This window comes from Mycobacterium paraense (genome assembly GCF_002101815.1).
In the GTDB taxonomy this organism is placed as follows: Bacteria; Actinomycetota; Actinomycetes; order Mycobacteriales; family Mycobacteriaceae; genus Mycobacterium; species Mycobacterium paraense.
The window spans coordinates 276,420-390,291 of sequence record NZ_LQPM01000010.1 but is presented as its reverse complement, the minus strand read 5'-3'; the positions used below and the strand labels follow the sequence as shown (position 1 = coordinate 390,291).

108 protein-coding genes, 1 pseudogene and 4 riboswitches (2 of these 113 only partly in view) are annotated in these 113,872 nt (G+C 69.5%); of the genes and pseudogenes, 68 read left to right on the top strand and 41 right to left on the bottom strand.

What is annotated here, in order from left to right; all coding sequences use genetic code 11:
• From AWB89_RS10800 to AWB89_RS10755, 9 genes are all read left to right on the top strand, one after another.
• Nucleotides 1-747, top strand: the final stretch of a protein-coding gene (locus AWB89_RS10800; protein WP_085173443.1) for a type VII secretion-associated serine protease mycosin. The gene continues 1,116 nt to the left of window position 1, outside the view; only the last 747 of its 1,863 coding nucleotides appear in the window; its start codon lies off the left edge, out of view; the stop codon is at nt 745-747.
• Between the two features lie 19 nt (nt 748-766).
• Nucleotides 767-1,972, top strand: coding sequence for a type VII secretion protein EccE (gene eccE, locus AWB89_RS10795; protein ID WP_085173441.1), 1,206 nt, complete (start codon nt 767-769; stop codon nt 1,970-1,972).
• A complete protein-coding gene (eccA, locus tag AWB89_RS10790; protein WP_085173439.1) occupies nt 1,969-3,801 on the top strand; it encodes a type VII secretion AAA-ATPase EccA in 1,833 nt (610 codons plus the stop codon). Before eccE ends, eccA begins: the two co-directional genes overlap by 4 nt.
• Before the next feature lie 584 nt (nt 3,802-4,385).
• Nucleotides 4,386-5,654, top strand: a complete 1,269-nt coding sequence (locus AWB89_RS10785; RefSeq protein WP_085173572.1) for a PPE family protein — start codon at nt 4,386-4,388, stop codon at nt 5,652-5,654.
• Nucleotides 5,655-5,744: 90 nt separating this feature from the next.
• A riboswitch (M-box (ykoK) riboswitch) is annotated at nt 5,745-5,921 on the top strand.
• Between the two features lie 393 nt (nt 5,922-6,314).
• A complete protein-coding gene (locus AWB89_RS10775) occupies nt 6,315-7,517 on the top strand; it encodes a PPE family protein (RefSeq protein ID WP_085173437.1) in 1,203 nt (400 codons plus the stop codon).
• A 939-nt stretch (nt 7,518-8,456) separates the two neighbouring features.
• On the top strand, nt 8,457-9,749 hold the full coding sequence (locus tag AWB89_RS10770) for a PPE family protein (protein WP_085173435.1): 1,293 nt from the start codon (nt 8,457-8,459) through the stop codon (nt 9,747-9,749).
• Nucleotides 9,750-9,783: 34 nt separating this feature from the next.
• A complete protein-coding gene (locus AWB89_RS10765) occupies nt 9,784-11,190 on the top strand; it encodes a PPE family protein (protein ID WP_085173433.1) in 1,407 nt (468 codons plus the stop codon).
• Nucleotides 11,191-11,219: 29 nt separating this feature from the next.
• On the top strand, nt 11,220-11,543 hold the full coding sequence (locus tag AWB89_RS10760; RefSeq protein WP_085173431.1) for a DUF732 domain-containing protein: 324 nt from the start codon (nt 11,220-11,222) through the stop codon (nt 11,541-11,543).
• 118 nt (nt 11,544-11,661) lie between these two features.
• Entirely contained in the window at nt 11,662-12,369 is a 708-nt protein-coding gene (locus tag AWB89_RS10755) for an MgtC/SapB family protein (RefSeq protein ID WP_085100724.1), read from the top strand.
• Nucleotides 12,370-12,374: 5 nt separating this feature from the next.
• Here the strand turns inward: AWB89_RS10755 and AWB89_RS10750 are convergent, their stop codons facing one another.
• Nucleotides 12,375-13,574, bottom strand: a complete 1,200-nt coding sequence (locus AWB89_RS10750) for an NAD(P)/FAD-dependent oxidoreductase (protein ID WP_142282498.1) — start codon at nt 13,572-13,574, stop codon at nt 12,375-12,377.
• 63 nt (nt 13,575-13,637) lie between these two features.
• Here AWB89_RS10750 and AWB89_RS10745 point away from each other — a divergent pair, with 63 nt between their 5' ends.
• Nucleotides 13,638-14,582: a sterol desaturase family protein gene (locus AWB89_RS10745; protein ID WP_085173426.1), complete on the top strand. Its 945-nt coding sequence runs from the start codon at nt 13,638-13,640 to the stop codon at nt 14,580-14,582.
• 97 nt (nt 14,583-14,679) lie between these two features.
• A complete protein-coding gene (locus AWB89_RS10740; RefSeq protein ID WP_085173424.1) occupies nt 14,680-15,354 on the top strand; it encodes an Rv1815 family serine proteinase in 675 nt (224 codons plus the stop codon).
• Nucleotides 15,355-15,361: 7 nt separating this feature from the next.
• Here AWB89_RS10740 and AWB89_RS10735 read toward each other — a convergent pair whose 3' ends face one another.
• Nucleotides 15,362-15,808, bottom strand: coding sequence for a nitroreductase family deazaflavin-dependent oxidoreductase (locus tag AWB89_RS10735; RefSeq protein ID WP_085173422.1), 447 nt, complete (start codon nt 15,806-15,808; stop codon nt 15,362-15,364).
• A 110-nt stretch (nt 15,809-15,918) separates the two neighbouring features.
• Here AWB89_RS10735 and AWB89_RS10730 point away from each other — a divergent pair, with 110 nt between their 5' ends.
• From AWB89_RS10730 to AWB89_RS10720, 4 genes and pseudogenes are all read left to right on the top strand, one after another.
• On the top strand, nt 15,919-16,602 hold the full coding sequence (locus AWB89_RS10730; RefSeq protein WP_206601244.1) for a TetR/AcrR family transcriptional regulator: 684 nt from the start codon (nt 15,919-15,921) through the stop codon (nt 16,600-16,602).
• A gap of 115 nt (nt 16,603-16,717) precedes the next feature.
• The gene (locus tag AWB89_RS10725; protein ID WP_085100706.1) at nt 16,718-17,218 is read left to right on the top strand and encodes a VOC family protein; all 501 of its coding nucleotides are present in this window, start codon (nt 16,718-16,720) and stop codon (nt 17,216-17,218) included.
• A pseudogene (locus AWB89_RS28440) lies at nt 17,215-17,295 on the top strand (hypothetical protein); the annotation flags it as partial. The gene AWB89_RS10725 and the pseudogene AWB89_RS28440, both read left to right, overlap by 4 nt.
• Nucleotides 17,296-17,324: 29 nt before the next feature.
• Nucleotides 17,325-18,785, top strand: coding sequence for an FAD-binding protein (locus AWB89_RS10720; protein WP_085173570.1), 1,461 nt, complete (start codon nt 17,325-17,327; stop codon nt 18,783-18,785).
• A gap of 83 nt (nt 18,786-18,868) precedes the next feature.
• Here the strand turns inward: AWB89_RS10720 and AWB89_RS10715 are convergent, their stop codons facing one another.
• On the bottom strand, nt 18,869-20,788 hold the full coding sequence (locus AWB89_RS10715) for a vitamin B12 ABC transporter pemease/ATP-binding protein BacA (RefSeq protein WP_085173418.1): 1,920 nt from the start codon (nt 20,786-20,788) through the stop codon (nt 18,869-18,871).
• A 92-nt stretch (nt 20,789-20,880) separates the two neighbouring features.
• Between AWB89_RS10715 and AWB89_RS10710 the strand changes: the two genes are divergently transcribed.
• The 12 genes from AWB89_RS10710 to gcvP all read left to right on the top strand — a co-directional run bounded on the left by AWB89_RS10710 (nt 20,881) and on the right by gcvP (nt 34,253).
• Nucleotides 20,881-22,521 (top strand): acetolactate synthase, encoded by a 1,641-nt coding sequence (locus tag AWB89_RS10710; RefSeq protein ID WP_085173416.1) that lies wholly within the window; start codon nt 20,881-20,883, stop codon nt 22,519-22,521.
• 50 nt (nt 22,522-22,571) lie between these two features.
• Nucleotides 22,572-24,908 carry an accessory Sec system translocase SecA2 gene (gene secA2 / locus AWB89_RS10705; RefSeq protein WP_085100697.1) on the top strand — a complete coding sequence of 779 codons (2,337 nt, stop codon included), beginning with the start codon at nt 22,572-22,574 and terminating at the stop codon, nt 24,906-24,908.
• Between the two features lie 76 nt (nt 24,909-24,984).
• Nucleotides 24,985-25,614 carry a CDP-alcohol phosphatidyltransferase family protein gene (locus AWB89_RS10700; RefSeq protein ID WP_085173414.1) on the top strand — a complete coding sequence of 210 codons (630 nt, stop codon included), beginning with the start codon at nt 24,985-24,987 and terminating at the stop codon, nt 25,612-25,614.
• Complete coding sequence (locus AWB89_RS10695; protein WP_085173568.1) at nt 25,607-26,527, top strand: DUF881 domain-containing protein; 921 nt, start codon at nt 25,607-25,609, stop codon at nt 26,525-26,527. The genes AWB89_RS10700 and AWB89_RS10695 overlap by 8 nt, the downstream gene beginning before the upstream one ends.
• Nucleotides 26,528-26,579: 52 nt before the next feature.
• The gene (locus AWB89_RS10690; protein ID WP_066960535.1) at nt 26,580-26,912 is read left to right on the top strand and encodes a small basic family protein; all 333 of its coding nucleotides are present in this window, start codon (nt 26,580-26,582) and stop codon (nt 26,910-26,912) included.
• 7 nt (nt 26,913-26,919) lie between these two features.
• On the top strand, nt 26,920-27,777 hold the full coding sequence (locus tag AWB89_RS10685; RefSeq protein ID WP_085173412.1) for a DUF881 domain-containing protein: 858 nt from the start codon (nt 26,920-26,922) through the stop codon (nt 27,775-27,777).
• Between the two features lie 37 nt (nt 27,778-27,814).
• Nucleotides 27,815-28,213, top strand: a complete 399-nt coding sequence (gene gcvH, locus AWB89_RS10680) for a glycine cleavage system protein GcvH (protein WP_085100689.1) — start codon at nt 27,815-27,817, stop codon at nt 28,211-28,213.
• Nucleotides 28,214-28,468: 255 nt separating this feature from the next.
• Nucleotides 28,469-28,954 carry a glycogen accumulation regulator GarA gene (gene garA / locus AWB89_RS10675; RefSeq protein ID WP_085100686.1) on the top strand — a complete coding sequence of 162 codons (486 nt, stop codon included), beginning with the start codon at nt 28,469-28,471 and terminating at the stop codon, nt 28,952-28,954.
• The gene (ftsR, locus tag AWB89_RS10670) at nt 28,954-29,700 is read left to right on the top strand and encodes a transcriptional regulator FtsR (protein ID WP_085100683.1); all 747 of its coding nucleotides are present in this window, start codon (nt 28,954-28,956) and stop codon (nt 29,698-29,700) included. The genes garA and ftsR overlap by 1 nt, the downstream gene beginning before the upstream one ends.
• Nucleotides 29,701-29,764: 64 nt before the next feature.
• Nucleotides 29,765-30,259 carry a bifunctional nuclease family protein gene (locus AWB89_RS10665; RefSeq protein WP_066933175.1) on the top strand — a complete coding sequence of 165 codons (495 nt, stop codon included), beginning with the start codon at nt 29,765-29,767 and terminating at the stop codon, nt 30,257-30,259.
• A gap of 240 nt (nt 30,260-30,499) precedes the next feature.
• On the top strand, nt 30,500-31,129 hold the full coding sequence (locus tag AWB89_RS10660; RefSeq protein ID WP_085100680.1) for a MerR family transcriptional regulator: 630 nt from the start codon (nt 30,500-30,502) through the stop codon (nt 31,127-31,129).
• Nucleotides 31,130-31,171: 42 nt separating this feature from the next.
• A riboswitch (glycine riboswitch) is annotated at nt 31,172-31,269 on the top strand.
• A riboswitch (glycine riboswitch) is annotated at nt 31,270-31,393 on the top strand.
• 34 nt (nt 31,394-31,427) lie between these two features.
• Entirely contained in the window at nt 31,428-34,253 is a 2,826-nt protein-coding gene (gene gcvP, locus AWB89_RS10655; RefSeq protein ID WP_085173410.1) for an aminomethyl-transferring glycine dehydrogenase, read from the top strand.
• A gap of 12 nt (nt 34,254-34,265) precedes the next feature.
• On the opposite strand, the gene AWB89_RS10650 is transcribed toward gcvP, so the two are convergent.
• The 9 genes from AWB89_RS10650 to AWB89_RS10610 all read right to left on the bottom strand — a co-directional run bounded on the left by AWB89_RS10650 (nt 34,266) and on the right by AWB89_RS10610 (nt 46,858).
• Complete coding sequence (locus AWB89_RS10650; protein ID WP_085173408.1) at nt 34,266-35,126, bottom strand: haloalkane dehalogenase; 861 nt, start codon at nt 35,124-35,126, stop codon at nt 34,266-34,268.
• Between the two features lie 52 nt (nt 35,127-35,178).
• Entirely contained in the window at nt 35,179-37,251 is a 2,073-nt protein-coding gene (locus AWB89_RS10645) for a substrate-binding domain-containing protein (RefSeq protein ID WP_085173406.1), read from the bottom strand.
• 104 nt (nt 37,252-37,355) lie between these two features.
• On the bottom strand, nt 37,356-39,545 hold the full coding sequence (locus tag AWB89_RS10640) for a malate synthase G (protein ID WP_085173404.1): 2,190 nt from the start codon (nt 39,543-39,545) through the stop codon (nt 37,356-37,358).
• Nucleotides 39,546-39,837: 292 nt separating this feature from the next.
• Nucleotides 39,838-40,881: a hemolysin family protein gene (locus AWB89_RS10635; protein ID WP_085173402.1), complete on the bottom strand. Its 1,044-nt coding sequence runs from the start codon at nt 40,879-40,881 to the stop codon at nt 39,838-39,840.
• Nucleotides 40,878-42,248, bottom strand: coding sequence for a hemolysin family protein (locus AWB89_RS10630; RefSeq protein ID WP_085173400.1), 1,371 nt, complete (start codon nt 42,246-42,248; stop codon nt 40,878-40,880). The genes AWB89_RS10635 and AWB89_RS10630 overlap by 4 nt, the downstream gene beginning before the upstream one ends.
• Before the next feature lie 175 nt (nt 42,249-42,423).
• On the bottom strand, nt 42,424-43,872 hold the full coding sequence (locus AWB89_RS10625; protein WP_085173398.1) for a GuaB1 family IMP dehydrogenase-related protein: 1,449 nt from the start codon (nt 43,870-43,872) through the stop codon (nt 42,424-42,426).
• 47 nt (nt 43,873-43,919) lie between these two features.
• On the bottom strand, nt 43,920-45,377 hold the full coding sequence (gene gndA, locus AWB89_RS10620; RefSeq protein ID WP_085173396.1) for an NADP-dependent phosphogluconate dehydrogenase: 1,458 nt from the start codon (nt 45,375-45,377) through the stop codon (nt 43,920-43,922).
• Between the two features lie 96 nt (nt 45,378-45,473).
• Nucleotides 45,474-46,424 (bottom strand): M56 family metallopeptidase, encoded by a 951-nt coding sequence (locus AWB89_RS10615; RefSeq protein ID WP_085173394.1) that lies wholly within the window; start codon nt 46,422-46,424, stop codon nt 45,474-45,476.
• 14 nt (nt 46,425-46,438) lie between these two features.
• Nucleotides 46,439-46,858, bottom strand: coding sequence for a BlaI/MecI/CopY family transcriptional regulator (locus tag AWB89_RS10610; protein WP_085100651.1), 420 nt, complete (start codon nt 46,856-46,858; stop codon nt 46,439-46,441).
• 294 nt (nt 46,859-47,152) lie between these two features.
• Here AWB89_RS10610 and AWB89_RS10605 point away from each other — a divergent pair, with 294 nt between their 5' ends.
• The 11 genes from AWB89_RS10605 (at nt 47,153) to AWB89_RS10555 (ending at nt 58,609) form a co-directional block, all read left to right on the top strand.
• Nucleotides 47,153-47,569 (top strand): PaaI family thioesterase, encoded by a 417-nt coding sequence (locus AWB89_RS10605; RefSeq protein WP_085100647.1) that lies wholly within the window; start codon nt 47,153-47,155, stop codon nt 47,567-47,569.
• Nucleotides 47,570-47,912: 343 nt separating this feature from the next.
• A riboswitch (guanidine-III (ykkC-III) riboswitch) is annotated at nt 47,913-47,980 on the top strand.
• Between the two features lie 120 nt (nt 47,981-48,100).
• Entirely contained in the window at nt 48,101-49,264 is a 1,164-nt protein-coding gene (locus tag AWB89_RS10600; RefSeq protein WP_068231247.1) for an agmatinase family protein, read from the top strand.
• A 592-nt stretch (nt 49,265-49,856) separates the two neighbouring features.
• Nucleotides 49,857-51,212, top strand: coding sequence for a PPE family protein (locus AWB89_RS10595; RefSeq protein ID WP_085173564.1), 1,356 nt, complete (start codon nt 49,857-49,859; stop codon nt 51,210-51,212).
• Nucleotides 51,209-52,618, top strand: coding sequence for a PPE family protein (locus AWB89_RS10590; RefSeq protein ID WP_241520459.1), 1,410 nt, complete (start codon nt 51,209-51,211; stop codon nt 52,616-52,618). Before AWB89_RS10595 ends, AWB89_RS10590 begins: the two co-directional genes overlap by 4 nt.
• Before the next feature lie 162 nt (nt 52,619-52,780).
• A complete protein-coding gene (locus tag AWB89_RS10585) occupies nt 52,781-54,253 on the top strand; it encodes an APC family permease (protein ID WP_085173562.1) in 1,473 nt (490 codons plus the stop codon).
• A gap of 45 nt (nt 54,254-54,298) precedes the next feature.
• Nucleotides 54,299-54,601: an urease subunit gamma gene (locus tag AWB89_RS10580; RefSeq protein ID WP_085173392.1), complete on the top strand. Its 303-nt coding sequence runs from the start codon at nt 54,299-54,301 to the stop codon at nt 54,599-54,601.
• Nucleotides 54,598-54,912 (top strand): urease subunit beta, encoded by a 315-nt coding sequence (locus AWB89_RS10575; protein ID WP_085100641.1) that lies wholly within the window; start codon nt 54,598-54,600, stop codon nt 54,910-54,912. Before AWB89_RS10580 ends, AWB89_RS10575 begins: the two co-directional genes overlap by 4 nt.
• The gene (locus AWB89_RS10570; protein WP_085173390.1) at nt 54,909-56,636 is read left to right on the top strand and encodes an urease subunit alpha; all 1,728 of its coding nucleotides are present in this window, start codon (nt 54,909-54,911) and stop codon (nt 56,634-56,636) included. The genes AWB89_RS10575 and AWB89_RS10570 overlap by 4 nt, the downstream gene beginning before the upstream one ends.
• Nucleotides 56,636-57,277 (top strand): urease accessory protein UreF, encoded by a 642-nt coding sequence (locus tag AWB89_RS10565; protein ID WP_085100635.1) that lies wholly within the window; start codon nt 56,636-56,638, stop codon nt 57,275-57,277. Before AWB89_RS10570 ends, AWB89_RS10565 begins: the two co-directional genes overlap by 1 nt.
• 10 nt (nt 57,278-57,287) lie before the next feature.
• Complete coding sequence (gene ureG, locus AWB89_RS10560; RefSeq protein ID WP_085173388.1) at nt 57,288-57,959, top strand: urease accessory protein UreG; 672 nt, start codon at nt 57,288-57,290, stop codon at nt 57,957-57,959.
• The gene (locus AWB89_RS10555; protein ID WP_085173386.1) at nt 57,959-58,609 is read left to right on the top strand and encodes an urease accessory protein UreD; all 651 of its coding nucleotides are present in this window, start codon (nt 57,959-57,961) and stop codon (nt 58,607-58,609) included. Before ureG ends, AWB89_RS10555 begins: the two co-directional genes overlap by 1 nt.
• Here AWB89_RS10555 and AWB89_RS10550 read toward each other — a convergent pair.
• From AWB89_RS10550 to AWB89_RS10540, 3 genes are all read right to left on the bottom strand, one after another.
• On the bottom strand, nt 58,606-59,991 hold the full coding sequence (locus tag AWB89_RS10550; RefSeq protein WP_085100626.1) for an NAD(P)/FAD-dependent oxidoreductase: 1,386 nt from the start codon (nt 59,989-59,991) through the stop codon (nt 58,606-58,608). The two genes, AWB89_RS10555 and AWB89_RS10550, sit on opposite strands and share 4 nt — an antisense overlap.
• 175 nt (nt 59,992-60,166) lie before the next feature.
• Entirely contained in the window at nt 60,167-61,084 is a 918-nt protein-coding gene (locus AWB89_RS10545) for an LLM class F420-dependent oxidoreductase (protein WP_085173384.1), read from the bottom strand.
• Between the two features lie 64 nt (nt 61,085-61,148).
• A complete protein-coding gene (locus AWB89_RS10540) occupies nt 61,149-61,826 on the bottom strand; it encodes an SDR family oxidoreductase (RefSeq protein ID WP_085173382.1) in 678 nt (225 codons plus the stop codon).
• 214 nt (nt 61,827-62,040) lie between these two features.
• Here AWB89_RS10540 and modA point away from each other — a divergent pair, with 214 nt between their 5' ends.
• Complete coding sequence (gene modA, locus AWB89_RS10535; RefSeq protein WP_085173380.1) at nt 62,041-62,814, top strand: molybdate ABC transporter substrate-binding protein; 774 nt, start codon at nt 62,041-62,043, stop codon at nt 62,812-62,814.
• A 16-nt stretch (nt 62,815-62,830) separates the two neighbouring features.
• Here the strand turns inward: modA and AWB89_RS10530 are convergent, their stop codons facing one another.
• Nucleotides 62,831-65,509: an ATP-binding protein gene (locus tag AWB89_RS10530; RefSeq protein ID WP_085173378.1), complete on the bottom strand. Its 2,679-nt coding sequence runs from the start codon at nt 65,507-65,509 to the stop codon at nt 62,831-62,833.
• Between the two features lie 134 nt (nt 65,510-65,643).
• Here AWB89_RS10530 and AWB89_RS10525 point away from each other — a divergent pair, with 134 nt between their 5' ends.
• From AWB89_RS10525 to AWB89_RS10500, 6 genes are all read left to right on the top strand, one after another.
• Complete coding sequence (locus AWB89_RS10525) at nt 65,644-66,684, top strand: hypothetical protein (RefSeq protein ID WP_085173376.1); 1,041 nt, start codon at nt 65,644-65,646, stop codon at nt 66,682-66,684.
• Between the two features lie 97 nt (nt 66,685-66,781).
• On the top strand, nt 66,782-67,579 hold the full coding sequence (locus AWB89_RS10520) for an ABC transporter permease (protein ID WP_085101449.1): 798 nt from the start codon (nt 66,782-66,784) through the stop codon (nt 67,577-67,579).
• A gap of 4 nt (nt 67,580-67,583) precedes the next feature.
• Nucleotides 67,584-68,678: a sulfate/molybdate ABC transporter ATP-binding protein gene (locus AWB89_RS10515; RefSeq protein WP_085173374.1), complete on the top strand. Its 1,095-nt coding sequence runs from the start codon at nt 67,584-67,586 to the stop codon at nt 68,676-68,678.
• A gap of 97 nt (nt 68,679-68,775) precedes the next feature.
• The gene (locus AWB89_RS10510) at nt 68,776-69,819 is read left to right on the top strand and encodes an alanine and proline-rich secreted protein Apa (RefSeq protein ID WP_085173372.1); all 1,044 of its coding nucleotides are present in this window, start codon (nt 68,776-68,778) and stop codon (nt 69,817-69,819) included.
• Between the two features lie 118 nt (nt 69,820-69,937).
• A complete protein-coding gene (locus AWB89_RS10505; protein WP_085100606.1) occupies nt 69,938-70,240 on the top strand; it encodes a GlsB/YeaQ/YmgE family stress response membrane protein in 303 nt (100 codons plus the stop codon).
• A gap of 27 nt (nt 70,241-70,267) precedes the next feature.
• Nucleotides 70,268-71,296: a zinc-binding alcohol dehydrogenase family protein gene (locus AWB89_RS10500; RefSeq protein WP_085173370.1), complete on the top strand. Its 1,029-nt coding sequence runs from the start codon at nt 70,268-70,270 to the stop codon at nt 71,294-71,296.
• Nucleotides 71,297-71,302: 6 nt separating this feature from the next.
• Here AWB89_RS10500 and AWB89_RS10495 read toward each other — a convergent pair whose 3' ends face one another.
• From AWB89_RS10495 to AWB89_RS10480, 4 genes are all read right to left on the bottom strand, one after another.
• Nucleotides 71,303-72,043, bottom strand: coding sequence for a CPBP family intramembrane glutamic endopeptidase (locus tag AWB89_RS10495; RefSeq protein WP_085173368.1), 741 nt, complete (start codon nt 72,041-72,043; stop codon nt 71,303-71,305).
• A 35-nt stretch (nt 72,044-72,078) separates the two neighbouring features.
• Nucleotides 72,079-72,651: a CGNR zinc finger domain-containing protein gene (locus AWB89_RS10490; RefSeq protein WP_085173366.1), complete on the bottom strand. Its 573-nt coding sequence runs from the start codon at nt 72,649-72,651 to the stop codon at nt 72,079-72,081.
• Between the two features lie 287 nt (nt 72,652-72,938).
• Entirely contained in the window at nt 72,939-75,350 is a 2,412-nt protein-coding gene (locus AWB89_RS10485) for a phosphoketolase family protein (RefSeq protein ID WP_085173364.1), read from the bottom strand.
• 100 nt (nt 75,351-75,450) lie between these two features.
• A complete protein-coding gene (locus AWB89_RS10480) occupies nt 75,451-76,299 on the bottom strand; it encodes an SDR family oxidoreductase (protein WP_085100592.1) in 849 nt (282 codons plus the stop codon).
• A 108-nt stretch (nt 76,300-76,407) separates the two neighbouring features.
• Here AWB89_RS10480 and AWB89_RS10475 point away from each other — a divergent pair, with 108 nt between their 5' ends.
• A complete protein-coding gene (locus AWB89_RS10475; protein ID WP_085173362.1) occupies nt 76,408-76,917 on the top strand; it encodes a GNAT family N-acetyltransferase in 510 nt (169 codons plus the stop codon).
• A 65-nt stretch (nt 76,918-76,982) separates the two neighbouring features.
• On the opposite strand, the gene AWB89_RS10470 is transcribed toward AWB89_RS10475, so the two are convergent.
• Nucleotides 76,983-77,891, bottom strand: coding sequence for an undecaprenyl-diphosphate phosphatase (locus tag AWB89_RS10470; RefSeq protein ID WP_085173360.1), 909 nt, complete (start codon nt 77,889-77,891; stop codon nt 76,983-76,985).
• Nucleotides 77,892-78,041: 150 nt separating this feature from the next.
• On the opposite strand from AWB89_RS10470, the gene AWB89_RS10465 reads away from it, so the two are divergent.
• From AWB89_RS10465 to AWB89_RS10455, 3 genes are all read left to right on the top strand, one after another.
• Complete coding sequence (locus tag AWB89_RS10465; RefSeq protein WP_085173358.1) at nt 78,042-80,447, top strand: CoA transferase; 2,406 nt, start codon at nt 78,042-78,044, stop codon at nt 80,445-80,447.
• A 91-nt stretch (nt 80,448-80,538) separates the two neighbouring features.
• The gene (locus tag AWB89_RS10460) at nt 80,539-82,023 is read left to right on the top strand and encodes an acetyl-CoA acetyltransferase (protein WP_085173356.1); all 1,485 of its coding nucleotides are present in this window, start codon (nt 80,539-80,541) and stop codon (nt 82,021-82,023) included.
• Between the two features lie 110 nt (nt 82,024-82,133).
• A complete protein-coding gene (locus AWB89_RS10455; protein ID WP_085173354.1) occupies nt 82,134-84,269 on the top strand; it encodes an NAD(P)H-binding protein in 2,136 nt (711 codons plus the stop codon).
• Between the two features lie 6 nt (nt 84,270-84,275).
• Here the strand turns inward: AWB89_RS10455 and AWB89_RS10450 are convergent, their stop codons facing one another.
• The 7 genes from AWB89_RS10450 to AWB89_RS10420 form a co-directional block, all read right to left on the bottom strand.
• Nucleotides 84,276-85,001: a DUF72 domain-containing protein gene (locus AWB89_RS10450; protein WP_085173352.1), complete on the bottom strand. Its 726-nt coding sequence runs from the start codon at nt 84,999-85,001 to the stop codon at nt 84,276-84,278.
• Complete coding sequence (locus AWB89_RS10445) at nt 84,998-85,633, bottom strand: endonuclease (protein ID WP_085100571.1); 636 nt, start codon at nt 85,631-85,633, stop codon at nt 84,998-85,000. Before AWB89_RS10445 ends, AWB89_RS10450 begins: the two co-directional genes overlap by 4 nt.
• 44 nt (nt 85,634-85,677) lie before the next feature.
• On the bottom strand, nt 85,678-86,010 hold the full coding sequence (locus AWB89_RS10440; protein ID WP_085100568.1) for a TfoX/Sxy family protein: 333 nt from the start codon (nt 86,008-86,010) through the stop codon (nt 85,678-85,680).
• A gap of 1 nt (nt 86,011) precedes the next feature.
• Nucleotides 86,012-86,389 carry a nitroreductase family deazaflavin-dependent oxidoreductase gene (locus tag AWB89_RS10435; RefSeq protein WP_085173350.1) on the bottom strand — a complete coding sequence of 126 codons (378 nt, stop codon included), beginning with the start codon at nt 86,387-86,389 and terminating at the stop codon, nt 86,012-86,014.
• Between the two features lie 101 nt (nt 86,390-86,490).
• Complete coding sequence (locus tag AWB89_RS26985) at nt 86,491-86,988, bottom strand: hypothetical protein (protein WP_142280125.1); 498 nt, start codon at nt 86,986-86,988, stop codon at nt 86,491-86,493.
• A 211-nt stretch (nt 86,989-87,199) separates the two neighbouring features.
• Nucleotides 87,200-89,527 (bottom strand): endopeptidase La, encoded by a 2,328-nt coding sequence (lon, locus tag AWB89_RS10425; protein WP_085173348.1) that lies wholly within the window; start codon nt 89,525-89,527, stop codon nt 87,200-87,202.
• Between the two features lie 70 nt (nt 89,528-89,597).
• The gene (locus tag AWB89_RS10420; RefSeq protein ID WP_085173346.1) at nt 89,598-90,842 is read right to left on the bottom strand and encodes an alpha-hydroxy acid oxidase; all 1,245 of its coding nucleotides are present in this window, start codon (nt 90,840-90,842) and stop codon (nt 89,598-89,600) included.
• A gap of 18 nt (nt 90,843-90,860) precedes the next feature.
• Between AWB89_RS10420 and AWB89_RS10415 the strand changes: the two genes are divergently transcribed.
• A complete protein-coding gene (locus tag AWB89_RS10415) occupies nt 90,861-91,292 on the top strand; it encodes a DUF1810 domain-containing protein (RefSeq protein ID WP_085173344.1) in 432 nt (143 codons plus the stop codon).
• Between the two features lie 135 nt (nt 91,293-91,427).
• Here AWB89_RS10415 and AWB89_RS10410 read toward each other — a convergent pair whose 3' ends face one another.
• From AWB89_RS10410 to AWB89_RS10400, 3 genes are read right to left on the bottom strand one after another with little or no spacing between them, the layout of a single operon-like run.
• Nucleotides 91,428-92,705 (bottom strand): alpha-amylase family glycosyl hydrolase, encoded by a 1,278-nt coding sequence (locus AWB89_RS10410; protein ID WP_085173342.1) that lies wholly within the window; start codon nt 92,703-92,705, stop codon nt 91,428-91,430.
• A 5-nt stretch (nt 92,706-92,710) separates the two neighbouring features.
• A complete protein-coding gene (locus AWB89_RS10405; protein ID WP_085173340.1) occupies nt 92,711-93,247 on the bottom strand; it encodes an alkyl hydroperoxide reductase in 537 nt (178 codons plus the stop codon).
• Between the two features lie 9 nt (nt 93,248-93,256).
• Nucleotides 93,257-93,844 carry a peroxiredoxin gene (locus tag AWB89_RS10400; RefSeq protein WP_085100544.1) on the bottom strand — a complete coding sequence of 196 codons (588 nt, stop codon included), beginning with the start codon at nt 93,842-93,844 and terminating at the stop codon, nt 93,257-93,259.
• A gap of 101 nt (nt 93,845-93,945) precedes the next feature.
• Here AWB89_RS10400 and AWB89_RS10395 point away from each other — a divergent pair, with 101 nt between their 5' ends.
• The 4 genes from AWB89_RS10395 to AWB89_RS10380 are packed head-to-tail and all read left to right on the top strand — an operon-like array spanning nt 93,946 to nt 96,848.
• Nucleotides 93,946-94,890: a hydrogen peroxide-inducible genes activator gene (locus tag AWB89_RS10395; RefSeq protein WP_085173338.1), complete on the top strand. Its 945-nt coding sequence runs from the start codon at nt 93,946-93,948 to the stop codon at nt 94,888-94,890.
• A 26-nt stretch (nt 94,891-94,916) separates the two neighbouring features.
• On the top strand, nt 94,917-95,618 hold the full coding sequence (locus AWB89_RS10390; RefSeq protein WP_085173336.1) for an EthD domain-containing protein: 702 nt from the start codon (nt 94,917-94,919) through the stop codon (nt 95,616-95,618).
• Nucleotides 95,619-95,628: 10 nt separating this feature from the next.
• Complete coding sequence (locus tag AWB89_RS10385; protein WP_085100535.1) at nt 95,629-96,072, top strand: PPOX class F420-dependent oxidoreductase; 444 nt, start codon at nt 95,629-95,631, stop codon at nt 96,070-96,072.
• 23 nt (nt 96,073-96,095) lie between these two features.
• Nucleotides 96,096-96,848, top strand: coding sequence for an enoyl-CoA hydratase/isomerase family protein (locus AWB89_RS10380; protein WP_085173334.1), 753 nt, complete (start codon nt 96,096-96,098; stop codon nt 96,846-96,848).
• 15 nt (nt 96,849-96,863) lie between these two features.
• Here the strand turns inward: AWB89_RS10380 and AWB89_RS10375 are convergent, their stop codons facing one another.
• Entirely contained in the window at nt 96,864-97,043 is a 180-nt protein-coding gene (locus AWB89_RS10375; protein WP_066912704.1) for a (2Fe-2S)-binding protein, read from the bottom strand.
• Between the two features lie 235 nt (nt 97,044-97,278).
• On the opposite strand from AWB89_RS10375, the gene bfr reads away from it, so the two are divergent.
• The 11 genes from bfr to AWB89_RS10320 all read left to right on the top strand — a co-directional run bounded on the left by bfr (nt 97,279) and on the right by AWB89_RS10320 (nt 106,450).
• The gene (bfr, locus tag AWB89_RS10370; RefSeq protein WP_068231981.1) at nt 97,279-97,758 is read left to right on the top strand and encodes a bacterioferritin; all 480 of its coding nucleotides are present in this window, start codon (nt 97,279-97,281) and stop codon (nt 97,756-97,758) included.
• Nucleotides 97,759-97,835: 77 nt separating this feature from the next.
• A complete protein-coding gene (locus tag AWB89_RS10365; RefSeq protein ID WP_085173332.1) occupies nt 97,836-99,932 on the top strand; it encodes an MDR family MFS transporter in 2,097 nt (698 codons plus the stop codon).
• Nucleotides 99,929-100,423, top strand: a complete 495-nt coding sequence (locus AWB89_RS10360) for a carboxymuconolactone decarboxylase family protein (RefSeq protein ID WP_068231987.1) — start codon at nt 99,929-99,931, stop codon at nt 100,421-100,423. Before AWB89_RS10365 ends, AWB89_RS10360 begins: the two co-directional genes overlap by 4 nt.
• 40 nt (nt 100,424-100,463) lie before the next feature.
• Complete coding sequence (locus AWB89_RS10355; RefSeq protein ID WP_085173330.1) at nt 100,464-101,345, top strand: TIGR03854 family LLM class F420-dependent oxidoreductase; 882 nt, start codon at nt 100,464-100,466, stop codon at nt 101,343-101,345.
• A gap of 22 nt (nt 101,346-101,367) precedes the next feature.
• On the top strand, nt 101,368-102,720 hold the full coding sequence (locus AWB89_RS10350; RefSeq protein ID WP_085173329.1) for a type I glutamate--ammonia ligase: 1,353 nt from the start codon (nt 101,368-101,370) through the stop codon (nt 102,718-102,720).
• 14 nt (nt 102,721-102,734) lie between these two features.
• A complete protein-coding gene (locus AWB89_RS10345; protein ID WP_372515257.1) occupies nt 102,735-103,841 on the top strand; it encodes an amidohydrolase family protein in 1,107 nt (368 codons plus the stop codon).
• A 31-nt stretch (nt 103,842-103,872) separates the two neighbouring features.
• Nucleotides 103,873-104,715, top strand: coding sequence for a lysophospholipid acyltransferase family protein (locus tag AWB89_RS10340; protein ID WP_085173327.1), 843 nt, complete (start codon nt 103,873-103,875; stop codon nt 104,713-104,715).
• Nucleotides 104,715-105,149, top strand: a complete 435-nt coding sequence (locus AWB89_RS10335) for an SRPBCC family protein (RefSeq protein ID WP_085173325.1) — start codon at nt 104,715-104,717, stop codon at nt 105,147-105,149. Before AWB89_RS10340 ends, AWB89_RS10335 begins: the two co-directional genes overlap by 1 nt.
• A 167-nt stretch (nt 105,150-105,316) precedes the next feature.
• Nucleotides 105,317-105,502 carry a hypothetical protein gene (locus AWB89_RS10330; RefSeq protein WP_142282497.1) on the top strand — a complete coding sequence of 62 codons (186 nt, stop codon included), beginning with the start codon at nt 105,317-105,319 and terminating at the stop codon, nt 105,500-105,502.
• Nucleotides 105,503-105,602: 100 nt separating this feature from the next.
• A complete protein-coding gene (locus tag AWB89_RS10325; RefSeq protein WP_085173321.1) occupies nt 105,603-106,139 on the top strand; it encodes a hypothetical protein in 537 nt (178 codons plus the stop codon).
• Between the two features lie 92 nt (nt 106,140-106,231).
• Nucleotides 106,232-106,450, top strand: a complete 219-nt coding sequence (locus AWB89_RS10320; RefSeq protein WP_085173319.1) for a hypothetical protein — start codon at nt 106,232-106,234, stop codon at nt 106,448-106,450.
• Nucleotides 106,451-106,462: 12 nt separating this feature from the next.
• Here the strand turns inward: AWB89_RS10320 and AWB89_RS26980 are convergent, their stop codons facing one another.
• The gene (locus AWB89_RS26980; RefSeq protein WP_139830755.1) at nt 106,463-106,831 is read right to left on the bottom strand and encodes a hypothetical protein; all 369 of its coding nucleotides are present in this window, start codon (nt 106,829-106,831) and stop codon (nt 106,463-106,465) included.
• Between the two features lie 35 nt (nt 106,832-106,866).
• Entirely contained in the window at nt 106,867-107,325 is a 459-nt protein-coding gene (locus AWB89_RS10315) for a nuclear transport factor 2 family protein (RefSeq protein ID WP_085100501.1), read from the bottom strand.
• A gap of 65 nt (nt 107,326-107,390) precedes the next feature.
• Here AWB89_RS10315 and AWB89_RS10310 point away from each other — a divergent pair, with 65 nt between their 5' ends.
• Complete coding sequence (locus tag AWB89_RS10310) at nt 107,391-108,305, top strand: dienelactone hydrolase family protein (RefSeq protein ID WP_085173317.1); 915 nt, start codon at nt 107,391-107,393, stop codon at nt 108,303-108,305.
• 92 nt (nt 108,306-108,397) lie between these two features.
• Nucleotides 108,398-108,583, top strand: coding sequence for a hypothetical protein (locus AWB89_RS10305; RefSeq protein ID WP_085173315.1), 186 nt, complete (start codon nt 108,398-108,400; stop codon nt 108,581-108,583).
• 15 nt (nt 108,584-108,598) lie between these two features.
• On the opposite strand, the gene AWB89_RS10300 is transcribed toward AWB89_RS10305, so the two are convergent.
• From AWB89_RS10300 to AWB89_RS10275, 6 genes are all read right to left on the bottom strand, one after another.
• A complete protein-coding gene (locus tag AWB89_RS10300) occupies nt 108,599-109,921 on the bottom strand; it encodes a cytochrome P450 (RefSeq protein ID WP_085173313.1) in 1,323 nt (440 codons plus the stop codon).
• A gap of 57 nt (nt 109,922-109,978) precedes the next feature.
• Nucleotides 109,979-110,398, bottom strand: coding sequence for a lipoprotein LpqH (locus AWB89_RS10295; RefSeq protein WP_085173311.1), 420 nt, complete (start codon nt 110,396-110,398; stop codon nt 109,979-109,981).
• A gap of 13 nt (nt 110,399-110,411) precedes the next feature.
• Nucleotides 110,412-111,245: an SDR family oxidoreductase gene (locus AWB89_RS10290; protein ID WP_085173309.1), complete on the bottom strand. Its 834-nt coding sequence runs from the start codon at nt 111,243-111,245 to the stop codon at nt 110,412-110,414.
• Nucleotides 111,246-111,251: 6 nt separating this feature from the next.
• A complete protein-coding gene (locus tag AWB89_RS10285) occupies nt 111,252-111,725 on the bottom strand; it encodes an SRPBCC family protein (RefSeq protein ID WP_170929178.1) in 474 nt (157 codons plus the stop codon).
• 36 nt (nt 111,726-111,761) lie between these two features.
• Complete coding sequence (rpfC, locus tag AWB89_RS10280) at nt 111,762-112,175, bottom strand: resuscitation-promoting factor RpfC (protein ID WP_085100478.1); 414 nt, start codon at nt 112,173-112,175, stop codon at nt 111,762-111,764.
• 131 nt (nt 112,176-112,306) lie between these two features.
• A complete protein-coding gene (locus AWB89_RS10275; protein ID WP_085173307.1) occupies nt 112,307-112,867 on the bottom strand; it encodes a chorismate mutase in 561 nt (186 codons plus the stop codon).
• Nucleotides 112,868-112,919: 52 nt separating this feature from the next.
• Between AWB89_RS10275 and AWB89_RS10270 the strand changes: the two genes are divergently transcribed.
• Nucleotides 112,920-113,543 (top strand): hypothetical protein, encoded by a 624-nt coding sequence (locus AWB89_RS10270; protein WP_241520458.1) that lies wholly within the window; start codon nt 112,920-112,922, stop codon nt 113,541-113,543.
• A gap of 60 nt (nt 113,544-113,603) precedes the next feature.
• Here the strand turns inward: AWB89_RS10270 and ag85B are convergent, their stop codons facing one another.
• Nucleotides 113,604-113,872, bottom strand: partial view of a diacylglycerol acyltransferase/mycolyltransferase Ag85B gene (ag85B, locus tag AWB89_RS10265; protein ID WP_085100472.1) — the 3' end only. Its footprint extends 724 nt past the window's final position; 269 of the gene's 993 nt are visible here — the last part of the coding sequence; its start codon lies off the right edge, out of view — the gene reads right to left on this strand; it ends in the stop codon at nt 113,604-113,606.

The window sequence follows — 113,872 nt, the reverse complement described above, 5'->3', positions numbered from 1 at the left end:
CGAACGCTGGGCGCCGCCGTGCGGTACGCGGCGGTCGACAAGAACGTCGTCATCGTGGCCGCGGCCGGGGACACCAGCAAGAAGGACTGCAAACAAAATCCCGCCTACGATCCCATGCAGCCCAAGGATCCCCGCGGCTGGAGCGGTGTCAGCACGGTCGTGACCCCGTCCTGGTACAGCGACTACGTCCTGACGGTCGGCGCGGTCGACACCGAGGGCCGCCCGCTCACCCAGGGTGGCGGGCAGGGTTCGACGAGCGTCGCGGGACCGTGGGTCGGCATCGCCGCGCCGGGCACCGACGTCATCGGGCTCTCGCCCCGGGACGACGGCCTGATCAACGCCATCGACGGCCCGGACAACACGCTGCTGGTCCCGGCGGGCACCAGCTTCTCGACCGCGATCGTGTCCGGCGTCGCAGCCCTCGTCCGCGCCAAGTACCCGCAGCTGTCGGCGTACCAGATCATCAACCGGCTGGAACGCACCGCCAGGGCCCCGGCGCGCGGGGTGGACAACCAGGTCGGATACGGCGTCATCGACCCGGTGGCGGCGCTGACGTGGGACGTGCCCGACGGCCCGGCAAAGCCGCCGCAGCAACTGTCGGCGCCCCTGAACATCCCGAAGCCGGCCCCGCACCGCGATATGGTGCCAATATGGGTGGCAGCCGGAGGGCTGACCGCGGCTCTATTGATCGGCGGCGCCGTGTTCGGGATCGCGGTGTTCATCAAGCGAACACGCAAGCAGCAATGAGGTCGGAGCAGCGATAGTAATGAAGGCTCAACGAAGTTTTGGACTGTCCTTGTCGTGGCCACGCGTCACCGCGGTGTTTCTGGTCGACATCCTGATCCTGTTGGTGGCCAGCCACACCCCGGCCTCCTGGCAGGGTGAGCACCACATCGCGTTCTGGGTGGGTGTGGGGCTGGCGTCGGTGGTGACGCTGCTGTCGCTCGTCACCCACCACGGGCTCACCGTGACCTCCGGCCTGGCCACCTGGCTGTGGGATTGGTCCGCCGACCCGGGGACCGCGCTGACGGCCGGGTGCACGCCCGCGATCGACCACCAGCGCCGCTTCGGGCGCGACAAGGTCGGGGTGCGCCAGTACGAGGGCCATCTGGTCAGCGTGATCGCGGTCGACGGTGGGGAGGAGGACGCCTCCGGACGCCACCGGCACCGGCCGACCGCCGGCATCCTGCCGGTCCAGGCCGTCGCTGATGGCTTGCGCCAGTTCGACATTCACCTCGACGGCATCGACATCGTCACGATGAAGGTCCGCCGCGGCGGCCCCGACGCCAGGGCCGCCGAGAAGTCGAAGCTGGACGACTGGGGCCCCGAAGAGTGGGGGCTGGTGAGCGACGAGCCCGCCTCGTACGTACGCCGCACCTGGCTGGTGTTGCGGATGAACCCGCAGCGCAACGTCGCGGCCGTGGCGGCTCGCGACTCGCTCGCGTCGACGTTGGCCGCGGCCACCGAGCGGCTCGCCCAGGATCTCGACGGGCAATCGTGTGTGGCCCGGCCATTGACCGCCGACGAGCTCGCCGAGGTCGACAGCGCGGTGCTGGCCGACCTGGAACCGACCTGGAGCCGTCCCGGGTGGCGGCACCTCAAGCACTTCAACGGGTTCGCCGCGAGCTTCTGGTTGACGCCGTCGGACATCTCCTCCGAGACCCTCGAGGACTTGTTGCTGCCCGACGTGGGGGCCGCCGTGATCACGGTCCGGCTCGGCACCAGCGGCGGCCGGCCCGAGCTGGCGGCGTGGGTGCGCTACCACAGCGAAAGCCGGCTGCCCCGCAAGGTGTCGTCCGGCCTCAACCGGCTCACCGGCCGCCAGCTGGCGGCCGTGCGCGCCAGCTTGCCCGCCCCGGCGGCCCGCCCGCTCCTGGTCGTGCCCAGCCGTCCGTTGCTCGATGACGAGGATCTGGTGCTGTCGGTCGGTCAGGTTCGGGAGAGCGCAGCGAGCGTATCCGCAGCGCAATGACGCGGTCTCAATCCACCGCCGAAGACGCCCGCAATGCAATGGTCGCCGGGCTTTTGGCGTCCGGAATTTCGGTCAACGGGCTACAGCCCAGCCACAACCCGCAGGTGGCTGCGCAGATGTTCACGACGGCGACCACGCTCGATCCCGGAATGTGCGACGGCTGGCTGGCCCGGATCCTGGCGGGGGAGCAGAGCATCGAGGTGCTCGCCGGCGCGTGGGCCTCGGTCCGGACGTTCGGCTGGGAAACCCGCCGCCTCGGCGTCACCGATCTGCAGTTCCGGCCGGAGGTGTCCGACGGGTTGTTCTTGCGCCTGGCCGTCACCAGCGTGGAGTCGCTGGCGTGCGCCTATGCCGCCGTCCTCGCCGAGGCGAAACGGTACGAGGAGGCCGCGAAGCTGCTCGACGGCGTCGACCCGCGGCACCCGTTCGACGAGGAAGTCGTCAACTACGTGCGGGGCGTGCTGTACTTCCGCACCGGGCGCTGGCCCGACGTGCTCGTCCAGTTCCCCGAGGGCAAGACCTGGCGGCACCCCGAGCTGAAGGCCGCGGGCGCTGCGATGGCCACCACCGCGCTGGCGTCGTTGGGCGTCTTCGAGGAGGCCTTCCGGCGCGGCGAGGCCGCCGTCGAGGGGGACCGGGTTCCCGGGGCGGCCAACATCGCCCTGTACACCCAGGGCATGTGCCTGCGGCACGTCGGCCGCGAGGAGGAAGCCGTCGAGCTGTTGCGGCGGGTGTACTCGCGGGATCCGAAGTTCGCCCCGGCCCGCGAGGCGCTCGACAACCCCAACTATCGGCTGGTGCTGACCGATCCCGAGACGATCGAGGCTCGCACGGATCCGTGGGATCCGGACAGCGCGCCGTCGCGCGCGCAGACGGAGGCCGCCCGCCACGCCCAGGAGGCCGCCAAGTATCTGGCCGAGGGCGACGCGGAGCTCAACGCGATGCTGGGCATGGAACGGGCCAAGCGCGAAATCAAGCTCATCAAGTCCACCACCAAGGTGAACCTGGCCCGGGAAAAGATGGGGCTCCCGGTGCCGGTGACCTCCCGCCACACCCTGCTGCTGGGGCCGCCAGGGACCGGCAAGACGTCGGTGGCGCGGGCGTTCGCCAAGCAGCTGTGCGGGCTCACGGTGTTGCGCAAGCCCGTAGTGGTGGAGACCAGCCGCACCAAGCTGCTGGGCCGCTACATGGCCGACGCGGAAAAGAACACCGAGGAGATGCTCGAGGGCGCGTTGGGCGGGGCGGTGTTCTTCGACGAGATGCACACCCTGCACGAGACCGGCTACCACCAGGGCGACCCGTACGGCAACGCGATCATCAACACGCTGCTGCTCTACATGGAGAACCATCGCGACGAGCTGGTGGTTTTCGGTGCGGGCTACGCCAAGGCCATGGACAAGATGCTCGAGGTGAATCAGGGTCTGCGACGGCGCTTTTCGACCGTGATCGAGTTCTTCAGCTACACGCCGGACGAGTTGGTCGCGCTGACGAAGCTGATGGGGCGCGAGAACGAAGACGTCATCACCGACGAGGCCGCCGAGGGGTTGCTGCCGTCGTACACGAAGTTCTACCTCGACGAAAGTTACTCCGAGGATGGCGATCTCATCCGCGGCATCGACACGCTCGGTAATGCCGGCTTCGTCCGCAACGTGGTGGAAAAGGCCCGCGACCACCGCAGCTTCCGGCTGGACGACGAAGACCTCGACGCGGTGCTGGCCAGCGATCTGACCGACTTCAGCGAATCCCAACTGCTCCGGTTCAAGGAGTTGACCCGCGAAGACCTGGCCGAGGGGCTGAAGGCCGCGGTCGCCGAGAAGAAGACGCCCTGACAGCGCTTCCCCGCTTCGTCAGCAGCTAACGGCCGCAACGGTTTTTCGCGGCGCCCCGGCAACCCGTCAATCCGTCCGGTGTCGTTTGCGGCCGGGCGAATTCTATGAGCTTTCTATTAATCGGCGATGGCCGAGCGCCTCGCGTTGCCGGGCCTTGGCGCCGGTGCCACCATCATTTTGCGCGCTCATCGCCGAGCGCATGCCCCCCGCGGAAGTAGGTCTCGAGAAGGGGATTTAGCTGCGGTCATCCTCCGACGAGCGCGGTGCCCGCGCCCGGCAAATTGCGGTTGGCGGTCTCGTCCTTAATCGGGCAACCGCGCGCCGGGCCACGACAGGAGGTGGGCAACCTGGGCGAATCGAACGCTGGAAAACAGTGACCGTTCCTTTCCGATCCGGTCGCGGCGCGCTCGCCGACGTGTGAATCGGCACCACCCGAGGCCCCCTTGGCGACCACGAGCGCCGCCGGGTCGGACTATCCCTCTTGTAAGGAGAAATCCGATGTCTTTCTTTGTGCCACAACGGGAATCACGGGCGGCCACCGACGCCCCCGGCGCCGCCGCGGCGGGTTAAGGGAGGTGGTGGCAATGGATTTCGGAGCGCTACCACCGGAAGTCAACTCCGCGCGGATGTACGCCGGGCCCGGTTCCGCGCCGATGATGGCCGCGGTGACGGCCTGGGCGGCGCTGGGCGCGGAGCTCGGTTCCGCCGCGGCCGCATACGAATCGGTGATTTCGGGGCTCGCCGGCGAAGGCTGGATGGGACCCGCCTCGGCATCGATGGCGGCCGCGGCCGCTCCCTATGTGCGGTGGATGAGCAGCACCGGCGCGCTCGCCCAGCGGGCCTCGGCCCAGGCGGCGGCCGCGGCGGGAGCCTATGAGGCCGCGTATGCCATGACCGTGCCGCCGGCGGAGGTGGCGGCCAACCGCGCTCTGCTCGTGGCGCTCGTCGCGACCAACGTCCTCGGGCAGAACACCGCGGCGATCGCGGCCACCGAAGCCCAGTACGGCGAAATGTGGGCCCAGGATGCGGCGGCGATGTATGGCTACGCGGGAAGCTCGGCGGCCGCGTCGACGCTGACGCCGTTCGATCAACCCGCGGCGACCACCGATCCGGCCGGGCTGGCCGGCCAGGCGTCGTCGGTCGCGCAGGCCACGGGCAGCGCCGCGGGCACCGGCAGCCAGACGATGGACCAGCTGATGTCGGCGATACCGACTGCGCTGCAAGGGTTCTCGTCACCCCTTTCGGCGGCCGCGAACCCCGCGTCGGCGATCCCGGGGCAGGGGATCCTCGACGGCATCCTCAATTTCCTGGACGGTGCGGACGGCAACGCGATCGGCACTTTCTTGAACTCCTCGCTGGTCAATGGGTTCGTATCGGCCGGATACGTGAGCCCCGCCATCATCGAACCGGCCGTCACCGCCGGGATGTCCGACATCAATGCCGTGGCGGTCTCCGCAACGCCCGGGGCCGCCGCACTACCGCCGATGGGTGCCGGCGCCGGAAACCCAGGCTGGTTGCCGCTGCTGACGCCGGGGGCCGCCCCGGCGGGCATAGCGGGCGACCTGAGCGGAGTGGTTTCGGCGGGCACGAACCAGGCGGCGCTGGTCGGGCGATTGTCCGTGCCGCAGGGCTGGACGGCGGCCGCCCAGGTGGCGAACCACGCCGGGGTGACGTTCGCCGGCGGCGGTTGGACCAACGCCGTGGGTCCGAGCGCCGGCGCGGTGCAGGCCGGCCCGGGAGCGATGCCGGGCATGCCGGGCATGCCCGCCGCGACGGCGGGAGGTGGCTACGGCCACGGCCCGCGCTACGGGTTCCGCGTGACGGTGATGCCACGGCCGCCGGCCGCCGGGTAAGGCGAGCAGGCGGCACCCACGATGTGAATTGTTGCAACCGTGTGGCAGCTGGCTTGACTCACCGACGACCCGAGTGCCACCATGGCCTCTGCAGCACCTCGCTAGGTGAGGCGTCCGCATGGATACAGGCCACTGACCTCGAACGTCGAAAGACGCCCAGGGTCAGGACAGCTCCTCCCGGATTAAGGGTTGAGCCCAAGTGGCTTTCGGTTCGAGTCGAGCCGGATACGCCGTGCGGTGCCAAAGCTCTGACGAGAGGGGTGCGGGTCCGCGGGCGTTCCGTCCTGGCCCTCCTCCCCGTGTGCAAGCAGCGCAGGTAAACGGCATCCCCGTGTGCCAAGGCCGTGAGGAGGTGAGAGCGAAATGAGTCCCGACGATAGTCCGTATTCCAGATCGACCATTTCGTTTCGATCCGGCCCCGGCCCCTTTCTGACCGCCTGAACGGCTCGCCCCGACAGGCCTCATCCGCATGCGTCCGCTTGGCGGACAGCGGCTTTGGCATGCGCGCAGAGTAGCCAGCACTGACAGACACGCCGGGGATCGGTTCCTTTTCGTGAGGAGAACTCCGATGTCTTTTTTCGATGCGCGCGTATCGTCCTTGACTGCAACACGATTCGGCGCCCACACACTGATCGCAGCTAGCCGGGAGGGAGGCCGGCAATGACCCTGGCACTGGACTTCGCGACACTTCCTCCCGAGGTCAACTCCGGCCGGATGTACTCCGGGGCGGGTTCGGGGCCGATGCTGGCCGCCGCGTCGGGCTGGCATGGGTTGGCCGCCGAAATGCGCTCCGCCGCAACGTCTTACGGCTCGGTGCTGGCGGCGCTGACCGGCGAGGAGTGGCACGGCCCGGCGTCGGCGTCCATGGCGGCGGCCGCGGCGCCGTACGTTGCCTGGTTGGACGCGACGGCAGAGCAAGCGCAGCAGGCGGCCGCCCAGGCCGAGGCCGCCGCCGCGGCCTATGAGGCGGCGTTCGCCGCCACGGTGCCGCCACCGGTGATCGCCGCCAACCGCGCCCAGCTGATGGCGCTGATCGCCACCAACATCCTGGGCCAGAACACCCCGGCGATCGCGGCCACCGAGGCGCAGTACGCCGAGATGTGGGCCCAGGACGCCGTGGCGATGTACGCCTATGCCGCCTCCTCGGCGGTCGCCTCGCAGCTGAGCCAGTTCACCGAGCCGGGGCAGACCACCAACCCCGGCGGGGTGGCCGCGCAGTCGACCGCGGTGGCCCAGGCCGTCGCCGCTCCGGCCGGCACCCAGCAGAGCACGCTGTCGCAGCTGATGTCGGCGCTGCCCGCGACGCTGCAGGGGCTGTCGTCGCCGGCGTCGTCGTCGCCGGCGTCGGAGATCGTGGGACTGCTGACCGGGTCCGGGTCGGGATCGCCGGCGCTCGACAACCTCTGGGCAGAGTGGGGGCCCGACGCCAACGTGTGGAACACCGTGTTCTCGTCCGGGTTCTACATGCCCAGCAACACCATCGCCCCGTTCCTCGGGCTGGCGGGCCAGGCCGCGGGCAACGCCGCTTCGGACGCGGCCACGGAGGTCGGCGGCGCGGTCGGCGACGCCGTGGCCGGACCGGTCGGCGCGGTCGGCGGTCTCGGCAACGCCGTTTCGGCCGGCCTGGGCCGCGCCCCGATGATCGGCGCGATGTCGGTGCCGCCGAGCTGGACCGCGCCCGCGCCGCTTGCCGGCCCGCTGGCGTCGCCATTCGGTGGCACGCCCATGGTGCCGCCGCCGGCCATGGCGGCGGGCATGCCGGGCATGCCGATCGGGACTGCGAGCGCACAACCGTACGGGCGCGCCGTCCCGCAGTACGGCTTCCGCCCGACGTTCGTCTCGCGCCCACCCGCCGCGGGATAGCGGAGAGCGGCCGGCACTTTACGCCACCTCACAGTCGGCCGATCGGTGCATTGAGGTTTCCGCAACCCGCCGGAAACCCCGAGCGCACGCGAGCACGCGCTGTACGGGTCCGCTAGCACCACGAACGGCCTGCGCCTGCTCACAGAAAACTTTCAGCAGCTAATCAGTGGTATGGCAGGGATCGATACGTACGCTGGGTGAAATTCAGGGGAGCAGCACATGACGATCAACCAACCATTCGGCGATGCCGAGGCCTCCGGGCAAACGGCGGCGACCGCGGGCAGCAACCCAAGCGACGACGGCGGCGCCACCGGCTCCGGTGGGGCGTAATTGGCACTTCGGCGTGAATAGCGAACCCCGCACCGGCGATACTCAGGACACATATTGGCGAACGCAAATGCGGCGTTTCCCGCAAAATAATGTCGCATTCGCCATTAAGCAATTTGGCGAAAGTGCAATAGCAACGCGCATCCTCCGCGGTTATTGATGACGCCACTTCCAGCGCCGATGGGCGCGGCTCAATTGCGCAGGCATGAAAAGTTAGCGCCGCATTCTGAAAGGTTGCTGAGTGCTCGCTACTAACCTGCTGCACAACGCTTTCAGCACAGCGATGGATTAGCTGACGGGCAGCGTACTCACAGCGATAGTGACATCGTGAGACATAGTTTTTACGTTAGCCTTACATGCCAGGAACCCGCGACAAATACATTTCCCTCACGATGATCCTGACCTTGGGCAGCGGGGCCTGACGGCGCGGCAGTTGCGCGCCTAAGCGATTTACATTTAGCGGAACGGTGTCTGTTGTCTTCAAACACGTTGTATCGATCGATGGATCCGGCGACGGATTCCATGGATTCCATTAGAGCTACGGGGCGGTTGCGGCCGGAGCTACCGAGCCGCACCTACCATGGCGGCCACCGAGGGGACCGGAGGGCATAGATGTTCGATTTCGGGGCGCTACCACCGGAGATCAACTCCGGCCGGATGTATGTCGGCGCCGGGGCGGGGCCGATGCTCGCAGCCGCGGCGGCCTGGGACGAATTGGCGACTGAGTTGCAGTCGACCGCGGCCGCCTACGGCTCGACGATCCAGGGCCTGGCGGCCGGACCCTGGACGGGGCCGTCGTCCATCGCGATGGCGGCCGCGGCCGCCCCGTACGTGGCATGGATGAGCGCGACGGGCGCCCAGGCCGAAGAGGCGGCCACCCAGGCCAAGCTGGCCGCAGGCGCGTACGAGACGGCGTTTGCGGCCACGGTGCCGCCGCCGGTGATCGCGGCCAATCGGGCATTGCTGATGACGTTGATCGCCACCAATTTCCTGGGGCAGAACACCCCGGCTATCGCGGCCACCGAGGCCCAGTACGCCGAGATGTGGGCCCAGGATGCCGCCGCCATGTATGCCTATGCGGCCTCGTCGGCGAGCGCATCGACGCTGACGCCGTTCACCGAGCCGCCGCAGACCACCAGCGATGCCGCACCGGCCGCGCAGGCGGCCGCCGTTTCCCAGTCCAGCGGCGCGAGCGGCCTGAACATCGGCGCGCAACTGTCCCAGCTGGTCAACTCGCTGCCGACCGCGCTGCAAAGCCTCGGCACCGGGTTGCTGAACTCACCCACGACGGGGTCGACCAACCTGTTGTCGGGCCTTTCATTGCCCCAATTGGCCAACGCTTCCCTGCCGGCTGGGCTCTCCACCGACCTGGCGAACTGGAACACAATCATGTCGACCGTTGCCTCCGGGCCGTACTCCCTACAGGGCTTGACGTCCATACCCGGCGGTCCGTTCCTTTCGTTCGGCCAGGTCTACTCCTACGCGCAGAACGGGCAGGGCCTCGCGGCATTCAATACCGTCAAACCCATCACCGGGGCGCTGGCGCCGCTGGCCAGCGGCGCGACCACGCACCTGAGCGCGGCGGTTGGCGGAGCACCGTCCGGAGCAATGGGTAAGGCGGCGCTCGTCGGGAGCATGTCGGTGCCCCAGGGCTGGACCCAGGCCGCCCCGGCGATCAGAACGCTCGCGCAAGTGCTGCCGGCCGACGCGGCCGCGCCGGCCGCCTCACTCGTCGGTGAAGAAGGCGTTTTCAGCCAAATGGCCCTGTCCAGCCTGGCAGGGCGGGCGGTGGCCGCGGCCGGGGTCGGCTCCACCGGCGGCAGCGCGGCCGGTTCGCTGGGCGGGGTGGTCGCGGCGGACGCCGGCACGGCCACCATCATCGTCATTCCCGCCCTGGAGGACTGACGGCCGTGACCACAACCAGGCAAGGGGACTGAACATGTTCTATGCAGCGTTTCCGCCGGAGTTCAACTCGGGCCGGATGTACTCCGGCCCCGGCTCCGCGTCGATGCGGGCGGCCGCGGCGGCCTGGGAGGGGCTCGCCAGCGAATTGCAGTCCACCGTGTCCTCGTATTCGTCGGTGATCGACGCGCTCACCAGCGGCGCGTGGGTAGGCCCGTCGTCGGTGAGCATGGCTGCGGCCGTCACGCCTTACCTGAGCTGGATGCAGGGCACTGCCGCGCAGGCGGCCGAAGCCGCAAGCCAGGCCACCGCGGCGGCGACCGCCTATGAGACGGCCTTTGCGGCCCACGTGCCGCCGGAGGAAATCGCCGCCAATCGCAGCCAGCTGGCGTCGCTGGTAGCAACCAACGTCTTCGGGCAGAACACCGCCGCGATCGCGGCGACGGAGATCCAGTACGCCGAGATGTGGGCCCAAGACGCCGTGGCGATGGACACGTACGCCAGTTCGTCGGCGGCCGCCTCCAGCGTGACGCCGTTTAGCGAGGCCCCCCAGATCACGAACACCGGCGGGCTGGCCAGCCAGGCCGCCGCGGTTACCCAAGCCGCCGCCACGCCGGCCGGCAGCGTGGGCTCACTCGTGTCGGCGGCGGCCGAGCCGCTCACAACGGCCAACCCGGTGCTGCAGACGCTGGCCAATCTCAGCAGCGACTACACGAGCACGATGAACGGCTTGGTGAACTCGCTGTTCGGCTCAAGCGGTGCATCGACGTACACCGCCCTCTACAACGCCATCAAGACCCCGCTCGGCTTCACCACCGGGTTCAACGACATCGGATTGCTGATCAACCTGCCCGCGTCGCAGTTCCTCAAGTTCGCTCCGCACGCGGCCGCGGCGGGCGGGCTGCCGAGAGACGCGCTGGGAGCCGGACTCGGGGCGGCTAACTTTGGCCGCGGCACGCTGTTCAACTCGGTATCGGGAGCCATGGGCAACGCCGGCACGCTGGTCGGGAAGCTGTCGGTCCCGCCGAGCTGGGCCACGGCCACGCCGGCCATCAGGACGGTGGCCGCCGCGCTGTCGGCCGCCGGGCCCGACGCGGTGCCGGCGGCCGCGCTCGGCGAGGGGGGCCTGCTCACCTCCATGTCGGTGGCGGGAATGCTTGGCAGCGCGCTGGGCGCCGGGGCCCCCACGGTGGTCGGCGGCGCCGGCGTTCGGGGGCGCGTCAAGCCCCTCAAGGAGCTCAAAGACCCCGGCTCGCCCGAGCACCTTAAGCGTCTGGTGGCGCAGATATCCGAGAAGCCGGAAAGCGTGCAGCACCACAACGTCGATCAAGAGGGTCTCGACGACCTGCTCGAGCAACTGTCGAAGAAACCCGGGATTCACGCGGTGCACCTGAGAAAGGGCGACAAGCCGCAAATCCTGCCCTCGAATGCGCAAATGAGTTAGGGCGCAATGTGATTGAGAGAGTGAGGAAGATGAGACTGCTCCTGGCAGCCATTGGCGCCGCGGCCGCGATCGGCTTCGCCGCGCCGGCGTACGCCGACCCGCCTTCGCCGCCGGAGGGTGACGACGGGGGATTCCTCGCCGCGTTGCAGCAGGTCGGAATCCACTATTCCAGCCCGGACGCGGCGGTCACGTCGGGCAAGGCGGTGTGCACCTGCCTGAACAACGGCGAATCGGGGCTGGAGCTCGTCCACGACGTCAAGACCCACAACCCCGGGATGGACATGGAGAACGCGTCGAACTTCGCGATGATCGCCGCGAAGTTCTATTGCCCCCAGCAACTGTCCAAGGCGTAGCCATCGTTTCCTGAAGGTGGCCGCGCGGCAACCGGATTGGCCCCGGTCCACCTGCTGTTCACCTGCGCGTGGTTAGCTGCCGCCGACCGGGGCGCGGGCGGGGAAGGAGGGCGCGGCCATGCAGACGTTGACCGTCGCGGACTTCGCCCTACGCCTTGCCGCCGGGGTGGGTTGCGGCGCCTTGATCGGCCTGGAGCGGCAATGGCGGGCCCGCCGCGCCGGGCTGCGCACAAACGCGCTGGTCGCCGCGGGAGCGACGCTGTTCGTGCTGTACGCGGTCGCCACCGAGGACAGCAGCCCGACGCGGGTCGCGTCGTATGTGGTGTCCGGCATCGGATTCCTGGGCGGCGGGGTGATTCTGCGCGAGGGCGTCAACGTCCGCGGGCTCAACACCGCGGCCACGCTGTGGTGCTCGGCCGCCATCGGTGTGCTGGCCGCCTCGGGGCACCTGATCTTCACGCTGATCGGCACCGGCACCGTCATCGCCATTCACCTGTTCGGGCGCCCCCTCGGTCGCCTGATCGACCGCGACAACACCGACGAGGAAGACGAAGACCTGCAACCCTTCCTCGTACAGGTGATTTGCCGGCCCAAAACAGAGAAGTACGCCCGCGCGCAGATCGTGCAGCACGCCAGCAGCAACGACATGACGCTGCGCGGCGTCCACACCGGGCCCGCCGACGACGACGAGATCACGTTGACCGCGCATCTGCTCATGGACGGCCACACCCCGGCGAAGCTGGAGCGCCTGGTCGCGGAACTGTCACTACAGCCGGGAGTGCGGGCGGTGCACTGGTACGCCGGCGACCACGCGCAGGCCGACTGACCCGATCAGGGGCGGGCCTGCAACTCCGGTGCGGCGGCCGCCAGCAGCTCGGCGCGGTCGCCGGTCAGCGGTGGGTAGATCCGGCGGGTATTGATCGTCTGCTTGGTGGCCTTGGCCTTCGCGCCCGTCGAAACCACCTCCCGGTCCCACCCTTCGGTGTAGACGGCGCCGGCCGCACCCAGGTCGAGAACCGTGACGTACCAAGGTATTCGAAGGGCCAGCATCGGCTCGCCGAGCAACTCGCTGATGACGTTGTAGCCGGCGTAGCGGCCCATCGGTCGCCCGTGTTGACACGACATCACCGACAGGTGCTGGTCGTCCATGCGGGCCGCGGCCACGTCGCCGGCGGCGAAGACCGAGGGCACGCCGACCACCCGCAGGTAGTCGTCGACCGCCACCCGGCCCAGCCGGTCGCGCGGCACCGGCAGCTGCTCGGTCAGCGAGCTGGCCCGCATCCCCGCGCACCACACCACGGTGGCCGCCTCGAGCCGTTCGCCCGAGGACAGCGACACCCCGCGCCGGGTGACCTCCGTGACACCGACCGCCGTCCGGGTCTCAACGCCGTTGCGCGACAAGGCTTCCTCGATCACCGGACGCGCCGAGGCGCCCATGTCGGATCCCACCGCGGGGTTGCGGTCGACCAAAATCACCCGCGGGCTGACGGTGGTGCGAGAGAACAAGGCGCGCAGCCGCTTCGGCAGCTCGCAGGCCGCCTCGACGCCGGTCAGCCCGGCCCCCACCACGACGACGGTGGCGGCCGCCGGGGTCGGCTCGCCGTCGGCGAGCTCGCGCAGGTGGCGCCGCAGCGCCAGCGCCCCATCGTGGGTGTCGACGTCGAAGCCGAGCTCCCGCAGGCCCGGTATGTCGGGTTTGAGCACGTGGCTGCCCGACGCGAGCACCAGCCGGTCATAGCCGAACGCCACGCCGCCCGATGTGGTGACCGAGCGGGCGCCGGTATCGATGGCGGTCATTTCGGTGGCGACGTGCGCTACGCCGACGGGATCGAGGAGGTCGGCGAGCGGGATCCGGCAGGCGCTCAAGTCGCTCTCGTAGTTGCGCACCCGGATGTCGTGGTAGGGCTGGGCGCTCAACACGGTGACGTCGATCGTGCCCGGCGGCACGCCGAGCTCGTCGAGGCGCCGTGCGGCGCCCAGGGCCGCCCACAACCCCGCGAACCCGGCGCCGATCACCAGCACTGCGGTCACCTGCTCAACACCTCTTTGGTACGCGCCGTTACCGGCGTTGGTCGATGGACGTAATCTATCCGTGTGCATGCTGTCACCGGGTTCTGGTTCGCGCTGCCACCGCAGCTGCGCGACCCGGTGCTGTTCGCCATTCCGTTTTTCCTGTTGTTGCTGACCATCGAGTGGACCGCGGCCCGTAGGCTGCACCACATCGAGGCGCCGGAGTCGGGCGCGCCGCGGGCACCGTCGGGCGCGTATCTGACCCGCGACTCCTGGACCAGCGTCTCGATGGGCCTGGTCTCGATAGCCACCAGCGCCGGCTGGAAGGCCCTGGCCCTGCTGGGTTATTCGGCGATCTACGCCTACCTGGCGCCGTGGCACCTTTCGCCGGCCAAGTGGTACACCTGGGTCGTCGCGCTCATCGGCGTCGACCTGCTGTACTACGGCTACCACCGCATGGCCCACCGGGTCCGGCTGGTCTGGGCGACGCACCAGGCCCACCACTCCAGCCAGTACTACAACCTCGCCACGGCGGTGCGCCAGAAGTGGAACAACAGCGGCGAGGTCCTGATGTGGGCGCCCTTGCCGCTGCTGGGGCTGCCTCCCTGGATGGTGTACTTCAGCTGGTCGCTGAACCTGATCTACCAGTTCTGGATCCACACCGAGCGCATCGACAAGCTGCCGCGGCCCATTGAATTCGTCTTCAACACCCCGTCGCACCACCGGGTGCACCACGGCATGGACCAGGTGTACCTGGACAAGAACTACGGCGGGATCCTCATCATTTGGGACCGGCTGTTCGGCAGCTTCCAGCCCGAGCTGTTCCGCCCCCATTACGGCCTCACCAAGCAGGTCGACACGTTCAACATCTGGAAGCTGCAGACCTACGAATACGTCGCCATCGCCCGCGACTGGCGATCGGCGAAGCGCCTGCGTGACCGGCTGGGCTTCGTGTTCGGCCCCCCGGGGTGGGCGCCCCGCACGACGGGCGCACCGGCCGACGCTGTGCCGCTGGTCACGCCGAGGTAACGCCAGCCCCGCCACGTGCGAAAAGATCAGCGAGGGGTGAGACGAAGTCGTAACGTCACCCTTCGAATCGGCATTTTTCACGGACGGATGGGGGCTCATGGTGCACCGCCTGGTAATGCGCGCACTCGCCGCGTCGGCTTCCGTAGCGGCCCTGGCATGGGGGCTGCCGCCGGTGCCCGCCAAGGCGGACCCGGTGGTGTTTCCCGGGATGGAGATCCATCAGGACAACCGCGTCTGCACGCTGGGCTACGTCGACCCGGCGCTGAAGATCGCATTCACCGCCGGGCATTGCCGGGGCAGCGGGGTCGTTTACGACCGCGACCACAACGCCATCGGCCGGCTCGCCACGTTCCGCGACAACACGCCCAGCGGCACCACCGTGGCCACCGATCAGGTGATCAACGACTACGAGGCGATCGTGCTGGATAGCGGGGTGTCGGCGAACAACGTCCTGCCGGGCGGGCGTCCGCTGGAATCCAACCCGGCCGCCACGCTGCAGCCGGGCGAAGCGGTGTGCCACTTCGGCGTCATCACGGGTGAGACGTGCGGGACGGTGGAAAGCGTGAACAATGGCTGGTTCACCATGTCGCACGGCGTCCAGAGCCAGCGGGGCGATTCCGGGGGACCGGTGTACCTGGCGCCCAACGGCGGCCCGGGCGAGATCGTCGGGATCTTCAACAGCATGTGGGGAGACCTGCCCGCGGCGGTGTCGTGGCGGGCCGCCTCCGACCAGGTCCGCCAGGACCTCGGGTCGACGCCCAACCCGCGCTGACGCGCCCCTAGCCGGCGGGGTCGAGCACGAACACCGGGATCGCCGGCGCGCCGGCGAGCAGCTGCTCGTCGGTGGAATCCGGCGTCAGCCCGCCGACGTAGTCCTTGACCTGCCAGTACCAGCGAGCCAGATAGCGCCTCAGCACGTCGGGCTTGGTGGCATCCTCGACCTCGCTGACCCGGGCGCGTCGCCTGCGCCAGCGGGGGCCGACCTCGACGACGCCCGCGGCCCTGACGTTGCGCGCCCACTGGGTGTTCCCCCGCGGTGAGACGAGGTAGTCGACGCCGTCGACGGTCAACAGGTTGATCACCACCGCCCGCGGCTTTCCGCTCTTGCGGCCGCGGACGCGCAGCGCCCGCGTCCCGGCGATGCTGATTCCCAGCTCGGCGAGCCAGCGGATCACGGTGTTGGCGGCGCGGGCCACCCGGTTCGGTTCTTCGTAGCGCGTGGCCATGGTGTGTCCTCTCCAAGCATCGCGAGAGCGGTGCTCTCATTGCCCGACACGCTGCCACAGCACCCGGCCAAAAGCAAGAGCAGTGATCTCGATTGTGCGAGACTGGCCAGGTGGGCAAGCGCCAGGAGTCGCGGGAGCAGATCGAGGCGCGGATCGTCGAACTGGGCCGTCGCCAGCTGGTGGATCGCGGTGCGGCGGGGCTGTCGGTGCGGGCCATCGCCCGCGATCTGGGCATGGTGTCCTCGGCCGTGTACCGGTACGTGTCCAGCCGCGACGAGTTGCTGACCTTGCTGTTGATCGACGCCTATTCCGACCTCGCCGATGCCGTGGACCGCGCCCGCGAGACGGCGGGTTACCTGTGGAGCGACGACGTCATCGCGATCGCGCGGGCGGCGCGGCGGTGGGCCGTCGCCCATCCGGCCCAATGGGCGCTGCTCTACGGCAGCCCGGTCCCCGGGTATCACGCACCGGCCGAGCGCACGGTCCCGGCCGGCACCCGCGTCGTGGGAGCCATTTTCGACGCCGTCGCCGCGGGAATCACCACCGGAGACATCCGCTTGACGAATGACCTTGCGCCACAACCGATGTCGTCGGACTTCGAACGCATTCGCCACGAGTTCGGGTTTCCGGGCGACGACCAGGTCATCGCCAAGTGCTTTTTGCTGTGGGCCGGCGTGCTCGGCGCCATCAGCCTCGAGGTGTTCGGGCAATACGGCGCCGATACCTTGACCGACCCGTCGGCGGTGTTCGACACCCAGCTGCGGCTGCTGGTCGACGTGTTGACCCAGCATTGACCCGCCGGAATTAGAACGTGTTCATCGCCCCGTTACGGGGCCGGGGCGGCGCGTCACGGCAAAGTCTCGCCCGGGTCTTTCTGGCTCGCGCCGCCCTGGGCTATCCTGCGAGACGATGACCCCTCCTCCTCAAACTCCGACGCAGATCGCGTGGGTCACCCCGGACCTGGACGCCACCGAAACGGCCCTCACCGGCCTGTTAGGCGTTCGGAAGTGGGTGCGCATACCCGACGTGCACTTTGCTCCGGAGACGTGCAGCTACCTTGGCAAGCCGGCCGATTTCGTCGCCAGCATCTCCCTGAGCTACCTCGGAGACATGCAGTTGGAGCTGATCCAACCGGTCCGCGGGGAGAACATCTATAGTGACTTCCTCGCCCAATCGGGGGCGGGGTTGCACCACATCTGCGTGGAGGCGGCGAGCCCCGAACAGTTCGACGAGGCGTTGGCCGAGGCCGCCGGCCAAGGAGCGCCGGTCGTGCAGCAGGGTGTGATGGCCGGCGGCATCCGATTTGCCTACGTGTCGGCGCCGCAGGCGGGGGTGCCGTTCCTGGAAATCGCCTACATCGCGCCCGAGATGAGGGCCTTCTACGACTACATCAAAGGGGAGCAGCGATGAGTCGCGCCGGCGACGATGCAGTGGGGGCACCCCCAGCCGCGAAGCGGCGAGGGGGACGCAGCGATGTGGGGGTACCTCCCGCTCGCGGGGGAGAGGAGTGGCGCCGATGAGCACCGAGATCCCGACGACGATCAAGGCGGACACCGTGGCGTCGTGGTCGGACGAGGTCGATGTGGTGGTGATCGGCTTCGGCATCGGTGGTGGCTGCGCGGCGGTCAGTGCGGCCGCCGCCGGCGCGCGGGTGCTGGTGCTCGAGCGTGCGGCCGCGGCGGGTGGCACCACTTCCCTTGCGGGAGGCCACTTTTACCTCGGCGGCGGGACCGCCGTCCAGCAGGCGACCGGGCATCCCGATTCGCCAGAGGAGATGTACAAGTACCTGGTCGCGGTGTCGCGGCAGCCGGACCACGCCAAGATCCGCGCGTACTGCGAGGGCAGCGTCGAGCACTTCAATTGGCTGGAAGACTTGGGCTTTCAGTTCGAGCGCAGCTACTTTCCGGGCAAGGCGGTGATCCAGCCCAACACCGAGGGCCTGATGTTCACCGGCAACGAGAAGGTGTGGCCCTTCCTGGAGAAGGCCGTGCCGGCGCCGCGCGGCCACAAGGTGCCCGTACCGGGCGACACCGGCGGTGCCAGCATGGTGATCGATCTGCTCCTCAAGCGCGCCGCGAGCCTCGGCGTGCAGATCCGCTACGAGACGGGGGCCAGCCAGCTCGTCGTGGACGATTCCGGCGCGGTGACCGGCGTCGCGTGGAAGCACTTCACCGACACCGGTGCGATCAAGGCAAAGTCGGTGATCATCGCTGCCGGGGGCTTCGTGATGAACCCGGAGATGGTAGCCAAGTACACCCCGAAGCTGGGGGAGAAGCCGTTCGTGCTCGGCAACACCTACGACGACGGCCTGGGCATCCGGATGGGCGAATCGGCCGGCGGCGCCACCCAGCACATGGACCAAATCTTCATCACGGCCCCGCCGTACCCGCCGTCGATCCTGCTGACCGGGATCATCGTGAACAAGCTCGGTCGGCGGTTCGTCGCCGAGGACTCCTACCACTCCCGGACCGCCGGCTTCATCATGGATCAGCCGGACAGCGCGGCGTTCTTGATCGTCGACGAGGCGCACCTGGAGCACCCCAAGATGCCGCTGGTGCCGCTGATCGACGGCTGGGAGACCGTCGCCGAGATGGAAGCCGCTCTCGGCATCCCGCAAGGCAACCTGGTCGCGACGCTGGACCGCTACAACACCCATGCCGCGCGCGGCGAGGACCCGGACTTCCACAAGCAACCGGAATTCCTTGCGCCGCAAGACAAGGGGCCGTGGGGGGCGTTCGACATGTCGTTGGGCAAGGCGATGTACGCCGGTTTCACCGTCGGCGGGCTGGCCACCTCCGTGGACGGCCAGGTGCTGCGCGAGGACGGCTCGGCGGTGCCCGGCCTGTACGCGGTGGGGGCGTGCGCCTCCAACATCGCCCAGGACGGCAAGGGGTACGCCAGCGGCACGCAGCTGGGGGAGGGATCGTTCTTCGGCCGCCGCGCCGGGGCGCACGCGGCGCAAAGTGCCGCGGGGTAATCGGAGCCGCGCAGCGAGCCGGTAATTTCGCAGCGAAAGTCCGAGTAAACCTCTGCGGATTTACAGCCTCGCGGCCGCAACTGTTAAACCGGCGCGGGTTCCTTTTGCACCGGGCCCAGCCGCCATTCGCCGCCGCCGAGCAGGTGCAGCTGTTGGTCGTGGTGCTGTTCGACGGTGGGCCGGTGGCTCACGCTGACCAGGACGGTGTCCGGCAATTCGGAGCGCACCAGCTGATAGAGCGCGAACTCGAGTCCCTCGTCCAGCGCCGAGGTGGCCTCGTCGAGGAAGACGGCCTTCGGCTTGGTGAGCAGGATGCGCGCGAACGCGACCCGCTGCTGCTCGCCGGGGGATAGCACCTTGGCCCAGTCCTGCTCCTCGTCGAGCCGGTCGATCAGCGGAGCGAGAACCACTTTGGTCAAGACATCGCGGAGCGCATCGTCGGGCACGGCGTCCGGCGAATTCGGGTAGCACACGACGGTGCGCAGGTTGCCCAGCGGCACGTAGGGCAACTGCGACAGGAACATCGTCGCGTTGTCGCCGTCGGGCCGGCAGAGCGTCCCCGAGGCGTAGGGCCACAGTTCGGCCAGGCTGCGCAGCAGCGTGGTCTTGCCGGCGCCGGAGCGCCCGGTGATCACCAGCGCGTCACCCTCGTCCAGCGCCACATCGAGCGGATCGATCAGCTGGTCGCCGGCCGGCGTGCGCACCTCGACCCCGCGGAGCTCGACCGTCGCCTCCTCGCTCGGCTTGACCAGGATCGTCGGCAGCGCGCGGCCCTGGCTGTTGGCGTCGACCAGCCCGTGCAGCCGGATGATCGCCGCCCGAAAGGCCGCGAACGCGTCGTAGTTGTTGCGGAAGAACGACAGCGAATCCTGAATGTTGCCAAAGGCCGTCGCGCTCTGGCCGACATCGCCGAAGTCGATCCGCCCCGCGAACAGCCGGGGCGCCTGGATCACCCAGGGCAGCGGGACGATCACCTGGGACACCGACCAGTTCCATCCGTTGAAGATGATGGTCCGGCGCACGAACTTGCGGTAGTTGGCGATGATCGGCGTGAAGCGCCGCCACAGCTGGGCGCGCTCGACCCGTTCACCGCGGTAGAAGCCCACCGCCTCGGCGGCGTCGCGCAACCGCACCAGGGCATAACGGAACGCGGCGTTGAGCTTCTCGTTGTTGAAGCTCAGCTGGATCAGCGGATGGCCCAGCCAGACCGCGACCACGGTGGCCACCAGCACGTAGACGAGGACCGTCCAGAACATCGCGCGCGGCACCACCAAGCCGAACAGCTCGAGGTCGCCCGACAGCTGCCACAGGATCGCCGCGAACGAGATGACCGACGCCACCGCGTTGACGGCCCCGAACAGCAACGTGCTGCCCGTCCCATTGGACGGGATGTTCGGGGTGCCCCCGGCGTTGGCGGTGAAGATGTCGATGTCCTGCTGGATGCGCTGGTCCGGGTTGTCGATGGTGTTGTCGATGAACAGATCCCGGTAGTAGGCCTTGCCGCCCAGCCAGTCATCGGTGAGGTGGGAGGTCAGCCAGATGCGCCAGGCGATGATGAACCGCTGTGTCAGGTAGATGTCGATCATGAACCGGATGACATACAGCGTCGCCAGCACGGAGAAGATCGCGATCGACATCCAAAAGCCGTGAATCCCGGACTGTTTGACGTTGTCGTCGTCCGCGGCGATGCCCTGGACGGCTTTCTGCACCCCGGTGTAGAGGTCGTTGCCCTGATAGCTGAGCAACACCGTGAGGCGCACCGACGTCAGCACCGACAGCAACAGCACCCCGAGCATCAGCCACACCTTGATGCTCGCCGGGCCGACGAAATACCCGCGGGTGATCCGCCAGAACTGCCGGCCCCACGGCGTCAGAAACCGGAACGCGACGAGCACGGCCAGCAGGCACACCGCCCCGATCGCCCAGGCGATCGCGATCCAGCGCAGCGAATCCATGGGTGCCGTCGACCAGTCGATCGACGGCTTGAACGGCTTTGGGCCCATGGTCGAGGTCTCCTTACGGCCGAGGTGTCCAGCCCGTGCTCAACAAAAATCCTTCGGCGAAGGTACCCGAAGGATCTGGATAGGCTGCGGTAATGAGCACCGACGCCATCCCCACACAAACATTGCACGCCGGCCGTCTCATCGCGCGGCGGCTCAAAGCCAGCGGCGTCGACACCGTCTTCACGTTGTCGGGCGGTCACCTGTTTTCCATCTACGACGGGTGCCGTGACGAGGGTATCCGGCTGATCGACACCCGGCACGAGCAGACCGCGACCTTCGCCGCCGAAGGCTGGTCGAAAGTGACGAGGCAGCCGGGCGTGGCCGCCCTGACCGCCGGGCCCGGTGTCACCAACGGAATGAGCGCGATGGCGGCGGCCCAGCAGAACCAGTCGCCCTTGGTGGTCCTGGGGGGCCGGGCGCCCGCGCTGCGCTGGGGCATGGGCTCGCTGCAGGAGATCGACCATGTGCCGTTCGTGGCCCCGCTGGCGCGATTCGCCGCGACCGCGCAGTCGGCCGCGGACGCCGGCCGGTTGGTCGACGAAGCGTTGCGGGCGGTCGTGGGCGCCCCGTCCGGGGTGGCGTTCGTCGACTTCCCGATGGATCACGCCTTTTCGATGTCGGAGGACGACGGCTCGCCGGGCGCCCTGACCACGCTGCCGCCGGGCCCGGCCCCGGACGGCCAGGCGCTGGACCGCGCGGCCGGCCTGCTGGCCGGCGCGAAGCGGCCGGTGATCATGGCGGGCACCAACGTGTGGTGGGGGCACGCGGAGGCGGCGCTGCTGCGCCTGGCCGAGGAACGACAGATCCCGGTGCTGATGAACGGGATGGCCCGCGGCGTCGTGCCCGCCGACCACCCGATGGCGTTTTCGCGGGTCCGGGCCAAAGCGCTGGGGGAGGCCGACGTCGCGCTGATCGTCGGCGTGCCAATGGATTTCCGGCTGGGCTTCGGGAAGGTCTTCGGCGACGAGACCCAGCTCGTCGTGGCCGACCGCGCCGAACCCGGCCGCGAGCATCCGCGCCCCGTCGCGGCCGGGCTGTACGGCGACCTCACCTCGATCCTGGCCGCCCTGACCGCCGGCGAGGCCGGCCACCATGAGTGGGTCGACGAACTGCGCGCGGCCGAGACGGCGGCGCGCGCCCAGGAAAAAGCCGAGCTCGCCGACGAGCGGGTCCCGTTGCATCCCATGCGGGTGTACGCGGAGTTGGCCCCTCTGCTGGACCGCGACGCCATCGTCGTCATCGACGCCGGCGACTTCGGGTCCTACGCCGGCCGGGTGATCGACAGCTACCTGCCGGGCTGCTGGCTGGACAGCGGCCCGTTCGGCTGCCTGGGTTCGGGTCCCGGCTATGCGCTGGCCGCCAAGCTCGCCCGGCCCGACCGTCAGGTCGTGCTGCTGCAGGGCGACGGCGCGTTCGGGTTCAGCGGCATGGAGTGGGACACCCTGGCGCGGCACAACGTGCCGGTGGTGTCCGTGATCGGCAACAACGGGATCTGGGCCCTCGAAAAGCACCCCATGGAGGCGCTGTACGGCTACTCGGTGGTGGCGGAGTTGCGGCCCGGCACCCGCTACCACGAGGTGGTGCAAGCCCTCGGCTGCCACGGCGAGCTGGTCTCCGCGCCCGCCGAGCTGCGGCCCGCGCTGGAACGCGCCTTCGCCAGCGGCTCACCGGCCGTCGTCAACGTGCTCACCGACCCGGCCGTCGCCTATCCACGCCGGTCGAACCTGGCCTGACGGGGGCACGACCGCGCTCGCGCGGGTGCGGGCTCGCGTACCGTTGACCTGTGTCAAAGACCACCCGGACCCAACCCGGACGCCTGAGTAGCCGGTTCTGGCGGCTGCTGGGCGCCAGCACCGAAAAGAACCGCAGCCGGTCGCTGACGGACGTCACCGCCTCCGCGGAGTACGACAAGGAAGCCGCCGACCTCAGCGACGAGAAGCTGCGCAAGGCGACCGGGCTGCTCAAACTCGACGACCTCGCCGAGTCCAGCGACATCCCGCAGTTCCTCGCGATCGCCCGGGAGGCGGCCGAGCGGACGACCGGGCTGCGGCCGTTCGACGTGCAGCTCCTGGGCGCGCTGCGGATGCTGGCCGGCGACGTGATCGAGATGGCCACCGGCGAGGGCAAAACCCTGTCCGGGGCGATCGCGGCCGCCGGCTACGCGCTGGCCGGGCGGCACGTGCACGTGGTGACCATCAACGACTACCTGGCCCGCCGCGACGCGGAGTGGATGGGCCCGCTGCTCGAGGCCATGGGGCTGACGGTCGGCTGGATCACCGCGGACTCGACGAGCGAGGAGCGCCGCGCCGCCTACGGCTGCGACGTCACCTACGCCTCGGTCAACGAGATCGGCTTCGACGTGCTGCGCGACCAGCTGGTGACCGACGTCGAGGACCTGGTCTCGCCCAACCCCGACGTCGCCCTGATCGACGAGGCCGACTCGGTGCTGGTCGACGAGGCGCTGGTGCCACTGGTGCTGGCCGGCACCACGCACCGCGAGACCCCGCGGCTCGAGATCATCAAGCTGGTCGGCGAACTCGTGAGCGGCAGCGACGCTGACGAATACTTTGCCACCGACGCCGACAGCCGCAACGTCCACCTGACCGACGTCGGGGCCCGCAAGGTGGAAAAGGCGCTCGGCGGCATCGACCTGTACTCCGAGGAACACGTCGGCACCACGCTGACGGAGGTCAACGTGGCGCTGCACGCGCACGTGCTGTTGCAGCGCGACGTGCACTACATCGTGCGCGACGACGCGGTGCACCTGATCAACTCCGCGCGCGGCCGCATCGCGCAACTGCAGCGCTGGCCGGACGGCCTGCAGGCGGCCGTCGAGGCGAAGGAGGGCATCGAGACCACCGAGACCGGCGAGGTGCTCGACACGATCACGGTGCAGGCGTTGATCAACCGCTACGCCACCGTGTGCGGCATGACCGGCACGGCGCTGGCCGCCGGGGAGCAGCTGCGCCAGTTCTACAAGCTCGGGGTGTCGCCAATCCCGCCTAATGAGCCCAACATTCGCGAGGACGAGTCCGACCGCGTCTACATCACCGCGGCCGCCAAGAACGACGCGATCGTCGCGCACATCGCCGAGGTGCACGAGACGGGGCAGCCGGTGCTGGTCGGCACCCGCGACGTGGCCGAGTCCGAGGAGCTGCACGAGCGGCTGCTGCGCCGCGGCGTGCCGGCGGTGGTGCTCAACGCGAAGAACGACGCCGAGGAGGCCAAGGTGATCGCCGAGGCCGGCGAGTACGGCACGGTCACGGTGTCCACCCAGATGGCCGGGCGCGGCACCGACATCCGCCTCGGCGGGTCCGACGAGGCCGACCACGACCGGGTGGCCGAGCTGGGCGGGCTGCACGTGGTCGGCACCGGCCGCCATCACACCGAGCGGCTCGACAACCAGCTGCGCGGCCGCGCCGGGCGCCAGGGCGATCCGGGTTCGTCGGTGTTCTTCTCGAGCTGGGAGGACGACGTCGTCGCCGCCAACCTCGACCACAACAAGCTGCCGATGCAGACCGACGAGGACGGCCGGATCGTCAGCCCCAAGGCGGCGGGGATGCTCGACCACGCGCAGCGGGTCGCCGAGGGCCGGATGCTGGACGTGCACGCCAACACCTGGCGCTACAACCAACTGATCGCCCAGCAGCGTGCCATCATCGTCGATCGGCGAAACACGTTGCTGCGCACCGCAACCGCGCGCGAGGAACTCGCGGAGCTGGCGCCGGACCGGTACGAGGAGCTGTCCAAGGAAATCTCCGAGGAGGGCCTCGAGAAGATCTGCCGGCTGATCATGCTGTATCACCTCGACCGGGGCTGGGCGGATCATCTGGCCTACCTGGCCGACATCCGCGAGAGCATCCACCTGCGCGCGCTGGGCCGGCAGAATCCGCTCGACGAATTCCACCGGCTCGCGGTCGACGCCTTCGCGTCGCTGGCCGCCGACGCCATCGAGGCCGCCCAGCAGACGTTCGAGACCGCGAACGTGCTGGAGGAGGAGCCGGGTCTGGACCTGTCCAAGCTGGCACGGCCGACGTCGACGTGGACCTACATGGTCAACGACAACCCGCTCTCGGATGACACGCTGTCCACGCTGAGCCTGCCCGGGGTGTTCCGCTAGGTCGATGGCGGCGACCCGTCCGGCCGCCGCCTCCGCGGTCGGCTTCGGGCCCGGCGTTCGACTAATGTCACGGCTCATGGAGCAGGTGCTTCCGCCCGATCGGGTGCTGACAGTGCCCAACGCCCTGAGCGCCATCCGCCTGGTGCTCATCCCGGTCTTCATCTACGTCCTGCTGTTCGCGCACGCCAACGGCTGGGCGGTGGCCATCCTGATGTTCAGCGGGGCCTCGGACTGGGCCGACGGCAAGATCGCCCGGACGCTCAACCAGTCCTCCCGGCTCGGCGTCCTGCTGGACCCCGCGGTGGACCGCCTCTACATGGTGACCGTCCCGATCGTCCTCGCGGTCGACGGCATCGTGCCCTGGTGGTTCGTCATCACGCTGCTGGTGCGCGACGGCCTGCTCGCGGCCACGCTGCCGCTGCTGCGCAGCCGCGGGCTGTCGGCGTTGCCGGTGACCTACATCGGCAAGGCCGCGACGTTCGCGTTGATGTCCGGCTTCCCGTTGGTCCTGCTGGGAACCGGCGGCGCGGAGTGGAGCCGGGTGCTGAGGGCCTGCGGTTGGGGCTTTTTGGGGTGGGGCCTGTACTCCTACCTGTGGGCGTTCGTGTTGTACGCGGTGCAGATGGCCTTGGTGGTGCGCCGCATGCCCAAGCTGAAACGCCCTGCCCCCCAACCGGTCGCGCCGAAGGCGGGTGAGCGTGGCTGAACCCGACCGCCTGCTCGGCGGCTATGACCCGAACGCCGGCCGCAGCGCCCACGCGGCGGCCCGGCCGCAGCTGATCCCGGTTCCCTCGCTGCTGCGCGCGCTGCTGTCCGAGCACCTCGATCCGGGGTACGCCGCGGCCGCCGCCCGGCGCGGCGACGACGCGGCGCCCAGCGGGCGGGACCGGGTCTTCGGCTGGCTGTGGGAGGCGCTGGCGGCGCTGTTGATCGCCGCGGTATTCGCCGCCGCGGTCGCCCAGGCCCGCTCGGTTGCCCCCGGCGTGCGCGACGCGCAGCAGCTGCTGCTGCAAAGCGTGCGTTCCGAGGAAACCACCTCGGCCAGGCTGGGCAAGGAACGCAGCGCGCTGTCGGCGAGGGTCGACGACGTGCAGCGCCGGGCGCTGGCGGACAACGCCCAGGGCCAGCGCCTGCTGAACCGTCTCGACGCGCTCAGCCTGGCGGCGGCCAGCACCGCGGTCATCGGCCCCGGCCTGACGGTGACCGTGACGGATCCCGGTGCGGGGCCGAACCTTTCCGACGTGTCCAAGCAGCGCGTCAGCGGCAGCAGGCAGATCATCCTGGACCGCGATCTGCAGCTGGTCGTCAACTCGCTGTGGGCCAGCGGCGCCGAAGCCATCTCGGTCGGTGGCGTGCGGATCGGGCCGAACGTGACCATCCGGCAGGCCGGCGGGGCGATCCTCGTCGACAACAACCCGACCAGCAGCCCCTACCAGATCCTCGCGGTCGGGGCCCCGCACGCGATGCGGGACGTCTTCGAGGCCAGCCCCGGCCTGCAGCGCCTGCGGCTGCTGGAGGCCTCCTACGGTGTCGTCGTCACCGTGAACGTCGCCGACGGCCTGTCGCTGCCCGCCGGATCAATCCGGGATGTCAAGTTCGCCAAACAGATTGGGCCCTAGTGAGACAACTTCTCCCGACATCCATCCCGTTCGCCGGCCCGCGGTGGCGCGCATGATCGGCATCGCGGCGCTGGCCGTCGGCATCGTGCTGGGCTTGATCTTCCATCCCGCCGTGCCCGAGGCCATCCAGCCCTACCTGCCGATCGCGGTGGTGGCCGCGCTCGACGCGGTGTTCGGCGGGCTGCGCGCCTACCTCGAACGGATCTTCGACCCCAAGGTCTTCGTGGTGTCGTTCGTGTTCAACGTCTTCGTGGCCGCCCTGATCGTCTACGTGGGCGACCAGCTGGGCGTCGGCACGCAGCTCTCCACGGCGATCATCGTCGTCCTGGGCATCCGCATCTTCGGCAACGCGGCCGCGCTGCGGCGCAGGCTGTTCGGGGCATGAGGCCAGCGTGAGCCAGGACCCGCCCGACCGCCCCGCCGCCCAAGACGGGGAAAGCCGCGAACCCAAAGCCGGCGAAGGCGCGGCGCACGGCCGCCACGAACTGCCCGCCAACCGCCCGCGCCCCGAGATCGGGCCGGTCCACCGCACCGGGCTGTCCGGCCTGCTGCGGGGCGGCCGCTCGCGGCTGGCCTTCGGGATCCTGGCGACCGTGCTGTGCCTGGTGCTCGGGATCGCGATCGTCACCCAGGTGCGCCAGACCAAGTCAGGCGATTCGCTGGACACCGCCCGCCCCGCCGACCTGTTGGTGCTGCTGGATTCGCTGCGGCAGCGCGAGGCCACGCTGAACACCGAAGTCGGGGAGCTGCAGAACACGCTGAATTCGCTGCAGGCCTCCGGCAACAGCGATCAGGCCGCCATCCAGAGCGCCCAGGCCAGGCTGGCCGCGCTGTCCATCTTGGTCGGCGCCGTGGGCGCCACCGGGCCCGGTGTCACCATCACGATCGATGACCCCGGCCCCGGGGTGTCACCCGAGGCGCTGCTCGACGTGGTCAACGAGTTGCGCGCCGCCGGCGCCGAAGCGATCGAGGTCAACGACGCGCACCAGTCGGTGCGCGTGGGTGTCGACACCTGGATTGTGGGTACGCCTGGCGCGTTGACCATCGACACCAAGAACCTGTCGCCCCCGTATTCGATTCTGGCGATTGGCGATCCGCCCACGCTGGCCGCGGCCATGAACATCCCGGGCGGCGCGCAGGACAGCATCAAGCGCGTCGGGGCGCGAATGTCGGTGCAGCAGGCCGACCGCGTGGAGGTGACCACCTTGCGGCAACCAAAACCGCACCAATACGCTCAGCCCGTCAAGTGAACTTGCCGTGTCAGAAGCGACCAGAACAGGATCCCCCGTGAGCGATATCCCGTCCGATCTGCACTACACCGCCGAACACGAGTGGGTTCGACGAAGCGGTGAGGACACCGTCCGGGTCGGCATCACCGACTTTGCGCAGTCGGCCCTGGGCGACGTGGTTTTCGTCCAGCTGCCCGACGTGGGCAGCCAGGTGAGCGCGGGCGAGTCGTTTGGCGAGGTGGAATCGACGAAATCGGTCTCGGACCTGTTCGCCCCGGTCTCGGGGACGGTGTTGGCGGTCAACGGCGACCTGGAGGGCAGTCCGCAGCTGGTCAACTCCGACCCCTACGGCGCCGGCTGGCTCGTCGATGTCCAGGTCTCCGACGGCGCCGAGCTGCAGTCGGCCATTTCGGCGCTGCTCGACGCGGAGGCCTACCGCGGGACGCTGACCGAATGACGGTTGCTAATGTGCCTGCCAGCCCCGCTCGCCGACGCGGGCGGCGCATCCGGTCGGGCTTTCGATCGCCAGGTGGTGGGGGCATCGCGGACCGGTGCGCGGTACGGTCGACAGATCGACACTTGATCGACACTCGAAGGCACTAGACAGTCAAGTAGCAAGCAGTACGGGGCCGAGAAAACTCAGGAAACCCAGAGGAGAACCGGGCGTGCCGCCCGGTCGGATAACGCCACAGCGGCCAGTGAGGAGCAGCGCGTGACGGACATGGACTCGGATATGGGGAAAGACCAGACCTCTGAGGAAGTCACGGTAGAGACGACTTCGGTCTTCCGTGCAGACTTCCTCAACGAACTGGACGCCCCCGCCCAGGCGGGGACCGAGAGTGCGGTATCCGGGGTCGAGGGGCTCCCGGCCGGCTCGGCGTTGCTGGTCGTCAAGCGGGGACCGAACGCCGGATCGCGGTTCCTGCTCGACCAGCCGATCACGTCGGCGGGTCGGCATCCGGACAGCGACATCTTCCTCGACGACGTCACCGTCAGCCGCCGCCACGCCGAATTCAGGTTGGAAAACAACGAATTTCACGTCGTGGATGTCGGTAGCCTGAACGGCACGTACGTCAACCGCGAGCCCGTCGATTCGGCGGTGCTGGCCAACGGCGACGAAGTGCAGATCGGCAAGTTCCGGTTGGTGTTTTTGACCGGACCGAAGCAGGGTGACGACGATGGAGGTTCCGGAGGGTAGTGAGCGCGCCCGATAGCCCGGCTCTCGCCGGGATGTCGATTGGGGCGGTCCTGGATCTGTTGAGGCCGGATTTCCCCGATGTCACCATCTCCAAGATCCGCTTTCTGGAGGCCGAGGGGCTGGTGACGCCGCAGCGCGCCGCGTCGGGATACCGGAGGTTCACCGCGTACGACTGCGCCCGGCTGCGGTTCATCCTGACGGCCCAGCGCGACCACTACCTCCCGCTGAAGGTGATCCGGGCGCAACTGGACGCCCAGCCCGACGGTGAGCTTCCCCCGATCGGATCGCCTTATGGCGTACCGCGATTGGTATCGGTGCCGGACAGCGGGGAAGACGCCGAGGCCGGGCCCGACCCGGCGGCCGTGGCGCCGACCCGGATCCGGCTCAGCCGCGAGGACCTGCTGGAACGCTCCGGGGTGGGCGACGACCTGCTGACGGCGCTGCTCAAGGCCGGGGTGATCACCACCGGCCCGGGCGGCTTCTTCGACGAGCACGCCGTGGTGATCCTGCAATGCGCGCGGGCGCTGGCCGACTACGGCGTCGAGCCGCGGCACCTGCGCGCCTTCCGCAACGCCGCCGACCGGCAGTCCGACCTGATCGCCCAAATCGCCGGGCCGGTAGTCAAAGCGGGCAAGACCGGCGCCCGCGACCGCGCCGATGACCTGGCGCGTGAGGTGGCCGCGCTCGCCATCACGCTGCATACCTCGCTGATCAAGTCTGCCGTTCGCGACGTTCTGCATCGCTGAGGATTAGACTTCGTTGGACAGCTTGGTGTTCGACGAGCTGAAGAGATGCGGAGGGCAGACACAGATGGGTGAAGTTCGTGTTGTCGGCATTCGCGTCGAGCAGCCGCAGAACCAACCTGTGCTGCTGCTGCGCGAAGCCAACGGTGACCGATACCTGCCGATCTGGATCGGTCAGTCCGAAGCCGCCGCCATCGCGCTGGAGCAGCAGGGTGTCGAGCCACCCCGCCCGCTGACGCACGACCTGATCAGGGATCTCATTGCCGCACTTGGGCATTCGCTGAAAGAGGTGCGGATCGTCGACCTCCAGGAGGGCACCTTCTACGCCGACCTGGTCTTCGACCGCAACATCACCGTGTCGGCCCGGCCTTCGGACTCGGTGGCGATCGCGCTGCGGGTCGGCGTCCCGATCTACGTCGAGGAAGCCGTGCTGGCCCAGGCCGGTCTGCTCATCCCCGACGAGAGCGACGAAGAGGCCAACACCGCCGTCCGGGAGGACGAGGTGGAGAAGTTCAAGGAGTTCCTCGACAGCGTGTCTCCGGACGACTTCAAGGCCACCTAGCCCCCGGCGATCCCCGGCCATTAAGCTGGATTGCGACATCACGGATCTATCTCATCTGGCGCCGCGATGTCGACACGCTGGCCGATAGTGCGGCCACGGAGCCCCGCAGCGGCCATACTTTCATCACGACTTAAAGGCGCGGCGGCTATCGAAAAGCGTAAGCTCTCTAGCACTCGGGCCTGAGCAAACGTGGCTGCGGTGCAGCCAACGAGGACAGCGCGATCGGCGAGAGGAACCACCGTGAGCGAGCAGCCACGTCAAGAGCAGCTGGATCTAGCTGACGGCGCGAACTCCGCGAGCAGCGACCAGGCCGTCACCGCAGCGAGCGCGCCCGTGCAGCCGGGGCTGTTTCCCGACGACTCGGTGCCGGACGAGCTGGTGGGTTACCGCGGCCCGAGCGCCTGCCAGATCGCCGGGATCACCTACCGCCAGCTGGACTACTGGGCGCGCACGTCGCTGGTGGTCCCGTCGATCCGCAGCGCGGCCGGCTCGGGCAGCCAGCGGCTCTACTCGTTCAAGGACATCCTGGTTCTCAAGATCGTCAAGCGGTTGCTGGACACCGGGATCTCGCTGCACAACATCCGCGTCGCCGTCGACCATCTGCGTCAGCGCGGCGTCCAGGACCTGGCCAACATCACCCTGTTCTCCGACGGCACCACGGTGTACGAGTGCACCTCGGCCGAAGAGGTTGTCGACCTGTTGCAGGGCGGGCAGGGCGTGTTCGGCATCGCCGTCTCCGGGGCCATGCGCGAGCTGACCGGCGTCATCGCCGACTTCCACGGCGAGCGCGCCGACGGCGGCGAATCGATCGCCGCCCCCGAAGACGAGCTGGCCTCCCGGCGCAAGCACCGCGACCGCAAGATCGGCTAGGCGTCCTTTCTCCTGCCCGGCCGAGTAAACTGGCGTACGCGTCGCACTCGAGCGGGAGAGTTCCGTGGCTGCCAGTCACGGACGCCGAAGGAGCAATACCTCTCCGTCAACCTCTCAGGCACCCGGACCGCGCGAGTTAACGACGCCTCTGGAAAGCGGTAACGATCCGTAGCGGTCCATACCCGCCGATGGGGAAAGGCGTTCGGGCAGTGCCCGCGCCGAATCTCTCAGGCGCCCGGCGAACGGGCGAAGACAGAGGGAGAGGGCCGCTAGTCCCTCGACCTCAGGAGTTCGCCCAGTGCCCGACCAATCAACTTTCGCAGCCCGGCACATCGGCCCCGACGCCCAGGCCGTCGCGGCCATGCTCGCCGTCATCGGTGTCGACTCGTTGGACGAACTGGCGTCGAAGGCGGTTCCCGCGGGCATCCTCGACCAGCTCGGCGACGGCGGCGCCGCGCCCGGTCTGGACGCGTTGCCGCCCCCCGCCAGCGAGGCCGAGGCGCTGGCCGAGCTGCGGCGGCTGGCCGACGCCAACACCGTGGCCGTGTCGATGATCGGGCAGGGCTACTACGACACGCTCACGCCGCCGGTGTTGTTGCGCAACATCATGGAGAACCCGGCCTGGTACACCGCCTACACGCCGTATCAGCCGGAGATCAGCCAGGGCCGGCTGGAGGCGCTGCTGAACTTCCAGACGATGGTGGCCGACCTCACCGGCCTCGAGGTCGCCAACGCGTCGATGCTCGACGAGGGCACGGCGGCGGCCGAGGCCATGACGCTGATGCACCGCGCCACCCGCGGCGGCGCGAACCGGCTCGCGGTGGACACCGACGTCTTCGCGCAGACCGCGGCCGTGCTGGCCACCCGGGCCAAGCCGCTGGGCATCGAGATCGTCGCCGCCGACCTGTCTGAGGGCCTGCCCGACGGCGACTTCTTCGGCGTCATCGCCCAGCTGCCCGGCGCCAGCGGACGGGTCACGGACTGGTCGGCGCTGGTTTCCGAAGCGCACGAGCGGGGCGCGCTGGTCGCCGTCGGCGCGGACCTGCTGGCCTTGACGCTGATCACGCCGCCGGGGGAGATCGGCGCCGACGTCGCGTTCGGCACCACCCAAAGATTCGGTGTGCCAATGGGATTCGGCGGCCCGCACGCCGGCTACCTGGCGGTGCACGCCAACCACGCCCGCCAGCTGCCGGGGCGGCTGGTCGGCGTGTCGGTGGACGCGGACGGGTCGCCGGCCTACCGGCTGGCGCTGCAGACGCGCGAGCAGCACATCCGTCGGGACAAGGCGACCAGCAACATCTGCACCGCGCAGGTGCTGCTGGCCGTGATGGCCGCGATGTACGCCAGCTACCACGGCGCCGACGGCCTGACCGCGATCGCGCGGCGGGTACACGGTCACGCCGAGGCGATCGCCGCGGCGCTCGGCGACGCGCTGGTGCACGACGAGTACTTCGACACGGTGCTGGCCCGGGTGCCGGGCCGCGCCGGGGAGGTCGTCGCCGCGGCCAAGGCCAACGGCATCAACCTGTGGCGCGTGGACGACGACCACGTGTCGGTGGCCTGCGACGAGGTCACCACCGACGAGCACGTCGCCGCCGTGCTCGAGGCCTTCGGAGTGACGGCCGCCGAGCCCGTCTGCGCCGGCATCGTCAACCGCACGTCGGAGTTCCTGACGCATCCCGCGTTCACGCAGTACCGCACGGAGACGGCGATGATGCGTTACCTGCGCACGCTCGCGGACAAGGATATTGCGTTGGACCGCAGCATGATTCCGCTCGGCTCCTGCACGATGAAACTCAACGCCGCCGCCGAGATGGAACCGATCACCTGGCCGGAGTTCGCCCGCCTGCACCCGCTCGCCCCGGCGTCCGACACCGCGGGGGTGCGCCGGCTCATCGCCGATCTGGAGAACTGGCTGGTGCAGATCACCGGCTACGACGCCGTCTCGCTGCAGCCCAACGCCGGCTCGCAGGGCGAGTACGCCGGCCTGCTGGCGATCCACGACTACCACGCCAGCCGCGGCGAACCGCACCGCGACATCTGCCTGATCCCGTCCAGCGCGCACGGCACCAACGCGGCGTCGGCCGCGCTGGCCGGGCTGCGGGTGGCCGTGGTCGCCTGCCGCGACAACGGCGACGTGGACCTGGACGATCTGCGGGCCAAGGTGGCCGAACACGCCGACCGGCTGGCGGCGCTGATGATCACCTACCCGTCCACGCACGGCGTCTACGAGCACGACATCGCCGAGATCTGCGCGGCCACCCACGACGCCGGCGGCCAGGTCTACATCGACGGCGCCAACCTCAACGCGCTGGTCGGGCTGGCCCGGCCGGGGCGGTTCGGCGGCGACGTCAGCCACCTGAACCTGCACAAGACGTTCTGCATCCCGCACGGCGGCGGCGGCCCCGGCGTCGGGCCCGTCGCGGCGCGCGCCCACCTGGCCCCGTTCCTGCCGGGCCACCCGTACGCGCCGGGGTTGCCCCAGGGTCACCCGGTGTCGTCGGCGCCGTACGGCTCGGCGTCGATCCTGCCGATCACCTGGGCCTACATCAGGATGATGGGCGCCGAGGGCCTGCGGGCGGCCTCGCTGACCGCGATCGCCTCGGCCAACTACATCGCGCGCCGCCTCGACGAGTACTTCCCGGTGCTGTACGCCGGCGAGAACGGCATGGTCGCCCACGAGTGCATCCTGGACCTGCGCGGCATCACCAAGTCGACCGGGGTCACCGTCGACGACGTCGCAAAGCGGTTGGCGGACTACGGCTTTCACGCGCCCACCATGAGCTTCCCGGTGGCCGGCACGCTGATGGTGGAGCCCACCGAGAGCGAGAGCCTGACCGAAGTCGACGCCTTCTGCGAGGCCATGATCGCCATCCGCCGCGAGATCGACCGCGTCGGCTCGGGCGAGTGGACCGCCGACGACAACCCGCTGCGGGGCGCGCCGCACACCGCGGAGTGCCTGCTGGTCGCCGACTGGGATCACCCGTACACCCGGGAGGAGGCCGCCTACCCGCTGGGGAAGGACTTCCGGCCCAAAGTGTGGCCGCCGGTGCGCCGCATCGACGGCGCCTACGGCGACCGCAACCTGGTCTGCTCCTGCCCGCCGGTGGAGGCGTTCGCCTGACGCGGCCGGCCGTCAGCCGAACCGCTCGACGATCGCCGCCGCGATCCGCTCCGGCGCGTCCTCCTGGATGAAGTGCTTGGCGTCGGGCAGCTCGACGACGACGTGATCGGGAAACGCCGCGCGCATCCGCGGCAGCGTCGGACCGGGCCGGAACGCGAAGTCCTTCATGCCCCAGACGAATAGCGCGGGCTTGGCGCCCAGGTTGGCGGGCACCTCGCTGGCGAGCCGGCCCAGCAGGGCGTGGGCGGCCAGGATCTGCTTGGGCATCTCGGCCACGCCCTTTCGCGCCTCCGGGCTGGGCTGCACGGCCCGGTAGTGCTGCATCACCGCCGCGCTGGGCCGGCGCTGGGTGCCGGCCGGGATCAGCCGTTCGACGAAGAAATTGCGGTGCAGGATGGCCCATTGCATCGGCGGGCTGCCCATCACCCGGCTGAAGATCTTCGTCGTCAGCTCGTCCGTCGTCCAGAACCAGGTGTTGCCCAGCACGACGCCGCGCACCCGGTCGGCGCGCTCGACGGCGACGGCCATGCTGATCGGGCCGCCCCAGTCCTGGCCCATCGTCAGGTAGCCGTCGAGCCCGAGGTGATCGACGAGCTGGCCGACGACGTGCGCGTGCTCGTCGATCTTGTAGCCGAACCCCGCGGGCCGTTCCGACAGGCCGAAGCCGAGGTAATCGGGTGCGATGCAACGGAACCGGTCCCGCAACGCGACGATGATGTCGCGGTAGAGGAAGCTCCACGTCGGGTTGCCGTGACACAACAACAGCGGCGGCCCGGCGCCCTCGTCGATGTAGTGCAGGCGCCCGCGCGAGCTGTCGAACCAGCGCGACTCGAACGGGTAGAGCTGGGGATCCGGGGTGAAATCGACCTTCATGAGGCTCCCTTCGGCGACGCCCACGATGCTATGCCGGAGGGGTGACAGCGCCTCAGCTCAAGAACGTGTTCAGGGCGGCGGCGAGGTCGGGGGAGGCCGAGGTCGTCAGGTTCTGGTAGCCGCCGCCGCTGAGCTGGGCGACGGCCTCCCACGTCGACCGGTCCGGGTCGCCGCCGAAGTCGATGACGTTGACCGCGATCGGTTTGGCCGGGTCGGCGCTCTTGCGGATGAAGTCCTGCAGGCCGGCACCGTCCAGCGTCTGGTCGGTGTGCGGGCCCGAGGTGATCACCAAGATCGAATTCGCCTGCCCGGCATGGTAATTGGCCTGCAGCTCCTGGTAGATCATGCGCAGGGTGGTGAACGACACCGCGCCGCCGGCCGAGGAATACTGCTTGTCCAGCGCCGCCGCCAGCGCCGCCGAGCGCGGCTGGCCACCGGCGGCACCGACGGGGTCACCCAGCGGTCCGCCGGGCACCTCCGAGCGACCCTCGTGGCCGTCGAAGGTCCACAACCCGACGCTGGCGCTCGGCGGCAACGACTTGATCTTGTCCCGCAGCGCCCCGATGACGTTGGCGAGCCGGGTCTTTCCGCCCTCGTCGGCGGGCATGGACTGGTCGAGCATGATGGTGGCGGCCAGTCCGCTCGACGGGGCGGACATGGCTTCGGCCAGCGTGGCGCGCATCGCGTCGTCACCCACCGACAGCGTGCCGGGCAGCGCCGGGAAACTGGTGACCTGGCTGCTCGGCGGCTTGACCCCGTTGACCCGGAAGCCGGCCTTGGCCAGCTTCGCGAGCTGCTCGGGCTTTTGCAGGAAGCGGGCGAACCCGCTGGCCGCGGACGTCTGCTCCTGCGTCAGCCACGACCCGCTGAGCAGCACCGCCGGAAAATCGGCGACGGGCGCGGGCCCCGGCGGCAGCCAGGTGGCCAGCGTTCCCTTGGCGTCGGGCAACGCCTGGCCGCGCGCGAACACCTGTTGCTCGGTGGTCACCACCGCGTGCACCGGCGCGGCCGCCGCATTGGTGGAACCCACCAGCGCGTTCATCGCCTCGGTCAGCGAGTTGTCGGACAGCTTGGGCTGTCCGCTCATCAACGCGCGGACGGCGCCGGTGCCCTGCGTCGGCGGCGCACCGGCGGGAACGGATGCGGCCGCGACGGCCTCGCCGGCCAACAGCGCGGCGTCGCCGTTGCCGTTGGTGGGCAGCGCCAGCCGCAGCGATCCCCAGGTCGGCAGGTTCAGGCCGGCCAGCGCGTTCGGATTGGTTTGCAGGCCGGGCAGCGCCGCCCAGTTCTGGTTGGCCAGGGCCTGCCCGAGCTCGGGCCGGACGGCCAGCATGACCGGCGACGTCACCAGCGAGTGGCTTTCGGTGATGGTCTTCTGGCCCGCGGCGGCGGCGAGCCGCGCGGCGGAAACGGAGCTGCCCGGGATCCACAACGCCGGCTGGCCGCCCAACTCGGCCGGCCACTTGCCGACGAACCCGTTCAGCACGGCGTCGGAGCCGGCCGGTTTGACGGTCAGCACCATGCAGTGATCGCCGACCGGCCCGGCCGTGGAGTTGTAGTTCTCGGCGAGCTGTTGCACGGGCTCGGAGATCGACGGGTCGGCGATGACGGCGACCGACTCCTTGCCGCCGACACAGCGCGCGGCGGCGCTGTGCGAGCGGTGCGACAACGCGTCGCCGAAGAAGCTCCACAGGATCACGGTGCCCACCACGACGACCACGGCGACGAGCGCGACGATCACCCCGATGCTGACCCCACGGCGCCCGCCGTCGCTGCGGTGGCCGCCGAGGCGCTCGCCGAGTCCCCGGTGCCCGCGCCCCGACGGTGACGACAGCGACGGCGCGGAGACCGGCGGCTCGGCGCCCGCCGGGCCCGGGCTGCGCGGCGGGAATTCGGGATACTCGTCGGCGGTGGGCGCGAACGTGTCGTCGGCGGGATAGGGGTGGTCGCCCTCGGCGGAAAAGCCCTCGTCGACGTAATCGTCTGCGCGCCAATAGGGGTCGTCGACCGCGGCATCGCGATGGTGGTGACCCGTGTCCTCGAACGCGTCCCGATCGTCGGCTACATATTCGTCAGCCGGGGCATCGACGGCGTCATCCGGGTCGGGCATGCTGTGCCTACCCATACCGGTACCCGCCGCCTTTCCGTCGACTCATCGCGTGAAACGTTGTGGACTCGGCCCAGATTGTAGTCATCGGCCGCGCTACTTACCGCATTGTCGAGCCGGTTTCACCCACCGGCGGCGCGGGCTTTGAACTCGCGCCGGCGCCGATGCAGGATCGGCTCGGTGTAGCCATTGGGCTGCTGCGTTCCGGACAGGATCAGCTCCTGGGCGGCCAGGAAGGCGACGCTGTCGTCGAAGTTGGGCGCCATCGGCAGATACTTCGAGTCACCGGCGTTCTGCTGATCGACCATCGGGGCCATCCGTTCCAGGCTGGCCCGGACGTCCTCGCTGGTGATCACCCCGTGCCGCAGCCAGTTGGCCAGCAGCTGGCTGGAGATCCGCAGCGTGGCGCGGTCCTCCATGAGCGCGACGTTGTGGATGTCGGGCACCTTGGAGGATCCGACGCCCTGGTCGATCCAGCGCACCACGTAGCCCAGGATGGACTGGCAGTTGTTGTCGACCTCCTCGCGGATCTCCTCGGAGGCCCAGGCCAGCTCCTTGGCCAGCGGAATCGTCAGCAGCTGATCGATGCTCGCCCGCTTCTTGCCGGCCAGCTCGTTCTGCACCTGGATGACGTCGACCTTGTGGTAGTGCATGGCGTGCAGGGTCGCCGCCGTCGGCGACGGCACCCAGGCGGTGCTGGCGCCCTGCTTCGGCTGGCCGATCTTCTGCTCGACCATGTCCGCCATCAGCTCGGTCATGGTCCACATGCCCTTGCCGATCTGCGCATGCCCGGCGAACCCGGCGGCCAGGCCGGTGTCGACGTTGTTGTCCTCGTAGCCCAGGATCCACGGCTGGGTCTTCATCGCGCCCTTGCGGACCATCGGACCGGCCTCCATCGAGGTGTGGATTTCGTCGCCGGTGCGGTCCAGGAATCCGGTGTTGATGAACACGATCCGGTCGGCTGCGGCCTTGATGCAGGCCTTCAGGTTGACCGTCGTGCGCCGCTCCTCGTCCATGACGCCGACCTTGAGCGTCGTCTGCGGCAGGCCGAGCACGTCCTCGACGCGGCTGAACAGCTCGGTCGTGTACGCCACCTCGTCGGGGCCGTGCATCTTGGGCTTGACGATGTAGATGGAGCCGGTGCGGCTGTTGACCAGCGGGCCGTTGGCGTCGCTGGCCTTCAGCCCGTGCACGGCGCACAGCCCGGTGAAGAGGGCGTCCTGGATGCCCTCGAAGATCTCGTTACCGTCGGCGTCGAGGATCGCGTCGTTGGTCATCAGGTGCCCGACGTTGCGGACGAACAGCAGCGCGCGCCCGGGCAGCACCAGCTCGCCGCCGTCGGGGGTGGTGTACTGGCGGTCCTGGTTGGGCACCCGGGTGAACGTCTTGCCGTCCTTGTCGACCTCGGCGGCCAGGTCGCCGCGCATCAGGCCAAGCCAGTTGCGGTAGGCGGCGGTCTTGTCGTCGGCGTCGACGGCGGCCACCGCGTCCTCGAAGTCGATGATCGTGGTGACCGCCGATTCCAGCACGACGTCCTTGATGCCGGCGCGGTCCGTCTTGCCGATGGGCGACTCGGGGTCGATCAGGATCTCGACGTGCAGGCCGTTGTTGATCAGCAACACCGACCAGTTGGGGGAGCCGAGCTCGCCGCTGTAGCCGACGAACTTCTCGGGGCTGGCCAGGCTGGTGGACTCATCGCCCAGGTCGATCTGCAGCCGGCCGTCGTCGATGCTCAGGCCGGTCGCGTCGGCCCACGAGCCCGACGCCAGCGGCACGGCCTCGTCGAGGAACTCGCGGGCATAGGCGATCACCTTGTCGCCGCGCACCTTGTTGTAGCCGGTGCCCTGCTCGGCGCCGTCGGTTTCCGGGATCACGTCCGTGCCGTAGAGCGCGTCGTACAGCGAGCCCCACCGGGCGTTGGCGGCGTTGAGCGCGAAGCGGGCGTTGGTCACCGGCACCACCAGCTGGGGCCCCGCCGTCGTGGTGATCTCGGGGTCGACGCCGGACGTGGTGATGCTGAAGTCGGCGGGCTCGGGCAGCAGGTAACCGATCTCGGTCAGGAACTCGCGGTAGGCCTCCGTGTCGATCGGCTCGATGACGCGCTGGCGGTGCCACTTGTCGATCTGTGCCTGCAGCTCATCGCGGCGGTTCAGCAGATCCTGGTTCTGCGGGGTGAGGTCGGCGACGACCTTGTCGACGCCCGCCCAGAAGCTGTCGGGGTCGATATCGGTGCCGGGCAGGGCCTCGTTGTTCACGAAGTCGTAGAGCACTTTGGCGACGCGCAGGTTCCCCACCGACACGCGATCAGTCATCTTTCTCCTCCATAGTGGGCTCCGTAATGGGGCCACGCGCGACCTCACCGGCCTCAACAGGTATTGACGTCAGCCTACCGACCGGCAGCCTGACGGCTGTCACCCGGCCGACCTACAACCGCAGGTCACACCGGGCTCCAGCCACAACGATGGCGCCGCGGCGGACCCTGAGGGTCGCTGCGGGCAACGCATGTTCCGCGGGCCGGGACCCTCTGCCTTCCAGCAGTTCCTTGACTGGTGGCCGTTGGAGATCATACGGCCTTTGTCGGGCCTGACTTGCCGCCCAGGCCGACTACGCGTCGCGCATGGCCCCGACGAGGTCCTCCACCAGATCTTCCATCGCCACCATCGCGACGACGGCCCCGCCGGCCCCGTCGGTCACCAACGCCAGGTGGCTGTTGCTGCGGCGCATCCGCGACAGCGCGTCGGCCAGCGGCAGCGACCGGGGGACGCGCGGCAGCGGTCGGACCAGCGCCAGGTCGATCACCGTCTGCGGGTCGTCCCCGAGCGTCAGCACGTCCTTGATGTGGACGTAGCCGATGAACTCCGCGTCGAGGTTCACGACCGGAAACCGGGAGTAGCCGGTTCGCGCCAGGGCGTGCTCGACCGCGCCCACGGTCGGCCCGGAACCCGCCGTGGCCACCGGCACCGCCTGGATCTCGGCCAGCGGCCGCGCGACCTGGCCGACCGTGCGGTGCCGCAGCTGCAGCGCCCGGGTCAGCCTGCCGTGCTCCTCGGCGTCCAGCAGGCCCTCGGACACCGATTCGGTGATCATCACCCTCAGCTCGGTGGTCGAAACGGCCAGGCTCAGTTGCGATTTGGGCTCGACACGCAGCGCGCGCAGCACCACGTTGGCGCACTTGTCGTAGAACGAGATGAACGGGCGCGCCGCGCGCACGTAGGCCAGATACGGCGGAACCAGCAGCATCGCGGCGCGCTCGGGGCCGGCCAGCGCGATGTTCTTCGGCACCATCTCGCCGAGCAGCACGTGCAGCGTCACCACGATCGCCAGCGCGATCACCAGCGACACGGTGTGCAGCAGCGCCGGTGGCATACCCGTCAGCCCGAAGGCGCCGCGCAGCAGGTCCGCGACCGCGGCCTCCCCGATCCGGCCCAGCAGCAGCGAGGCGACAGTCACCCCGAGCTGCACTCCGGCCAGCATCGAGGGCAGGTTCTGGCCGGCGCGGATCACCGTGACCGCGCGGGCCTTGCCCTGCTCGGCCAACGCTTCGAGGCGGTCGCGTCGCGCGGAGATCAGGGCGAACTCGGCCCCGACGAAGAACGCGTTCGCCCCGATCAGCAGGATCGCCAGCAGCACTCCCAGCGCGTCGTTCATCGGGGCGCCTGCCCCGCGGCGGTTTCGGCCCGGCTGTCCTGCTCCTGCAGCTCGAGCACGTCGATGCGGCGACCGTCCATCCGAACCACCGTCGCCCGCCAGCGCATCGACGAATCCAACAGGCCGTCGGCGTCCAGCGCGGTGAGCTCCACGGTCTCGCCGGCCACCGGGATGTGGCCGATCTCCCGCAACACCAGGCCGCCGATCGTCTCGTAGGGGCCTTCGGGCGCGCGGAACCCGGTGGCGGCGGCGACCTCGTCGATGCGCAGCAGCCCGTTCACCCGCCAGCCGGTGCCGGCCGCGACGACGTCGGGGGTGGCGTCGTCGTGCTCGTCGCGGACGTCGCCGACGATCTCCTCGATCAGGTCCTCGACGGTCACCATGCCGGCCGTGCCGCCGTATTCGTCGACGACCATCGCCGTTTGCAGGGGGTTGGCGCGGATCTCGGCCATCACCGCATCGCCGTCCAGGGTCGACGGCACCACGGGGACGTGCTGCGCGAGCGTGGTCAGCATGGTTTTCGGGCGGTCGGCCGGCGCGATGGCGAACACCTGCTTGACGTGCACGATGCCGACGGTCTCGTCGAGGTCGCCGTCGACGATCGGAAACCGGGAGAAGCCGGATTCGGCGGCCGCGGTGACCAGGTCGGCGACGGTGTCGTCGGTTTGCAGCGCGACGATCTTCGACCTCGGCGTCATCAGCTCCTCGGCCGTCAGTTCGCCGAACTCCAGCGATCGCCGCAGTAGCACGGCGGTGGCCGCGTCCATGGTGCCGCTGCGGGCCGAGGTGCGCACCAGCGACGCCAGCTCCTGCGCCGACCGCGCCGAGCGCAGCTCCTCGGCGGGCTCGATGCCCAGCTCGCGGACGATCCAGTTGGCCACGCCGTTCGTCAGCCGAATGGCGGGGGTGAACAGCAGCGAGAACAGCAGTTGAAAGCCCGCGACGGCGCGGGCGCTCGACAGCGGCCGCGCGACGGCCAGGTATTTGGGAACCAGCTCACCGAACACCATCGACACCGACGTCACCACCACCAGCGCCAGGAACGCGATGATCCCCTCGGCCACCCGGTCCGGGACGCCGATCGAGCTCAACGCCGGATGCGGCAGGTCGGCCACCAGCGGCTCGGTCAGATACCCCGTCGCCAGCGTGGCGGTGGAGATGCCGAGCTGGGCGCCCGACAGCTGAAAAGACAACCGGCGCTGGGCGCGCTGGATGAAGCGGTCGCGGCGGCCACCGGCGCGCGCGTTGGCGTCCACCACGCTTCGGTCCAGCGCGGTCAGCGAGAACTCGGCCGCGACGAAGACCCCGTTAGCGAAGATGAGCAGCGCGATGGCCAGCAGGCTGACCGCGGTGAGGGCGACGTTCACGACCGCTTCCTGCGGAAGGCCCGGGTCGGTGGCGGGGCCTCGACGCGTGCCTGCGGCACGTCATCCCTTTCCTTCGATGCGGCGCAGCACTTTGCTGCCAGCCGAAAACTCACGTGAATTCACATGGTAGCCAAGACGTCCAGCGGGCAGCACGACCGTCGGCGGCTTAGCGCGCTCACCAGCCCAGCGGCAGCGGATGGCCCTCGGCGAATCCCGCCGCCGATTGCACACCGACGACGGCGCGCTCGTGCAGCTCGGCCAGGGTGGAGGCGCCCACGTAGGTGCAGGTGCTGCGCACCCCGGAGGTGATGTGGTCGATCAGGTCCTCGACGCCGCCGCGGTCGGGATCCAGCCCCATCCGCGCCGTCGAGATGCCCTCCTCGAACAGCGCCTTGCGGGCGCGATCGAACGCGGTCTCGTCGCCGGTGCGCGCGACCACCGCCCGCTTGGACGCCATCCCGTAGCTCTCCTTGTAGGGCCGGTCGTCGCGGTCGCGCATCAGGTCTCCGGGCGACTCGTACGTCCCGGCGAACCACGACCCGATCATCACGTTCGACGCCCCGGCCGCCAGCGCCAGCGCCACGTCGCGCGGATGGCGGATGCCGCCGTCGGCCCACACGTGCCCGCCGAGCGCCCTTGCGGCCGAAGCGCATTCGAGCACAGCGGAGAACTGGGGGCGGCCCACGCCGGTCATCATCCGGGTGGTGCACATCGCGCCCGGCCCGACGCCGACCTTGACGATGCTGGCCCCGGCGTCCAGCAGATCCCGGGTGCCCTCCGCCGACACCACGTTGCCCGCCGCCAGCGGCAAACCGAGGCCCAAGTCGGCGAGCACCTCCGCCACCACCTTGATCGCGTCGAGGGTCTTGAGCTGATGCCCGTGCGCGGTGTCGATGACGAGCACGTCGACGCCGGCCTCGGCCAGCGACCGGGCCTTGGCGCCCACGTCGCCGCTGATGCCGACGGCGGCGCCAACCCGCAGCCGCCCGCGGGCGTCGGTGGCCGGGGTGTACAGGCCCGCGCGGATCGCGCCGGTGCGAGTCAGCACCCCGGCCAGCGTGCCGTCCGCGTGGGTCACCACCGCGACGCCGATCGGCGAGTGCTCGAGCAGGTCGAAGATCTTGCGGGGTTCGGTGCCCACCGGGGCGGTGACGAAGTCGGTCGCGACGACGTCGCGCACCCGGGTGAACCGGTCCACGCCCAGGCAGGAGGATTCGCTGACCACGCCGATGGGACGGCCCTCGAACAACACCACGGCCACGCCGTGCGCGCGCTTGTGGATCAGCGCCATCGCGTCGGACACCGAGTCGTCGGGCTCCAGCACCACCGGGGTGTCGAGAACCAGGTCGCGGCTCTTGACGAACTGCACGGTCTGCTGGACAGCGGTGATCGGCAGGTCCTGGGGCAGGATCACGATGCCGCCCCGCCGCGACACGGTCTCGGCCATCCGCCGGCCGGCCACCGCGGTCATGTTGGCGACCACCACGGGAATGGTGGTGCCGGAGCCGTCGGCGCTGGACAGGTCGACGTCGAAGCGCGACGCCACCTCGGACCGGTTCGGCACGATGAACACGTCGTTGTAGGTCAGGTCGTAGCCCGGCCGGTGCCCGTCCAAGAACCTCATGTCAGTCGACTTGCCCCCTTTTGCGCCCCTCTACACGCGAGCGGCCGCTAGGCGGGCACTTCGCTGCGGTCGCCGCTCCACAGCGTATGGAAGCGCTTGTCGGGGTCGTCGTCGATGCGGCCGTAGGTGTGCGCGCCGAAGAAGTCGCGCAGCCCCTGGGTGAGGGCGGCGGGCAGCCGCTCGGTGCGCAGCGCGTCGTAGTAGGACAGCGCCGAGGAGAAGCCGGGGATCGGGATGCCCAGCTGGGTGGCGGTCACCACGACGCGGCGCCAGCCGTCGATCGCGGCCTCGATCGCGCTGCGGAAGTACGGCGCGACGATCAGCGTGGCCAGGTCGGGGTCCTCGTCGTACGCCTCCTTGATCCGGTTGAGGAACTTCGCCCGGATGATGCAGCCGCCGCGCCAGATGGTGGCCAGGTCGCCGGGGGTGATGCCCCAGTCGTACTCGGCGCTGCCGGCCTGAATCTGGTTGAAGCCCTGGGCGTAGGCGATGATCTTCGACGCGTAGAGGGCCTGCCGGACGTCCTCCACGAATTGTTTTGCGTCGCTGGGCTTTTCGCCCAGCTGGCCGGAGGCCAGCCCGGTGGTGGCCTTGCGCTGGGTCACCGAACCGGACAGGGCGCGGGCGAACACGGCCTCGGCGATGCCGGTCACCGGCACACCGAGGTCGAGGGCCGACTTCACCGTCCAGCGGCCGGTGCCTTTCTGCTCGGCCTCGTCGAGGATGACGTCGACGAGCGGCTTGCCGGTCTTCCCGTCCTTCTGGCGCAGCACCTGGGCGGTGATCTCGACCAGGAAGCTGTCCAGGTCGCCCTTGTTCCACTCGTCGAACACGTCGGCAATCTCGTCCGCGGTCTTGCCGAGCCCGTCGCGCAGCAGCTGGTAGGCCTCGCCGATCAGCTGCATGTCGGAGTACTCGATGCCGTTGTGCACCATCTTCACGAAGTGCCCGGCGCCGTCGGGCCCGATGTGCGTGCAGCACGGCACCCCGTCGACGTGCGCGGAGATCTCCTCGAGCAGCGGGCCCAGCGACTTGTACGACTCGGCGGGTCCGCCCGGCATGATCGACGGCCCGTTGAGCGCGCCCTCCTCGCCGCCGGAGATGCCGGCGCCGACGAAGTGCAGGCCGCGCTCGCGCATCGCCTTCTCGCGCCGGATGGTGTCGGTGTAGAGGGCGTTGCCGCCGTCGATGATGATGTCGCCTTCCTCCATGGCGTCGGCGAGCTCGTTGATGACGGCGTCGGTGGGATCGCCGGCCTTGACCATGATCAGCACCCGCCGCGGCTTCTCCAGCGCGTCGAGAAACTCCGCGATGGACTCCGCGCGCACGAAGTTGCCCTCGTCGCCGTGTTCTTTGAGCAGCGCGTCGGTCTTGGCGACGGAGCGGTTGTGCAGCGCGACCGTGTAGCCGTGGTGGGCGAAATTCCGGGCGATGTTCGAACCCATGACCGCGAGGCCGGTGACGCCGATCTGTGCGGTAGCGGTTTTCGCATCCGACGAACTCATGGCTGCCCTCTCAGTTGGGGAGACTTACCGAATATCCTTCGGTCACACTGTGTCACAGCAGGCCCGCGTCCGCCCGGGGTGATCGGCGCCCGGGCGTCAGAGGTTGAACAGCCGGCGCAGCTCGGTGAGCCACGGGACGACCAAAGCGACGGTGGGCACCACCATGATGGCCGCGGCGGTCAGGTAGGCGGCCGCCGAGAGCTTCAGGCTGTTGCCGCGCCCGGACAGCCGGCGCACCCGCACCACGGTGCTGGGGCCGCCGACGGCCAGCGCGCCCGAGGGCGCCCGTCCCGACGCGCAGGCCACCAGCGCGCGGGCCAGGGGAGTGCGACCGGTCGCGCGCACCGCCGCGTCGTCGGCCAGCAGTTCGACGAGCAGTTGCACCGCGCGCAGCGCGTTGGTGCTGCGCACGAGCCGCGGGAACGCGGCGTGCACGGCGGTGAACGCTTCCAGCACCAAGTCGTGCCGGGCCCGCAGGTGGGCCCGCTCGTGGGTGAGGATGGCCGCGACTTCGTCATCGGCGAGCGCGGACAGCGCTCCTTCGCTGAGCACGACCCGGCTCCGGACGCCGGGCAGGCAGTAGGCCAGCGGCTGCCGGACATCCAGGATGCGAAGGTCGCGCGTGCGCGCACAGGGCTGCGCGGTGGCCGCGTCGTGCCCGACCCCGACCAGATCGACGACCATGCGGTGGTGGGCCCGGCGGCGCCGGTTGGCGATGGCCACCCGCAGGACGGCGGCCATCAGCCTTGCGCCGACCACGACGGTCAGCGCGAAGACGGCGATGTAAGCCGCCCAGAGCGGCCAGCCGAGGCGGTCGGCGGAACCGAGGATGCTGGCCGTGGGCCGCCCGTCGGGGCCGGGCACCAGCAACCGGCTGGCGATCGCGATCCCCGCGCTGAACGCCGACAGGACGGCGGCCAGGGCGACGGCCTGCCACAGCACCATCGCGGCGCGGGGCGCGCGCAACGGCCAGCTCGCTCGTGCCAAGAGGGCCGGCGCCGGGCCGACCAACAGCACCGCGAGGAGGGTGAAGGCCAGCGCTGACACGCTGCTAGTCTCCCTCAGTCCTCCGCCGCCGCGCCAGCCGACGGCGTGTTGTTGCGTTGATTGGCTTCCAGATCGGCGAGCGCGCGCCGCAGCGCCTCGGCCTCGTCGGCGCCCACCCGCTCGACGAAGTGCACCAGCGCCGCCTGCCGGTCCCCGGAGTCCTCGGCCTGCGCCAGCGCGTCGACCATCAGCCCGGCGACCAGCTCGTCGCGGCCGTGCACCGGCGCGTAGCGGTGGGCGCGGTCGTCCCGGATCTGGGAGACCAGGTTCTTCTTGGCCAGCCGCTGCAGGACGGTCATGATCGTCGTGTACGCGAGGTCACGTTGCGCCGACAAGGCTTCGTGGACTTGGCGGACGGTTTGGGGTTCGGCCGTGGACCACAAATGGTCCATCACGGCGCGTTCCAGATCCCCCAGCCGGGTCAGCTTGGCCATAGTGCGTTCATCTCCTGAGCGTCGGAACAAGCGTACTCCGCTTACTACTGACGGTCGTACCAACACGATTCCGATACGACTTGTTTCGGTCAAACGATACCTTGCGAAATTAGGGCAGCCTTGCCTATGCTGATGTCGGTCGAGCGACAATGACCGCGGCAGAGTCCTGAGGGCTGCAGTGACCCCCGGTCTACTCGATCGGCGAGCCCCGCGCCCAGCGCGGGGCTCGCCCGTTTTTGCGGGCAGGCATTCCGCCCCGGCGGCGCCGGGTCGCCCATGGTGTAGACACATAACGTGCCACCGCCGCCCGACCCGACGTTGCCGCCGAACTTCACCGCGCCGTTCGACACGGAGTTGGGGCTGCGGTTCACCGAGCTGGGCCCCGACGGCGCCCGCGCGCAGCTCGAGGTCACCCCCAAACTGCTGCAGCCGATGGGTCTGGTGCACGGCGGCGTCTACTGCTCGATGATCGAGAGCATGGCCAGCGTGTCCGCCTACACCTGGCTCAACGCGAAGGGCGACGGCGGCAACGTCGTGGGCGTCAACAACAACACGGACTTTTTGCGCTCGATCGGATCCGGGACGGTGTACGGCAGCGCCGAACCGATTCACCGCGGCCGGCGTCAGCAGCTGTGGCTCGTCACGATCACCGACGACAACGATCGGGTGGTGGCCCGCGGCCAGGTGCGCCTGCAGAACCTCGAGGCTTAATTCCCAGCAAGTTCTCAGCCGTTGGGCAGTCGTTACGGAGGCTTGCTGCGGCGCGGCGTCGACCACCCGAAAACGCCTGTTCCGCAAGGAAATCCCCGGCCCCCGGATCATGTCCCCGGCGGGGCGTGCGTTCGTCGCGTCGGGCCGGGGCCTCGCGAATGCGCCGACCTTCCGGACGGACGCGGCCGTCGCCCTCTCGACGATATCCGTTGCCTCGCAACAGCTTTGGAGAACGGCCGCGAAGCCCCGGGCGGAGGGGCCGTGGTGATCGGGCGGCCCCGATCGCCGCGCGCGACACGACCGCGACCGAAAGTTGCGGTCGCCGAACGAGGCGGTACCTTCAATAGCGGCGCGCCGCAGGGGCCGCCCGGACGAGTTCGCCGTACCCGGAAAGCGACAAGACGGCGACCGCGGGATGATGCCTGGCGCGCCGAGTCATTTCCACGATGGCTCCCGTATTCGCCGTCCGCTTAGACTCCGGTCGCCGGGGCATCCTCCGCCGTGAATTCATTCGCGACGAGAGGAAATTCGATGTTCAATCCGTTCGCCGGACAAGCTGACATCCCCAACCGGGAAGGCAGCTGGGCGCAGCAGGCCGAGGCGGAGTTGTCCACCCGCCGGCATCGCGAAGAGATCGAGCGCTGCCTGGCCCATGGCCTCGAAGCGGCCCCCACGATCAACGACCGAACGCTGTCGACCTTTGCGCGCGGCGAGCTGCCGCACTTCGCCGGCGAGCGCGGGACATTCCTGAAGTGCCCGTTCCTCGAAGACGTGAACGACGTGGGCGACGCCGAAGTGGCCGTCTTCGGTGCGCCGCTGGACGCCGGGACCACCTACCGGCCCGGCACTCGGTTCGGGCCGATGGGAATCCGCCGCTCCACCAACCTGTTCGGCACCTACTGCTACGAGCTCGGGGTGGACCTGCGCGAACAACTCAACATCGTCGACATCGGCGACGTGCTCACCATTCCCGCCAACATCGAGAAGTCGTTCGACCAGATCAGCACGGCCATGTCGCACGTGGTTTCCAAGGGCGTGTTCCCGGTGATCCTGGGCGGCGACCACTCGATCGGGTTCCCGACGGTGCGCGGCCTGGCCCCGCACATGGACGGCAACGTCGGCATCATCCACTTCGACCGCCACGTCGACACCCAGGAAACCGATCTCGACGAGCGCATGCACACCACGCCGTGGTTCCACGCCACCAACATCAAGAACGCGCCGGCCACCAACCTGGTCCAGATCGGCATCGGCGGCTGGCAGGCCCCGCGCGCCGGCGTGCAGGTGGGCCGGCAGCGCGGCAGCACCGTCATCACGGTGGGCGACGTGGAGCGCGTCGGGATCGAAAAGATCGCGGAGATCGCGCTCGAAACCGCGTGGAAGGACGCCAAGGCGGTTTATCTGTCGTTCGACATCGACGTCATCGACGCCGGCTTCGTGCCCGGCACCGGCTGGCCCGAACCCGGTGGCCTGTTGCCGCGCGAGGCGCTGAACCTGATCCGGATGATCTCCGAGCCCGGGCTCAACGGCATCGAGGTGGTGGAGTGCTCACCGCCCTACGACTGGGCCGAGCAGACCGCGCTGATGAGCAGCCGGGTCATCCTGGACAGCCTGGCGGTCATGGTGCGGGCGGGAAAGCTCGGCAAGAAACCCGCCGCCATGAAGCGCCACGCGTGGGGGCCGTTCAACGACTAAGTCGGGGCCCTGAAAGCCCGCCGCCCGGATGGCGACTGCCGCTTGCTGAAGCTGACAACGGCAAAGCCATCCGGGCCGCAGGCCCTGCTCCGGCACCGCCGATCGGGCGGGCGTGACGGCGCGCGGTGCGGGCCGGCCCGGCGGCCGGAGGTCCGCGGCGCGGGAACCGGATCCGCCGGCACCTTGAATCAAGGTAAGTCGCTGTCACACAGCCGTTTCGACGCCGCGCCGGGCCGCACTGCGCCGGCTGCTCCCGATCGAACCGATGAGGGTCGAGCCTCGCCCGTGTGACGGTGGCGGCGGTGGAACCGTCGGCGGCCGGCGAGAGTTCAAGACAGGTGTACAGCTAATTCCCAGTGATTAGCCAGCATGGTTACAGCGAGCTGCGTCACCATGTATTAATTGTGCGGCGATCTGGACGCCGGTATGGCGAAGTGAACATCGGTGCGGCCTTGTGCACGTCGCGGCAAACACCATATCGCGCGCATCGCGTGGCGTTCAAAAGCGAGCGTCCAACCATCGCTCGCGCGGGCCTTGCGGCGGGGAACGCAAGCGCCTGCGCCGGGTGGGCCTACCAGGGGGACTTGTGACGCTGGACTTTGCGGCATTGCCGCCGGAGGTCAACTCCGGCCGCATGTACGCCGGCCCGGGCTCGGGGCCGATGGTCGCCGCCGCGGCGGCGTGGGACGGGTTGGCCGCGGAACTGAACATCGCGGCGAGTTCGTATCGCTCGGCGGTGGCCGAACTCACGGGCGGTCCGTGGATCGGTCCGTCGTCGACCACGATGCTCGCGGCGGCGACGCCGTACCTGTCCTGGATGAGCACGACCGCCGCGCAGGCCGAGCAGACCGCCGGTCAGCTCAAGGCGGCGATCGCGGCATACGAGACCGCATTCCTGGCGACCGTGCCGCCGCCGGTCATCGAGGTGAACCGGGCCCTGTTGGCGGCGCTGGTGGCCACCAACTTCCTCGGGCAGAACACCCCGGCGATCATGGCCACCGAGGCGCAGTACGCCGAGATGTGGGCCCAGGACGCCGCGGCGATGTACGGCTACGCGGGCGCGTCGGCGGCGGCGACGAAGCTGCTCCCGTTCGGCGTGCCGCCGCAGACCACCAACCAGGGCGGCACGGCCACCCAGGCCGCCGCGGTCAGCCAGGCCGCTGCGTCCGCGGCGGGGCCCAGCGCGCAGTCCGGCCTGGCGCAGGTGATGAACCTGGTCCCGGCGGCGCTGCAGGTCCTGGGATCCGGCGGATCCCTCGACCCGATCTCGTTCGCGGAGGCCGTCCTCGGCACCACGACGGGCCAGGCGCTCAACACCTTCACCACGGATGCGGGCAACTGGGCCCTGGTCATCAGCGGGCCGTTGTTCACGGCTTCCGGCATCACGCCGCTGCTGGGCGGCCTGTACGGGCTCGCGCTGCCGCAGGCCGCCGCGGTGGCCGGCGACGTGGCGCCCGACGCGGGCCTCGGGGCGCTGGCGGGTTCGGTCAACCCGGGGGCCGGCGGAGCCGTTTCGGCGGCCGCGGGCGGGGCGGCCTCGATCGGCAAACTGTCGGTGCCCGAGTCGTGGGCTTCGGCGGCGGGGATCCGGCTGGCCGGCAGCGCGTCGCCCTTGCCCGCCGCCGAGCTGGGTGGCGTGCCGCAGGCCGAACCGGGGGGCTTCGTCGGCGGCATCCCGCCGATCGGCAGCCTGGTCAACACGCCCCGCGGCGAACAGAGCCGGGCACGATCCGGGCCCGGCCAGAAGGTCATTCCCACGATGCCCGGCGAGCAGGGCGCCGACGAAGCGGCCGGCCGCAGCGCGCCGGCGCAACCGGCTCGCCAGCACGTCGCGAGCGCGCTGAGCGACCGTGAGCGCGAAGAGCTGAGCAAGCTGCGCAAGGAGATCTCCGAAGCCGCGATGGAGCGCGATGCGGCAGCCCGCCTGATCAAGGAGGCGATGCTGTGATCGGCGTGGACTTCGCGGGGCTGCCGCCGGAGGTCAACTCCGCCCGGATGTACGCGGGGCCGGGGCCGGAATCCCTGACGGCGGCCGCGGCGGCCTGGGAGGCGTTGGCGTCGGAGTTGGGTTCGACGGCCAGTTCGTACCGGGCGGTGGTGTCCGGGCTCACCAGCGGTCCATGGGTGGGTCCGTCGTCGGGAACCATGGCCGCGGCGGTGACGCCGTATCTGTCATGGATGACCGCGACCGCGGCGCAGGCGGCGCAGACCGCCGGCCAGCTCGGGTCGGCGGTCGCCGCCTACGAGTCCGCGTTCGCGGCCACGGTGCCCCCGGTGGAGATCGAGGTGAACCGGGCGATGTTGGCATCGCTGGTGGCCACCAACACGTTTGGTCAGAACACTCCGGCGATCGCGGCCACCGAGGCGCAATACGCCGAGATGTGGGCGCAGGACGCCGCCGCGATGTACGGCTACGCCGCGGCGTCGGCGGTGGCGACGAGGTTGACGGCGTTCGGCACACCGCCGCCGACCACCAACGAGGCCGGGACGGCGAGTCAGGGCCCCGCGGTCAGCAACGCCGCCGCCACCGCGACCGGTTCGAGCACCCAATCGGCGCTCGCGAACGTGCCGAACCTGCTGCAGGGCATGTCGACACCGGCGGCATCGGCACCCGCGGGCAACCCGATCATCGACTACCTGAACGGGCCGAACCCGATCCTGGACGTGCTGAACAGCTATCCGCTGCAGACCTTCCACACGCTGAGCGCCGGGACCGTCGGATACCAGATCCTCTCCGAGGGGCTGAACTTCGACGCTTCCGGCGCCATGCTGACCCTCGCGCCGCCGGTGGCCGCGGCCTGGAATCCGTTGGTGAACTCGCTGTCTGCGCCGGCGGCCGCCGCCCCGGCGGCCGGTGCCGCGGCCGGCGCCGGGCTCGCCTCCAACGTGGCGGGCCCCTCTGGCGCGGGCGCCTCGGCCGGCCTCGGCGAGGCGGCGACGGTGGGCAACCTGTCGGTGCCGCCGTCGTGGGGCAGCTCCCCGGCGATCCGGCTGGCGGCGACGGCATTGCCGGCCACCGCCCTGGACGGCTCGCCGCTGGCCGGGCTGGCCGCGCCGGGCACCTTCTACGGCGGCATGCCCCCGATGGGCCCGGTCGCCAGCGTCGTCAACGCGCCGCGCGGCGACGGGCCACGGGCCCGGTCGCGCCACAAGGTGGTCGCGGCGCTGCCCGGAGAGCAGGACGATCCGGCGGCCCCGTGGGTCAAGCCGGGCGCGCCCGCCGACGGTGACGTCGCGGTCAGCGAGCGGGAGGAACTCAACCAGCTCCGCAAGGCGGTCGCCGACGTGACCAGGCAGCGCGATGTGCTCAAGCGCACGGCCGCGACGCTGATTAAGGAGGGCACGCAGAAGTAGTCGCGAAAACCGGATTCGTACAACAGGTTTCGATGATTGGGGTCGGTTCAATTGGATACCACAGAGTTCGCTGGGTCTGAGCAGAGGCAAGAGGGTGATTCGGCCGTCGGCGTGAAAGCCGGCGCCGCGCACGACGGTCTTGAGCAGGTTTCACTGCGCGAAATGGCGCCCGAGGCGGCGGCGGAGGACGAGGACCTCGCGCAGCTGAAGGCGTTGGGATTCTCCTCGGAGTTCAAGCGCGACATGAGCCCGTGGGCCAACTTCTCGCTGGGCTTCACCTACCTGTCGCCCGTGGTCGGCATCTACACCGTGTTCGCGTTCGCCTTGGCCACCGCGGGTCCGCCGATGATCTGGAGCCTGCTGATCGTCGGCGCGGGGCAGATGCTGGTGGCGCTGGTGTTCAGCGAGGTGGTCGCGCAGTTCCCGGTGGCCGGCGGCGTCTACCCGTGGGCGCGGCGGCTGTGGGGGCGCAAATGGGCATGGATGACCGGGTGGGTCTATATGTTCTGCCTGTTGGCGCTGATAGCGGACGCCGCCTTCGGCGCGGGCCCCTATCTGGCCGCCATGGTCGGCTTCCGCCCGACCGCGTTGGCCAAAATCGGTTGCGCGCTCGCGGTTTTGGCGGTGGCGACGCTCATCAACCTGACCGGGACGAAGATCCTCGGCTACTTCGCGATCTTCGGCTTCACCGCGGAACTGATCGGCGCGCTCGTCGTCGGCGTCTGGCTGCTGATCACCCACCGGTCCCACGGCCTGGGTGTGCTGTTCCACAGCTTCAACGCCCAGGGCAGCCACAGCTTCCTGTACGCGTTCCTGGCCGCCAGCCTCATCGGCTTCTATCAGTTCTTCGGGTTCGAGGCGTGCGGGGACGTGGCGGAGGAGGTCCGCAACCCGGGCATCCAGATCCCGAAAGCGATGCGCCGCACCATCTATGTCGGCGGGGCCGCCTCCACGTTCGTGTGCCTGAGCCTGATCCTGTCGGTGACCGACTTCGGCGCGGTCATCCGCGGTGAGGACACCAACCCGATCTCGACCGTGCTGCAAAGCGCGTTCGGCGACATCGGGTCCAGGGTCGTGCTGGGCATCGTGTTGATCTCGTTCGTGTCGTGCGCCCTGAGCCTGCAGGCGGCCGCCAGCCGGCTGATCTTTTCCTACGGCCGCGACGGGATGATCTTCGGTTCCCGGCTGTTGGCGCGCTTCGATCACAAGCGGCACGTGCCGCCGTTCGCCCTGCTGGCCGCGGTCATCGTCCCCGGCGCGCTGATCATCGGGACCATCGTCTCCGAGCACCCGCTCAACAAGCTGGTCAGTTTCGGCACCGTCGGTGTCTACCTCGGGTTCCAGATGGTGGTGCTGGCCGCCCTGCGGGCGCGGCTGAAGGGCTGGAAGCCGTCCGGCAAGTACCGGCTGGGCCGGTGGGGGATGCTCGTCAACGTCAGCGCGCTGGTCTACGGCGTCGCGGCCATCGTCAACATCTGCTGGCCGCGCACGCCCGACGCCCCCTGGTACGACAACTACGTCGTGCTGTTGATGGCGGGCCTCATCATCGGCGTCGGCCTGCTGTACATGGTTTTCGCGCGGGCCCACGCCAACAGCGACGCGCCCTATGCCGACGCCATTCCGCAGCGGGCCTGACTCGACGTGTCGACCGCGTCGCGCTAATGGCAGGATCTAGAGGACATGCTTCTCACGCCGCACGAGCAAGAGCGACTGCTGCTGTCCTACGCCGCCGAGCTGGCCCGGCGGCGTAGGGCGCGGGGGTTGCGGCTGAACGTCCCCGAGGCCGTGGCCGTCATCACCGACCACATTCTCGAGGGCGCGCGGGACGGCCGCAGCGTCGCCGAGCTGATGACAAGCGGCTGCGCGGTGCTCGGTCGCGACGACGTGATGGAGGGGGTACCGGAGATGATCGACCACGTGCACGTCGAAGCGACGTTCCCGGACGGCACCAAGTTGGTCACCGTCCATCACCCGATCGCATGATTCCCGGCGAAATTCTCTATGGCGCAGGCGATATCGAGATCAATGCCGGCGCGCAGCGGCTCGAGATGCAGATCGTCAACACCGGCGACCGTCCGGTGCAGGTGGGCAGCCATGTCCACCTGCCCCAGGCCAACGCGGCGCTGTCGTTCGACCGGGCCGCGGCCCACGGGCACCGGCTCGACGTCCCCGCGGCCACCGCGGTGCGCTTCGAACCCGGCATCCCGCAGACCGTCCGGCTGGTCCCGCTGCGCGGCCGGCGCGAGGTGCACGGCCTGGACCTGAACCCGCCCGGACGGCTCGACCCGTCATGACGCGGCTGTCCAGGGAGCGCTACGCCGACCTGTTCGGCCCCACCACCGGCGACCGGATCAGGCTGGCCGACACCGGCCTGCTGGTGGAGATCACCGAAGACCGCAGCGGCGGACCGGGTTTGGCGGGCGACGAGGCGGTGTTCGGCGGTGGCAAGGTGCTGCGCGAATCGATGGGCCAGGGTCGCGCCAGCCGGGCCGAGGGTGCGCCCGACACCGTGATCACCGGCGCGGTGATCATCGACTACTGGGGAGTCATCAAGGCCGACATCGGGATTCGCGACGGCCGCATCGTCGCGATCGGCAAGGCGGGTAACCCCGACATCATGTCCGGGGTGCACCCGGACCTGGTGGTCGGGCCGTCCACCGAAATCATCGGCGGCAACGGCAAAATCGTCACCGCGGGAGCCATCGACTGCCACGTGCACCTGATCTGTCCGCAGCTGATGCCCGAGGCGCTGGGTTCCGGCATCACCACGATCATCGGCGGCGGCACCGGGCCCGCGGAGGGCACCAAGGCCACCACCGTCACGCCCGGCGAATGGCATCTGGCCCGGATGCTGGAGGCGCTGGATTCGTGGCCGGTGAACTTCGCGCTGCTCGGCAAGGGCAACACCGTCAACGCCGAGGGGTTATGGGAGCAATTGCGGGGCGGCGCTTCGGGTTTCAAACTGCACGAGGACTGGGGTTCGACACCCGCGGCCATCGACGCCTGCCTGACCGTGGCCGACGCGGCCGGCGTGCAGGTGGCGCTGCACACCGACACCCTCAACGAGATGGGGTTCGTCGAGGACACCCTGGGCGCCATCGCCGGCCGTTCGATCCACACGTACCACACCGAGGGCGCCGGCGGCGGGCACGCCCCGGACATCATGAGGGTCGCCGCCGAACCGAACGTGTTGCCCAGTTCCACCAACCCGACCCGGCCGCACACGGTGAACACGCTCGACGAGCACCTGGACATGCTGATGGTCTGCCATCACCTCAATCCCGCGGTGCCCGAGGATCTGGCGTTCGCCGAGAGCCGGATCAGGCCGTCGACGATGGCCGCCGAGGACCTGCTGCACGACATGGGCGCGATCTCGATGATCGGCAGCGACTCGCAGGCGATGGGCCGCATCGGCGAGGTGGTGATCCGTACCTGGCAGACCGCGCACGTGATGAAACGCCGCCGCGGCGCGCTGCCCGGCGACGGCTCGGGTCCTCAGGGGGCCGACAACCACCGGGCGCGGCGCTACGTCGCGAAATACACCATCTGCCCGGCCGTCGCGCACGGCCTCGATCACGAGATCGGCTCGGTGGAGGTCGGCAAGCTCGCCGACCTGGTGCTGTGGGAGCCCGCGTTCTTCGGCGTGCGACCGCACGCCGTGCTCAAGGGTGGCATGATCGCGTGGGCCGCGATGGGCGACGCCAACGCGTCGATCCCCACCCCGCAGCCGGTGCTCCCGCGCCCGATGTTCGGCGCCGCGACGGCCCCGGCCACCTCGGTGCACTTCGTCGCGCCGCAGGCCATCGAGGCGGGCCTGGCCGAAAAGCTGGCCGTCAACCGCCGACTGGTCCCCGTCAGCGACGTCGGCTCCGTCGGCAAGGCCGACCTGCCGCTCAACGACGCCATGCCCAGCATCGAGATCGATCCCGACACCTTCACCGTCCGCATCGACGGCGAGGTCTGGCAGGAGCAACCGGCGACGGAACTGCCCATGGCACAACGATATTTCCTGTTCTGATGGCCCAGCCACCACTGGCCACACTGCTCGCACTGGCCGACTCGCGACTGCCCACCGGCGGGCACGTGCACTCCGGTGGCGTCGAAGAGGCCGTCACCAGTGGGATGGTGACCGACCTGCGCACGCTCAAAGCGTTTCTGGTCCGCCGGATCCGCACGCAGGGGCTGGTCACCGCCTCGGTGGCGGCCGCGGTGCATCGCGGCGACATCTCCCTCGACGACGCGGACCGCGAAACCGACGCGCGTACCCCGGCGCCCGCGGCCCGGCTGGCCTCGCGCGCCCAGGGCCGCGGGCTGGCGCGGCTGGCGCGCCGGGTCTGGCCGCAGGCCGACTGGGACGCGCTGGGCCCGCGCCCGCACCTCGCGGTGGCCGCCGGGCGCGTCGGCGCGCTCAGCGGCCTGGGGCCGGAGCACACGGCGCTGCACGTCGTCTACACGACGATGACCGGCTCCGCGACCGCCGCCCAGCGGCTGCTGGCGCTGGACCCCGCCGCCGTCGCCGCCGTCACGTTCGAGTTGTCGGACCTGTGCGAGCGCACCGCCACCGAGGCGGGCGCCGGGCTGGCCGACCTGTCCGATCCCGCGCTCGACACGCTGGCGCAGCGCCACGCGGAACGCGAGCGGCCCCTCTTCGTTTCCTGAAAGGCTAATCATGTCAACGCATCTGCACGCCCACCCGCACACGCACCACGATCGGCCGAAACGGGTCCGGCGGCCGGGGGAGCCGCTGCGCATCGGCGTCGGGGGACCGGTCGGCTCCGGCAAGACGGCGCTCGTCGCCGCGCTGTGCCGCCAGTTGCGCGGGGAGAAGTCGCTGGCCGTGCTGACCAACGACATCTACACCACCGAGGACGCCGACTTCCTGCGCCGCAACGCGGTGCTGCCCGACGACCGCATCGCGGCGGTGCAGACGGGGGGCTGCCCGCACACCGCGATCCGCGACGACATCACCGCCAACCTGGACGCGATCGACGACCTGATCGCGGGCCACGACCACCTGGACCTGATCCTGGTCGAGTCCGGTGGCGACAACCTGACCGCCACGTTCTCGTCGGGCCTGGTGGACGTGCAGATCTTCGTCATCGACGTGGCCGGTGGCGACAAGGTGCCGCGCAAGGGCGGTCCCGGGGTGACCTATTCGGATCTATTGGTGGTCAACAAGATTGACCTGGCGCCGTTGGTCGGGGCCGACCTCGAGGTGATGGCCCGCGATGCGGACGCGGTGCGCGCCGGCCGGCCCACGATCATGCAGTCGTTGACCAAGGACCCGGCGGCCACCGAGGTGCTGGCGTGGGTGCGCGCTCAGTTGGCTGCCGTGACCTGATGCTTTCCGAGGTTGTGCTGGTCGCCTCCCGCGACCGGTTGCCGCGCATCGAGTGCCGCGGCGGCGGCATGCAGGCGCGCTGTACCGCGGCCGACACGGTGCATCTGGTGTCGGCGGCCGCCACGCCGCTGGGCGGCGACACCATCGACCTTCAGGTCATCGTCGAACGGGGCGCCCGCCTGAGGCTGCGCAGCGCCGCCGCCACCGTGGCGCTGCCCGGGGCGAGCACACCGACGTCGCACGCCCACTGGGTGATCGAGGTGGCCGGCAGCCTCGACGTCGACCTGGAGCCGACCGTGGTCGCCGGCGCCGCTAGGCACCTGTCCAGCGTGGCGCTGTCCCTGCACGACGACGGCCTGCTCCGGTTTCGCGAGCGGGTGCAGATCGGCAGATGCGGTGAGCGCGAGGGGTTCTGGTCCGGGTCGCTGCACGCCGACCGCGACGGCCTGCCGCTGCTGCGGCATCGGGTGGAACTGGGCGCGGGATCCCTGGCCGACGACGACATCTCGACGCCCCGCGCCGCCATCAACGAATTGCGCTACCCCGCAACGAGTTTCGAGACGACGGCCATCGACGAGGGATCGACCGTGCTGGCGTTGGCCGGCGGCGGGACGCTGAGCACGTGGCAGGCCGACCGGCTGGCCGGTTAGCTCGCCCGCCTGGCCGCCGGCCGCTTGGCCTCGGCGGCCGCCACCGCCAGCTGTTCGAGGCGGGTGCGGGCGAACGCCTGCTGTTCGGTGATGGTGAGCTGGCCGCGGCGGGTGCTCAGGAACGTCACCGTCCAGGACAGCAGCGTGCTGACCTTGGTCTTGAAGCCGACGAGGTAGACCAGGTGCAGCACCAGCCACATCAGCCAGGCGATGAAGCCGCTGAATTCCAGCGGACCGATCTTGGCCACCGCGGAAAACCGCGACACCGTGGCCATGGAGCCCTTGTCGAAGTACTGGAACGGCTCGCGGTCGGCCGGGTCGGCGCCGTCCAGCTCGGCCTTGATCGCGGCGGCGGCGTACTTGGCGCCCTGGATGGCGCCCTGCGCCACGCCGGGCACACCCTCGACGGCGGCCATGTCGCCGATGACGAACACGTTCGGGTGCCCGGGGATCGACAGGTCGGGCAGCACCTTGACCCGCCCGGCGCGGTCGACCTCGACCGAGGACTGCTCGGCCAGGTCCAGGCCGAGACCGCTGGCCTGCACCCCGGCGGACCACACCTTGCAGGCGGATTCGATGCGCCGGGTGGTGCCGTCGGAGTCCTTGACGGTGATGCCGTTGCGGTCGACGTCGGTGACCATCGCGCCCAGCTGGATCTCCACGCCCATCTTCTCCAGCCGCGCGGCCGCCCGCTCACCGAGCTTCTCGCCGAACGGCGGCAGCACCGCGGGGGCGGCGTCGAGCAGGATCACCCGCGCCTTGGTGGAGTCGATGTGCCGGAACGAACCCTTCAGGGTATGGGACGCCAATTCGGCGATCTGCCCGGCCATTTCGACGCCGGTGGGGCCGGCGCCGATGACCGTGAACGTCAGCAGCTTCGCGCGTCGTTCCGGGTCGCGGGACCGCTCGGCCTGCTCGAAGGCGCTCAGGATCCGCCCCCGCACCTCGAGCGCGTCGTCGATCGACTTCATGCCCGGGGCGAACTCGGCGAACTGGTCGTTGCCGAAGTAGGACTGCCCGGCGCCGGCGGCGACGATCAGGCTGTCATACGGGGTTTCGTAGGTGTGGCCGAGCAAGTCCGAGACGACGAACTGGCCCTGCAGGTCGATGTGCGTCACGTCGCCGAGCAGCACCTGGACGTTGCGCTGCCGGCGCAAGACGACGCGGGTGGGCGGGGCGATGTCGCCCTCGGAGACGATGCCGGTGGCCACCTGGTACAGCAGCGGCTGGAACAGGTGGTGGGTGGTGCGGGCGATCAACTTGATGTCGACGTTGGCGTGCTTGAGCTTCTTTGCCGCGTTGAGCCCGCCGAATCCCGAACCGATGATGACTACTTGATGACGACGCTCGGGTGCAGCAGTGGTTTCTGCCTGCGTGCTCATGTTCGGGCTGCTCCTGATCGGGGGCTCCTGGTCGCGCGAATTCAGTTAGCTACCACGCTATAAAGCCGATACCCGGAAACCCAGATCGTAAGCATGTGTAATCAAGCACATCGCGCGTCGGGCCTGGTCGATCCGACGTGATACTCGTCATGCCCGACGCGAAATGCGTTGTGCGTTACAGCCCGACGAGCGGGCGCAGCGCTTCGCCGGCCGCGGTGATGACGCCCGGCGTGTAGAACGGCATGTTGATGATCACGCCGTCGATCCCGGCGTCCAGGACCTTGGTTTTGATCTGCTCCGCGACCGACTCGGCGCCGCCGACCACCATGCGCTGCGTCATCTCGGCCGGGATCTGGTCCGCCTTGAAGTTCTCGTCGACGACCGCGGTGATCAGGGTGCTGGTCTCCAGCGTGGCCGGGTCGCGGCCGATCTCCTCGCAGCGCTCCCGCACGACCTTCAGCTTGCCGGGCAGCTCGTCGAAGCCGGCGATGACGTTGAGATGGTCGAAGTGGCGCGCGGCCATGGGGATCGTCTTCTTCTCGCCGCTGCCGCCGATCATCAGCGGAATGTGTTCGCGGAAGCGGGGATTGGCCATCGCCTGGTCGACGTGATACCACTTGCCGGAGAACGTCGGCCGCTCGCCCTTGAGCATCGGCAGGATGATCTGCAGCGCCTCGTCGAGCCGGTTGAACCTGTCGGTGAAGGTGCCGAATTCGAAGCCCAGCTGGTCGTGCTCGAGCTGGAACCAGCCGGCACCGATGCCCAGGATGGCCCGGCCCTGGCTCACCACGTCCAGCGTCGTGATGACCTTGGCCAGCAACGTCGGATTGCGATAGGTGTTGCCGGTGACCAGGGTGCCCAGCTGCACCCGTTCGGTCCCGGTGGCCAGCGCGCCCAGCGCGGTGTAGGCCTCCAGCATCGGTTGGTCGGGATCGCCCAGCATGGGCAGTTGGTAAAAGTGGTCCATCACGAAGACCGAGTCGAATCCGGCCGCTTCGGCCTCGCGGGCCTGGGCCAGGACGGTGGGGAAGAGCTGCTCCACCCCGGTGCCGTAGGAAAAGTTGGGGATCTGCAAACCGAGTCGAATAGCCACGCTAGCTACCGTAGCCACCGGCCCGGCGTCCGAACCAGAGCGCGAAAGCGGTTTTGATTCAGCCTCAGGCGAAACGAGCCAGCGCGCCGTGGCTCACGTGCAGCGTCTGGCCGGTGATGTGCCGGGCCGCCGGGGTGGTGAGGAACAGCGCCAGGCGGGCCACCTCCGCGGCGGCCGATGGTGCGGTGCGGGAGAGGCCGTCGTAACCGGGCTGGACGCTGCGGCCGCTGGCCACGGCGTTGACGGTGATGCCGCGGGTGCCGAAGATGCCCGCCTGCCCGGTGATCCAATTGGACAGCGTCGCTTTGATCGCGGCGTCGACGCTCCCGGCGGGCGGGTTCTCGGCCACCACGCCGATGATGGAACCGCCCGAGCGAAGGTGGTCGCCGACGGCCTGCACGGTCAGCACCGCCGACAGCACCGTCGCATCGAGCGCATCGCGCCACGCGGCCGCGGTGTCGGAGATCGAGTAGGTGCGCGGGTCGCCCGGGTCCCGGGTCGGCGCCGGGACGTTGACGATGGTGTCCAGGTGATGCGGGAACAACCCGCGGACCGATTCCAGGCTGGCCGGGTCGGTGGTGTCGCAGACGATCGCGTCCGCGTCGAGCTCCTTGGCAGCGATCTCCAGGTCGTCGCGGCGCGCCCCCACGAGGGTGACCTTGTGACCGTCATCGCGGAAGCCCTCGGCAACCGTGCGCCCCAGGTCCGTGTCCCCGCCGGTGACCAGCACTTCCACTGCCATGACCTCCTCGTGCTCAACGTTGAACCCAGAAGCTGCCTGGGACATCAGCGCGTTTATGGCATAAATCTAAGAAGATGTTACTGGACAGTAGCTCGTCCGCGAAACTCCGGGCCCCGCGACGCGCGGATCATTTGCATAACTATTTCGGCCGTCCCCTTTTTGCGGCGGTTTGGCCGCCGAGCGGACCGCATCCTCGGCGGGTTAGGGTGCATCCATGCGGCGGATCGGGATCCTGGCCGGTGCGGTTTCCATCATGCTGGCGGCGGTCCTGGTCGGATGCGGTTCCACGCCGCCGTCGACCCCGCCCGCCGGTTCCGGCAAGGTTGTGGTGTTCGGCGCCGCCTCGCTCAAGCCGGCGTTCACTCGGATCAGCCAACAGTTCACCGGCGAAAACCTCGGCAGCACAGTCGATTTCGAGTTCGCGGGTTCCTCCGAGCTCGCCACCCAGTTGACCCAGGGCGCGACGGCCGATGTGTTCGCGTCGGCCGACACCGCGCAGATGGACGCCGTCGCCAAGGCGGGCCTGCTGGCCGGCAATCCGACCAACTTCGCGTCCAACACGCTCGTCATCGTCACCGCGCCGGACAACCCGAAGCGGCTCGGCTCCTTCGCCGACCTCGCCAGGCCCGGGCTGAGCGTGGTGATCTGCCAGCAGCCGGTGCCGTGCGGGGCGGCGACCCGGCGCATCGAGGACAGCACGCGGGTGCGCCTCAACCCGGTCAGCGAGGAACTCAGCGTGACCGATGTCCTCAACAAGGTCACCACCGGGCAGGCCGACGCCGGGTTGGTGTACGTCACCGACGCCCGCAGCGCCGGCAACAAGGTGGCGACCGTGCAGTTCCCGGAGGCCGCCGCGGCGGTGAACGTCTATCCGATCGCGGTGTTGAAGCACGCCCCGCAACCCGCGTTGGCGCAGAAGTTCGTGGCCATGGTGACCGGTGCCGCGGGTCAAAACATCCTGTCCCAGTACGGCTTCGCCAAGCCCTGACGCCCGCCCGTGGCGTTCAGCTGCGGTGCTCGAGTTCCGTTCGGGCTTGGTCGATTTGGTCGTATGCGTAAGTCACCATGGCGGCGGTGGTCATCGTCTCACCCTTGCGTGCAAGCGATTCGTAGGTCTGGTCGCCGAGCACATCGCGCAGGTTAGTAATAGCAGTGGTGACGCCGGGGTTCGCCGTGGCGGTGAGGGGACTGAGGCCGAAACCCGCGATGGTAGCCGCCGGTTCACGGCGTCCGAGCCGTTCGAAGAAGGCGGCGAGCACAGTCAGCGGGAAACGGATCATGGTCGCGTTGCCCGCGTCGTGAAAATTCCGGATCGCAAGCGCAACGTAGTCGAGCGCGGCCAGCGGGTCGCCGTACTCGGCCTCGAGGCGGGCCAGACTGCCCGCGATTCGTGTTTCGGTATTGCGGTTCCCGCTCTCCTGGGCGATCGCCAGACCGCGGCGCTGCGCATCCAGCGCCGCGGCGGGATCAGCGTCGCCGAACGCGTAACCGTAGGCATAGAGCGCGAACGAGAGCGCAGCCGGGTTGCCGGCGGCCTTGGCAGTCTCGATCAGGCCATCAGCGACGGCCCTGGCGTCCTCACCGCAACCCGCCACCGTCAGTGCGACGGTCAGGAACGCCCTGGTGATCCCGTGTGTGTCGCGGCCGCGGGCGAGCATGGCGCGGCACCATTGGACCTGCTGTTCGGGTTGGCCGACGTGCAGGTACGCAGCGCCGAGCGCGCCCTCGAGGCCGAAAGGCACCTCGTCATGACGCCCGCTGCCGATCGCCAGCCGGCCTGAGTCGCTGTAGGCAACGGCTGCCTCGATCCGTCCGGGCCACCAGCATGAAGACGCCATCGAATAAAGGAACGCGAGTTTCGGATGATCGGCGGTGCGGGCGGGTTCGATGAGCTCCTCGGCCCAGGCTATCGGCTCGTAATTGTGCATCCAGAACCCAAGCCATGCCGCCCATGTCGCGATGGCGACGGCGACATCAAGGTCGCCGTGGTCGGCACCCCATCGAAACGCGGTGCGCAGATTGGCCAGTTCGGCGGTGAACCAGTCGTACGCCTCCCGCTGGCGGGGGCTGTCCCACAGGGCCATGATGTCCACTTCGCGCCCGGCGAAGTAGCGCGAGTGCTCGACCCGAATCTCCGACGCTTCGCCGCGAGCGACGAGTTGTTCCTCAGCGAATTGGCGGATCGTTTCCAGCATCGAATACCGGGTGCGTGACGCGGACCGGTCGGCGACCAGCAGCGACTTGCGTACCAGCGCGTTGAGCACCTCGAGGATGGCGTACTCGTCGAGGTCAGCTGATCCGGCTAGCGCGCAAGCGCTTTGCAGGTCGAATCCGCCCGCGAACACCGAACAGCGGTCCAGAAGGGTCTTTTCGGTGTCGTCGAGCAGGTCGTAGGACCAGGCCACGGCGTGGCGCAGTGTCTGGTGGCGTCCGACGCCGCGCCGCGGGCCGACCAGCAGCCTGAACCGGTGATCAAGACGATCACGCATCTCACTGGCGGTCATCGACGCCATCCGCGAGGCAGCCAGTTCGATGGCCAACGGGATCCCATCAAGACGCTGACACGTCTCGGTGACTGCGGCGGCTTCACCGCCGTCGACCACCGAGAAGCCCGGTGCAATACCTTGAGCGCGTTCGACGAAGAGGCTCACCGCCGCGCAGTCGATTCCCGCTGTGGCGTCCAGTGAGCGCACCGGCCACACCTGCTCACCAGGAAGCCCGAGTCCTTCGCGACTGGTGGCAAGGATTCGAACAGTCGCCAAGTGCGGGAGTATTGCTTCGACCAGGTCGGCGGCGGCGCGGAGAACGTGCTCGCAATTGTCGATCACCAACAGTCGGACACGGCCCTCCAACGCAGCGGCCACCGACTCAGTGACGGTCTTACCCGGCTGCTGGGTGATGCCGAGCACCGACGCCACCGCATCGGGTATGGCTGCCGGGTCGCTGACCGCGGCCAGCTCGAAAAACCAAACCCCGTCAGGAAATTCATCGGCCAGCCGCGTAGCGACTTCGATCGCCAGGCGGGTCTTGCCGACCCCACCCACCCCGGTCAGCGTCACCAACCGATGAGCCTTCACGGCCGCTTCGAGCTCGGTGACCTCGGACTCACGTCCGATCAAGCTGGCGGTCGCAGGTCGCAGATTTCCCGGAGTCGTGTCGTGCGCCCGCAACGGCGGAAACTCCGCGCGAAGCTCCGCCGCCCGTACTTGAAACACCCCTACAGCCACCGGTACATCCCGCAACCGCCGCGGCCCCAGATCCACAAGATCAACGCCGCTGAGCAGACTTGCCGTCGACTCGGCCATGAGAATCTGACCGCCATGCCCGGCGGCCATCACTCGTGCAGCACGATTTAGCACCACACCGAAATAGTCGCCATCCCGCAGTTCGGCTTCCCCGGTCGCCATCCCCATCCGCACTGGCAACTCCAACGTCCGCTGGGCAGCCACCGCCGCATCGACTGCCGACCTGGGTGAGGCGAAGGCGGCACACACCCCGTCACCGGTGTGTTTGAACATGAAACCGCCGCGCCCCTCGATCGCCGAACGCAACACCTCGTCATGTGCGGCAAGGGCTTTCCGCATCGAATCCGCGTCCGTCTCCCACCGACGGGTCGAACCCTCAATATCGGTGAACAGGAACGTTACAACCCCAGCAGGCGGGCCCCCTGCGGACACCCGCACAGAATGTCACACCAAGCCCACTACCACCTAGCAAACGCTACCGCGGCGCCGGATTCGTCGCGGCGCGTCTCGGGAGACGCGCAATGACACGACATTTGGGATCGGTAACACCACGGCTGCCCGATACTTTGGGGATGAGCGTCAACGACCAATACGCCGCGTCGCGCCAGTTCGTGGCATCCGCTCCCACGATGTCCACCCAAATGAACGCGTTCGCCACCGGCAAGGGCCGGTTCCTCGTCCAGGCGGCGATGTTCGCGTTGATCTTCGTACTGGTCGGGGCGGTCCTCACGCGCCGGACCCAGGGTTTCGTGATCGTCATCGCGGGGCTCGTGGCGCTTTCCCTGTTCGGTTTGGCGGGGACCGCCTACGTGTGGTGGCGTTCGCGGCGAAAGATAGTCATCGGTGTCACGAGCGACGGCCTGACCGTCGATCAGCGGCGCAAAGTTTTCCCGCTCGTCGATGCGAAGCTGGGCCCCTGGGTGAACATGGGGGTGGCCCTTCACCTGCAGAGTGGCTCGCAACGCTTCGTTATCGGCGGACGCGACCGTCGCATTGCTCCGTCGACACGGCTCGACGCACCGCCCGCCCAGGCCGTCGACGCCTGGTTGTGGGTCGCGGAATTCGATGAGCTGCTCGCCGTGGCGGGCCGTCAGAGCGGGCTGGACTCGCGCGGGCCTCGGTCGGGTGAGCCGACGCGGTGTTTGCTGTTTCCGAACCCCTATTTGGCCGAAGCAATGGGGTCGTTCGCATTCCGCAAGCAACACCGACTTCAGCAATCGCTCTCGAAACCCAGCCTGGTCCTTGACTTGGAGGACGACGCGATTCGGGTGATCGACCCGAACAGCGACGCGCGTCGTGTGACGGCCTCGCGTGCGGACGTGACCGCGACGCCGGCAACGTTTCAGGCCGACAGTGTTCACAGCGGCGACGGCAGCACGTATAACTACCCCGCGACCCCCGGCCTGGCGGTGCAGCTTCCCGGCCAGACACCGCTGACGATCGGATGTCTCGACTTGGCGGGCTCGGCATTTCGCTTTTCGTGGCGCGGCGATTCGGCTCGGTCGAACGAGCGTCCCGCCTATGTCGTCTCGGGGGCGGATTGGTCGGCGCTCGTCGAGGAGTTCGGCTTGACCCCGCAGTTGGAAGACAAAGCCAAGCGCCACGACGCCTAGTTCGAAGCGACTGATGTCGCGCCTGGCCGATTCCCCGCATGCACACCGCTAGGTTGAGGCGGGTGTAGATCTCCCGGCCACGGTGAGGGGTGAACGTATTAGCGAGCGACGCACGGACCTCCCGCGGTGGGTATACGTCCCCGCCGCCGTGGGGGCCGCGTTCGTGGTGCTGCCGCTGCTGGCGATCGCGGTCAAGGTCGACTGGCCGAACTTCTGGTCGCTGATCACTAGCGCCTCGTCTCGGACGGCGCTGCTGCTGAGCCTCAAGACCGCCGCCGCCAGCACCGCCCTGTGCGTGCTGCTGGGGGTGCCGATGGCCCTGGTGCTGGCCCGCAGCACGGCGCGGCCGGTTCGGCTGCTGCGGCCGCTGATCCTGCTGCCGCTGGTGCTGCCGCCGGTGGTGGGCGGCATCGCATTGCTCTACGCGTTCGGCCGGCTCGGCCTGATCGGGCACTACCTTGAGGCCGCCGGCATCAGCATCGCCTTCAGCACCACCGCGGTGGTGCTGGCGCAGACGTTCGTCTCGCTGCCGTTCCTGGTGATCTCCCTGGAGGGCGCCGCCCGCACCGCGGGTGCCGACTACGAGGTGGTGGCCGCGACGCTGGGCGCGCGACCCAGCGCGGTCTGGTGGCGGGTGACCCTGCCGCTGCTGCTGCCGGGCATGACGTCGGGGGCGGTGCTGGCGTTCGCCCGCTCGCTCGGCGAGTTCGGCGCGACGCTGACGTTCGCCGGTTCCCGGCAGGGCGTCACCCGAACGCTGCCGCTGGAGATCTACCTGCAGCGGGTGACCGACGCCAACGCCGCGGTGGCGCTGTCGATCCTGCTGGTGGCGGTGGCGGCGCTGGTGGTGCTGGGGCTGGGTGCGCGCCGGTTGACCGGCACGGACGCGAGGTAGCCGCATGAGCGAGCTGCAGCTGCGCGCCGTCGTCGCCGAACGCGATCTGGATGTGGAGTTCTCGGTGTCCGCGCGCGAGGTGCTGGCCGTCCTGGGACCCAACGGCGCGGGCAAGTCCACCGCGCTGCACGTGATCGCCGGCCTCGTTCGTCCCGACGAGGGGGTGGTGCGGCTGGGGGATCGGGTGCTGACCGACACCGCGGCGGGGGTGAACGTGGCGACGCACGATCGCCGGGTGGGGTTGCTGCTGCAGGACCCGCTGCTGTTTCCGCACCTGAGCGTCGCGGCCAACGTGGCCTTCGGGCCGCGCAGCCGCCGCCGATCCGTCCGGCCGGCCCGCGCCGGCGCGCGGGCGACCGCGCTGCGCTGGCTGCGCGAGGTGGACGCCGAGGACCTCGCGGACCGAAAGCCGCGGCAGCTCTCCGGGGGCCAGGCCCAGCGGGTGGCGATCGCCCGCGCCCTGGCCGCCGAACCCGATGTGCTGCTGCTCGACGAGCCACTGGCCGGCCTCGACGTCGCCGCGGCCGCGGGCATCCGCACGGTGCTGCGCAGCGTGGTGACCCGGACCGGCTGCGCGGTCGTCCTGGTCACCCACGAGCTGCTCGACGTGTTCACGCTGGCCGATCGCGTGCTGGTCCTGGAGTCCGGAAAGATCGCCGAATTCGGGCCGGTGCCAGACGTTCTCACCGCGCCGCGCAGCCATTTCGGCGCGCGGATCGCCGGCATCAACATCGTCAACGGCACCGTGTGCCCCGACGGCTCGCTGCGCGATCGCTCGGGCTCCTACTGGCATGCGCGCCCGGCGCAGCGGCTGGACGCCGACGTCCGCACCGCCGTCGCGGTGTTCCCGCCGGCGGCGGTGGCCGTGTATCGCGATCACCCCCACGGCAGCCCGCGCAATGCGGTCGAGGTGACGGTGGCCGAGCTCGACGTCCGCGGATCCGCGGTCCTGGTGCGAGGCCGGGAACAGTCGGATGGCGCGCCGGGACTGGCCGCGGAGATCACCGCGGACGCGGCCACGGAGTTGCGGCTGACGCCGGGGGAGCGGGTGTGGTTCTCCGTCAAGGCACACGAGGTGACGCTGTACCCCGCACCGTGACCTGCGCGGACGACCCCAAAGTTGCACATCGGCAACATCGGCAAAACTGCCGCAAGGCACCCTTGCGTCACAGCCGTAACACGGTAGGTTCGTCGCCATGGAGCAGGTGGACGCGAACTCGACAGGCCGCAAAGGATTCTGGGCGACGCTGGCGATCGCTACGGTGACCGGCGCCAGCGCGGTCGCAATCGCATTGCCGGCGACCTCCAGCGCCGATCCCGAGACCCCGACCCCGGTGCCGCCGAGCACGACGACGGCAGCCGCGCCGGCGCCGGCGACCGCCACGACGCCGCCCCCGCCGGGCGCCCCGGCGGCGCCGCCGGGCCAACCGGGCGATCAAAACCCCGCGCCGCCGCCGCCACCGGTCGACCCGAACGCGCCGCCGCCACCGCCCGTCGACCCCAACGCGGGCCGGATCGGCAACCCCGTCGGCGGGTTCAGCTTCGTGCTGCCCCCGGGCTGGGTCGAGTCCGACGCGTCGCACCTCGACTACGGTTCGGAGTTGCTCAGCAAGACCACCGGCCAGCCGCCGGCCCCCGGGCAGGCGCCGCCGGTCGCCAACGACACCCGCATCGTGATGGGCCGCCTGGACCAGAAGCTCTACGCCAGCGCCGAAGCCACCAACGCCAAGGCCGCGGTGCGGCTCGGCTCGGACATGGGTGAGTTCTTCATGCCCTACCCCGGCACCCGGATCAACCAGACGAGCGAGCCGCTGACCGCCGCCAACGGGATCGCCGGAAGCGCGTCGTACTACGAGGTGAAGTTCAGCGACCCGTCCAAGCCGAATGGCCAGATCTGGACCGGGGTGGTCGGCTCGCCCTCGGCCGGCAACGGACCACCGCAGCGCTGGTTCGTGGTGTGGCTGGGCACGTCGAACGACCCGGTGGACCAGGGCGCGGCGAAAGCACTGGCCGAGTCGATCCAGCCCTGGACGGCGCCGGCCGCCCCGCCGCCGGCTCCGGGCGCGCCCGCTCCGGCTCCCGGTGCGCCCGCTCCGGCACCGGGTGCGCCCGCGCCGGCACCGGGTGCGCCCGCGCCGGCTCCCGGCGCTCCGGCTCCCGCACCCGCTCCGGGCCAGGCGCCCGCGGGCGACTTCACCCCGGGTGCATCGCCCGCGCCGCAGCGGACCGTGGCGAGCTAAGCAATAAGGCTCGCATCACGGCCAATTCGGCACATGTTTCATAAGGAGAAATCGGGTACTCCCTGAGAACGGCCCAGCGGTCCCGCTGGGCTTTGCCAGCGATAGCAAGGAGACCCGCATGGACGTCATCGCAGCAACCGACTTTCTCGCCCGATCATCCACCCTGACCAGCGTCGGCTGGATCGGCTACATCATCATCGGCGGCCTGGCGGGAGCAATCGCCAGCCGGATCATCAGGGGCAGCGGAGCCGGCATCCTGATGGACATCGTGATCGGCATCGTCGGCGCGTTGATCGGCGGCTTCATCCTGAGCTTCTTCGTCAACACCGCCGGCGGCGGGATCATCTTCACCTTCTTCACCGCGCTGCTCGGCGCGCTGATCCTGCTGTGGGTCGTCGGCATGGTGCGGCACCGGACCTAGCCGCGGGTCACCCGGCATGATGGGGTGATGGCCCCGGCGGCGACGACCACGACAATGCGCGCGTGGCGCGTGCGCCGCCCGGGGCCGATGGACACCGGCCCGCTCCAGCAGGTCACCGCCGAGGTGCCGCGGCCGGAACCGTCGGAGTTGCTGGTCGCCGTTCGCGCCTGCGGCGTGTGCCGCACCGACCTGCACGTCACCGAGGGCGACCTCCCGGTGCACCGCGAGCGGGTGACGCCCGGGCACGAGGTGGTGGGGGAGGTCGTCGAGGTCGGCGCCGACGCGGGTGACGACTTCAGACCGGGCGACCGGGTGGGCATCGCCTGGCTGCGCCACACCTGCGGGGTGTGCAAATACTGCCGCCGCGGCGACGAGAACCTGTGCCCGCAATCCCGGTACACCGGCTGGGACGCCGACGGCGGATACGCCGAATTCGCCACCGTCCCAGCCGCGTTCGCGCACCACCTGCCGAGCGGCTACAGCGACAGCGAGCTGGCCCCGCTGCTGTGCGCCGGCATCATCGGGTACCGATCCCTGCTGCGCGCCGAGCTACCGCCGGGCGGGCGGCTCGGGCTCTACGGCTTCGGCGGCAGCGCCCACATCACCGCGCAGGTGGCGCTGGCGCAGGGCGCCGAGGTGCACGTGATGACCCGCGGCGCCGAAGCGCGCAAGCTGGCGCTGGAGCTCGGCGCGGCGTCCGCGCAGGGCGCGGCGGATCCGCCGCCGGTCGCGCTGGACGCCGCGATTCTCTTCGCGCCCGTCGGCGAGCTGGTGCTGCCCGCGCTGGAGGCGCTGGACCGGGGCGGCACGCTGGCGATCGCGGGCATCCACCTCTCCGACATCCCGCCCCTGAACTACCAGCGCCACCTGTTTCAGGAGCGCCAGGTGCGGTCGGTCACGTCGAACACGCGGGCCGACGCGCGAGCCTTCCTCGAATTCGCCGGGCAGCACCACATCGAGGTCACGACGCCGGAGTACCCGCTCGACAAGGCCGACGAGGCGCTGACCGACCTCAGCGCCGGACGCATCGCGGGCGCCGCCGTGCTGCTGGTGTAGCGCGCCTCAGGTCGACAGGTGCCAGACCAGCGCCGCGGCCAGGGCGCCGAGCCCGTTGAGCGACCAGTGCAACGCGATCGGCGCGATCAGGCTGCCACTGCGCCGGCGCAGCCAGCTGAAGACGAACCCGGCGGCCCCGGTGGCCAACACCGCCAGCGTCACGCCGGCCAGCATCCCAGCGAACCCGCCGCCGAACAGCCGGGTGAAGCCGACGTTGTTGCTGGTGAGCCCGAGCGACGTGGCCACGTGCCAGAGACCGAAGAGCAGCGACCCGCCCAGCGCCACGCCCCGAAAACCCCAGGCGCGGTTCAGCGTGCCGTGCAGCACGCCCCGAAACGCGAGCTCCTCGGGGATCACGGTCTGCAGCGGGATGACGATCATCGAGGCGATCAGGGCGCCGGAGATCGTGGCGTAGTGGTTGTTCAGGAACATCGGCCGCGTCATCGGCAGCAGGATCCCCAGCCCGATCACCGCGGCCACGACGCCCACGGCGCCCAGCGCATAGCCCAGCCCGGACCTCCAGTGCGCGCGGCCCAGGCCGAGGTCGACCCAGTCCAGCCCCCGGGCTCGCATCAGCACCGCCAGGCCCACGGCGGCGGCGGGGACGGTGGCGATGCTGGCCCACGGCGTGGTGAAGTGCGCGATCAGGTTGGTCAGCACCAGCACCGCGACGACCACGGCGATGTCGAGGTGCACACGGAACCGATGGGGCGCCGACGGCGGTGCGGCAGCGATGGCGTCGGGCATCCGGCAAGTTTACCCGCGGCCGGCGTTCGGCCAGGTCAGTCGGATGGGGAACCCTCGAGCGCAGCGGCACCGGCGTGCCGGCGGGCGCGGAAGGCCTGAACCTTGGCGCGGTTGCCGCAGGTGCTCATCCCACACCAATGCCGGTTCCGGGCGCGCGACGCGTCGATGTAGAGGCGCGTACAGCCGGCGGCGGAACATTCCTTGACCTTCTCGAAGTCGGGTCCGGCATAAAGGTCGAGCAGGTCTGCGGCCAGCCTGGCAAGCAGCTGCGGCGCGGTACCGCCACGGCGCACCGACCCGTTCGGCTGCAACACCGGCGTGAGCTGGGGTTGGGAGCCGTGCTCATTCAGCAGGTCGACGTCGGCGGCCTCGGGCCGCCCACCCCCGAGGCGTGCCACCACGACCCGGTAGCTGGCTTCGCGCAGCGCGATCGCGGCCGCCAGTTCGTCGTCGGTGACCTCGATCGCCGCATCCGCCAGCGCCGCCCCAATTGCCCAGTCCGACAACCGCTGCGGGTCGGACAGCAGGTCCTCACGCGCTGAAGTCCGATATCTCAGCGTGCCGACGAAGTCGAGGCACAGCCGCCCGCCCACGTAGTAAAACCTCATGTAACCACCTTGACAGGTTTCATGGCGTCAGACAAGATGTAACTATCCAAGACGGTTACACGGTCAGGCGGATGAGCTCGCACGAGAGGGGCGACCGATGGCGACAACGATATGGACGTTGATCTCGATATTTGTCATCGCTCCGTTGGGTGCGCTTGTCTTTGACAGGCCCCTCAACGGCAATTGGATCTGGCACATCGACGCCGAGAAGCCGAGGGACTTCAGGTAGGCGTCCCTCCGGTCACTCGCCGCGTTCGGTCCAGGTCCAATTGGTCGTCTCGCTCCCGTCACCCACTACGTTCGTTCAGCTCGCTCGCCTCCCAGGTCCACCCCGAGATCGCCGGGTCGTCCTCGCCGTGCTCGCGGGTGTAGACGCGGGCGGCCAGGCGGGCGTCGACCATTCGCTGGCGCAGCACCGCAGCCTGGCTGGCCAGCCCGTCCACCCGGTCGATGACGTCCATGACCAGGTGGAACCGGTCGAGGTCATTGAGCATCACCATGTCGAACGGCGTCGTGGTGGTGCCGCGCTCCTTGAAGCCGCGCACATGCATGCGCTCATGATTGGCCCGCCGATAGGTGAGGCGGTGGATCAGCCACGGGTAGCCGTGGTAGGCGAAGATGACCGGCCGGTCGCGGGTGAACAGCGCGTCGAATTCCTTGTCCGGCAAGCCATGTGGGTGCTCAGACTCCGGCTGCAGCCGCATCAGGTCGACAATGTTGATCACGCGCACCGCCAGCCCGGGCAGTTCGCGGCGCAGGATGTCGGCGGCGGCCAGCGTCTCCAGCGTCGGGATGTCGCCCGCGCAGGCCAGCACCACGTCCGGCTCGGCCATCGCCGAGCCGGACGTACTCGCCCACTCCCAGATGCCCAGCCCGCGCGCGCAGTGCGCGATCGCCTGGTCCATGTCCAGGTAGGCCAGGGCCGGCTGCTTGCCGGCGACGATGACGTTGACGTAGTCGCGGCTGCGCAGGCAGTGGTCGGCCACCGACAGCAGCGTGTTGCCGTCCGGCGGCAGGTACACCCGGGTCAGCTCGGCGCGCTTGTTGGCGACCAGGTCGATGAAGCCGGGGTCCTGGTGTGACGCGCCGTTGTGGTCCTGGCGCCACACGTGCGAGGTCAGTAGGTAGTTCAGCGACGCGATCGGGCGCCGCCACGGCAGTTCCCGGCTGGTGGCCAGCCACTTCGCGTGCTGGTTGAGCATCGAGTCGACGATGTGCACGAACGCCTCGTAGCAATTGAACAGACCGTGCCGGCCGGTCAGCAGGTAGCCCTCCAGCCAGCCCTGGCACAGGTGCTCGGAGAGCACCTCCATCACCCGGCCGTCGGGCGCCAGGTGCTCGTCGTCGGGCTCGATCTCCGACATCCACGCCTTGGCGGTCGACCCGTACACGGCGTCGAGCCGGTTGGAGGCCGTCTCATCGGGACCCATCAGGCGGAACCGGTCGGGATTGCGGGCGATCACGTCGCGCAGGAAGGTCCCCAGTACCCGGGTGGCCTCGTGCGTCTGGGTGGCCGGGCGTGGCACCGGCACCGCGTAGTCGCGGAAGTCGGGCAGGTTGAGGTCGTGCAGCAGCAGGCCGCCGTTGGCGTGCGGGTTGGCGCTCATCCGGCGATCGCCGCGGGGCGCCAGGGCCCGCAGCTCGGGGCGCAGGGCGCCGCTGCCGTCGAACAGTTCGTCGGGCCGGTAGCTGCGCAGCCATTCCTCCAGCTGCGCGCGGTGAGTCGGGTTGTCGTGGGTCTCGGCCAGCGGCACCTGGTGCGCCCGCCAGGTGCCCTCGACCTTCTTGCCGTCCACCACCTTGGGCCCGGTCCAGCCCTTGGGGGTGCGCAACACGATCATCGGCCACACCGGACGCTCCGCCCGGACGCCGGCGCGCGCCGCGCCCTGGATCGCCGCGATGTCGTCGAACGCGTCGTCGACCGCGGCGGCCAGCTGGCGGTGCACGTCGGTGGGGTCCTGGTCTTCGTGCGCGGCGACCGTGATCGGCCGGTAGCCGTACCCGCGCAGCAGCGCCTCCAGCTCGGGGTGGGGGATGCGCGCCAGCACGGTCGGGTTGGCGATCTTGTAGCCGTTGAGCTGCAGGATCGGCAACACCGCGCCGTCGGTGACCGGGTTGAGGAATTTGTTGGAGTGCCAGCTCGCGGCCAGCGGGCCCGTCTCGGCCTCGCCGTCGCCGACCACGCATGCCACCACCAGGTCGGGGTTGTCGAACGCCGCGCCGTAGGCGTGCACCAGGGCGTAGCCCAGCTCGCCGCCCTCGTGGATCGACCCGGGCGTCTGGGCGGCGACGTGGCTGGGGATGCCGCCGGGAAAGGAGAACTGCCGGAACAGCTTTCGCAACCCTTCGGCGTCCTCCTCGATGCCGGTGTACACCTCGCTGTAGGTGCCCTCCAGGTAGGCGTTGGCCACCAGCCCGGGTCCGCCGTGGCCGGGCCCGGTGACGTAGATGACGTTGGCGTCGCGGTTGCGGATGACCCGGTTCAGGTGGGCATAGATGAGGTTGAGCCCGGGCGTGGTGCCCCAGTGCCCCAACAGCCGGGGTTTGACGTGTTCGGGCGACAGCGGTTCGGCCAGCAGCGGGTTGTCGAGCAGGTAGATCTGCCCGACCGACAGGTAATTGGCGGCACGCCAATACGCGTGGATCAGATCAAGTTCGTCGTCGGCAAGGGGCTGGGTGGTTGGGCTTTCGACAGTCACCCCGCCGATTGTCCGCGTTCGAGATGAACCGCGCCCGAGGGTGCCTATTCCTGATGGCGGCGACCCGCTTCGCCCGGCTCCGCCGCGCTCGCGATCGCCGCTATTCCTCGCCGCGGGCGCGCGCCTCGTAGGCGCGGCGCTTCTCGGCATCGACGTCGTCGGTGAACACGTGCTCGCCGCCCATGGCGCGGTTGATGCCCTCGGCCAGCGAGCGCGGCATGAACTTGGCCGAAGCGACCAGCGCGCCCATCGCTTTCGTGACCCGCACCCGCGGCTTCGGCCTGGCGACCAGCTCCACGATCGCGTTGGCAATGTCGGCCGGCTCGGCGTTCTTGAAGCCCTTCGCCCCGGAGGTCCCGGCGATGAGTTCGGTGTTGACGAACGTCGGCAGCACCATCGAGAATTTCACGCCGGTCGTCCGGTACTCGAGCCGCGCCGTGTCGGTGAAACCCACCACCGCGTGCTTGCTCGCGCAGTACGTGGCCGCACCGGGGATATAGCTCTCCCCGGCGAGCGAGGCCACGTTGATGACGTGGCCCGATCCGCGCGGGACCATCCGCTCGAGCGCCAGCTTGCTGCCCAGGATGACGCCGTAGACGTTGATGTCGAGGACGCGCCGGGTGACCGCGTCCGTCTCGTCGGCGACCCGGCCGAGCGGCATGATGCCGGCGTTGTTGACCAGCACGTCGATCGGGCCGAGCTGGCGCTCCACCTGATCGAGGAAGCCCGCGAAGGAGTCCCGGTCGGTGACGTCCAGCTTCCCGTAGACGTCCAGCCCGAGCGCGGCGCCGGATTCCTTGACCCGCACCTCGTCGATGTCGCCGATCGCCACCTTGGCGCCCAAATTGTGCAGCGCGGTCGCGGTGGCCAGCCCGATGCCCCGCGCCCCGCCGGTGATCACGATGACCTTGTCGCGGACCTTCAGGCCGATCGACGCCGTGTCTGCCATGGCGGGTCCTCCCAGAAAAAGTTGACGGGTGTCAGGTTTGCGATGGGCTAAGCACAGCACTCGACGCCGCGCCGCGCAAATAGCGCCGCGCAGGCCGATACTGCAACGGTGACCGAGGTGCGGGCGGCCGTCCCAGCGGACGCCTACGAGGTGGCCCGGGTGCAGGTGCGGTCGTGGCGGTCGGCCTACCGGGGCCTGATCGCCCAGGACTTTCTCGACGGGCTCACACCGGACTTCTTTGCCGACCGGTACACCTTCGGCCGGCCCGGGCTCCGGATGCCGTCGACGTTGGTCGCGGTCGACGGGGCCGCGATCCTCGGGCTGGCGACCACGGGCCTGTGCCGCGACGGCGACATCCAGAACTTCGGTGAGCTGATGGCGATGTACGTCGACCCCGCGTACATGCGCCGCGGGGTCGGCCGGTCGCTGCTGGCCGCGGCCCGGCAGCGGCTGCGGCTGATCGGCGTGGCGGGCGCGGTGTTGTGGGTGGCGGACGGCAACGCCCCGGCCCGGCGCTTCTACGAGCGCGACGGGTGGGCGTTCGACGGGGCTTGCCGCACAACGACTTTCGGCGACTCGGCGGTGCGTCAGCTCCGCTACCGCTGCGCGCCCGTCTGATCGGCCGGTTCTGCCAGCGTCAGCCGCCACGAGACGCCCGTCGTCGGAGCCCCTCGGCGCCGAGCCTAGTGAAGGCTCAGCCAGACCAGGCTGGCGGCGCCGGCCAGCGCGCAGTAGATGGCGAACGGCGTCAGCGTCCGGGTCTGGAAGTAGCGGGTGAGGAAGCGCACGGCCAGGTAGGCGGCGACGAACGAGGCGACGCTGCCGGCCAGGACTTGTCCCTGGATGCCCGCCCCGAGCGGCCCGAACAGATCGGGGATCTTGTAGACGCCGGCGGCCAGGATGATCGGCGTGGCCAGCAGGAAGGAGAAGCGGGCGGCGTCCTCGTGCGACAGGCCGCGCCACAGCCCGGCCACCATGGCGATGCCGGAGCGGCTGATGCCGGGCAGCAGCGCCAGGATCTGGGAGGCCCCGATCACCAGCCCGCGGCGCATCGGCAGCTGGGCCAGCCGGTTGTCGATGGCCTCGCCGCTGTGGGGCTCGTCGCGCTCGTCCGTGCCGTCCGCGGGCGACACGCGACGGCGCAACACCTCGCCCGCGTAGAGGGCGACGCCGTTGAGCAAGAGGAACGCCGCGGCCGGGATGGGCTTGCCCAGCGTGGTCCGGAACAGGTGCTCGAGGGCCACCCCGGCCAGCCCCACCGGGATGGTGGCGACCACGATCAGCCAGGCGAGCCGCTCGTCGGGGCTCTGGATCCGGCGATGCCGCAGCGACGAGAAGAAGCCAGCCACGATGCGCAGCCAGTCCCGCCAGAAGAACACCAGCAGGGCGGCGGCGGTGGCGACGTGCAGACCGACGATGAACGCCAGGTAGGGCGATTCGGGGGTGGAGACGTTGAGGTCGCGGGCCCATTGGCCGCCCACCAGCGCCGGCACCAGGACCGAGTGCCCCAGGCTGGAGACCGGGAACAGCTCGGTGACGCCCTGAAACGCGCCGACGATCACGGCCTCGACGTAGCTCAGGTGCGCGGTCATTTGCTGGGGGCCTCCATCCGGGGGATCGTTGACAGAACTACCGAGCGTAGCGGGTCCGGATTTCCGTTCGAACCGGCTTGGGCGGCTGGACATTTGGTCTCCGGGCAATCGATCGCGGCCGGCCGCTGACCAGGCAGGTACCGTGAGCGGATGGCCGACCCGTTGCTCGATGGCGTGCGCGTCCTCGACTTGTCCAGCGGCGGCGCCGACGCGGTGACCCGGCTGTTCGCCGACCTCGGCGCCGACGTGCTCAAGGTCGAACCTCCCGGCGGCAACCTGGGGCGCGACGAATTGCCGACGCTCGCCGGCGCGAGCATCCCGTTCGCCGTGCACAACGCCAACAAGCGCAGCGCCGTGCTGGACCCGCTCGAGGAGGACGACTGCTACCGGTTGCTCGACCTCGCCGGCGAGGCCGACATCGTCGTGGACAGTGGCCTCGACGGCCTGGCCGGTGCGTTCGGCGCACCCGGCCCGGACTTGGCCGCCCGCTACCCGCACCTGGTGGTGCTGTCGATCACCGACTTCGGCGCTTCCGGCCCGCGTTCGTCGTGGCGCGCCACCGACGCGGTGTTGTACGCGATGTGCGGCTCGCTGTCGCGATCCGGTCCCACCACCGGCACGCCGGTGCTGCCGCCCGACGGTATCGCGTCGTCCACCGCGGCCGTCCAGGCGGCGTGGGCCGCGCTCGTCGCCTACTACAACCGATTGCGTTGCGGTACGGGCGATTACATCGATTTCTCGCGATTCGACGCCGTCGTCATGGCGCTCGACCCGGCGTTCGGCGCGCACGGGCAGGCCGCCGCCGGCGTCCGCGGCGCCGGGCGGTGGCGGGGACGGCCGAAAAACCAGGACGCGTATCCGATACTGCCGTGCAAGGACGGCTACGTCCGGCTGTGTGTCATGGCGCCGCGGCAGTGGCGCGGCCTGCGGCGCTGGCTGGGCGAGCCCGAAGAATTCCAAGACCCCAAGTTCGACGCCCTGGCCGCCCGCTTTGCGGCCTGGCCCGAGATCGGCGTGCTGGTGCGGGCCCTGTTCGCCGAGCAGACCATGAGGGATTTGGTGGCCGCCGGTCAGGCGCACGGGGTGCCGATCGCCGCGGTGCTGCCGCCGTCGTGGGTGCTGGGCTCCGAACACTTCCAGGCCGTCGGCGCGATCACGGAGGCCGAGCTCGTTCCCGGTGTGCGCACCAGCGTGCCCACCGGTTATTTCGTCGTCGACGGCCAGCGCTCGGGCTTTCGCGCGCCGGCCCCCACCGCGGGGGCGGACGACCCGTATTGGCGCGGCAATCCGGTGGTGGTGCCGGCCCCGTCGGGCAGGGTCGGCGAGCAGCCGTTGGCGGGGCTGCGGATTCTCGACCTGGGCATCATCGTCGCCGGCGGCGAGCTGGGCCGGCTGTTCGGCGATCTGGGCGCCGAGGTCATCAAGGTCGAAAGCGCCGATTACCCGGACGGGCTGCGGCAGGCCCGCGCCGGCGACGCCATGAGCGAGTCGTTCGCGTGGACTCACCGCAATCAGCTCGGCCTCGGACTGGACCTGCGCAGCGAGCGGGGCAAGGACGTCTTCGGCCGGCTGGTCGCGGAGGCCGACGCGGTATTCGCCAACTTCAAGCCGGGAACCCTTGCCGCCCTGGGTTTTCCGTACGACACGCTGCGCCGGCTCAACCCGCGGATCGTGCTCGCCGGCAGCAGCGCGTTCGGCGACACCGGGCCGTGGAGCGCCCGGCTGGGCTACGGCCCGCTCGTCCGCGCCGCCACCGGCGTCACCCGGCTGTGGACGTCCGACCATCCGGACGAGGGCGCCGACGGCGGGCGGCATTCCTTCTACGACGCGACGACGATCTTCCCCGACCATGTGGTCGGGCGGGTGACCGCGATCGCGGCGCTGGCCGCGCTGATCCACCGCAATCGGACCGGGCATGGGGCCGACGTGCACATCTCGCAGGCCGAGGTCGTGGTCAATCAGCTCGACACGCTCTACGTCGCGGAGGCCGCGCGCGCGGCGGGCATCGGCCCGCTGCGCGACGACACCACCCTGCACGCGGTGTGCCCCTGCGCGGGCGACGACGAATGGTGCGTCATCTCGATCGGCTCGGACGACGAATGGCGCTGCGTGGCAGACCTTTTCGATCACCGACAGTGGGCGGACGACCCGCGTTTCGCCACCGCCGAGTCGCGACTGGCCAACCGCCGCGAGCTGGTAGAGCTGATGTCAGCGCTGACCCGCACCCGCACCCCGGTGCGCGTCGCCGAACTGCTGCAGGCGGCCGGGGTGGCCACCGGGCCGATGAACCGCCCGCCCGACATCCTGGAGGACCCGCAACTGATCGAGCGAAAGCTGTTCAGCGAGATGGTTCATCCGCTCGTCGAGCGGCCACTGCCGGCGGAGACGGGCCCGGCGCCGTTTCAGCACATTCCGCCCGCGCCGCAACGCCCGGCGCCGCTGCCCGGTCAGGACACCCGGGCCATCTGCCGGGACGTGCTCCGCATGAGCGCCGATGAGACCGAGCGCCTGATCGACGAGGGCGTGCTGTTCGCGACGACCCCGGGCACCGCCTAGCGCCTCCTTATCACCGAGTGTGCGGCTGGCCGCACGCTCGCGCCTCGGTGTGCGGCCAGCCGCACACCGGACGTCCGATAGGTTCAGTCGCATGACCGTCGACCCCAAAACCCCGGTGCTGATCGGCTACGGCCAGGTCAATCACCGGGGCGACATCGACCCGGCTACGCGGTCGGTCGAACCGGTCGACCTGATGGCCGCCGCCGCCCGCGAAGCGGCGGACGCCCGGCTGCTCGGGGCGGTGGATTCCATCCGCGTGGTGAACGTGCTCTCGGCGCACTACCGCGACCCAGGTCTGCTGCTCGCCCAGCGGATCGGCGCCAAGGACGTCACCACCCTGTACAGCCCCGTCGGCGGCAACGTGCCGCAGTCGCTGGTCAACCAGGCGTGCCTGGACATCCAGCGGGGCCGGGCCGGCGTCGTGCTGCTGGCCGGCGCCGAAACCTGGCGCACCCGCCGGGGGCTGCGGGCCCGGGGCGGCAGACTCGAGTGGACCCTGCAGGACGAGTCGGTGCCGATGGCCCCGGTCAGCGGCGACGACGTCCCGATGGCCGGCGACGCGGAGATCAGGATCGGGCTCGACCGGCCGGCCTACGTCTACCCGCTGTTCGAACAGGCGCTGCGCATCGCCAACGGCGAGTCGGTCGAGCACCATCTCGAGCGCATCGCCGAGCTGTGGGCGCGGTTCAACGCCGTCGCGGTCGATAACCCGCACGCGTGGATCCGCAAACCGGTGACCGCCGAGGAAATCCGGCGGCCCGGACCGCAGAACCGGATGATCAGCTGGCCCTACACGAAGCTGATGAACTCCAACAACATGGTCGACCAGGGCGCCGCGCTGATCTTGACCTCGGTCGAGCAGGCAGAGCGCCTGCACGTCCCCGCCGAGCGGTGGGTTTTCCCGCACGCCGGCACCGACGCCCACGACACCCCGGCCATCGCCGAGCGCGACGAGCTGCACCGCTCGGCGGCCATCCGGATCGCCGGCGCGCGGGCGCTCGAGCTGGCCGGGCTGGGCGTCGACGACGTCGACTACGTCGACCTGTACTCCTGCTTCCCGTCCGCGGTCCAAGTCGCGGCCGCCGAGCTCGGACTGAGCGCCGACGACCCCGCCCGCCCGCTCACCGTGACCGGCGGGCTGACGTTCGCCGGCGGGCCGTGGAGCAACTACGTGATGCATTCCATCGCCACCGTGGCCGAGTTGCTGGTGGCCAACCCCGGACGCCGCGCCCTGATCACCGCGAACGGCGGCTACCTGACCAAACACAGCTTCGGCATCTACGGCACCGAGCCGCCGGCCCAATTCCTTTGGGAGGACGCCCAACCGGCGGTCGACCGCGAGCCCACCCGCGACGGCCTGGTCGAGTGGGAGGGCGTCGGGACCGTCGAAGCGTGGACGACACCGTTCGACCGCGACGGAAAGCCCGAGAAGGCCTTCGTCTCGGTGCGCACGCCCGACGGGTCGCGCACCCTGGCCGTCATCGCCGACCCCGCTGCCGCCGAAGCGACCGTGCGGGAAGATATCGGTGGCGCCAAAGTTGCCGTCAGCGCGGACGGCGCCGCGACGCTGCGGTAGCCGACCGGGAACATCAGCGCAGGCCATCGCGCTGCTACCGGGGTAACGCTCGCGTAAGTGCTAGTGACTTGCCTATTGTCGAGACTGGACGTTGGGGGAGGTGGACCCAGGTGCAGATCCTGGTTACCGACGCCACCGGCGCAGTCGGGCGGCTGGTCGCACGGCAGTTGTTGGCTGCTGGGCACACGGTCACCGGGATTGCTGAGCGTCCCCATCCCTATCTGGATCCCGGCGTCGAGTTCGTTTGCGCGCCGCTGCGCCATCCCGTCCTGCAAGACCTGGCCGACGAGGCCGACGCGGTGGTCCACCTGGCCTCGATCGACGCCAGCGCACCCGGCAGCGCGGGCATCGACGGTGTCGCGCACGTCACCGATGCCGCCGCCCGCGCGGGTGCCCGGCTGCTGTTCGTCTCCCAGGCCGCGGGCAGGCCCGAGCTGTACCGGCCGGCCGAGGAGCTGGTCTCCACCAGCTGGGCGCCCAGCCTGGTCGTCCGCATCGCCCCGCCGGTCGGCCGACAGCTCGACTGGATGGTGTGCCGCACGGTGGCCACGCTGCTGCGCGCGAAGGTCTCCAACCAGCCGATCCGGGTCCTGCACCTCGACGACCTGGTGCGCTTCCTCGTCTCGTCGGTGAACACCGACCGCACCGGCGTGGTGGATCTGGCCACCCCGGACACCACCAACGTGGTCACCGCGTGGCGGCTGCTGCGGTCCGTTGATCCCCGGGCGCGGCTGAATCGGGTCCCCAGCTGGCCGCAGTTGACCCCCGCATTGGATATCGCTGCGGTGCAAGAGGATTGGGGTTTCGAGTTCGGTTGGCACGCGCTCGACGCGATCGCCGACACCGCACGCGGGCTCGTCGGTCGCCGGCTGCAGGCCGCGGGTGCCGTCAGCCACGACCGCCAGCTGGCCCTCCCGGTGGAGGTGTTACCGCGCCCCCGGCCGTCCGACGACCTGCGCAGCGCCGCCCCCGACGGCATGGAGGGGGAGTTCGACGACCGGATCGATCCGCGGTTCCCCGTGTTCAGCGCGGCCCGGCTCGCCGAGGCGCTGCCCGGGCCGCTGACCCCGATGACGCTCGACGTCCAGCTCAGCGGTCTGCGCACGGCCAGCCGAGTCATGGGCCACGTACTCGCCCTGGGCGGCGTCGTCGACGACGAGTGGGGCAGCAGGGCCATCGCGGTCTTCGGCCACCGCGCCTACGTCGGCGTGTCGGCCAACGTGGTGGCCGCCGCGCAGCTGCCCGGCTGGGACCAGGACGCCGTCGCCCGTCACGCCCTCGTCGACCAGCCGCAGGTGGGCGACGTCCTGCCGTTCGGCGAGCCGAAGCTGGCCGAGGGAGCGCTCGGGTCGATGGCCAAGGCCGTGGTCGCCGCGCGGTCGCTGGCCCTGATGCGCCGGCTCAAGCCCGATACCCGGGCCTACAGCGCGGCCGCCGCGGTGGAACACCTCGACCCCGCGCAGCTGGCGGCGCTGCCCGACGCGGCGCTGGAGGTCCGGGTGCGGCTGCTACGGGATCGCATCCACCAGGGCTGGATCCTCACGGCGCTGTGGCTGATCGACTCCGGAGTCACCGCCGCGGCCCTGGACCACAGCCGGGCCGCGTCCAGGATCTCGGGAATCGGCATGATCGTGGAAAGCACCCGCGTCGCGGCCGAAACCGCCGAGCTGGCGGCGGCGTTGCGCGGCGACCCGCCGTTGCGGGCGCTGGCCGCCGAGGGGAACGTCGGCAGCATCCGCGCGCTGTCGCCCGGCGCCGCCGGCGCTCTGGATGGCGCGGTGGCGCGGATAGGGCACCGCGGGCCCGGTGAGGCCGAGCTGGCCGGCCGGGTGTTCAGCGACAATCCGGCGATGTTGCTCGTGGCGGCCGCCGAGGTGGCCGAGGCCGCCGAAGCCGCAGCCACCGGCGCCGCGCCCGTTGACCCGGGCTCGCCGAGGACGCTTGCCCGCCGGATGGCCGCCAACGCGCGCGAGTCGCGGGAGTTGGCCCTCGACAGCACCATCCGGTTCACCCACGAGCTGCGGATGACCTTGCGGGAGTTGGGGTCTCGCAGGGTCGCGGCGGATCTGTTCGACGCCGTCGACGATGTCTACTACCTGACCTGTGACGAACTGGTCACCATGCCGGCCGACGCCAGGTTGCGGATCAAGCGCCGACGCGCCGAGCGGGACCGCCTGCAGGCGCAGCGACCGCCCGACGTCATCGACGGGGCGTGGACCCCCGTCGATCCGGTCGGTGGCGCCTGACCCGGATCAGCCCAACAGACCGCGCAAATACAGCGCGTTGCGCACGGCGTGGCCGCCGAGGTCGTTGTTGAAGTACATCCACACGTCCTTGCCGTCGCCGTCCCATTCGGTGATCCGATCGGCCCACTGCTGCAGGTGATCCTCGGAGTAGCAGCCGGCATAGATCGCGTCCTGATCCGGGCCGTGCATCCGGACATACACCAGGTCGGTGGTGGCCCGCGGCACGCAGGCCAGCCCCGCCCCGCTCATCACCACGTACGCCGCGCGCCGCCGTTCCAGCAACTCATAGACGGCCGGGTCGTTCCAGGACGGGTGCCGCAATTCCACGGCCACCCGGATCGAATCCGGCACGAGCGCCAGGAAGGCGTCCAGGCGCGCATCGTCGCGCTGTTGCTCGGGGTGCAACTGCACCAGCAGCACCCCATGGCGATCGCCCAGCAGCTGCCAGCAGCGTTCGAATCGCTCGATCCAGGGCTCGGGGGAGGAGAGCCGACGGTAGTGCGTCAGCCCCCGGTGCGCCTTGACGGACATCTTGAACCCGTCGGGAAGCTGGCCGCGCCAGCCGGCGAACGTCGATTCCTTGGGCCACCGATAGAAACTGGCGTTCAGTTCGACGGTGTCGAAAACCTCGATGTAGCGCGCCAACCGGCGCGCGGACGGCAGGCCGGGCGGATAGAGCACATCCACCCAGTGGTTGTAGGACCATCCCGATGTGCCGATCCGTACGGTCAAGCGGCCACCCGCCTGCGCACGTCGTCGTCGAGCGCTGCCCGCACCAGCGCGGCCGCCAGCCGCGCATTGGCGCGCGGCGCCAGGGCCCCCAGCCTCGCCGGCTGCGTGGGCAGGCCGAGTTGCTTCGCGGCCGCGACCGCGCGGTCGTCGAAGTGCGGCCGCACCCAGGTCCAGACGTCCTGCACCTCGCGCAGGTAGATGTCCGCGCCGGTGTCCCCAATTCCCTTGAATGCCTTGAGCATCCGTTTCGCCGCGGCCACGTCGTGCCCGCTGCGTTCGGCGATGCCGCGCAGGTCGCCGGCATAGTCGTCGCGCACGAGCTCGGCCATGTCGGTCAGGCGGGTGGCCGAGCTTTCGTCGTAGCGCACGTAGTGGGCGCGGCCGAACGCGCCGATCATCGTCTGCCGGTCGGACGCCAGCACGGCTTTCGGGGTGCGCAGCCCCGCCTTGAACAGTTCGTGGGCGGCGCGCATGGCGATGGCGGCATCGATCGGCTTACTGGCCAACATGCACAGCACCAGCAATTGGAACAGCGGCATCGGCTTGTCGCTGACCTTGATGCCGGCCTCGGCCGCGTAGGTCGTCCCGGCGACCTTGAGCAGCCGCCGCACCAGTTGCTCCCGCTCGTCCATACCGCACCGCTTACCCGGGCCGCAGTGGAGCTAACCGATCGACGTCATTTCGCGGGCAGGCTGCGGGCGTACCCGACGCCCCGGGCGACCCAGCCCTGCAGCAGGCGTTTGGTGCGCAGCCCGCCGGCGTCGACGCGTATCCAGCCGCGGGCCTCCCGGCCGGCCATCACCATGGGGCCGACGTGGTCGCGCGCCAGCAGCTTGTCGGTGTCCTCCGGCGGCACCCGCACCAGCAGGCCGCCCTGGCCGCTGGCCGCCACCGACATGTTGCCGTTGATCAGGAACGCCAGGCCGCCGAACATGCGCTTCTCCTCGACGCCCCGCTCGGGGCCGAGGAGCTCGCGGATCCGGTTGGCCAGGTCTTCGTCGTAGGCCATCTCAGTCCAGGTCGACCCGGATGGTCAGCAAATCGCTGCCCATCAGCCGCACCACCGCGCTGTTGAGCCGCGGGAGGTTTCCCAGCCGGCGCAGCGGGTCGTCGTCGGGCAGCAAATGGGCGGTTCCGCTGCGCCACTGGCCGTTGACGCGCACCCGAACGGCGGGATTCGCCTTGATGTTGTGGACATAGTCCGAATGCTCGCCGTGTTCGGAGACCATCCAGAACTGATTGTCGACGACGCGCCCGCCGACGGCGGTTCGTCGCGGCCGCCCGCTCTTGCGGCCGGTAGTTTCCAGGATCACTCCGGGCATCTTGCGGCCGACCGGGTTGACCAGCAGCCGTTGAACACGATGAACCACTTGGCGTTTCACGCTCACGGCTCTATTCAACGCCGAACCCGCGACGAATGTCACCCGCAACAGCAACAGCCGCCCCCTTTCGGGGGCGGCTGCCACATTCCGGCTTTTAGGTACCGGCTTTAACGGGGGGCTCCGGGCGTGCCGACGCCGCCGTTCACCTGGCCGTTGGCCCCACCGGCGGGCGTGTAGGCCTGGAAACCGGTCGACGTGTTAACGCCCCACTGGCCCAGATCCGGGTTGTAGACGACCGGAAGTTGGGTCCCGTCGGGGTCACCGACTGGCGGCACCCACGTGGCGGGAAGCCCGTAGCTGCCCGGGTCGTTGTAGTGCCCCGGCGGCGGCGCGCCGTTCTGCCCCGGAGGAAGCGGGGAGCCCGGCCCGTTGCAGTTGACGCCGGGTCCGCCGTTACAAATCGGCTGCCCAGGGACGTACGGGCCCTGCGCCGGACCCTGCCCCGGCATGTTGGGACCGGGCACGTTCGGACCGGGCACGTTCGGACCCGGGCCAGGCACGTTCGGGCCGGGATCGGCTTGCGCCAAACCGGCGCCGATCCCCAGTGCCGCGGCCCCGAGGCCGCCCGCCATCGCGGCGGTCGCGGTGATCTTGTTGAGGTGCATGTGAACTCCTTGTCCAGCCTGGCTGCGACGCACGCAGCGCAACAGCATCGACGGTGTTGTTCAGTTGTTTCCCCAGGCTCCGGGTTTGGGCCGAGGGACAGGGGATGACCCCCCGTCCTTGCGGCTACCCGGGTCGCCCGAACCGAAAACGCCTTCGTCCCGATTAATTGGCAGCAATCTTTACGACACCCTGCACGCGATTGGCAGGCTTTTAGGCCGCCGCCTCACCGGTGTGGGCTGTGTTCTCTGCAGACACCAGCGCCTGCGCCACGATCTCGGCGACGTCGGTCATCGGCTTGACGTCCAGCGCGTCGAGCACCTCGGCGGGAACGTCGTCCAAATCGGGCTCGTTGCGCGACGGGATGAAAACCGTTGACAGACCGGCGCGTTGGGCCGCCAGCAACTTCTGCTTCACCCCGCCGATGGGCAGCACCCGGCCGTTCAGCGTGACCTCGCCGGTCATGCCGACGTCGGAGCGCACCTGACGTCCGGTGGCCATCGACACCAGCGCCGTGACCATCGTCACACCGGCCGACGGGCCGTCCTTGGGCACCGCGCCGGCGGGCACGTGCACGTGGATGCGCCGGTCCAACGCCTTGGGGTCTACGCCCAGCTCGGCGGCGTGCGAGCGCACGTAGGACAGGGCGATCTGCGCCGACTCCTTCATCACGTCACCCAACTGACCGGTCAATTGCAAGCCCGGCTCGCCGTCGGTGGCGCCCGCCTCGATGTAGAGCACGTCGCCGCCCAGGCCGGTGACGGCCAGGCCGGTCGCCACACCGGGCACCGCCGTGCGTTCCGCCGACTCCGGCGTGAACCGCGGCCGGCCCAGGTACCCGACCAGGTCGGGCTCGTCGACGGTCACCGGCGCACTCTCCTCGGCCAGCTTGGTCGTCACCTTGCGCAACGCCTTGGCCAGCAGCCGTTCGAACTGCCGAACCCCCGGCTCGCGGGTGTAATCCGCCGCGATCTTGCGCAGCGCGGCATCGGTGACGGTGACCTCGTCGTCGTTCAGCGCCGCCCGCTCCCGCTGCCGGGGCAGCAGGTAGTCGCGGGCGATGGCGACCTTGTCGTCCTCGGTGTAGCCGTCGATCTGCACCAGCTCCATGCGGTCCAGCAGCGCCGACGGGATGTTCTCGATCACGTTGGCGGTGGCCAGGAACACCACGTCGGACAGGTCCAGGTCCAGATCCAGGTAGTGGTCGCGGAACGTGTGGTTCTGCGCCGGGTCGAGCACCTCGAGCAGCGCCGCGCTCGGGTCGCCGCGGTAGTCGGACCCGACCTTGTCGATCTCGTCCAGCAGCACAACGGGATTCATCGATCCCGCCTCGCCGATCGCGCGCACGATCCGGCCCGGCAGCGCGCCCACGTAGGTGCGTCGGTGGCCGCGGATCTCGGCCTCGTCGCGCACGCCGCCCAGGGCGACGCGGACGAACTTGCGGCCCAGCGCCCGGGCCACGCTCTCACCCAGCGACGTCTTGCCGACACCGGGAGGACCGGCCAACACCATCACGGCGCCGGAACCCCGCCCGCCGACCACCTGCAGCCCGCGCTGTGCGCGGCGCGTCCGCACCGCCAGGTATTCGACGATGCGGTCCTTGACGTCGTCCAACCCGTGGTGGTCGGCGTCCAGGATGCCCCGCGCCGCCTTCAGGTCCGTCGAATCCTCGGTCCGCACGTTCCAGGGCAAATCGAGCACGGTGTCCAGCCAGGTCCGAATCCACCCGGATTCGGGGCTCTGGTCGCTGGCGCGTTCCAGCTTGCCGACCTCGCGCAGCGCGGCCTCCCGCACCTTCTCGGGCAGGTCGGCCTGCTCGACGCGGGCCCGGTAGTCATCGGATCCGTCGGGCTCGCCCTCGCCCAGCTCCTTGCGGATGGCGGCCAGTTGCTGGCGCAGCAGGAACTCCTTCTGCGTCTTTTCCATGCCCTCCCGCACGTCCTCGGCGATCTTGTCGTTGACCTCGACCTCCGCCAGATGCGAGCTGGTCCAGTCGATCAGGATGCGGAGGCGACTGCCCACATCAACGGTCTCCAGCAGCTCTCGCTTTTGCACATCGGTCAGGTACGACGCGTACCCCGACGTGTCGGCCAGCGCCGACGGATCGGTCAGGCTGTTGACGTAATCGACGATCTGCCAGGCCTCGCGCCGTTGCAGCATCGCCAGCAGCAGCTTCTTGTACTCGGCCGCCAGGGCCTTGACCTCGTCCGTGGCCGGGATCTGGGGCACCTCCGTCACCTCGACCCACAGCGCCGCCCCGGGCCCGGATGCGCCCGCCCCGATGTGGGCCCGGCGCTCACCGCGCACGACGGCGGCCGTGCCACCGCCGGCGATCCGCCCGACCTGCAGGATCTTTGCGATCACGCCGTGCGTCGCGTACCGGTCGTCAAGCCGGGGTGCGATCAGCAGCTCCCCGGATTCGCTGGCCTGCGCGGCGTCGATCGCCGCGCGCGCGGCATCGTCCAGCTCGATCGGCACCACCATTCCGGGCAACACGATCGTGCCGGTGAACAACACGGGCACTGATTTGGCTCCAGCCATCAATCCTCCAAAAGTTGAGTCTGATGCGCTTAACCCAGCCCCAGGTGGATTTGTTCCCGACGCGCCAGCGTCACGCTCCGGGCGAAATCGGCCCCAGCCGCCGCAGCTGCGTCACGTGCTTGGGGGAGAGCTCCTCGAGGCACGTCACGCCGAGCAGGCCCATCGTCCGCAGCACGCCGCCCTGCAGGATTTCGATCGCGCGTGTCACGCCCGCCTCACCGCCGGCCATCAGCCCGTAGAGGTAGGCCCGGCCGATCAGGGTGCACCGGGCGCCCAGGGCGATCGCCGCGACGATGTCGGCGCCGGACATGATGCCGGTGTCCACCAGGATCTCGGTGTGTTTGCCCAGCTCGCGGGCGACCACGGGCAACAGGTGAAACGGCACGGGCGCCCGATCCAATTGGCGCCCACCGTGATTGGACAGCACGATGCCGTCCACGCCGCGGTCGACGACGGCGCGGGCGTCGTCGAGCGTCTGGATCCCCTTGACCACCAGCTTGCCGGGCCATTGCGCCTTGATCCATTCCAGGTCATCGAAGGTGAGGCTCGGGTCGAACATCGTGCTGAGGTACTCGCCGACGGTGCCCGACCAGCGATCCAGCGACGCGAATGCCAGCGGCTCGGTGGTCAACAGGTCGAACCACCACTTCGGGTGGGGCACCGCGTCCAGGACGGTGCGCAGGGTGAGCGTCGGCGGGATGGTCATCCCGTTGCGGTTGTCGCGCAGGCGCGCGCCGGCGACCGGGACGTCGACGGTGGCCAGCAGCGTGTCGAAGCCGGCGTGGGCGGCGCGCTGCACCAGCGCCATCGACCGCTCGCGGTCGCGCCACATGTACAGCTGAAACCACTTGCGACCCTGGGGGACAGCGGTGACCAGGTCTTCGATGGCGGTGGTGCCCAGGGTGGACAGCGAGAACGGGATACCGGCCCTGGCCGCCGCGCCCGCACCGGCGATCTCGCCCTCGGTGTGCATCAACCGGGTGAACCCCGTCGGGGCGATCCCGAAGGGCAAGACGACCGGCTGGCCCAGGACGTCCCATCCGGCGGTCACGTTGGAGACGTCGCGCAGGATCGTCGGGTGAAACTCGATGTCGCGGAAGGCCTGTCGGGCCCGCCGGATGGACAGCTCGTCCTCGGCGGCCCCGTCGGTGTAGTCGAACGCCGCCTTGGGGGTGCGTCGCTTGGCGATGCGCCGCAGGTCTTCGATGGTGAACGCGGCGTCGAGGCGGCGCCTGGTCGCGTTGAACTGCGGCCGTTTGAACTGGAGCAGCGGCGCAAGGTCACGCGCTTTGGGCACTCGTCGTTTCACGACCATGTGTGCAACCGTAGTCGCATGGCGAGCGATCCCTTCGACCTGAAGCGTTTCGTCGATGCGCAGGCCCCGGTCTACCGCGACGTGGTCGAGGAGTTGCGCGCCGGGCGAAAACGCAGCCACTGGATGTGGTTCGTGTTTCCCCAACTTCGCGGGCTGGGCAGCAGCCCGACGGCCGTCCACTACGGCATTTCCTCACTCGAGGAAGCCCGCGCCTACCTGGCCCACGAGGTGCTCGGGCCCCGGCTGCGCGAGTGCACCCGGCTGGTCAACGACGTCGACGGCCGTTCGGCGGCAGACATCTTCGGTTCCCCCGACGATCTCAAGCTGCGTTCGTCGATGACGCTGTTCGCCCGCGCCGCCGATGACAACGAGGATTTCCTCGCGCTGCTCGACAAGTACTACGGCGGCCGGCAGGACCAGCTGACGCTGCAGCGGCTGACGGGTTCGTAGTTCGCTCGGCAAACCTATCTGCCACAGCGACAAGCCAACGGGTGCAATCGGTTTGTCGCTACGAGGCGGGCACAAAGGGTGCCGCCCCCGAGTAGATGCGGATGTGGGGGATGTGGCGGACGGGGTCGGCGGCGCCTAGACGGGACGCAGGATCCGCCAGCCATGCGGCTCGACGACGACGGTATCCACGACCTCCTGCGGCGGGGCCGCCGATCCGCCGAGAACTTCCCCGCGCGCCGCGCCGCACTCCGAGAGCGCCAGGCGCAGCGGCTCGTCGTCGATGTTGAGCGCGACCAGCAGCGCGTCGTCTCCGTTGCGGGTCTCGTAGACGTAATGGCGATTTTGCAGCCGCACCGTGGTGGTCGACGCCGCATGCAGCCACGGGTGGCGGCGGCGCAGGCCGACCAGGAACTGGTGCAGCGCCCACATCTGTGTGCCGAACGCATCCAGTTCCAGTGGGGGAGAGCCGAACTCGGGGCGTACCGCGTCGTCGCCGCCGTACCGCTCCTCCTTGACCCCGCGGAACCCGAGCTCGTCGCCGGCGTACACGCTGGGCACCCCGCCCACGGTCAGCAGGATCACCAGCGCGTGGGCCACGTGTTCGGGCCGCTCCAGCCGGCTGGCGATGCGGGTGACGTCGTGGTTGCCGACGAAAGTCATGGGGGCGAAGCTGTCCAGCAACGCGTTGTGCCGCTGCAGCGCCCAGTCCAGCTCGAAGAAGTTGCCGTCGTTGAGGCCGCTCCAGGTCGCCTTCCACAGCTCGTATTGGGTGGCCGAGTCGAAGGTCGCCGCCTCGACGACCTCGGCGTAGTCACCATGAATGAGCTCGCCGACGAACCAGGCATCCCGGAATCGCTCGCGCACCCTCGGCAGTGTCGCGGCCCAGAATTGCTGCGGCACAATGTAGGCCGCGTCCAGGCGCCAGCCGTCGGCGCCACGCCCGAGCCAGTGCGCCATCACGTCCACGGTGTAGTCGATGACCTCGGGGTTGTCGTGGTTGAGGGTGACGAGCTCCGCGTGGCCCTCGAACGTGTCTCCGCTGAACCAGTCGGGCGCCGCCTCGCGGTAGCGGGCGAAATCCACGCCGACGTGGTTGAACACACCGTCGAGCAGCACGCGCAGGCCGCGGCGGTGGGCCTCGGCCACCAGGTAATCGAAGTCGGCGTCGTCCCCCAGCCGCGGGTCGATGCGGTAGTGGTCAGTGGTGTCGTAGCCGTGGGTGCGCGAGGCGAAGATCGGCCCCAGGGCGATCCCGGAAGCCCCCAGCGCGATGGCGTGGTCGAACCAATCGGCGAGCCGCCGCAGCCGGTGTTGATCCGGCCGCGGCGGCTCCGACGATGGAAATGCGCCGACGAACCCCAGGGGATAGACCTGCCACCAGATGGCGTGTTCTACCCAGGCCGGCGCCGTCACTGCGATCAGCCGACGGCGGCCGGGGTCTGGGTGGTCACGATCGCCTGGGCCACACCGGCAACGATGGCCGCGGTCTTGAGCGCCTCGTTGATCGTCTCCCGGCTCACCCCCGCCTCGCGCAGCGTGCGCTCGTGCGCCGTCACGCAGTCCGGGCATCCGTTGATCGACGACACCGCGAAGCACCACAGCTCGAAATTCGCCTTCGCCACGCCCGGATTGGCGATGATGTTCATCCGCAACCCGGCCCGCAGGTCGTCGTAGGAGCCGTCGAGGAAGCCACGGCCACGGTAGAACACGTTGTTCATGGCCATGATGGATGCCGCGCCCAGTGCCGCCTGGTAGGCCTCGGCCGACAGGTAGTCGGCCGACTCGGCGCCAATGTCGGCCAGCACCTGGGCATTCCGCGTGGCCGCGGCGCTCGCCAGCAGGGTGCCCCAGAGCTGCTCGTCGTTCAGCTCCGTGCTGCGGGTGATCGAGCCCAGGTTGAGCTTGAGGTCCTTGGCGTATTCCGGCAGCGCGGCCTTGAGGTTTTCTACGCTCATGTCCCCCTCCTAGGCCGAAGCCTTGAGCAGCTCGCCGGCGTCGATCGTCGGGTCGCCCTTGCGCCAGTTGCAGGCGCACAGCTCATCCGACTGCAGCGCGTCGAGGACGCGCAGCACCTCGTCGACATTACGCCCCACGGATCCGGCGGTCGCCGAGACGAATTGGATTTCGTTGTTCGGATCGACCAGGAAGGTCACCCGGTCCGCAACGCCCTCGTCATTGAGCACGCCCGTCGCCAGGGCGAGCTCCCGCTTGATGTCCGAGAGCATCGGGAACGGCAGGTTCTTCAGGTCCTCGTGCTGGGCGCGCCACTGGAAGTGCACGAACTCGCTGTCGATCGAGACGCCGAGGATCTGCGCGTCGCGGTCGGCGAATTCGTCGTTGAGCTTGCCGAACGCCGCGATCTCCGTCGGGCACACGAAGGTAAAGTCCTTGGGCCAGAAGAAGATCACGCGCCACTTACCGGGGTGGTCCTCGTTGGTGATGGTCGTGAAGTAATCGCCGGGCTGCTTGGCGTCGACCTTGGACAGATCGCCACCGATCAGGGCGGTGAGCTCGTAGGCGGGGAACTGGTCGCCGATCGTCAGCAGGGACATATCACTCCTTTTTTGGAATCACTCAAGATTAGCTGTCTGCCACCATGATGCCGCCCACGTTGTTTGAAGTAAAGGTGATATATCACACTATACTTATAGCCATGTCCGATAAGAGCTATCAGCCGACCGTCGCCGGGCTTCGTGCGTTCGTCGCGGTGGCCGAAAAGCAGCATTTCAGCAGCGCCGCAACAACTCTCGGCGTAAGCCAGTCGACGCTGTCGCAGGCGCTGGCGGCGCTGGAGGCCGGCCTCGGCTCGCAGCTGTTCGAAAGGTCGACACGGCGTGTCTTCTTGACGGCGGAGGGCTCGCAGCTGCTGCCGCATGCGCTGGCCGTGGTCGAGGCCGTCGACGCGTTCACCGCCGCCGCCGCGGGCGCATCCGATCCGCTGCGGGCCGGCGCGCGGCTGGGACTGATACCCACGGTGGCGCCCTACGTGCTGCCGACGGTGCTGGCCGGCCTGGCCGAGCGACTGCCGTCGCTGACCCTGCGGGTCATCGAGGACCAAACCGAGCGGCTGCTGCGGCTGCTGCGCGAGGGCGCGCTGGACGCCGCCCTCATCGCCTTGCCGGCCTCGGGCCCGCCGGCCGTCGGGATGACCGCGGTCCCGATTTACGACGAGGATTTCGTGCTCGCGCTGCCGCCCGACCACCCGCTGTCGGGCAAACGCCGGGTGCCGGCGGCCGCGCTGGCCGAACTGCCGCTGCTGCTGCTGGACGAAGGGCACTGCCTGCGCGACCAGGCGCTGGACGTCTGCCAGAAGGCCGGCGTTCGGGCGGAACTCGCCAACACCCGCGCGGCGTCGCTGGCGACCGCGGTGCAGTGCGTGACGGGCGGGCTGGGCGTCACCCTCATTCCGCAGAGCGCGGTCCCCGTCGAGGCCGCCAGAAGCCGCCTCGGGCTCGCGCAGTTCGCTACCCCGCGCCCGGGACGGCGGATCGGCCTGGTGTTTCGCTCCTCGAGCGGCCGCGACGACTCCTACCGGCAGCTGGCCGCGACGATCGGCGCACTGATCAGCCGGGAACACCAGGTGCGGCCCGTCAAATAGTCAAGGCCCGGCGGTAAGTTCGGCGCATGGAAAAGGTGATCGCGGTCCTGATGCGCCCAGAGGCGGACGACGAGTGGTGTGCCCGGCAACGGGGTCACGTCGCCGACGCGCTGACGGAACTGGGCCTGTTCGGGCTGCAGGTGAACGTTCGGGACAGCGCGGTGCGTCACTCGCTGATGACGCTGACGACCCTGGACCCGCCGGTGGCCGCGGTGGTCAGCATGTGGACCCAGCAATGCTATGGCGACCAGATGCAGGCGGCGTTGAAATTCCTCGGCCAGGAATGCGAGCAGCTTGCCGCCTACCTGGTGACCGAGTCCGTTCCGCTTGCCGCGCCGCCGACCGAACCCGGTTGTCGGACAACGGGTCTGGCCAACATCGCGTTGCTGCGCCGGCCCGATCATCTGGACCAGGCGACGTGGCTGGCCCGATGGCAGGGTGACCACACCTCGGTAGCCATCGAAACCCAGTCGACGTTCGGCTACACCCAGAACTTTGTGGTACGCGCCCTCACCCCGGACGCGCCGGGAATCGCGGGCATCGTCGAGGAGTTGTTCCCCGAGGAGGCGATCACCGACCTGAAGGCGTTCTTCGGTGCCGCCGACGACGACGACCTGCAGCACCGGCTCGGCCGGATGGTCGCCAGCACAACTGCATTCGGCGCCAACGACAACATCGACACCGTGCCGACCAGCCGCTACGTGTTCAGGACACCATTCCGGGATTGAGGGATCGCTGATGACAACGCTCGACGAGGCGGTGGCGCTGGCCAAGGGAGAAAGCGGTCTGGCGGTGGTGTCCACGATCCGCGCCGACGGGACGGTGCAGGCGTCGCTGGTCAACGTCGGGCTGCTGCCGCACCCGGCGACGGGGGAGCCGGCCCTGGGGTTCACCACCTACGGCAAGGTCAAGCTGGCCAACCTGCGGGCCCGCCCGCAGCTGGCCGTCACGTTCAAGAACGGCTGGCAGTGGGCGACCGTCGAGGGCCGCGCGGAGCTGGCCGGTCCGGACGACGCGCAGCCCTGGCTGGGCGACGCCGACCGGTTGCGGCTGTTGCTCCGCGAGGTGTTCACCGCCGCGGGCGGCACCCACGACGACTGGGACGAATACGACCGCGTGATGGCCAGGGAGCGGCGCGCGGTCGTGCTGATCGCGCCGACTCGCGTCTACAGCAACGGGTGAACCTCACCCGATAGGCTGCAGCGGTGACGCTGCAGATCGACGACAAAAACCGGGTGCGCACCCTGACGCTGAACCGGCCCGAAGCGCTCAACGCTTTCAACGAGGCCCTCTATGACGCGACGGCCGAGGCGCTGCTGGCCGCCGCCGAGGATCCGGAGGTCGCCGTCGTCCTGCTGACCGGCGCGGGCCGCGGCTTCAGCGCGGGCACCGACTTGGCCGAGATGCAGGCGCGCATCACCGACCCGAACTTCACGCCGGGCGAGCACGGATTTCCCGGCCTGATCGAGGCCCTCAGCGCGTTTCCCAAGCCGCTGATCTGCGCCGTCAACGGCGTGGGGGTGGGCATCGGCGCCACCATCCTCGGCTACGCCGACCTGGCGTTCATGTCGTCGGCGGCCCGGCTGAAGTGCCCGTTCACCAGCCTGGGAGTGGCCCCGGAGGCGGCCTCGTCGTATCTGCTGCCGCAACTGGTGGGCCGGCAGAACGCCGCCTGGCTGTTGATGTCCTCGGAGTGGATCGACGCCGACGAGGCGTTGCGGATGGGTCTGGTCTGGCGGGTCTGCGAGCCGGACGAGCTGCTGTCAGAGGCCCGTCGGCACGCGGAAGTCCTTGCGGCGCGGCCGATCTCGAGCCTGATGGCCGTCAAGCACACCATGATGGAGCCGGTACGTCCGGAGATCACCGCGGCCAGTGCGCGAGAGAACGCCCATTTCGCCGAACTGATGGGCGCCCAGGCAAATGCCGCGGCCCTGGCCGATTTCAGCAACCGGCGCTGACGGAAAGCCCGGACGCTACTGAGCGGGCTCGAATTGGCGCGAGGCCGCGATGATCGCGCGCAGCGTGCGCCTGCAGCGCCCGCAGTCACCGCCGGCGCCGCACGCTTCGGCGACCTCCTTGGACGTCGAGGCGCCCCGCGCGACGGCGTCGCAGACGGTTTGGTTGGTGGCCCCGACGCAGAGGCACACGTACATCAGCCCACCCCCCGGGGGCGGACGTAGGCCGAGCGAACAAGCCGCATGTTAGTGAAGTCTAGCCTAAGTAGGTTAGCGATGCCTAACCCTTGGCGAGTGACTCACGCGACACACTGAGCACAGCCATACCTTCCTGGAAGATTCCAAATCCGCATGGCAAAGTGCTGCTAGAGCCCGGTGTTTCAGCCCAATCGCCGCGGCCGCCCATGTCGGCTTTCACACCGTAGGAGCGATCATGCAAGGCGATCCGGACGTTCTGCGCCTGCTCAACGAGCAGCTGACCAGCGAGCTCACCGCGATCAACCAGTACTTCCTGCATTCCAAGATGCAGGAGAACTGGGGCTTCACCGAGCTGGCCGAAAAGACCCGCGAAGAGTCCTTCGACGAGATGCGGCACGCGGAGGAAATCACCGACCGCATCTTGCTGCTCGACGGCCTGCCCAACTACCAGCGCCTCTTCTCGCTGCGCATCGGCCAGACGCTGCGCGAGCAGTTCGAAGCCGACCTGGCCATCGAATACGAGGTGCTGGACCGGCTCAAGCCGGGCATCATCATGTGCCGCGAGAAGCAGGACAGCACCAGCGCGAACATCCTGGAAAAGATCGTGGCCGACGAGGAAAAGCACGTCGACTATCTGGAGACCCAGCTGGAGTTGATGGAAAAGCTGGGTGAGGAGCTGTACTCGGCGCAGTGCGTGTCGCGGCCGCCGAGCTGATCCCGCCGAGGCAGCGCTTGGTTGCCATCGGTTGACCCTGGGCATTCATAGGCATCGAGCGCCCAGGGAAGGCAGGCATGACGAGCACGACACCAGCGGCGGTTCCGACGGGCCAATCGGGCGAGCCCGGAACCGGCGACATCCCCGTCAATCCGCAGCGACGCAATTTCATCTTCGTGGCGGTGTTGCTCGGCATGCTGATGGCCGCGCTGGACCAGACGATCGTGGCGACGGCGCTGCCGACGATCGTCGCCAACCTGGGCGGGGCGGGCCACCAGTCGTGGGTGGTTACCAGCTACCTGCTGGCGTCGACCATCATCACCGCCCTGGTCGGCAAGTTCGGTGACCTCTTCGGCCGCAAGAGGGTGTTCCAGGCGGCGGTGATCTTCTTCGTCTCCGGGTCGGTGCTGTGCGGGCTGTCGACGTCGATGGGCATGCTGGTCGCGTCGCGCGCGCTGCAGGGCATCGGGGGCGGCGGGCTCATGGTCACCGCCATGGCACTGATCGGCGAAGTGATCCCGCTGCGCGACCGCGGCCGCTACCAGGGCGCGATGGGCGCGGTGTTCGGCGTGACCACCGTGATCGGCCCCCTGCTCGGCGGCTACTTCACCGACCACTTCACGTGGCGCTGGGCGTTCTGGATCAACGTGCCGATTTCGGTCGTCGTCTTCTTCGTGGCTGCCGCGGCCATACCGGCGCTGGCCGACCGAACCAAACCCGTGATCGACTACACCGGCATCGTGTTCGTCGGCCTGGGCGCCGCCGGACTGACGCTGGCCACCAGCTGGGGCGGTACCACCTACCCGTGGGGTTCGCCCACCATCATCGGGCTGTTCGCCGCCTCGGTCGCCTCGCTGGCCGTCTTCGCCTGGGTGGAAAGCCGCACGGCGGCGCCGATTCTGCCGACGCGGCTGTTCGCCAGCCCGGTCTTCACGGTGTGCTGCGTGCTGTCCTTCGTCGTCGGTTTCGCGATGCTGGGCGCGCTGACGTTCCTGCCGACGTACATGCAGTTTGTCGACGGCGTCTCGGCGACCACGTCGGGCCTGCGCACGCTGCCGATGGTGGTGGGGATGCTGACCACCTCGATGGGCAGCGGTGTCCTGGTCGGCCGCACGGGAAGATATAAGGTCTTTCCCGTCGCCGGCACCGCGGTGATGGCGGTGGCGTTCTTTTTGATGTCGCGCATGGACCCGTCGACCTCGGCCCTGGTGCAGTCGCTGTTCCTCGTCATCCTGGGCGCGGGGATCGGGATGTGCATGCAGACCCTGGTCCTGATCGTCCAGAACACCTCGAGTTTCGACGACCTCGGCGTGGCCACCTCGGGGGTCACCTTCTTCCGGACGATCGGAAGTTCCTTCGGCGCGGCGATATTCGGTTCGCTGTTCACCAACTTCCTGCACAGCCGGATCGGGCCGGCCATGGTGGCCAGCCGCGCCCCGGCCGCCGCGGCCGCGTCGCCCGAGGCCCTGCATCGGCTGCCACACGCGATGGCCGCCCCGATCGTGTCGGCCTATGCCGACTCGCTGACGCGCGTGTTCCTCTGGGCGGTGCCCGTCGCACTGGTCGGGTTCGTGCTGGCGCTGTTCCTGCGCGAGGTGCCGCTGCGGGGCATCGGCAACAACCGCGGCGACATCGGCGAGGCGTTCGCCATGCCCACGAGCCAGTCGCCCGACGAGATGCTGGAGACGGCGATCGGCCGGCTGCTGCGGGGGGCGCCCGGCATGCGGCTGCGCAGCATCGCCATGCGACCCGACTGCCCCCTCGATGTGGCCGGGCTGTGGGGCGTGCTGCGCATCAACCGCTACCGGCAGATGTACGGCGCGGCGCGTATCACCGACATGGGCGACTACTTGCGCATCCCCTTCGAGGTGCTGGAGCCCACCTTCGCGCGCCTGGTCGCCGCCGGCTACGTCCAGCGCCAAGGCGACGAAATGTGGCTGACCCCCGCCGGGGCACAGCAGGTCGACTACGTGCAGTCGCTGCTGCTTGCCTGGCTGGTCGACAAGCTGGATCGCTCGCCCGCCTTCGAGGGCCGGCCCGACCGGCGACAGGTGCAGGCCGCGCTCGAACGCGTCGCGCATCGAGTTCTGGCCCAACGCGATTGGAATGACGAGCACCCCACGGTGGCCATCAGGACGTTGGATCCGGCGGTTGGGCGTACCATCTCGCCATGAGCCGAATCGGAACGTTCGCTGACGACGACATTTACAGCTGGGCCGCGAAGTCGCCTGACCTCGGCGGCGCCATCGCCAACTTCAGCCAGGCGGTCTACACCAAAAACCGGCTGCCCATGCGTACCCGCGAACTGGCGCGGGCGGTCATCGCCCACGACAACGAATGCACCGTGTGCATGAACACCCGCGACGCCGACGGGCCCGCCGCCGGCGTCGACGAAGAGCTGTACGAGCACGCGCTGGAGTGGCGGACCTGGCCGGGCTACAGCGAGCAGGAGCGCCTCGCCGCCGAGTTCGCGCACCGCTTCGGCACCGAGCACACCAAGCTGCGCGACGACGAAGACTTCTGGAGCCGGTGCAACGAGCACTTCTCCGAGGAACTGCTCGCCGACCTCGCGATGTCGTGCGCGCTGTGGGTCGGCATGGGGCGAATGCTGAGGACCCTGGACATCGGCCAGTCCTGCAAGCTCACGCTGCCCAGCCGCGCCTGACCCGCCGCGCGCCCAATTGCGCTGCAAGACTTAAACATCCGTGAAGATTCGCTTCGGCGTCGGGCTGGGCGCCGACACGGCTCCAGATCAGCTGGCCGGCATCGTGGACCACCTGGAGAGCAGCGGCGTGGATTCGCTGTGGTTTTCCGAGCTGGTGTACTCGCCGGCGGTCGACCCGGTTGTCGGCATGGCCTACACGCTGGCCCGGACGACCCGGTTGAAGGCGGGCACGTCGGTGGCCGTGCTGCCCGGGCGGCATCCGGTGCTGGTGGCCAAGCAGTTGGCGTCGCTGGCGGCCGTCGCGCCCAAGCGGGTGTTGCCGGTCTTCGGTCTGCGCCCGGCGATCCCGGCCGAGCGCGAGGTGTTCGTCGTTCCCGACGGCGAGCGGGCCGCGGTGTTCGACGAGTCCCTGCGCGTGCTGCGCTCGGCGCTGGTCGACGACTCGGCCACCTATGCCGGCCGCTACTTCACCGTCAGCGGGGCCGCGGTCGCCCCGCGGCCGACGCCGCCGCTGGACATCTGGCTGGGCGGCTCGGCGCCGGCGGCGTTTCGTCGCATCGGGGCGCTCGCCGACGGCTGGTTGGGCAGTTTCCTCACGCCGGCCGAGGCGCGCGCCGGGCGCGAGGCGATCGACCGGGCCGCGGCGCAGGCCGGGCGGCGCATCGAACCCGACCATTTCGGCATTTCGCTGGCCGTCAGCGACGGGGAGCTGCCCGCGGAACTCGTCGCCGCGGCCCGCCGCCGCCGACCGGAAGTCGATCCCGCCGCGCTGATCGCGGCGGGCTGGGCGCAGCTGCACCGGCAGCTCGACGCCTACATCGACGCGGGGCTGACGAAGTTCGTCATCCGGCCCGCGGGTAAGCAGCCGCTCGACTCCTTCATCGACCGGTTCGTCGCCGAGTTGATCACCCGGCAGAACTGATCGGGTTGCCACAATGGCAGCCATGACCGCCACCCCGCTCGCCGCCGCCGCGATCGCCCAGCTCGAGGCCGAGGGCGTCGACACGGTCATCGGCTCCGTCGTGAACGCCGCCGGGCTCACGCAAGCCAAGACGGTCCCCATCCGCAAGACCAACACCTTCGCTGACCCCGGGCTCGGCGCCAGCCCGTCGTGGCATGCCTTCGCCATCGACCAGAGCGGCATCGCGTTCACCGACGACGTCGGGGTGGTCGGCGACCAGCGCCTGCGCCTGGACCTGGCGGCCTTGCGGATGATCGGCGACGGGCTGGCCTGGGCGCCCGCCTCGTTCTTCGAGCAGGACGGCACCCCCGTCGCCGCGTGCGGCCGGGGGACGCTCGGGCGCATCGAGGCCGCCCTCAGCGAAGCCGGGCTCGAGGCGGCGGTCGGCCACGAAATCGAATTCCTCCTCGTCGACCCCGACGGCGGCCGGCTGCCCGCCGTGCTGTGGGCGCAGTACGGCCTGGCGGGCGTGCTCGAACACGAGGCGTTCGTGCGCGACGTCAACGCCGCCGCCACGGCGGCCGGCGTCGGGATCGAGCAGTTCCACCCCGAATACGGGCCCAACCAGTTCGAGATCTCGCTGTCGCCGCTGCCGCCGGTGGCCGCGGCCGACCAGCTGGCGCTGACCCGGCTCATCATCGGGCGCGCCGCCCGCCACCACGGGCTGCGCGTCAGCCTGTCACCGGCGCCGTTCGCCGGCAGCGTGGGATCCGGTGCGCACCAGCATTTTTCGCTGACCACGGCGGAGGGTCCGCTGTTCACCGACGGCCCGGGCGCCGCGGGTATGACCCCGGCGGGCGAGAGCGCCGTCGCGGGGGTGATCAGCGGGCTCCCGGAAGCCCAGGGCATCCTGTGCGGATCGATCGTGTCCGGCCTGCGGATGCAGCCCGGCAACTGGGCCGGAGCCTACGCGTGCTGGGGAACCGAGAACCGCGAGGCGGCGGTGCGATTCGTCAAGGGCGGCCCCGGCACCCCGCGGGGCGGCAACGTCGAAGTCAAGATCGTCGATCCGTCGGCCAACCCCTACCTCGCCTCGGCGGCCATTCTCGGCCTCGCGCTGGACGGCATCAAGCGCCAGGCGTCCCTTCCGCCGGAGATCACGGTGGACCCGGCGAAGCTCTCGGACTCGGATCGCCGCGACGCGGGCATCGTGCGGCTGCTCGAGTCCCAATCGGAAGCCATTGCCGCCCTTGATGGTTCGAAGCTGCTGCGGGGCATCGTGGGCGACGCCGCCGTCGACATGGTGGTCGCGGTCCGCCGCCTCGAGCACGAGCGCTACGGCGGCCTCGACCCGGAGCAACTGGCGGACAAGTTCCGCATGGCCTGGAGCCTGTGACGGCGTCCGCCATGGTGCCCGACTCGTCCGCGCTGGCACACCACATCGGCGAGGTGGCCCTGATCGACCAGCACGCGCACGGCTGCTGGCTAGCGGCCGGGGACCAGCGGCGGTTCGAGAACGCCCTCAACGAGGCCAACACCGATCCGCTGGTGGACTCGGGCTTCGACTCCCAGCTCGGTTTCGCCGTGCGCGCCCATTGCGCACCGATCTTGGGCCTACCCAAACACGTTGAGCCGCAAGCCTACTGGGAGCGGCGTCGGCAGCTCGGCGAGGCCGAGCTGGCGCGGCTGTTCCTGCCCGCCGCCAAGGTGAGCGACTGGCTGGTCGACACCGGAATCGGCGCAGACACCGCCGGCACGGACGAGATGGCCGCATGGTCCGGTAACCGCGCCCACGAGGTGGTGCGCCTCGAGCAGGTCGCCGAGCAGGCCGCCGCGGCGCCGGGCGATTACGCCTCGGCGTTCGAGGAGATCCTGCACCGGCGGGCGGCCACGGCCGTCGGCACAAAATCGATTCTGGCCTACCGCGGCGGGTTCGACGGAGACCTGAGCGAGCCGTCGGCCGCGCAGGTGGCGCGGGCCGCCGGCCGGTGGCGCGACGACGGCGGCACCCGGCTGCGGGACCGGGTCCTGCTGCGTTTCGGGCTGCACCGGGCGCTGCGGCTCGGCAAGCCGCTGCAATTCCACGTCGGCTTCGGCGACCGCGACGCCGACCTGCACCGGGCCAATCCGCTTTTCCTGCTCGACTTTTTGCGGCAGTCCGGCGATACGCCGATCGTGCTGCTGCACTGCTATCCCTACGAGCGCGAGGCGGGGTACCTCGCGCAGGCCTTCAACAACGTCTACCTCGACGGCGGGTTGAGCGTGAATTATCTGGGAGCGCGCGCCCCGGCGTTCATCGCCCGGCTGCTGGAGATGGCGCCGTTCCGCAGGATTCTGTATTCGTCGGACGGATACGGCCCGGCGGAACTGCACTTCCTCGGTGCCGCCTTGTGGCGCAACGGGATTCACCGAGTGCTGCGCGGATTCGTCGACGAGGGGGAGTGGAGCGAGAGCGGCGCCATCCGGGTTGTCGACCTGATCGCCCGGGACAACGCCGCGCGCATCTACCGCGTTTGACCCGCGGTAACCCCGGGGTATACCCGCGGTTATGCCGAGCGTTGGAGGTGTTTTGGAGTGGGCCCGCGAACAGGTCGTGTCGCGGGTCCCCAAAGCCGACCTGGATCAGCGCGACCCCGACTACATCCGCGATCAGCTGCCGGGCACCTGGCTGCTGGCGTCGCTGTATTTCCGGGCCGACGTGCGGGGGCTGGACCGGATCCCGCCGGAGGGACCGGTGCTGTTGGTCGGCAACCACTCCGGCGGCAACGTGCCGCCGGACACGTTCGTCTTCACGCTCGCGTTCTGCTCCTACTTCGGCGTCGAGCGGCCCTTCTATCAGCTCGCCCACAACCTCGTCGTCTCCGCGCCGCCGCTGGGCTGGCTACGCAAATTCGGCACCGTCGCAGCGAACCCCGAGAATGCCCGGCTGGCGTTGGAGTCCGGGGCGGCGTTGCTGGTTTATCCCGGGGGTGACTACGAGGTCTTCCGCCCGTCGTGGGAGCGCCACAAGGTCGACTTCGGCGGGCGCATGGGCTACGTGCGGCTGGCCCGCGAAACCGGCGTGCCGATCGTCCCCGTCGCCAGCGTCGGCGGCCAGGAAAGCGCGCTGTTCCTCAATCGCGGGCAGTGGCTGGCCAAGCTGCTGATGGCGGACAAGTTGTTGCGGCTCAAGAGCATCCCGATCTCGCTGGCGCTACCGTGGGGCATCAACATCAGCGACCTGGCCGGGCACATCCCGCTGCCCACCAAGATCGTCATCGAGGTGCAGGAACCGATCGAGGTCGACGGCTCGGATCTTGAGGACCAGGCGGTGCACGACAAGGTGATGGCCAGCCTGCAGGGCGGTGTCGATCGCCTGGCCGCCGAACGCCGATTCCCGGTGATCGGCTGATGCGCGTCGAACGCCGGTGCGTGATCAACGCCGACCGCGACGCGGTCTGGAAGATCGTCAGCGACCCCGACTGCTACCCGTCGTTCATGACGAGCCTGGAGCGATGGGAGCCCTCGAACGACAAACCGGCCGGCGTCGGCGCACGCTACACCGTGCACTGGAAGATCGGGTCGGTGCCGGTCGGCGGCCTGATCGAGGTGGTCGAATTCGACGACCGCCGCGACCTGGCCTGGGTGGGCATCACCGGCGTGAACCTGCGTGGCCGAATCCGGTTGCGCGACGCCACCGACGGCAAGACCAAAGTCACGTTCCGGCTGTCGTACCAGGCGCCCGGCGGCTTGATCGGCTACATCGCCGACCGCATCGCGGTGCGCCAGGTGGGCCGCAACCTGTCGCAAACCCTGAAGTGCCTCAGGAGCCTGGTTGAGGATTAGCGGCGCATCTTGCAACGGGGGTTTTCACAAATCCTATTGTGATTACGCCGGAGCAGCGCCTAGGCTCGTAATGACGAAGCGGGCACGTCATGGAGTACAACCGTCAGCAAGCCGGGGAGATTTGGGTACATGTTGTCCCGCGCACCAGCGTTGATAAAGGCGCCGTCGTGAATGTCGCGTCGCTGAGCCGAAACCTGCATGAATTCGCCGTCGAGTTGCGCCAGTTGGCGTACACCATGCCTGGCGGGCACGAGGACCCGCTCATCCACCTGAGCGAGCGGATGCTCGGCTTCGCCAGCCAACTGGGCGCCGAGCAACCGCGACCACCTATGGGCAGGGCCGCCGAGTCGTAGCCGGGCCAAGTCCCGTCTCCCGCCTGCCCGTCTCGCTTCGAGCCGGGAGCGCCATCCCCGCCTAGGTCTACCCTCGAGGAGTACGAGGGAAAGGTACGCGATGCTCGCAGCGTTCGGATTCGAAGCCCTAGGCGTCGTCATCGGCGACATGTATTTCGTGGACCCGGCCCCGCTCGCCGGCCAGGAGACCCCGGAGCGCGGAGTCAGACTGGAACTGCGCCTTATCGATCGGGCCGCACCACAGGGATCGATCTACGCCGGCATCCCGATCGCGTTCACCCGCCCCGTCTGGCGGGTCGACCTGTTCGGATCGACCGAGAGCCCGCCCGGAACTCTGGACCGGGCCCATCACCACCCCCGTTTCAACGGTTGGGAACCCGGGCGCCGGAACTTCGTCCCCGAACTCTCAGCCGACCCGGTGTCCTGGCTTGCCGATCAGTTGGCGGACCCGGCTGCCGTGCTGGCGCGCGCGGGAGTCGACCCCGATGAGTTCACCCAAGCCGATGTGACGGGACTCGCCGCGGCGGCCCCGGAGATCGTCTCAGTGGTGAAACGCATGCTGGACGGCGTGCGCGACGGCCAGCTGGCCCCGGCCCCCGCCGAGCCGGTGGCCGCCGCCCGCACTGGTTGGCTCTGATCCGACTTATTGCCTTCTTCGGGAATATTGCGGGCGGCCCGGCACTTGGAACATGTGTCTAATAGCCGTGACTGACCGCCCGAAGGCACGCCATGTTGTATTTGCAGCCCAAGCCCCACTCACTGTCCGAGACCCCGACGCGCGATGTCGAGCCGGCCGCGTCAACGCATCACCATTGGCCCGGCGCGGCGATCGTCAAGGCGATCGGGCACATTCACCGCGGCCCGTCGGAGCCGCGACGGCTCTACCCGCTGCACGAGGCCAGCTATCTCGAGACGGAGCTGATGTCCCGCCTCATGCAGCGCCTCTGATCGGACTGCGGTTCAGCAGTCGCCCACCTGATCGATGACGTTCTTCAATGGCGGCGCGGGCCCAATACGTATGGAGTAGCCGGGATTGTCACTGAGCCAGGCGAGTTTGGTGCAGTAGCCGGGGCCGGTCGGCCCGAGTGCGGGGCCATGTAGCGTATCGAGCGTGGGTCTGCAGTTGTAAAAGTCGGATTCACTGATCTTTTCGGCACGGTCGATATCTCCCGGTACGCGATGCCAGATGATGAGCGTTCTGTCATTCGGCAAATTGCAGGGCGACTCGGGTATGGGCGCGGTGGCGACATCGCCATGGGCGGTCGACGCGAACGGCAACGCACAGGCTGCGGCCACCAATGCCGATGCGGTAATCAAGCGGACGGCCATCGCGCTTGCCTCCTTGTTCGGAAAAATTGGACCCGTCAGACCAACCCCGACGCGTCGAACACCCAGCTGGTGTCCGCCGTCGCGAGCGCCTCGAAGTGATTGGGCGGCGCAAAGCTGACGAGGCTGTTCATGTCCCAATAGTCTTTCCACAGCGTGATCTTGCCGCCTTCGACTTTGTGGACGGTGACGAACCTCAGCACGCCCTGCTCGCCGGTCGCGAAAGTCCAAGTCTCCGAGTGCTCGTAGATGACGTCGGAGCCGTTGGACACCAGCACGCCGTCGTGGTTCTCGTAGGCGGCCAGCGGCTCGAGCCCCATCTTGAGCCGCTTCACGATGTCCTCGGGACCGCGCGCCGACAGCGCGGGGACCGGCATGTCGACATAGAGGCAGTCGTCGGCCAGGAACGTCTTGACCGCGTCCCAGTCCCGACGCGACAGCGCCTGCCACATCCCGACGACGACGTCCTCGACCGCGATCTCAGAAACCTCTGTCATAGCGGCAAATAAACTAGGTTGCTCAACGCGTGTCAACCACAGGTCCGCGGCGGATACTCCTCAGGGTGACCTCTCTTCAGCGTTACATCGCCGAGGAAATCGCGACCGACCACGTCGACGGTCTGCTCACCCGGCGCGAAGCCATGCGCCGGCTCGCCCTGCTCGGTATGGGCGCCGCCGCCGCCGGCGACCTCATCGCGGCCTGCGCCAAACAGCAAGACGCGACAGGTTCCCCCAAGCCCACGGCCGGCGAAAGTCCAACTGGCTCAGCGCAACCGCCGGGCGCGGCCAACACGCTGCCGACCGCGCCCGTCACCTGGGCCGGGCCGCAGGGCCAGCTGCAGGGGGCGTGGGCCCAAGCGGCCGATTCCAAGGGCTGCGTGCTGGTCGTCCACGAGAACAAGGGATTGAACGACTGGGTGCGGTCGGTGGCCGGCCGGCTGGCCGGGGCGGGCCATTCGGCGCTGGCCATCGACCTGTTGTCCGAGGAAGGCGGGACCGGCGCCTTCTCCGATCCCGCCCAGGCCACCGCCGCCCTGGGCAGGATCCCGCCGGACCGATTCACCCGTGACCTGAATTCCGGCGTCGCGGAACTGAAGTTGCGCGCGCCGGGACAAAAGGTCGGCGTGGTCGGCTTCTGCTTCGGCGGCGGACTGGTGTGGCAGCTGCTGGCCTCCGGCGCGCCGGGCGTCTCGGCCGCGGTGCCGTTCTACGGTCCGTTGCCGGCCAACCCGGACTTCGCCGGATCCAAGGCGGCGGTGCTGGCGATCTACGCCGCCCAGGACTCCCGCGTCACGGGCTCGCAGGCCGCCGCCAAGGCGGCTCTCGACCGCGTCGGGCTGGTCAACCAGATCGTCGTCGAGCCCAATGCGGACCATGCGTTCTTCAATGACACCGGTCCCCGCTACAACGCGGGCGCGTCAGCCGACGCCTGGCAGCGGCTGCTGGATTGGTTCGGCCGCTATCTGGCCGGGCAATGACAAGCCTGCGCGCGAAGGTTGGTGCGCGACGGCGCCGACCGTGCCGCCGGAAATCTCGCTCCTGACCACGAGTTTGCCGCATACTTGGCGACGTGACCTTGCAGCGCGATACTCCCGAGGAGACTGCGGCCGATGAGGCCGACGGCCTGCTGACCCGGCGCGAGGCCATCCGGCGACTGGCGCTCGTCGGCGTCACCGCCAGCCCGGCCGCGCTCATCGCGGCCTGTTCGTCCGGCAGGGGAGGCTGGCCGAGCCGGCGCCGGCGCCGGCGCCGCTGAAGCAGGCGATCGTCGCTAAACGTCGACCGGGGCCATCGACCGCGCAGGCCCCAGCGTCACGGGCAGCGTCGACCAGCCGCGCAGCACCCGGGTGTCGCGCCTGCTTCCGGTACCGGCCGCTCGCGCCTGCGGAAAACGGTCGAAGAAGGTCCGCAGCCCGACTTCCCCCTCGGCGCGCGCCAGCGCGGCCCCCAGGCAGAAGTGACGGCCCCCGGAGAACGCGAGATGCCTTCCCGCATTGGGCCTTTCGATGTCGAAGCGGTGCGGATCGGGAAACACCGACGGATCGCGGTTCGCGGCGGCGAGATAGATCACCACCAGGTCGCCGCCTTTGATCGGCGTGCCCGCCACCTCCACGTCGCGCAGCGCCACGCGGGCAGTGAGCTGCACCGGCGAATCCAGCCGCAGGATCTCTTCGACGGCGTTGGGCCACAGTTCGGGACGCCGGCGCAACGTCTCCAGATGCTCTGGGCTGTCCAGCAACATCCGAATCCCGTTGCCCAGCAGGTTGACCGTGGTCTCGAACCCGGCGGCCAATACCAGGCCGGCGATGCCCTGCAATTCGTGCGGATCGAGATGCGTGTCGGCGGAGCCGCTTTCGGCCGTTTGGATCAATTGGCTCATCAGGTCGTCACCGGGCGTGCGGCGCAAGTCGTTGAGGTGGTCGGCGAGCCAGAAGTTGAATCCGGCGATCCCTTCCTGCACCCGCCGGTATTGCCGCCACGGCAGGCCGACGTCCAGGCTCGGCGCGGCGAGTTCGCCGAACTCCAGCACCCGCGGCCGATCCCGCTCGGGAACGCCCAGGATGTCGCTGATGATCGCGACCGGAAGCTGCGAGCAGTACCGCCCGACCACGTCGACCACGCCGGATTGGCCGGCCAGCTGATCCAGCAGTTTCGTCGCGGTCTGCTCGACGCCGTCGCGCAGCGCGGCGACGGCCCTCGGCGTGAACACGGCCGAGACGGTCTTGCGATAGCGGGTGTGGTCCGGCGGCTCGACGGCCAGCAGCGACGGTGCGCGCAGCGGATGCAACAGCTCGTCGCTGGTGCGGCGCTCCAGCCAGCGCAGCGGCGCGGGCAGGTTCGAGCCCATGTTCACCACGCGGAAGTCGTCGGATCGCAGCAGCTCGTGCGCGAGGGCGTGGTCGGTCGTCAGATAGTTGACGCGGCCCTTCACCACTGGGCCGAGGGCGCGCAGTTGTTCGTAGAACGAGACGAGATCCTCGGCCACCGTCGGGTCGGCGATCAACCTGGCCTGCACGTCGCCCAGCCGCATCCCGATCGACGCGACACCCCGCACGAAACCGTGCATCGCAAACCAGTGCAATCTGTCCTTCACCGGTCCTCCATCACCTCGGCTGGTCTCCACCAGCGTAGGCCGCCGCCGCCGGGAGGCTCAGCACTCAGCCGTGATCTTGAAGTCCGTGGTCACCGTCTTATTGGGATTGGTGTTGCTGATGCCGTAGGCGCTGCCCGTGATGGTGTAGGCGCTGTTGGTGAGTTCGGCGTGCGCATCGCCCACGCCGCCCTGCCAGTAGCTGCCCGTGAAGCCGTCGACGTTGCGGATCTTCACCCACTGCGGGATGACGCGGTAGCCGCTGAGCAACACCGTCGCTTCGACGTGGCCGTGTTCGTCGCCGATGTCAAGGGTCCGGTACAACTGGGTCTGGCTGCAGGCCGCCGGACTGGCCGCATGCGTGGTGCCGTCGATGGTGACGCGCGCGGCCTTCCGGGGCATGGTCTGCGCCTGCCCGCACGCCGCGACGGCCGCCATCGTGATCAGGCTGAAAGCGATTGCAGGCAAACGGTTTTGCATGGAGCCATCTCCTTCACTGCCGCTTCGGCATCAGCGCCGGTAGGGACTTGGCGATGCGGCCCCGCACGAACTCGGGGCTCAGACCCTTGAGCAGGTCGATCACCCGGATGCTCTTGGGCACGTACCAATGCAGTCGCTTCGGGTCGTGGTAGGCCTGCCACGCCGCCTCGGCCACGCTGCTCGCCGGCATCAGCCGCATCATGCCCTTCTTGGGCGCACTCGCGCGAAGGTCTTCCGCGGACATCGCCCGGCCACCGTCGTCCGAGTGGTTGGTCGTGGTGGTGAGGATGGCGGTGTCGATCAGGCCGGGCAAAACGTCGGCGACCCGGACCCCGTGTCGCTGCCACTCCACGCTCAGCGCCTCGGTGAGCCCCTTGACCGCGTGCTTGGTCGACGAGTAGACCGCGATGCGCGGCATGCCGTAGGTGCCCGAGGACGACGACGTCGAGAACATCAGGCTGCCGGGGGTCTTCTTCAGGTAGGGCAGCGAGGCGTAGGCGCCGGTCAGCACCGCCTTGAAATTGACCTCGACGACGCGCATCGCGGCGTCGTACGGCACATCCTCGAACCAGCCCGATTCGCCGATGCCGGCGTTGTTCCACATCATGTCGAGCCCGCCGCCGGCATTGCCGGCGCAGAAGTCCGCCAACGCGCCGTCCAGGGCGGCCTTGTCCGTCACATCGACCGCGCGCGTCCAGAGCCGATCGCCACCCAGCTCGCGGAGCAGCGTCGCGAGCCCCTCGTCGTTGCGGTCGACCGCGCCGACCCGCCAACCCTTGGCGTGGAAGAGCTTGGCGCCCTCACGGCCCATGCCGCTGCCCGCGCCGGTGATGAAGACCGATTTCACGACGCGTCAGCCCGCCTCGACCACATCTTTGATGCGGTTGAGGGTCTTGGTCATGTCCCGAACGTTGCGCCGCCGGCGCAGGAAGCCGCCGAACAACCAATAGACGCCGAGCCACGGCGCCGAGTTGAGCCGGAATGACTCCGTGACGTCGGTGCCGCCGTCGCTGGGCGCCAGCCGGTAATGCCAGTTGTTCACCGGCCTGTCGCCGAGCATCACGGCGAAACCGAACTCGCGGCCCGGCTCGCAGGCGGTGACCTCGCACGTGGTCCAGTACACCGGTCCTAGCTCGTTGCGCCGGACGTGGCCGCGAAATTTGGCGCCGAGGGCCGGGCCGTTCGCGTCGCCCAGCCACTCCGCCTCAAACACTTCGGGGGAGAACCGTCCGGTGTTGCGAACGTCCGCGATGAGGTTCCAGATCTTGTCCGCGGGCGCCGCCATGTGAACCGTCGCCGAACCTTCCATGCGCTGATCCAAACACAGCTTGGCGCCGGGTCATAGAGCGCGGGCCCGAACCGATCAGTGTGGCACCGCCGCCTGAATCAGGCCGTTGATGATCTGCTTGATGCCCTGCGCGGGATGCGAGTACCACGCGATGGGCAGGCCCGAGGCCGCGCCGCACTTCGGCCAGGCCTCGACCCCCTGGTCGGCGAAGACCCGGTTGGCCACCGCGATCTGTTGCTCCCGGGACGCGGCCGCCGGGTTGCCGACGCCGCCGTACTGGGTCCAGGTGCTCGGCTTGAATTGCAGCCCACCGTATTCGCCGTTTCCGGTGTTGGCTTGCCAGTTGCCACCGGACTCGCACTGCGCGACGGCGTCCCAGTTGGGGGTGGGGGGAGCGGCGTCTGCCACGCCGGAGGGGAAAGTCAGCGACGCTGCAACGAACCCGCCGACCATCGCGGACTTGACGAGAGGCTTGCAGAGTTTTCTCATGCCAGGCTTTTCGCGGAGCGTGTCCGAAGCGTTACCGATTCGAAAATGTCGCGAGATATGCCCTCTAGCAGCGAAATCAGCGCTGTGAGCAGCGGATTCGCAGCTTTAGAGAATCGTGAGAGTTAAATAAATTAGCCCTGGCAATACGACTGGGTCGCCCGCGAAAGCGCTTGTCGATAAAGGTCATCCAGCGCTCGGGCGCGTATGACGTCGTCCCTGGCGGCGTCGAGTTCCGGGCCGCAGGCCGGCGAGTGCAACAGGTCCCAGTGGGCCACGATCTGGGCCAGCATCGTGCGGTTGAAGCCATCGATGGTCGCCCGCGACGCCGACAGGTCCGGCGCCGAGGACGGCGCGTCGGCAGGCTTGAGTTTCCATCCCGCGAACCGGCTGTATTCGATTGCCTCCGTGGCGTTGACCTGGTCGCCGAACACCCGGGCGACGTAATCGGCGTCGACGCCGACGGCGTCGGCCTCGCCGCGCGCGTGCGCGAGCTCTTGCTGGACGCGGCCCGGGTCCTCGATGGCGCCGTGCGTATTCCACTTGAACGCGGCCACGGGCTCGGCGACCTGGAGCCGCTGCGCGGCGGCGTCGACCAGGGCGGTCAGCGCGCCGGAGGGATCGGCGCGTGCTTGGGTCGCCAGCACCGTCGCCGCCACCCAGCAGCCGATCAACACGGCTCGCGCGCAACCCATGACGATGATTCTGACCTGACGCCCGCGCTTTCCGGAGTTAGCCTGGCCGCTGATGCCACTGATGTCCTCGGCCGCCGAGAATCGCCGCCCCCGCGAGGCCGTCGGGGACCGCGCAGAATGGTTGCGCTCGACCCAGGCTCGCGCGCTGATCGGCGCCGCGCTGTCGGCCTCGCTGCTGCTGGGCGGAGCGTTTGTGGCGGTGGACAGGCTGCACACGACGCCGTCGGACGCCGTGGACCACCCCGCCAACCCGGTCACCGACGATAAGTCCCGGGCCCAGGTGGTCGAGGCGGCCCAACAGATCGTCACGCTGGCCCGGCTGCAGACGGCGTCGGCGGGCTACACGCTGATGTCGTGCAAAAACCGGGACGAGCCGCCGTATCAGGGCGCGATCTATCTGACGTTCACGCTGCCCGCCGGCTCCCGGCCCGACGCCTTCTTCCCGTCGACCGCGGCGACGCTGGTCGCTCATGGCTGGGCGCGCGGCCTGCCGCCGAACGACCACGCGTTCGCCGAGTCGCTGACCAAGGACCCCGCCACGGCGATCATCTATCTGCAAAGCGAAGAGCCGAGCCTCGGTGTTCTTCGCGTCTACGGTCAGTGCCGCAACATGAACGACCACCGCAGCGACTCGACGGCGTGGGTCGACGTCACCGACCGGCTCAAGTCCCCTTAACGCGCTACTGCGCCCGACGAGGTCGTCAGGCGCAGTAGCGATTTCAGGTTGGTGGGTCGGTTAGCCGCCGCCGCCGGGGGTGGCGCCCAGGCTGCCCTGCAGGTCACCCTTCATGGCGTTGAGCTGGGCACCCCAGTACTCCCAGCTGTGGGTCCCGTTGGCGTCGAAGTTGAACACGGCGTTGTGGCCGCCGGCTGCGTTGTAGGCGTCGCGGAACTTCAGGTTGCTGCTGCGCACGAAGTTCTCCAGGAACTCGGCGGGCATGTTGGCCCCACCCAGCTCCGACGGCGTGCCGTTGCCGCAGTAGATCCACAGGCGGGTGTTGTTGC

What these genes read in the sequence shown, in the direction of transcription:
- gndA (WP_085173396.1), bottom strand. Translation starts at nt 45,377, where the DNA reads ATGAGTTCGTCGGATGCGAAAACCGCTACCGCACAGATCGGCGTCACC.
- AWB89_RS10635 (WP_085173402.1), bottom strand. Translation starts at nt 40,881, where the DNA reads ATGAACGACGCGCTGGGAGTGCTGCTGGCGATCCTGCTGATCGGGGCG.
- AWB89_RS10320 (WP_085173319.1), top strand. Translation starts at nt 106,232, where the DNA reads ATGTTGTATTTGCAGCCCAAGCCCCACTCACTGTCCGAGACCCCGACG.
- AWB89_RS10465 (WP_085173358.1), top strand. Translation starts at nt 78,042, where the DNA reads ATGGCCGACCCGTTGCTCGATGGCGTGCGCGTCCTCGACTTGTCCAGC.
- AWB89_RS10470 (WP_085173360.1), bottom strand. Translation starts at nt 77,891, where the DNA reads ATGACCGCGCACCTGAGCTACGTCGAGGCCGTGATCGTCGGCGCGTTT.
- AWB89_RS10550 (WP_085100626.1), bottom strand. Translation starts at nt 59,991, where the DNA reads ATGAGCACGCAGGCAGAAACCACTGCTGCACCCGAGCGTCGTCATCAA.
- AWB89_RS10360 (WP_068231987.1), top strand. Translation starts at nt 99,929, where the DNA reads ATGAGCCGAATCGGAACGTTCGCTGACGACGACATTTACAGCTGGGCC.
- AWB89_RS10395 (WP_085173338.1), top strand. Translation starts at nt 93,946, where the DNA reads ATGTCCGATAAGAGCTATCAGCCGACCGTCGCCGGGCTTCGTGCGTTC.
- eccA (WP_085173439.1), top strand. Translation starts at nt 1,969, where the DNA reads ATGACGCGGTCTCAATCCACCGCCGAAGACGCCCGCAATGCAATGGTC.
- AWB89_RS10570 (WP_085173390.1), top strand. Translation starts at nt 54,909, where the DNA reads ATGACGCGGCTGTCCAGGGAGCGCTACGCCGACCTGTTCGGCCCCACC.
- AWB89_RS10500 (WP_085173370.1), top strand. Translation starts at nt 70,268, where the DNA reads ATGGCCCCGGCGGCGACGACCACGACAATGCGCGCGTGGCGCGTGCGC.
- AWB89_RS10725 (WP_085100706.1), top strand. Translation starts at nt 16,718, where the DNA reads ATGACCCCTCCTCCTCAAACTCCGACGCAGATCGCGTGGGTCACCCCG.
- AWB89_RS10405 (WP_085173340.1), bottom strand. Translation starts at nt 93,247, where the DNA reads ATGAGCGTAGAAAACCTCAAGGCCGCGCTGCCGGAATACGCCAAGGAC.
- AWB89_RS10775 (WP_085173437.1), top strand. Translation starts at nt 6,315, where the DNA reads ATGACCCTGGCACTGGACTTCGCGACACTTCCTCCCGAGGTCAACTCC.
- AWB89_RS10645 (WP_085173406.1), bottom strand. Translation starts at nt 37,251, where the DNA reads ATGGGTAGGCACAGCATGCCCGACCCGGATGACGCCGTCGATGCCCCG.
- AWB89_RS10585 (WP_085173562.1), top strand. Translation starts at nt 52,781, where the DNA reads ATGGCGCCCGAGGCGGCGGCGGAGGACGAGGACCTCGCGCAGCTGAAG.
- lon (WP_085173348.1), bottom strand. Translation starts at nt 89,527, where the DNA reads ATGGCTGGAGCCAAATCAGTGCCCGTGTTGTTCACCGGCACGATCGTG.
- AWB89_RS10490 (WP_085173366.1), bottom strand. Translation starts at nt 72,651, where the DNA reads ATGAGGTTTTACTACGTGGGCGGGCGGCTGTGCCTCGACTTCGTCGGC.
- AWB89_RS10700 (WP_085173414.1), top strand. Translation starts at nt 24,985, where the DNA reads ATGGAGCAGGTGCTTCCGCCCGATCGGGTGCTGACAGTGCCCAACGCC.
- AWB89_RS10760 (WP_085173431.1), top strand. Translation starts at nt 11,220, where the DNA reads ATGAGACTGCTCCTGGCAGCCATTGGCGCCGCGGCCGCGATCGGCTTC.
- AWB89_RS10575 (WP_085100641.1), top strand. Translation starts at nt 54,598, where the DNA reads ATGATTCCCGGCGAAATTCTCTATGGCGCAGGCGATATCGAGATCAAT.
- AWB89_RS10755 (WP_085100724.1), top strand. Translation starts at nt 11,662, where the DNA reads ATGCAGACGTTGACCGTCGCGGACTTCGCCCTACGCCTTGCCGCCGGG.
- AWB89_RS10735 (WP_085173422.1), bottom strand. Translation starts at nt 15,808, where the DNA reads ATGGCCACGCGCTACGAAGAACCGAACCGGGTGGCCCGCGCCGCCAAC.
- AWB89_RS10525 (WP_085173376.1), top strand. Translation starts at nt 65,644, where the DNA reads ATGAGCGTCAACGACCAATACGCCGCGTCGCGCCAGTTCGTGGCATCC.
- AWB89_RS10580 (WP_085173392.1), top strand. Translation starts at nt 54,299, where the DNA reads ATGCTTCTCACGCCGCACGAGCAAGAGCGACTGCTGCTGTCCTACGCC.
- AWB89_RS10440 (WP_085100568.1), bottom strand. Translation starts at nt 86,010, where the DNA reads ATGGCCTACGACGAAGACCTGGCCAACCGGATCCGCGAGCTCCTCGGC.
- AWB89_RS10770 (WP_085173435.1), top strand. Translation starts at nt 8,457, where the DNA reads ATGTTCGATTTCGGGGCGCTACCACCGGAGATCAACTCCGGCCGGATG.
- AWB89_RS10785 (WP_085173572.1), top strand. Translation starts at nt 4,386, where the DNA reads ATGGATTTCGGAGCGCTACCACCGGAAGTCAACTCCGCGCGGATGTAC.
- AWB89_RS10665 (WP_066933175.1), top strand. Translation starts at nt 29,765, where the DNA reads ATGGGTGAAGTTCGTGTTGTCGGCATTCGCGTCGAGCAGCCGCAGAAC.
- AWB89_RS10480 (WP_085100592.1), bottom strand. Translation starts at nt 76,299, where the DNA reads ATGGCAGACACGGCGTCGATCGGCCTGAAGGTCCGCGACAAGGTCATC.
- AWB89_RS10765 (WP_085173433.1), top strand. Translation starts at nt 9,784, where the DNA reads ATGTTCTATGCAGCGTTTCCGCCGGAGTTCAACTCGGGCCGGATGTAC.
- AWB89_RS10515 (WP_085173374.1), top strand. Translation starts at nt 67,584, where the DNA reads ATGAGCGAGCTGCAGCTGCGCGCCGTCGTCGCCGAACGCGATCTGGAT.
- AWB89_RS10270 (WP_241520458.1), top strand. Translation starts at nt 112,920, where the DNA reads ATGCCACTGATGTCCTCGGCCGCCGAGAATCGCCGCCCCCGCGAGGCC.
- AWB89_RS10710 (WP_085173416.1), top strand. Translation starts at nt 20,881, where the DNA reads ATGAGCACCGACGCCATCCCCACACAAACATTGCACGCCGGCCGTCTC.
- AWB89_RS10340 (WP_085173327.1), top strand. Translation starts at nt 103,873, where the DNA reads ATGCCGAGCGTTGGAGGTGTTTTGGAGTGGGCCCGCGAACAGGTCGTG.
- AWB89_RS10295 (WP_085173311.1), bottom strand. Translation starts at nt 110,398, where the DNA reads ATGCAAAACCGTTTGCCTGCAATCGCTTTCAGCCTGATCACGATGGCG.
- AWB89_RS10610 (WP_085100651.1), bottom strand. Translation starts at nt 46,858, where the DNA reads ATGGCCAAGCTGACCCGGCTGGGGGATCTGGAACGCGCCGTGATGGAC.
- AWB89_RS10540 (WP_085173382.1), bottom strand. Translation starts at nt 61,826, where the DNA reads ATGGCAGTGGAAGTGCTGGTCACCGGCGGGGACACGGACCTGGGGCGC.
- AWB89_RS10715 (WP_085173418.1), bottom strand. Translation starts at nt 20,788, where the DNA reads ATGGGCCCAAAGCCGTTCAAGCCGTCGATCGACTGGTCGACGGCACCC.
- AWB89_RS10495 (WP_085173368.1), bottom strand. Translation starts at nt 72,043, where the DNA reads ATGCCCGACGCCATCGCTGCCGCACCGCCGTCGGCGCCCCATCGGTTC.
- AWB89_RS10315 (WP_085100501.1), bottom strand. Translation starts at nt 107,325, where the DNA reads ATGACAGAGGTTTCTGAGATCGCGGTCGAGGACGTCGTCGTCGGGATG.
- AWB89_RS10385 (WP_085100535.1), top strand. Translation starts at nt 95,629, where the DNA reads ATGACAACGCTCGACGAGGCGGTGGCGCTGGCCAAGGGAGAAAGCGGT.
- AWB89_RS26985 (WP_142280125.1), bottom strand. Translation starts at nt 86,988, where the DNA reads ATGCACCTCAACAAGATCACCGCGACCGCCGCGATGGCGGGCGGCCTC.
- AWB89_RS10555 (WP_085173386.1), top strand. Translation starts at nt 57,959, where the DNA reads ATGCTTTCCGAGGTTGTGCTGGTCGCCTCCCGCGACCGGTTGCCGCGC.
- AWB89_RS26980 (WP_139830755.1), bottom strand. Translation starts at nt 106,831, where the DNA reads ATGGCCGTCCGCTTGATTACCGCATCGGCATTGGTGGCCGCAGCCTGT.
- AWB89_RS10275 (WP_085173307.1), bottom strand. Translation starts at nt 112,867, where the DNA reads ATGGGTTGCGCGCGAGCCGTGTTGATCGGCTGCTGGGTGGCGGCGACG.
- AWB89_RS10600 (WP_068231247.1), top strand. Translation starts at nt 48,101, where the DNA reads ATGTTCAATCCGTTCGCCGGACAAGCTGACATCCCCAACCGGGAAGGC.
- AWB89_RS10335 (WP_085173325.1), top strand. Translation starts at nt 104,715, where the DNA reads ATGCGCGTCGAACGCCGGTGCGTGATCAACGCCGACCGCGACGCGGTC.
- AWB89_RS10625 (WP_085173398.1), bottom strand. Translation starts at nt 43,872, where the DNA reads ATGAGGTTCTTGGACGGGCACCGGCCGGGCTACGACCTGACCTACAAC.
- AWB89_RS10375 (WP_066912704.1), bottom strand. Translation starts at nt 97,043, where the DNA reads ATGTACGTGTGCCTCTGCGTCGGGGCCACCAACCAAACCGTCTGCGAC.
- AWB89_RS10720 (WP_085173570.1), top strand. Translation starts at nt 17,325, where the DNA reads ATGAGCACCGAGATCCCGACGACGATCAAGGCGGACACCGTGGCGTCG.
- AWB89_RS10445 (WP_085100571.1), bottom strand. Translation starts at nt 85,633, where the DNA reads ATGGACGAGCGGGAGCAACTGGTGCGGCGGCTGCTCAAGGTCGCCGGG.
- AWB89_RS10325 (WP_085173321.1), top strand. Translation starts at nt 105,603, where the DNA reads ATGCTCGCAGCGTTCGGATTCGAAGCCCTAGGCGTCGTCATCGGCGAC.
- AWB89_RS10400 (WP_085100544.1), bottom strand. Translation starts at nt 93,844, where the DNA reads ATGTCCCTGCTGACGATCGGCGACCAGTTCCCCGCCTACGAGCTCACC.
- rpfC (WP_085100478.1), bottom strand. Translation starts at nt 112,175, where the DNA reads ATGAGAAAACTCTGCAAGCCTCTCGTCAAGTCCGCGATGGTCGGCGGG.
- AWB89_RS10740 (WP_085173424.1), top strand. Translation starts at nt 14,680, where the DNA reads ATGGTGCACCGCCTGGTAATGCGCGCACTCGCCGCGTCGGCTTCCGTA.
- AWB89_RS10505 (WP_085100606.1), top strand. Translation starts at nt 69,938, where the DNA reads ATGGACGTCATCGCAGCAACCGACTTTCTCGCCCGATCATCCACCCTG.
- modA (WP_085173380.1), top strand. Translation starts at nt 62,041, where the DNA reads ATGCGGCGGATCGGGATCCTGGCCGGTGCGGTTTCCATCATGCTGGCG.
- bfr (WP_068231981.1), top strand. Translation starts at nt 97,279, where the DNA reads ATGCAAGGCGATCCGGACGTTCTGCGCCTGCTCAACGAGCAGCTGACC.
- AWB89_RS10650 (WP_085173408.1), bottom strand. Translation starts at nt 35,126, where the DNA reads ATGAAGGTCGATTTCACCCCGGATCCCCAGCTCTACCCGTTCGAGTCG.
- AWB89_RS10510 (WP_085173372.1), top strand. Translation starts at nt 68,776, where the DNA reads ATGGAGCAGGTGGACGCGAACTCGACAGGCCGCAAAGGATTCTGGGCG.
- AWB89_RS10350 (WP_085173329.1), top strand. Translation starts at nt 101,368, where the DNA reads ATGACCGCCACCCCGCTCGCCGCCGCCGCGATCGCCCAGCTCGAGGCC.
- AWB89_RS10415 (WP_085173344.1), top strand. Translation starts at nt 90,861, where the DNA reads ATGGCGAGCGATCCCTTCGACCTGAAGCGTTTCGTCGATGCGCAGGCC.
- eccE (WP_085173441.1), top strand. Translation starts at nt 767, where the DNA reads ATGAAGGCTCAACGAAGTTTTGGACTGTCCTTGTCGTGGCCACGCGTC.
- AWB89_RS10460 (WP_085173356.1), top strand. Translation starts at nt 80,539, where the DNA reads ATGACCGTCGACCCCAAAACCCCGGTGCTGATCGGCTACGGCCAGGTC.
- AWB89_RS10640 (WP_085173404.1), bottom strand. Translation starts at nt 39,545, where the DNA reads ATGACTGATCGCGTGTCGGTGGGGAACCTGCGCGTCGCCAAAGTGCTC.
- ureG (WP_085173388.1), top strand. Translation starts at nt 57,288, where the DNA reads ATGTCAACGCATCTGCACGCCCACCCGCACACGCACCACGATCGGCCG.
- AWB89_RS10365 (WP_085173332.1), top strand. Translation starts at nt 97,836, where the DNA reads ATGACGAGCACGACACCAGCGGCGGTTCCGACGGGCCAATCGGGCGAG.
- AWB89_RS10390 (WP_085173336.1), top strand. Translation starts at nt 94,917, where the DNA reads ATGGAAAAGGTGATCGCGGTCCTGATGCGCCCAGAGGCGGACGACGAG.
- AWB89_RS10690 (WP_066960535.1), top strand. Translation starts at nt 26,580, where the DNA reads ATGATCGGCATCGCGGCGCTGGCCGTCGGCATCGTGCTGGGCTTGATC.
- AWB89_RS10420 (WP_085173346.1), bottom strand. Translation starts at nt 90,842, where the DNA reads ATGGTCGTGAAACGACGAGTGCCCAAAGCGCGTGACCTTGCGCCGCTG.
- AWB89_RS10565 (WP_085100635.1), top strand. Translation starts at nt 56,636, where the DNA reads ATGGCCCAGCCACCACTGGCCACACTGCTCGCACTGGCCGACTCGCGA.